Origin of the sequence: Corynebacterium sp. MSK071, from assembly GCF_030232125.1 — a bacterium.
GTDB lineage: Bacteria > Actinomycetota > Actinomycetes > Mycobacteriales > Mycobacteriaceae > Corynebacterium > Corynebacterium kefirresidentii.
The window spans coordinates 114,297-229,639 of sequence record NZ_JASPJA010000004.1; the positions used below are offsets into that span (position 1 = coordinate 114,297).

General features: G+C 57.9%; 104 protein-coding genes, 7 tRNA genes and 1 pseudogene (2 of these 112 cut by a window edge). 30 read left to right on the forward strand and 82 right to left on the reverse strand.

Annotated features, from left to right (window positions below; translation table 11 throughout):
• Positions 1 to 1,359, reverse strand: the 5' portion of a protein-coding gene (gene sufB / locus QP990_RS04385) for a Fe-S cluster assembly protein SufB (protein ID WP_023021511.1). The gene continues 81 nt to the left of window position 1, outside the view; the window shows 1,359 of its 1,440 coding nt (coding positions 1-1,359); it begins with the start codon at positions 1,357 to 1,359; the stop codon falls past the left edge of the window.
• Entirely contained in the window at positions 1,356 to 2,093 is a 738-nt protein-coding gene (locus QP990_RS04390; protein ID WP_023021510.1) for a metalloregulator ArsR/SmtB family transcription factor, read from the reverse strand. Before QP990_RS04390 ends, sufB begins: the two co-directional genes overlap by 4 nt.
• A 268-nt stretch (positions 2,094 to 2,361) precedes the next feature.
• On the opposite strand from QP990_RS04390, the gene mptB reads away from it, so the two are divergent.
• From mptB to QP990_RS04415, 5 genes are all read left to right on the forward strand, one after another.
• The gene (gene mptB, locus QP990_RS04395) at positions 2,362 to 4,086 is read left to right on the forward strand and encodes a polyprenol phosphomannose-dependent alpha 1,6 mannosyltransferase MptB (protein WP_284798525.1); all 1,725 of its coding nucleotides are present in this window, start codon (positions 2,362 to 2,364) and stop codon (positions 4,084 to 4,086) included.
• A gap of 6 nt (positions 4,087 to 4,092) precedes the next feature.
• Positions 4,093 to 5,022 (forward strand): ABC transporter ATP-binding protein, encoded by a 930-nt coding sequence (locus QP990_RS04400; protein WP_023021508.1) that lies wholly within the window; start codon positions 4,093 to 4,095, stop codon positions 5,020 to 5,022.
• A 57-nt stretch (positions 5,023 to 5,079) separates the two neighbouring features.
• Entirely contained in the window at positions 5,080 to 5,844 is a 765-nt protein-coding gene (locus tag QP990_RS04405; protein ID WP_023021507.1) for an ABC transporter permease, read from the forward strand.
• Positions 5,845 to 5,913: 69 nt separating this feature from the next.
• Complete coding sequence (locus QP990_RS04410; RefSeq protein ID WP_284798526.1) at positions 5,914 to 6,942, forward strand: heme A synthase; 1,029 nt, start codon at positions 5,914 to 5,916, stop codon at positions 6,940 to 6,942.
• A 64-nt stretch (positions 6,943 to 7,006) separates the two neighbouring features.
• Positions 7,007 to 7,990 carry a quinone oxidoreductase gene (locus QP990_RS04415; RefSeq protein WP_023021505.1) on the forward strand — a complete coding sequence of 328 codons (984 nt, stop codon included), beginning with the start codon at positions 7,007 to 7,009 and terminating at the stop codon, positions 7,988 to 7,990.
• 83 nt (positions 7,991 to 8,073) lie between these two features.
• On the opposite strand, the gene QP990_RS04420 is transcribed toward QP990_RS04415, so the two are convergent.
• Positions 8,074 to 9,018, reverse strand: a complete 945-nt coding sequence (locus QP990_RS04420) for a heme o synthase (RefSeq protein ID WP_284798527.1) — start codon at positions 9,016 to 9,018, stop codon at positions 8,074 to 8,076.
• Between the two features lie 347 nt (positions 9,019 to 9,365).
• Between QP990_RS04420 and tkt the strand changes: the two genes are divergently transcribed.
• From tkt to pgl, 5 genes are all read left to right on the forward strand, one after another.
• A complete protein-coding gene (tkt, locus tag QP990_RS04425) occupies positions 9,366 to 11,438 on the forward strand; it encodes a transketolase (protein WP_198010472.1) in 2,073 nt (690 codons plus the stop codon).
• Positions 11,439 to 11,467: 29 nt separating this feature from the next.
• Entirely contained in the window at positions 11,468 to 12,553 is a 1,086-nt protein-coding gene (gene tal, locus QP990_RS04430) for a transaldolase (RefSeq protein ID WP_284798528.1), read from the forward strand.
• Positions 12,554 to 12,652: 99 nt separating this feature from the next.
• The gene (gene zwf / locus QP990_RS04435) at positions 12,653 to 14,185 is read left to right on the forward strand and encodes a glucose-6-phosphate dehydrogenase (protein WP_284798529.1); all 1,533 of its coding nucleotides are present in this window, start codon (positions 12,653 to 12,655) and stop codon (positions 14,183 to 14,185) included.
• Between the two features lie 14 nt (positions 14,186 to 14,199).
• Positions 14,200 to 15,135, forward strand: coding sequence for a glucose-6-phosphate dehydrogenase assembly protein OpcA (locus QP990_RS04440; RefSeq protein ID WP_023021500.1), 936 nt, complete (start codon positions 14,200 to 14,202; stop codon positions 15,133 to 15,135).
• Between the two features lie 41 nt (positions 15,136 to 15,176).
• A complete protein-coding gene (gene pgl, locus QP990_RS04445; RefSeq protein ID WP_023021499.1) occupies positions 15,177 to 15,938 on the forward strand; it encodes a 6-phosphogluconolactonase in 762 nt (253 codons plus the stop codon).
• A 151-nt stretch (positions 15,939 to 16,089) separates the two neighbouring features.
• Here the strand turns inward: pgl and secG are convergent, their stop codons facing one another.
• The 4 genes from secG to gap all read right to left on the reverse strand — a co-directional run bounded on the left by secG (position 16,090) and on the right by gap (position 19,671).
• Complete coding sequence (secG, locus tag QP990_RS04450) at positions 16,090 to 16,323, reverse strand: preprotein translocase subunit SecG (RefSeq protein ID WP_005324856.1); 234 nt, start codon at positions 16,321 to 16,323, stop codon at positions 16,090 to 16,092.
• 183 nt (positions 16,324 to 16,506) lie between these two features.
• Entirely contained in the window at positions 16,507 to 17,289 is a 783-nt protein-coding gene (gene tpiA / locus QP990_RS04455) for a triose-phosphate isomerase (RefSeq protein ID WP_023021498.1), read from the reverse strand.
• Between the two features lie 37 nt (positions 17,290 to 17,326).
• Complete coding sequence (locus QP990_RS04460) at positions 17,327 to 18,544, reverse strand: phosphoglycerate kinase (RefSeq protein ID WP_023021497.1); 1,218 nt, start codon at positions 18,542 to 18,544, stop codon at positions 17,327 to 17,329.
• A 119-nt stretch (positions 18,545 to 18,663) separates the two neighbouring features.
• Complete coding sequence (gene gap / locus QP990_RS04465; RefSeq protein ID WP_023021496.1) at positions 18,664 to 19,671, reverse strand: type I glyceraldehyde-3-phosphate dehydrogenase; 1,008 nt, start codon at positions 19,669 to 19,671, stop codon at positions 18,664 to 18,666.
• Between the two features lie 541 nt (positions 19,672 to 20,212).
• Here gap and QP990_RS04470 point away from each other — a divergent pair.
• The gene (locus tag QP990_RS04470) at positions 20,213 to 21,859 is read left to right on the forward strand and encodes an L-lactate permease (protein ID WP_284798530.1); all 1,647 of its coding nucleotides are present in this window, start codon (positions 20,213 to 20,215) and stop codon (positions 21,857 to 21,859) included.
• A 130-nt stretch (positions 21,860 to 21,989) separates the two neighbouring features.
• Here the strand turns inward: QP990_RS04470 and whiA are convergent, their stop codons facing one another.
• The 25 genes from whiA to pyrR form a co-directional block, all read right to left on the reverse strand.
• Positions 21,990 to 22,979 carry a DNA-binding protein WhiA gene (whiA, locus tag QP990_RS04475; protein ID WP_023021494.1) on the reverse strand — a complete coding sequence of 330 codons (990 nt, stop codon included), beginning with the start codon at positions 22,977 to 22,979 and terminating at the stop codon, positions 21,990 to 21,992.
• A gap of 171 nt (positions 22,980 to 23,150) precedes the next feature.
• Positions 23,151 to 24,146, reverse strand: a complete 996-nt coding sequence (gene yvcK, locus QP990_RS04480; protein ID WP_200287481.1) for a uridine diphosphate-N-acetylglucosamine-binding protein YvcK — start codon at positions 24,144 to 24,146, stop codon at positions 23,151 to 23,153.
• Positions 24,147 to 24,169: 23 nt separating this feature from the next.
• On the reverse strand, positions 24,170 to 25,051 hold the full coding sequence (rapZ, locus tag QP990_RS04485) for an RNase adapter RapZ (protein ID WP_198010471.1): 882 nt from the start codon (positions 25,049 to 25,051) through the stop codon (positions 24,170 to 24,172).
• 40 nt (positions 25,052 to 25,091) lie between these two features.
• Complete coding sequence (gene uvrC / locus QP990_RS04490) at positions 25,092 to 27,167, reverse strand: excinuclease ABC subunit UvrC (protein ID WP_023021491.1); 2,076 nt, start codon at positions 27,165 to 27,167, stop codon at positions 25,092 to 25,094.
• 3 nt (positions 27,168 to 27,170) lie between these two features.
• Positions 27,171 to 27,719 carry a PH domain-containing protein gene (locus QP990_RS04495; RefSeq protein WP_023021490.1) on the reverse strand — a complete coding sequence of 183 codons (549 nt, stop codon included), beginning with the start codon at positions 27,717 to 27,719 and terminating at the stop codon, positions 27,171 to 27,173.
• A 73-nt stretch (positions 27,720 to 27,792) separates the two neighbouring features.
• Positions 27,793 to 28,272: a 6,7-dimethyl-8-ribityllumazine synthase gene (gene ribH, locus QP990_RS04500; protein ID WP_023021489.1), complete on the reverse strand. Its 480-nt coding sequence runs from the start codon at positions 28,270 to 28,272 to the stop codon at positions 27,793 to 27,795.
• Positions 28,273 to 28,312: 40 nt separating this feature from the next.
• The gene (locus tag QP990_RS04505) at positions 28,313 to 29,575 is read right to left on the reverse strand and encodes a bifunctional 3,4-dihydroxy-2-butanone-4-phosphate synthase/GTP cyclohydrolase II (protein WP_284798531.1); all 1,263 of its coding nucleotides are present in this window, start codon (positions 29,573 to 29,575) and stop codon (positions 28,313 to 28,315) included.
• An 11-nt stretch (positions 29,576 to 29,586) separates the two neighbouring features.
• Positions 29,587 to 30,201, reverse strand: a complete 615-nt coding sequence (locus QP990_RS04510; protein WP_284798532.1) for a riboflavin synthase — start codon at positions 30,199 to 30,201, stop codon at positions 29,587 to 29,589.
• Positions 30,202 to 30,236: 35 nt separating this feature from the next.
• The gene (gene ribD / locus QP990_RS04515) at positions 30,237 to 31,259 is read right to left on the reverse strand and encodes a bifunctional diaminohydroxyphosphoribosylaminopyrimidine deaminase/5-amino-6-(5-phosphoribosylamino)uracil reductase RibD (protein WP_023021486.1); all 1,023 of its coding nucleotides are present in this window, start codon (positions 31,257 to 31,259) and stop codon (positions 30,237 to 30,239) included.
• Positions 31,259 to 31,927, reverse strand: coding sequence for a ribulose-phosphate 3-epimerase (gene rpe / locus QP990_RS04520; RefSeq protein ID WP_034655367.1), 669 nt, complete (start codon positions 31,925 to 31,927; stop codon positions 31,259 to 31,261). Before rpe ends, ribD begins: the two co-directional genes overlap by 1 nt.
• A 19-nt stretch (positions 31,928 to 31,946) precedes the next feature.
• A complete protein-coding gene (locus tag QP990_RS04525) occupies positions 31,947 to 33,500 on the reverse strand; it encodes an RsmB/NOP family class I SAM-dependent RNA methyltransferase (RefSeq protein WP_023021484.1) in 1,554 nt (517 codons plus the stop codon).
• A complete protein-coding gene (gene fmt / locus QP990_RS04530) occupies positions 33,497 to 34,447 on the reverse strand; it encodes a methionyl-tRNA formyltransferase (RefSeq protein WP_023021483.1) in 951 nt (316 codons plus the stop codon). The genes QP990_RS04525 and fmt overlap by 4 nt, the downstream gene beginning before the upstream one ends.
• 76 nt (positions 34,448 to 34,523) lie before the next feature.
• A complete protein-coding gene (gene def / locus QP990_RS04535) occupies positions 34,524 to 35,036 on the reverse strand; it encodes a peptide deformylase (protein ID WP_023021482.1) in 513 nt (170 codons plus the stop codon).
• A 98-nt stretch (positions 35,037 to 35,134) separates the two neighbouring features.
• Complete coding sequence (locus QP990_RS04540; RefSeq protein WP_284798533.1) at positions 35,135 to 37,177, reverse strand: primosomal protein N'; 2,043 nt, start codon at positions 37,175 to 37,177, stop codon at positions 35,135 to 35,137.
• Between the two features lie 11 nt (positions 37,178 to 37,188).
• Positions 37,189 to 38,421, reverse strand: a complete 1,233-nt coding sequence (gene metK / locus QP990_RS04545) for a methionine adenosyltransferase (RefSeq protein WP_023021480.1) — start codon at positions 38,419 to 38,421, stop codon at positions 37,189 to 37,191.
• Between the two features lie 109 nt (positions 38,422 to 38,530).
• Complete coding sequence (gene coaBC, locus QP990_RS04550) at positions 38,531 to 39,778, reverse strand: bifunctional phosphopantothenoylcysteine decarboxylase/phosphopantothenate--cysteine ligase CoaBC (protein ID WP_023021479.1); 1,248 nt, start codon at positions 39,776 to 39,778, stop codon at positions 38,531 to 38,533.
• A gap of 130 nt (positions 39,779 to 39,908) precedes the next feature.
• A complete protein-coding gene (gene rpoZ, locus QP990_RS04555) occupies positions 39,909 to 40,211 on the reverse strand; it encodes a DNA-directed RNA polymerase subunit omega (RefSeq protein WP_005324891.1) in 303 nt (100 codons plus the stop codon).
• A gap of 40 nt (positions 40,212 to 40,251) precedes the next feature.
• Positions 40,252 to 40,821, reverse strand: a complete 570-nt coding sequence (gmk, locus tag QP990_RS04560) for a guanylate kinase (RefSeq protein WP_023021478.1) — start codon at positions 40,819 to 40,821, stop codon at positions 40,252 to 40,254.
• 8 nt (positions 40,822 to 40,829) lie between these two features.
• A complete protein-coding gene (gene mihF / locus QP990_RS04565; protein WP_005328460.1) occupies positions 40,830 to 41,150 on the reverse strand; it encodes an integration host factor, actinobacterial type in 321 nt (106 codons plus the stop codon).
• Between the two features lie 259 nt (positions 41,151 to 41,409).
• Positions 41,410 to 42,249, reverse strand: coding sequence for an orotidine-5'-phosphate decarboxylase (gene pyrF, locus QP990_RS04570; protein ID WP_023021477.1), 840 nt, complete (start codon positions 42,247 to 42,249; stop codon positions 41,410 to 41,412).
• Complete coding sequence (gene carB, locus QP990_RS04575; protein ID WP_284798534.1) at positions 42,233 to 45,574, reverse strand: carbamoyl-phosphate synthase large subunit; 3,342 nt, start codon at positions 45,572 to 45,574, stop codon at positions 42,233 to 42,235. Before carB ends, pyrF begins: the two co-directional genes overlap by 17 nt.
• A gap of 25 nt (positions 45,575 to 45,599) precedes the next feature.
• On the reverse strand, positions 45,600 to 46,781 hold the full coding sequence (gene carA, locus QP990_RS04580; protein WP_284798573.1) for a glutamine-hydrolyzing carbamoyl-phosphate synthase small subunit: 1,182 nt from the start codon (positions 46,779 to 46,781) through the stop codon (positions 45,600 to 45,602).
• Between the two features lie 23 nt (positions 46,782 to 46,804).
• Positions 46,805 to 48,142, reverse strand: coding sequence for a dihydroorotase (locus QP990_RS04585; RefSeq protein WP_023021474.1), 1,338 nt, complete (start codon positions 48,140 to 48,142; stop codon positions 46,805 to 46,807).
• Positions 48,143 to 48,176: 34 nt separating this feature from the next.
• A complete protein-coding gene (locus tag QP990_RS04590; RefSeq protein WP_023021473.1) occupies positions 48,177 to 49,133 on the reverse strand; it encodes an aspartate carbamoyltransferase catalytic subunit in 957 nt (318 codons plus the stop codon).
• 2 nt (positions 49,134 to 49,135) lie between these two features.
• Complete coding sequence (gene pyrR / locus QP990_RS04595; protein ID WP_023021472.1) at positions 49,136 to 49,744, reverse strand: bifunctional pyr operon transcriptional regulator/uracil phosphoribosyltransferase PyrR; 609 nt, start codon at positions 49,742 to 49,744, stop codon at positions 49,136 to 49,138.
• Positions 49,745 to 49,886: 142 nt separating this feature from the next.
• Here pyrR and QP990_RS04600 point away from each other — a divergent pair, with 142 nt between their 5' ends.
• The 3 genes from QP990_RS04600 to QP990_RS04610 all read left to right on the forward strand — a co-directional run bounded on the left by QP990_RS04600 (position 49,887) and on the right by QP990_RS04610 (position 52,492).
• Positions 49,887 to 51,230 (forward strand): TIGR01777 family oxidoreductase, encoded by a 1,344-nt coding sequence (locus QP990_RS04600; protein ID WP_023021471.1) that lies wholly within the window; start codon positions 49,887 to 49,889, stop codon positions 51,228 to 51,230.
• A gap of 265 nt (positions 51,231 to 51,495) precedes the next feature.
• Positions 51,496 to 51,987 carry a YbjN domain-containing protein gene (locus QP990_RS04605; protein ID WP_023021470.1) on the forward strand — a complete coding sequence of 164 codons (492 nt, stop codon included), beginning with the start codon at positions 51,496 to 51,498 and terminating at the stop codon, positions 51,985 to 51,987.
• Positions 51,980 to 52,492: a YbjN domain-containing protein gene (locus QP990_RS04610; protein WP_023021469.1), complete on the forward strand. Its 513-nt coding sequence runs from the start codon at positions 51,980 to 51,982 to the stop codon at positions 52,490 to 52,492. Before QP990_RS04605 ends, QP990_RS04610 begins: the two co-directional genes overlap by 8 nt.
• An 86-nt stretch (positions 52,493 to 52,578) precedes the next feature.
• Here the strand turns inward: QP990_RS04610 and QP990_RS04615 are convergent, their stop codons facing one another.
• The 3 genes from QP990_RS04615 to efp form a co-directional block, all read right to left on the reverse strand.
• Complete coding sequence (locus QP990_RS04615; RefSeq protein WP_284798535.1) at positions 52,579 to 53,433, reverse strand: PPK2 family polyphosphate kinase; 855 nt, start codon at positions 53,431 to 53,433, stop codon at positions 52,579 to 52,581.
• A gap of 109 nt (positions 53,434 to 53,542) precedes the next feature.
• Positions 53,543 to 54,172, reverse strand: coding sequence for a transcription antitermination factor NusB (gene nusB / locus QP990_RS04620; protein ID WP_284798536.1), 630 nt, complete (start codon positions 54,170 to 54,172; stop codon positions 53,543 to 53,545).
• 11 nt (positions 54,173 to 54,183) lie between these two features.
• Complete coding sequence (gene efp, locus QP990_RS04625; RefSeq protein WP_023021466.1) at positions 54,184 to 54,747, reverse strand: elongation factor P; 564 nt, start codon at positions 54,745 to 54,747, stop codon at positions 54,184 to 54,186.
• 263 nt (positions 54,748 to 55,010) lie between these two features.
• Here efp and QP990_RS04630 point away from each other — a divergent pair, with 263 nt between their 5' ends.
• Complete coding sequence (locus tag QP990_RS04630) at positions 55,011 to 55,907, forward strand: GDSL-type esterase/lipase family protein (RefSeq protein ID WP_023021465.1); 897 nt, start codon at positions 55,011 to 55,013, stop codon at positions 55,905 to 55,907.
• Here QP990_RS04630 and QP990_RS04635 read toward each other — a convergent pair.
• The 13 genes from QP990_RS04635 to aspS all read right to left on the reverse strand — a co-directional run bounded on the left by QP990_RS04635 (position 55,904) and on the right by aspS (position 71,068).
• Positions 55,904 to 57,010 carry a Xaa-Pro peptidase family protein gene (locus QP990_RS04635; RefSeq protein WP_023021464.1) on the reverse strand — a complete coding sequence of 369 codons (1,107 nt, stop codon included), beginning with the start codon at positions 57,008 to 57,010 and terminating at the stop codon, positions 55,904 to 55,906. The genes QP990_RS04630 and QP990_RS04635 overlap by 4 nt on opposite strands.
• A 119-nt stretch (positions 57,011 to 57,129) precedes the next feature.
• On the reverse strand, positions 57,130 to 57,558 hold the full coding sequence (gene aroQ, locus QP990_RS04640) for a type II 3-dehydroquinate dehydratase (protein WP_284798537.1): 429 nt from the start codon (positions 57,556 to 57,558) through the stop codon (positions 57,130 to 57,132).
• A gap of 3 nt (positions 57,559 to 57,561) precedes the next feature.
• A complete protein-coding gene (gene aroB, locus QP990_RS04645) occupies positions 57,562 to 58,632 on the reverse strand; it encodes a 3-dehydroquinate synthase (protein WP_284798538.1) in 1,071 nt (356 codons plus the stop codon).
• 64 nt (positions 58,633 to 58,696) lie between these two features.
• Positions 58,697 to 59,233 carry a shikimate kinase gene (locus QP990_RS04650; protein WP_023021461.1) on the reverse strand — a complete coding sequence of 179 codons (537 nt, stop codon included), beginning with the start codon at positions 59,231 to 59,233 and terminating at the stop codon, positions 58,697 to 58,699.
• A 3-nt stretch (positions 59,234 to 59,236) separates the two neighbouring features.
• Positions 59,237 to 60,448 carry a chorismate synthase gene (gene aroC, locus QP990_RS04655; RefSeq protein ID WP_034655830.1) on the reverse strand — a complete coding sequence of 404 codons (1,212 nt, stop codon included), beginning with the start codon at positions 60,446 to 60,448 and terminating at the stop codon, positions 59,237 to 59,239.
• Between the two features lie 68 nt (positions 60,449 to 60,516).
• A complete protein-coding gene (locus tag QP990_RS04660) occupies positions 60,517 to 60,909 on the reverse strand; it encodes an A24 family peptidase (protein WP_051138333.1) in 393 nt (130 codons plus the stop codon).
• A gap of 113 nt (positions 60,910 to 61,022) precedes the next feature.
• Positions 61,023 to 61,850, reverse strand: a complete 828-nt coding sequence (locus QP990_RS04665; protein ID WP_023021459.1) for a shikimate dehydrogenase — start codon at positions 61,848 to 61,850, stop codon at positions 61,023 to 61,025.
• Between the two features lie 31 nt (positions 61,851 to 61,881).
• Positions 61,882 to 63,075, reverse strand: coding sequence for an endolytic transglycosylase MltG (gene mltG, locus QP990_RS04670; RefSeq protein WP_034655375.1), 1,194 nt, complete (start codon positions 63,073 to 63,075; stop codon positions 61,882 to 61,884).
• A gap of 38 nt (positions 63,076 to 63,113) precedes the next feature.
• Positions 63,114 to 63,665 (reverse strand): Holliday junction resolvase RuvX, encoded by a 552-nt coding sequence (gene ruvX / locus QP990_RS04675; protein ID WP_023021457.1) that lies wholly within the window; start codon positions 63,663 to 63,665, stop codon positions 63,114 to 63,116.
• A 10-nt stretch (positions 63,666 to 63,675) separates the two neighbouring features.
• Positions 63,676 to 66,360, reverse strand: coding sequence for an alanine--tRNA ligase (gene alaS / locus QP990_RS04680; RefSeq protein WP_023021456.1), 2,685 nt, complete (start codon positions 66,358 to 66,360; stop codon positions 63,676 to 63,678).
• A 101-nt stretch (positions 66,361 to 66,461) separates the two neighbouring features.
• Positions 66,462 to 67,853 carry a replication-associated recombination protein A gene (locus QP990_RS04685; protein WP_023021455.1) on the reverse strand — a complete coding sequence of 464 codons (1,392 nt, stop codon included), beginning with the start codon at positions 67,851 to 67,853 and terminating at the stop codon, positions 66,462 to 66,464.
• A 43-nt stretch (positions 67,854 to 67,896) separates the two neighbouring features.
• On the reverse strand, positions 67,897 to 69,111 hold the full coding sequence (locus QP990_RS04690) for a phosphotransferase (RefSeq protein ID WP_023021454.1): 1,215 nt from the start codon (positions 69,109 to 69,111) through the stop codon (positions 67,897 to 67,899).
• Between the two features lie 124 nt (positions 69,112 to 69,235).
• Positions 69,236 to 71,068: an aspartate--tRNA ligase gene (gene aspS, locus QP990_RS04695; protein WP_023021453.1), complete on the reverse strand. Its 1,833-nt coding sequence runs from the start codon at positions 71,066 to 71,068 to the stop codon at positions 69,236 to 69,238.
• Positions 71,069 to 71,317: 249 nt separating this feature from the next.
• Between aspS and QP990_RS04700 the strand changes: the two genes are divergently transcribed.
• The gene (locus tag QP990_RS04700; protein ID WP_239207640.1) at positions 71,318 to 72,196 is read left to right on the forward strand and encodes a neutral zinc metallopeptidase; all 879 of its coding nucleotides are present in this window, start codon (positions 71,318 to 71,320) and stop codon (positions 72,194 to 72,196) included.
• Positions 72,197 to 72,475: 279 nt separating this feature from the next.
• Here the strand turns inward: QP990_RS04700 and QP990_RS04705 are convergent, their stop codons facing one another.
• On the reverse strand, positions 72,476 to 72,655 hold the full coding sequence (locus QP990_RS04705; RefSeq protein ID WP_284798539.1) for a hypothetical protein: 180 nt from the start codon (positions 72,653 to 72,655) through the stop codon (positions 72,476 to 72,478).
• A gap of 258 nt (positions 72,656 to 72,913) precedes the next feature.
• Between QP990_RS04705 and QP990_RS04710 the strand changes: the two genes are divergently transcribed.
• The 4 genes from QP990_RS04710 (at position 72,914) to QP990_RS04725 (ending at position 76,859) form a co-directional block, all read left to right on the forward strand.
• Positions 72,914 to 74,026, forward strand: a complete 1,113-nt coding sequence (locus QP990_RS04710) for an LLM class flavin-dependent oxidoreductase (protein WP_239204071.1) — start codon at positions 72,914 to 72,916, stop codon at positions 74,024 to 74,026.
• Positions 74,027 to 74,028: 2 nt separating this feature from the next.
• A complete protein-coding gene (locus tag QP990_RS04715) occupies positions 74,029 to 74,688 on the forward strand; it encodes an FMN reductase (protein WP_239204073.1) in 660 nt (219 codons plus the stop codon).
• A 175-nt stretch (positions 74,689 to 74,863) separates the two neighbouring features.
• Positions 74,864 to 76,273, forward strand: coding sequence for an L-serine ammonia-lyase (locus tag QP990_RS04720; RefSeq protein ID WP_239204075.1), 1,410 nt, complete (start codon positions 74,864 to 74,866; stop codon positions 76,271 to 76,273).
• A 10-nt stretch (positions 76,274 to 76,283) separates the two neighbouring features.
• Positions 76,284 to 76,859 (forward strand): TetR/AcrR family transcriptional regulator, encoded by a 576-nt coding sequence (locus QP990_RS04725; RefSeq protein ID WP_239204077.1) that lies wholly within the window; start codon positions 76,284 to 76,286, stop codon positions 76,857 to 76,859.
• Between the two features lie 26 nt (positions 76,860 to 76,885).
• Here the strand turns inward: QP990_RS04725 and hisS are convergent, their stop codons facing one another.
• The 3 genes from hisS to tpx form a co-directional block, all read right to left on the reverse strand.
• Entirely contained in the window at positions 76,886 to 78,175 is a 1,290-nt protein-coding gene (hisS, locus tag QP990_RS04730; RefSeq protein WP_284798540.1) for a histidine--tRNA ligase, read from the reverse strand.
• Positions 78,176 to 78,180: 5 nt separating this feature from the next.
• The gene (locus tag QP990_RS04735; RefSeq protein WP_239207636.1) at positions 78,181 to 78,816 is read right to left on the reverse strand and encodes an MBL fold metallo-hydrolase; all 636 of its coding nucleotides are present in this window, start codon (positions 78,814 to 78,816) and stop codon (positions 78,181 to 78,183) included.
• Positions 78,817 to 78,900: 84 nt separating this feature from the next.
• Positions 78,901 to 79,398 carry a thiol peroxidase gene (tpx, locus tag QP990_RS04740; protein WP_200287423.1) on the reverse strand — a complete coding sequence of 166 codons (498 nt, stop codon included), beginning with the start codon at positions 79,396 to 79,398 and terminating at the stop codon, positions 78,901 to 78,903.
• 142 nt (positions 79,399 to 79,540) lie between these two features.
• Between tpx and QP990_RS04745 the strand changes: the two genes are divergently transcribed.
• On the forward strand, positions 79,541 to 80,401 hold the full coding sequence (locus QP990_RS04745; RefSeq protein ID WP_023021443.1) for a peptidylprolyl isomerase: 861 nt from the start codon (positions 79,541 to 79,543) through the stop codon (positions 80,399 to 80,401).
• Between the two features lie 352 nt (positions 80,402 to 80,753).
• The gene (locus tag QP990_RS04750) at positions 80,754 to 81,056 is read left to right on the forward strand and encodes a hypothetical protein (RefSeq protein ID WP_284798541.1); all 303 of its coding nucleotides are present in this window, start codon (positions 80,754 to 80,756) and stop codon (positions 81,054 to 81,056) included.
• A gap of 126 nt (positions 81,057 to 81,182) precedes the next feature.
• Here QP990_RS04750 and QP990_RS04755 read toward each other — a convergent pair whose 3' ends face one another.
• From QP990_RS04755 to QP990_RS04815, 13 genes and pseudogenes are all read right to left on the reverse strand, one after another.
• Complete coding sequence (locus QP990_RS04755; RefSeq protein WP_284798542.1) at positions 81,183 to 81,755, reverse strand: DUF421 domain-containing protein; 573 nt, start codon at positions 81,753 to 81,755, stop codon at positions 81,183 to 81,185.
• 97 nt (positions 81,756 to 81,852) lie between these two features.
• Entirely contained in the window at positions 81,853 to 83,925 is a 2,073-nt protein-coding gene (locus QP990_RS04760) for a bifunctional UDP-sugar hydrolase/5'-nucleotidase (protein WP_284798543.1), read from the reverse strand.
• 188 nt (positions 83,926 to 84,113) lie between these two features.
• Positions 84,114 to 86,402: a bifunctional (p)ppGpp synthetase/guanosine-3',5'-bis(diphosphate) 3'-pyrophosphohydrolase gene (locus tag QP990_RS04765; RefSeq protein ID WP_156900699.1), complete on the reverse strand. Its 2,289-nt coding sequence runs from the start codon at positions 86,400 to 86,402 to the stop codon at positions 84,114 to 84,116.
• Positions 86,403 to 86,489: 87 nt separating this feature from the next.
• A complete protein-coding gene (locus tag QP990_RS04770) occupies positions 86,490 to 87,035 on the reverse strand; it encodes an adenine phosphoribosyltransferase (protein WP_023021438.1) in 546 nt (181 codons plus the stop codon).
• Positions 87,036 to 87,089: 54 nt separating this feature from the next.
• Positions 87,090 to 88,757, reverse strand: a complete 1,668-nt coding sequence (locus tag QP990_RS04775) for an ABC transporter substrate-binding protein (RefSeq protein WP_284798544.1) — start codon at positions 88,755 to 88,757, stop codon at positions 87,090 to 87,092.
• 53 nt (positions 88,758 to 88,810) lie between these two features.
• Positions 88,811 to 89,971 carry a protein translocase subunit SecF gene (secF, locus tag QP990_RS04780; protein WP_200287413.1) on the reverse strand — a complete coding sequence of 387 codons (1,161 nt, stop codon included), beginning with the start codon at positions 89,969 to 89,971 and terminating at the stop codon, positions 88,811 to 88,813.
• 2 nt (positions 89,972 to 89,973) lie between these two features.
• Entirely contained in the window at positions 89,974 to 91,866 is a 1,893-nt protein-coding gene (gene secD / locus QP990_RS04785) for a protein translocase subunit SecD (RefSeq protein ID WP_248098542.1), read from the reverse strand.
• Positions 91,867 to 92,103: 237 nt separating this feature from the next.
• Positions 92,104 to 92,466, reverse strand: a complete 363-nt coding sequence (yajC, locus tag QP990_RS04790; protein WP_248098549.1) for a preprotein translocase subunit YajC — start codon at positions 92,464 to 92,466, stop codon at positions 92,104 to 92,106.
• A 73-nt stretch (positions 92,467 to 92,539) separates the two neighbouring features.
• Positions 92,540 to 93,619 (reverse strand): Holliday junction branch migration DNA helicase RuvB, encoded by a 1,080-nt coding sequence (gene ruvB / locus QP990_RS04795; RefSeq protein ID WP_259824625.1) that lies wholly within the window; start codon positions 93,617 to 93,619, stop codon positions 92,540 to 92,542.
• Positions 93,620 to 93,644: 25 nt separating this feature from the next.
• Positions 93,645 to 94,262, reverse strand: a complete 618-nt coding sequence (ruvA, locus tag QP990_RS04800; RefSeq protein ID WP_023021432.1) for a Holliday junction branch migration protein RuvA — start codon at positions 94,260 to 94,262, stop codon at positions 93,645 to 93,647.
• Between the two features lie 33 nt (positions 94,263 to 94,295).
• Positions 94,296 to 94,862 (reverse strand): crossover junction endodeoxyribonuclease RuvC, encoded by a 567-nt coding sequence (ruvC, locus tag QP990_RS04805; protein ID WP_034655377.1) that lies wholly within the window; start codon positions 94,860 to 94,862, stop codon positions 94,296 to 94,298.
• Positions 94,863 to 95,050: 188 nt separating this feature from the next.
• A complete protein-coding gene (locus QP990_RS04810) occupies positions 95,051 to 95,806 on the reverse strand; it encodes a YebC/PmpR family DNA-binding transcriptional regulator (RefSeq protein WP_023021430.1) in 756 nt (251 codons plus the stop codon).
• A 93-nt stretch (positions 95,807 to 95,899) separates the two neighbouring features.
• Positions 95,900 to 96,773: pseudogene (locus QP990_RS04815) on the reverse strand (acyl-CoA thioesterase).
• Between the two features lie 329 nt (positions 96,774 to 97,102).
• Here QP990_RS04815 and QP990_RS04820 point away from each other — a divergent pair.
• Positions 97,103 to 98,269 (forward strand): DUF2029 domain-containing protein, encoded by a 1,167-nt coding sequence (locus QP990_RS04820; protein WP_234288094.1) that lies wholly within the window; start codon positions 97,103 to 97,105, stop codon positions 98,267 to 98,269.
• A 14-nt stretch (positions 98,270 to 98,283) separates the two neighbouring features.
• On the opposite strand, the gene QP990_RS04825 is transcribed toward QP990_RS04820, so the two are convergent.
• From QP990_RS04825 to QP990_RS04895, 15 genes are all read right to left on the reverse strand, one after another.
• On the reverse strand, positions 98,284 to 98,745 hold the full coding sequence (locus tag QP990_RS04825; RefSeq protein WP_284798546.1) for a hypothetical protein: 462 nt from the start codon (positions 98,743 to 98,745) through the stop codon (positions 98,284 to 98,286).
• A complete protein-coding gene (locus tag QP990_RS04830; RefSeq protein WP_023021426.1) occupies positions 98,745 to 99,848 on the reverse strand; it encodes a glycosyltransferase family 4 protein in 1,104 nt (367 codons plus the stop codon). The genes QP990_RS04825 and QP990_RS04830 overlap by 1 nt, the downstream gene beginning before the upstream one ends.
• Positions 99,848 to 100,792 (reverse strand): phosphatidylinositol mannoside acyltransferase, encoded by a 945-nt coding sequence (locus QP990_RS04835; protein ID WP_200287397.1) that lies wholly within the window; start codon positions 100,790 to 100,792, stop codon positions 99,848 to 99,850. The genes QP990_RS04830 and QP990_RS04835 overlap by 1 nt, the downstream gene beginning before the upstream one ends.
• Positions 100,793 to 100,831: 39 nt before the next feature.
• On the reverse strand, positions 100,832 to 101,437 hold the full coding sequence (pgsA, locus tag QP990_RS04840) for a phosphatidylinositol phosphate synthase (protein WP_049360666.1): 606 nt from the start codon (positions 101,435 to 101,437) through the stop codon (positions 100,832 to 100,834).
• Complete coding sequence (locus QP990_RS04845) at positions 101,430 to 102,029, reverse strand: HIT domain-containing protein (RefSeq protein ID WP_023021423.1); 600 nt, start codon at positions 102,027 to 102,029, stop codon at positions 101,430 to 101,432. Before QP990_RS04845 ends, pgsA begins: the two co-directional genes overlap by 8 nt.
• Positions 102,016 to 104,079, reverse strand: coding sequence for a threonine--tRNA ligase (gene thrS / locus QP990_RS04850; protein WP_284798549.1), 2,064 nt, complete (start codon positions 104,077 to 104,079; stop codon positions 102,016 to 102,018). The genes QP990_RS04845 and thrS overlap by 14 nt, the downstream gene beginning before the upstream one ends.
• Positions 104,080 to 104,156: 77 nt before the next feature.
• A complete protein-coding gene (locus QP990_RS04855; RefSeq protein ID WP_284798551.1) occupies positions 104,157 to 105,383 on the reverse strand; it encodes a Dyp-type peroxidase in 1,227 nt (408 codons plus the stop codon).
• Positions 105,384 to 105,385: 2 nt separating this feature from the next.
• On the reverse strand, positions 105,386 to 105,988 hold the full coding sequence (locus QP990_RS04860; protein WP_284798553.1) for a copper chaperone PCu(A)C: 603 nt from the start codon (positions 105,986 to 105,988) through the stop codon (positions 105,386 to 105,388).
• Entirely contained in the window at positions 105,988 to 106,554 is a 567-nt protein-coding gene (locus QP990_RS04865; RefSeq protein WP_023021419.1) for a copper resistance protein CopC, read from the reverse strand. Before QP990_RS04865 ends, QP990_RS04860 begins: the two co-directional genes overlap by 1 nt.
• Positions 106,555 to 107,087: 533 nt before the next feature.
• Positions 107,088 to 107,163, reverse strand: a tRNA-Gly gene (locus QP990_RS04870).
• Positions 107,164 to 107,207: 44 nt separating this feature from the next.
• Positions 107,208 to 107,279: transfer RNA gene (locus QP990_RS04875), tRNA-Val, on the reverse strand.
• A gap of 27 nt (positions 107,280 to 107,306) precedes the next feature.
• Positions 107,307 to 107,377, reverse strand: a tRNA-Cys gene (locus tag QP990_RS04880).
• Positions 107,378 to 107,407: 30 nt separating this feature from the next.
• Positions 107,408 to 107,483, reverse strand: a tRNA-Gly gene (locus QP990_RS04885).
• Positions 107,484 to 107,521: 38 nt separating this feature from the next.
• Positions 107,522 to 107,593 (reverse strand) — tRNA-Val (locus QP990_RS04890).
• A gap of 48 nt (positions 107,594 to 107,641) precedes the next feature.
• A tRNA-Gly gene (locus tag QP990_RS04895) sits at positions 107,642 to 107,717 on the reverse strand.
• Positions 107,718 to 107,962: 245 nt separating this feature from the next.
• Between QP990_RS04895 and QP990_RS04900 the strand changes: the two genes are divergently transcribed.
• The 5 genes from QP990_RS04900 to msrB all read left to right on the forward strand — a co-directional run bounded on the left by QP990_RS04900 (position 107,963) and on the right by msrB (position 111,373).
• Positions 107,963 to 108,037: transfer RNA gene (locus QP990_RS04900), tRNA-Val, on the forward strand.
• Between the two features lie 72 nt (positions 108,038 to 108,109).
• The gene (locus QP990_RS04905) at positions 108,110 to 109,012 is read left to right on the forward strand and encodes a DMT family transporter (RefSeq protein ID WP_259824632.1); all 903 of its coding nucleotides are present in this window, start codon (positions 108,110 to 108,112) and stop codon (positions 109,010 to 109,012) included.
• A 72-nt stretch (positions 109,013 to 109,084) separates the two neighbouring features.
• The gene (locus tag QP990_RS04910; protein ID WP_248098629.1) at positions 109,085 to 109,783 is read left to right on the forward strand and encodes a pyrimidine reductase family protein; all 699 of its coding nucleotides are present in this window, start codon (positions 109,085 to 109,087) and stop codon (positions 109,781 to 109,783) included.
• 6 nt (positions 109,784 to 109,789) lie between these two features.
• Positions 109,790 to 110,941: a glycosyltransferase family 87 protein gene (locus tag QP990_RS04915; RefSeq protein ID WP_259824634.1), complete on the forward strand. Its 1,152-nt coding sequence runs from the start codon at positions 109,790 to 109,792 to the stop codon at positions 110,939 to 110,941.
• A 9-nt stretch (positions 110,942 to 110,950) separates the two neighbouring features.
• Positions 110,951 to 111,373 carry a peptide-methionine (R)-S-oxide reductase MsrB gene (gene msrB, locus QP990_RS04920; RefSeq protein WP_284798554.1) on the forward strand — a complete coding sequence of 141 codons (423 nt, stop codon included), beginning with the start codon at positions 110,951 to 110,953 and terminating at the stop codon, positions 111,371 to 111,373.
• 107 nt (positions 111,374 to 111,480) lie between these two features.
• Here the strand turns inward: msrB and hemQ are convergent, their stop codons facing one another.
• The gene (gene hemQ, locus QP990_RS04925) at positions 111,481 to 112,182 is read right to left on the reverse strand and encodes a hydrogen peroxide-dependent heme synthase (protein ID WP_034655844.1); all 702 of its coding nucleotides are present in this window, start codon (positions 112,180 to 112,182) and stop codon (positions 111,481 to 111,483) included.
• 213 nt (positions 112,183 to 112,395) lie between these two features.
• Between hemQ and QP990_RS04930 the strand changes: the two genes are divergently transcribed.
• Together QP990_RS04930 and QP990_RS04935 are read left to right on the forward strand one after the other, a co-directional pair.
• Complete coding sequence (locus QP990_RS04930) at positions 112,396 to 112,989, forward strand: DUF3000 domain-containing protein (protein ID WP_232212620.1); 594 nt, start codon at positions 112,396 to 112,398, stop codon at positions 112,987 to 112,989.
• 1 nt (position 112,990) lies between these two features.
• Entirely contained in the window at positions 112,991 to 114,235 is a 1,245-nt protein-coding gene (locus tag QP990_RS04935; RefSeq protein WP_023021411.1) for an HRDC domain-containing protein, read from the forward strand.
• A gap of 21 nt (positions 114,236 to 114,256) precedes the next feature.
• On the opposite strand, the gene dxs is transcribed toward QP990_RS04935, so the two are convergent.
• On the reverse strand, positions 114,257 to 115,343 hold the 3' portion of the coding sequence (gene dxs, locus QP990_RS04940) for a 1-deoxy-D-xylulose-5-phosphate synthase (protein WP_023021410.1). It continues 839 nt past the right edge of the window; only the last 1,087 of its 1,926 coding nucleotides appear in the window; its start codon lies off the right edge, out of view — the gene reads right to left on this strand; the stop codon is at positions 114,257 to 114,259.

Sequence of the window (115,343 nt, forward strand, 5' to 3'; positions counted from 1 at the left end):
CGGCTCAACGAAGCCACGCACGATCATCGCCATTGCTTCTTCTTCCGCAATGCCGCGGGACATCAAGTAGAACAGCTGCTCCTCAGAAACCTGGGAAACGGTTGCCTCATGGCCCAGCGTGACGTGGTCATTGCGGATGTCGTTATACGGGTATGTATCCGAACGCGAGATATTGTCGACCAACAGTGCATCGCATTCGACATTCGACGTGGAATGGTGCGCGTTCTGATTGACCTGCACCAAGCCGCGGTAAGCGGCGCGACCGCCGGCACGAGCCACCGACTTGGAAACGATATTGGAAGAGGTGTGCGGGGCCATGTGGGTCATCTTGGCACCGGTGTCTTGGAACTGGTCCTCACCAGCAAAGGCAACGGAGAGGACCTCGCCCTTTGCATATGGTCCGGTCATCCACACTGCCGGGTACTTCATCGTGACCTTGGAACCAATATTGCCGTCGACCCATTCCATGGTGCCACCCTCTTCTACCTTGGTGCGCTTGGTCACCAAGTTGTAGACGTTGCTGGACCAGTTCTGAATGGTGGTGTAGCGGCAACGGCCGCCCTTCTTCACGATGATCTCTACTACTGCAGAGTGCAAAGAGTCGGATTTATAGATAGGTGCGGTACAGCCCTCGACGTAGTGCACATAGGCGTCCTCGTCAACGATGATGAGGGTGCGCTCAAACTGACCCATGTTTTCCGTGTTGATGCGGAAATAAGCCTGCAGCGGAATATCCACGTGCACTCCCTTTGGCACGTAAATGAAGGAGCCACCCGACCACACGGCGGAGTTCAGCGCGGAGAACTTATTATCGCCCGCGGGAATGACGGTACCGAAATACTCCTTGAAGAGCTCTGGGTAATCACGCAGCGCGGTGTCGGTATCGACGAAGATAACGCCCTGGCTTTCTAGGTCCTCACGAATCTGGTGGTAGACAACCTCAGACTCGTACTGGGCTGCCACACCTGCAACGAGGCGCTGCTTTTCGGCCTCTGGAATGCCCAACTTATCGTAGGTGGCCTTAATGTCATCCGGGAGGTCTTCCCACGTCTGGGCCTGCTCCTCGGTGGACTTCACGTAGTACTTGATCTGGTCAAAGTCGATGCCAGATAGGTCCGCACCCCACGTGGGGATGGGCTTTTTATCAAAGATATTGAGAGCCTTTAGGCGCTGGTTAAGCATCCATTCTGGCTCGCCCTTCTTGGCGGAAATATCGCGTACTACATCTTCGTTTAAGCCGCGGCGAGCAGAAGCACCAGCCGCGTCCGAGTCGTGCCAGCCGTACTCATATGCACCAATGGAATCAATGATTTCATCATCGGTCATCTTGTTATCGGGTGCCGATTGTGCCTGGGTCATGACTCGCTCCTTTCAGTATTTGTATTAACGGGTGTCAAGGGGATGTTAGTGGTACAGATTCCGTGACCTCCAGCAATGGAAGCCAAAGGCTGTACGTGTTTGCCTAATAAAGCAGAAAAGACTTCCTGTTCCGCCTCACACAGCTCTGGATGCTCGGCCGCCACGTGGGAGACCGGACAATGGTGCTGACAGATCTGCACTCCCTGGCCGGCGCGGTCCACCGTGGCGGCATACCCGTGCTCATCCAGCACCTCGGCCAGCTTGCGAGCCACGTCTTCAACAGACTCGCCCTCTTCTATCAGAGGCCGAACATCTGCCACGAGGCGCTCAAAGCGGACTTTGGCAAAGTGTTTGACGGCCTCAGACCCGCCGACCGCGCGTAAAGCTGTCAGGGCCTCTGAGGCCAGATCATCATAAGCGTGACCGAATTGTGCGCGGCCACGATCGGTGAGGCGGAAGTATTTGGCTGGTCGCCCGCGACCAGACCCGCTGCCCGCAGAGCCGCGGGTAGCGGGTCGGCGGCGCACGACCTCCGTCAGTTCCTCTTCCACCAAGTTGTCTAAGTGCCGGCGAATTCCGGCAGCAGAAAGGCCAAGGCGTTCACCCAAGTGGGAAGCGGTAACGGGCCCGTCTTTCAACAGCAACAGCATAACTTGACGGCGGGTATCACCATCCGTGGTGCGGGATTCCTTCGCCGGCTTCGGCGTAGCCACACTACGTTGCGGACTGCTCATGCTGGGACCTCCCTTCGCGCTTCAGACACTTACTGCCGCCCCGCAACGTCCTCCCGTAGCTCCGGGATGCTCGCCGCAGTTCAACAGCGCCTTCAATATTAGACAACACTAGTGTTCCTTAATTCATTCCGGAATGCCACCATTGGCCAAACTTCGGCGTGGCACGGGGGTGGCAACACTCCCCTAACGGCCCGACTCGACCGTGCTGCCCACGATGTGGGCGGGCCCGCTGGGGTTTAAGCAATTGATTCGCGTAAAGTCATATGCCATGACAGGCAAAATCCGCGGCTTATTTTCTGGCGTGAAGGCAGAGCTGCCGCAGCTGGGTACCGCTGGTTCCCGGTCGGCACGGTTACACGCCGAAGACACGGGGGCCGCCGAACCCGATTCTCGGTTTGATTTTGTCCCCGCCAATGCGGATGGCCTCAAGCGCACCACCACAGCACAGTGGCGGACATTTTTCATTCTGCGCTGGGTAGGCACGGTAGGCTCCCTGCTCATTGCGTTCGGCGCCCTAGGCGCCGGCGCACTCCCCGTGGTGGGCAATCCCTACGACAACGTGCCCTTCGGCTCCTTGATGTCCCGCATGCTGCAAACTTCCTCCGCCATAGTAATGGTGGGAGTAGGCCTATTGGTCTCCGCTTGGGTGTTCCTCGCCCCCTTTGTCGGAACCCCCTTGCGCCAACCTCAGGACAAGGCCACCGCCCCAGCGGGTGCTCGCCGTCTGGTGACCACGCATCAACTGTGGCAAACCTGGGCGGGGTGGGTCATCCCGTTGATTTTTACCGCCCCGCTATTCACCCAAGATATCTACTCCTACTTGGCTAATGGTTCCATCGTGGCACAGGGCATGGATCCATATTCTGCCGGGCCCGTTCAATTGCTAGGGGCAGGTAATAAGCTCGCCCGCTCCGTGCCGTTTATCTGGGCTAATTCCCCTTCCCCTTATGGCCCGGTAGCACTCGGCCTCGCAGCTGTGGTCAGCGCGGTTACTTCTAACTCCATCCTCTTGGGCGTTATCACCCATCGCCTATTGTCCATCGCCGGGATTATTGTTGCTGGTTGGGCCATAAGCTGTCTCGCGCAGCGCTGCCGGGTATCTCCAGAATCTGCACTGTGGCTCGGCATCCTCAACCCGCTGACCATCTTGCATCTAGTGGGCGGAATCCATAATGAGTCCATCATGTTGGGTTTGCTATTGGTGGGCATGGAACTGGGTCTCCGCGGCGTCGACAAGCTGGATGCCTCCCGACGCAGTGCCTACCTAGCCCTGGTAGCTTCCGGTTTTTGCCTTTCCTGTGCCGGAATGGTCAAGGTTACTGGCTTTATTGGGCTGGGCTTTGTGGGCATGGCCTACGCTCGCCGCCTCATCAACGCACACGGTACGGCACGCTGGAAGGCCCTGGCCTACGCCATCGCTTTGCAAATAATCGTTTTAGTAGCAACCGTTGCTCTTATTAGCGTCTGCACCGGCATTAGCTTGGGGTGGATTACCGGGCAAGGCGGGGCGGCGTCCATTCGCTCGTGGCTTTCTACGTCCACCGCCGTAGGCGTAGGTACCGGTTTTATCGGAATGCTCCTAGGCCTTGGCGACCACACCGAAGCCATTCTCACAGTCACCCGCACCTTTGGTGTTCTCGTGGCGGTAGCCTTCATGGCCCGCATGCTCTTTGCCACCTTGCGCGGCCACATCCACCCCGTGGGAGGACTCGGCATCGCCTTTTTAGTACTGGTTATCTTTTTCCCCGTCGTCCATCCGTGGTACATCCTATGGGCCGTACTACCTTTGGCCGCGTGGGCTAATAGGCTCATTTTCCGCTTCAGCGTCGTAGCCTATTCCGCAGCGATGAGCTTCTTTGTGCTGCCGCGCGGTCTCGGCCTTCCCCCCAGCACCATCATTGTGGTCTACGTGTCAGCCGCCTGTGCCTTCACTGCTATCGCCACCCTGTGGTGGGTTGCAGTGCGGCGCAGCGGAATCCGTGTCCTAAACTAATGCCACGTGAATTCCATTTCAGCCGACCGCCCAGCCCTAACCTTGGACAACGTGGTGAAGAAGTTTGGCTCCACCACTGCCGTAAATGGCCTTAGCCTCAGCGTTGCCCAGGGCGAGGTCTTTTGTCTCCTTGGCCCCAATGGTGCCGGAAAGTCCACGACGATTGAAATGTCAGAGGGCTTTCTCCATCCCACCAGCGGCACCATCGACGTCCTAGGGCTAAACCCAAGTACCGAACCAGATAGGGTGCGAGAAAAGGTCGGTATCATGCTCCAAGGCGGCGGTTCCTATTCCGGCATCCGCGTGCTAGAAATGCTGGAGCTTTCTGCCCGATACAGCGCCCGGCCTCTCTCCCCGCAGTGGCTACTAGAAACGTTGGGGCTTGAGGGGGTGGCTCGCACCCCTTATCGCAGGCTATCTGGAGGACAACAGCAACGCCTGTCCCTCGCCTTGGCTATCATCGGACGACCCGAGTTGGTTTTTCTGGATGAACCTACGGCAGGCATGGATGCACAATCCCGGTTGGCGGTCTGGGACCTAGTCCGAGCCCTGCAGCGGGATGGCGTAACCATCGTTCTAACCACCCACCTGATGGATGAGGCGGAGTCGCTGGCAGACCGCTTGGCCATCATGGATCATGGTCAGCTGGTAGCTCACGGCACCCCCGCAGAACTTACCGCCCAGACGGAATCGGCAGGGCTTAATTTCAGCACCGACATCGACGTAGATATGGAGGCCCTAGCTGCGGCGGGGATTAATGCCACCAAATCCCGTCCCCTGCATTACCGCTTGAGCCAAGCCGGCACTCCCGAGACCATCGCCACGCTCAGCGCTGAGCTCGCCCGCCAAGGAGTCTTACTGCGGTACTTAGATGCGGCCCACCGCAATCTGGAAGAGGTATTCCTTGACCTCACGGGCCGCCACTTGCGCAGCTAGCTGTAATCCCATCTTGGGAAAATATTCAATTTATTGTGTCGAGGAAAGAAGCCATTTATGAGCACCACCTTTAAACCCGGGACCTTTACTCCCGCCCCCAAGCGGACCAGCGCCGGCGCTATGCTGCTCGCGCAAGGCACGATGGAAGCTAAGCTCATGCTGCGCCACGGCGAGCAGCAACTGCTCAGCGTCATCATTCCACTGGCCATCCTCATTGGTGCGGCCCACTTGGAGTCCGTTACCAAGCACGGCCTGCACGAGGTTTTCCCCATGGTGCTTGCAGTTGCGGCCACCTCTGCGGGCTTTACCGGTCAAGCTATTTCACTTGCCTTTGACCGACGATACGGGGCCCTCAAGCGCACCGGGGCATCCGGGGTGCCGGCGTGGGCCATTATCGGCGGCAAAATCCTCGGCGTGCTCACGATGGTGGTATTCCAAATCCTTGTCTTGGGTATAGCCGCCTTCATTTTGGGTCTGCGTATCAGCGCGGGTGGGGTGTTGCTCATGCTCCTCTCCCTTTTCTTTGGCGTCGCGGCTTTTACCGCCATGGGGCTACTGCTTGGCGGCACGCTTAGTTCAGAGATGGTGCTCGCGCTGGCCAACCTCATCTGGTTCCTGCTCCTCGGCGTGGTCGGGTGGACCCTATACTCCCAGGGATTGGGCGATAATGGCATCCTCAACGTGGTCCCCACCGTCGCTCTGGCAGGCGCACTTACCGACGCCTCCAATTCCGCCTTCCCCGGCCTCGAACTTATTTCCTTGGTAGCTTGGCTCGCCGTGGCGTCGTTCGCAGCGGTCCGTTGGTTCCGCTTCGAGGGCTAAATGTGACTTTTGTCCGGTTCCGCCCGAAACAAGAGGAATTTTTATGCCCAAAATCTCCCGACTAGTAGGATGCTATGCGTGAATTACTGGACAAAAATCAAGCGCTTCTTTAAAGAAGCCGCCCCTACGCTGCAGCAACAGCGCCTCATCGCGCTCATCCTTCTCTTATGCCAGGGTGGCATTACCGTGTCTGGGTCCATTGTCCGCGTGACCGGCTCGGGACTCGGCTGCCCTACCTGGCCCGAGTGCCAGCCTGGCTCCCTTGTCCCCATGGAAGGCGCCGCTCCTGCACTGCACCAGGCCATCGAGTTTGGTAACCGCCTGCTCACGTTCGTCGTCACCGCTGCGGCGGTAGCCGCCGTCATCGCCATGCGCATGGCACGTCGGCGCACAGAGCTTAAGGTGTATGCATGGCTCAATGTCGCTGGCATTGTGCTGCAGGCGGTCATTGGCGGAATTTCTGTCCATCTCGACCTGCGCTGGTGGTCTGTAGCACTGCACTTCCTGCCATCAATGCTCTTGGTATGGCTGGCGGCAATGCTCTATTCCCGCATCTTGGAACCCGATGACGGAACGCCACGAGCACGATTCCCCCAGGCGATTCGCTTGCTCGCTGCAGTCGCAACAATTGCCCTCAGCATTGTTCTTATCACCGGCACTATGGTTACCGGTTCGGGCGTCCACTCTGGCGATTCCGGGGTCGGAATGGAAGGCCGCTTGCAGGTGGATACCGAAGCCATGGCCGTCACCCACGCCATGTGCATGTACGTCTACCTGACGCTTACCGTTATTACCATCTTCCTGCTCTATAAGAACCGTGCCCCACAGGACGCGAAGAAGGCGGGCTGGGTCCTCATCGCCTGCATCCTTATCCAGTGGGCCGTAGGCGTCTACCAGTTCTATATGAGCATTCCGCGCTGGACTGTTCCTTTCCACATTGGGCTATCCTCCTTTGTCGCGGCCTATACCGCACTACTGTGGGCACACGGCGTACGCCGTACCGATGGCACCGCGGATCTCATCACCGGCTCCCCTAGCGGCGATGAAAAGTACGCCGCACGCCAAGCCTCGCTAGAAGCAGCACGCGCGACGGCTTAACACGCAGCGCAACCAGCCGGCCGAAGTCCTGCACTCGGCCGGCTTTTTGCGCTAGCCTGGCTATATGCACGCAATTCAGGTCACAGAAACCGGCGGACCAGAAGTACTTCGCTATACCGAAGTTCCCGCCCCCACCCCGAATGACGATGAGGTCTTGGTAGACGTCATCATGGCCGGCGTCAACTACATCGATACCTATTACCGTGAGGGTATCTATAATGCGACCGCCCCTTTCATTCCCGGATTCGAAGGTACTGGGCGAGTCGTCCACGACCCAAAGGGAGAAATTGCGGAAGGCACAATGGTGGCGTGGAACCAGGCCTTCGGCTCCTACGCCGAGAAGGTCTGCGTCCCGCGCGAGGGACTGGTGGCAGTCCCAGACGATTTCCAACCTGAGGTTGCAGCATCCATGTTGCTCCAAGGCATTACCGCGCACTATCTGGCGCACGGGGTCTATCAATTGGGCGAAGGTGCTTCTTGCCTGATTACCGCCGGTGCCGGCGGCGTGGGGCAAATCCTCACCCAGATGGCATCGTCGCTAGGCGCTACCGTTTATACCGTCGTGTCCACGGACGAAAAGGAAGAACTATCCTACGCGGCCGGGGCGGATAAGGTTTTTCGCTACGGCGAGGGACTCGCCGAGCAAGTTCGCCGCTACAACAGTGACAAGGGCGTCGACGTGGTTTATGACGGCGTCGGCAAAGCTACCTTCCAGGAATCGCTAGAGGCAGTACGTCCACGCGGCACCGTCGCGCTTTTTGGTGCCGCCTCTGGTCCGGTTGAGCCTATCGACCCACAGCTGCTGAACAAGCATGGGTCCATCTTCCTGACGCGGCCTTCCATCGGCGCATGGACGGCACAAGAGGGCGAGTTTCAAATGCGCGCCCAAGCAGTCGTCCAAGCTGTCATGGACGGCGACCTACGCTTTAACGTCACGGCCTCCTATCCTTTGGCAGAAGCCGCTGCGGCTCACCGCGACTTGCAGGATCGCAAGACTACCGGCTCCATCGTTCTGCGCGTCCAAGACGCCGACGGAGACGAGGACTAGCCCCACCTACACCTAGAGCGCGGGAGAAAAGCAGCATTGCTTCTCCCGCGCTCTTTTTGCCCTGCTCTTGGAATGGGGCGCAGTTAGAATAACGTGGCCGACCAACCCAGCATCCGGCCTAAGGGCTCCCAGCCTAAGACTGCGTCGATGGACAAACCGATAAAGAGCACCGAAAGGTAGTTATTGGAGTAGATGAACAAGCGCATCGGCTTAACCTTGGCGCCGTTTTTCACTCCCTTATGCAAACGGATAGCCATCCACAGAAATACCGCGCCCGAAGCAACCGCTGCGACCAAGTAGATCCACGAAGCTGCGGGGACGATGAGTAGGGTCACGATAACCGTTCCAACGGTGTACCACACGATCTGGCGAGTGACTTCTGCTTCGCCCGCCACCACAGGCAGCATCGGCACGCCGGCTTTTCGGTAGTCTTCTTTGTACTTCATGGCCAGCGCCCACGTGTGCGGCGGGGTCCAGAAGAAGATGATGAGGAAGAGCACCACTGCCTGCCACCAGCGGTCAGGCTCTCCGGCTGGGGCATTATCCCGAATTACGGCCCAGCCAACCATGGCCGGCATACAGCCTGCGAGGCCGCCCCAGACGATGTTTTGCGCATTGCGCATCTTCAAAAACTTGGTGTAGACGAAGACATAGAAGAAGTTCGTCAACACGACGAAGAAAGCTGCGAGCCAAGAATGGGCAAGGAGGCCCAGCCACAGCACGGAAATAATAAGCATTACCCAGGCAAAAATGGCTGCCTTCCGCTTCGAAATCTTCGCTCTTACGAGCGGACGAGCCCTCGTGCGCTGCATCTTTTGATCCAACTCGTAGTCCACGACGTTATTGAACGTGTGGGCGGCGCCAGCGCCCAACCAGCCGCCGAAAATGGTCGACACGATGAGCCAAATATTGTCTGACACAGCCTCCACGCCGCGCTGCGCTTGGAGCATCGCCGGGATTGCGGCCACGAGGAGGAGCTCAATGATCCTCGGTTTCGTTAGCGCAAAATAGGCCTTGATGGTCTCCAAGGAATTCCTCCACTATCTGAACGTTGGTGAACTGTGCCTCGCGCATCTCCTGCGCGCGGTCACCCCTAGCGGTCGCACATGCCCGTGAAAAAGTTCCAGTTCTCTCACTCACATTTTTCGGCGCAGGCGCGAGAGGTTACAGACCCATGTCCGCTAGATTTGGCACACGCTTTTGCGTGCTCGCGTGCACCGCTTAGCCATGCCAGCATACCGGTTATGCCTGGCTTTCTATAATTGCGCACCGCCGGCTAAAAAATTACTAGACTTAATAAAGTTAAGTACTTTTTGCCTAGACGTAAGCGAGGCTTTTCGTGTCGAAAGATAAGTTGTCCCCAGAGCTCCAAACTATGGTTGAGCGCCGTTATCCGGAGGATTGGTCGGAGCTTGACACCCGCGCTATCGACACCGTGCGAGTACTAGCCGCCGACGCGGTACAAAAGTGCGGTTCCGGTCACCCCGGCACGGCAATGTCACTCGCTCCCCTCGCCTACACGCTCTACCAGCGGGTCATTAATCACGATCCCGCTGACGTGCACTGGGCCGGCCGTGACCGCTTCGTACTTTCGGTTGGCCACTCTTCCCTTACCCAGTACATCCAGCTCTACTTGGGCGGCTTTGGCTTGGAAATGGAAGACCTCGAGCAGCTGCGCACGTGGGGGTCACGCACCCCAGGCCACCCCGAGGTCCACCACACCGACGGTGTTGAAATCACCACTGGCCCCCTCGGCCAAGGTCTAGCGTCCTCCGTTGGAATGGCCATGGCGGCGCGTAAGGAGCGCGGCCTTTTCGATCCAGAAGCCCCTGCTGGTGAATCCCCCTTCGATCACTACATCTACACCATCGCCTCCGATGGCGACCTACAAGAAGGCGTTACCGCGGAGGCTTCTTCTCTGGCTGGCACGCAAAAGCTGGGCAACTTGATCGTCTTCTGGGACGATAACCGAATCTCTATTGAAGACGATACAAATATTGCCTTCAATGAAGATGTGGTGGCCCGATATGAGGCCTACGGCTGGCACGTCCAAACGGTGCAATCTGGAGAAGATGTCGTAGCCATTGAGGCTGCTGTCAAGGCTGCTCAAGCAGAAACCGATCGTCCGTCCTTCATCCGCGTAAAGACGGTTATCGGCTACCCTGCCCCGAATAAGATGAATACCGGCGGTGTCCACGGTGCTGCGTTGGGCGATGACGAGGTAGCTGCCACCAAGGAAGTCTTGGGCTTTGATCCGGAGCGCAGCTTCCACATCGATGATGAGGTCATTGCGCACACCCGCATGTTGCGCGAGCGCGGCGCAGAAAAACACTCTGCGTGGCAAGAAAAGTTCGACGCATGGGCTGCAGCTAATCCGGAGAATAAGGCACTTTTTGACCGCATGAATGCGCGCGAATTGCCGCAAGACTTCAGTGCTGATCTACCGGAATGGGAACCAGGCGAAACTTTGGCCACCCGCAAGGCTTCTGAAGCCGCCATCCAGGCCTTGGCTGCTTCTCTGCCGGAGATGTGGGGCGGTTCTGCCGACCTTGCCGGTTCTAATAACACCGTGATCAAGGGCGCGGATTCCTTCGGCCCCGCGGCCATTACTACCGATATGTGGTCGGCTCAACCCTATGGCCGCAACCTGCACTTCGGTATTCGCGAGCACGCAATGTCTGCGATTATGAACGGTATTGCTCTGCACGGTAATACCCGCGTCTACGGCGGCACCTTCCTTATCTTCTCCGAGTACCAGTACCCGGCTGTGCGCTTGGGTTCCCTGATGTCGACCGATACCTACTACGTGTGGACCCATGACTCCATCGGTTTGGGCGAAGATGGCCCTACCCACCAGCCAGTAGAGACTCTTTCTGCCCTGCGTGCCATTCCCAACCTGTCCGTTATCCGCCCTGCGGATGCCAACGAGACTGCACAGGCATGGGCGGCAGCCCTTGAGTACAAGGCCGCGCCTAAGGGCCTGGCGCTGAGCCGCCAGGGACTACCAGTGCTGGAAGGCACCAAGGAAAAGGCGCATGACGGCGTCCGCCGCGGTGCCTATGTTCTGGTGGAAAAGTCCAAGGAGACACCAGAGGTCATCCTTCTTGCTACAGGCTCTGAGGTGCAGCTCGCTGTCGCTGCCGCGAAGGAGCTAGAGGCAGCTGGAACGGCGACCCGCGTTGTGTCCGCACCCTGCCTCGAGTGGTTTGATGAGCAGGATGACGCTTACCGCGAATCTGTGCTCCCCAGCAAGGTGCAGGCGCGCGTTTCTATTGAGGCCGGTATTGCAATGCCATGGCATAAGTACACCGGTTCCTTTGGCCGCAGCATCTCCATTGAGCACTACGGCGCATCTGCTCCTGCAGGCGAGCTCTTTGAAAAGTTTGGATTCACCACTGCAGCGGTAGTTGAGGCGGCACAGGAGTCCCTAGCCGCCGCGAATAAGTAACCCCTAACAGGACTGGATAAGGATAAAGCATGAACCATATCTCGGAACTTGCCCAGCTGGGAACCTCGACCTGGCTTGATGATCTTTCTCGCGAGCGTCTCGTTTCCGGCAACCTCAAGGAAATCATTTCGACCAAGTCCATTGTGGGCGTGACCACCAACCCAGCGATTTTCGCTGCGGCGATGACCAATGGCACCGCTTACGACGCCGAGCTGGCAACGCTAAAGGAGTCAAAGGCCAGCGCCGATGAAGCGGTATACGCCCTTGCCATTGAAGACGTTCAAAATGCGTGTGACCTCTTTGCGGATATTTACTCCTCCACTGATGGGGCAGATGGCCGTGTATCCATTGAGGTCGATCCGCGAATTTCGGATGACCCTACCGCCACACTCGAACAGGCCCGTGAGCTGTGGTCGAAGGTCGATCGCCCTAATGTCATGATCAAGATTCCAGCCACCACCGGCTCCCTCCCAGCAATTGAGGATGCCCTGGCGGAAGGTATCAGTGTCAATGTCACCCTCATTTTCTCTGTGGAACGCTACCGCGCTGTCATCGAGTCCTTCCGTACCGGTCTCAAGCGTGCCGCCGAGTCCGGAAAGGAAGTCGCAACTATCCACTCCGTAGCGTCCTTCTTCGTTTCCCGTTTGGATACCGAAGTAGACAAGCGCTTGGAGGCCATTGGCAGCGAGCAAGCTCTAGCACTGCGGGGCAAGGCGGGCGTCGCCAATGCACAGCGCGCCTATGCCCTCTTCCAGGACACTTTGCTTGACGACGCCGACTTGCCAGAAGGCTCCCACCTTCAGCGTCCATTGTGGGCTTCGACCGGTGTGAAAAATCCCGATTACCCAGCCACCTTGTACGTATCTGAGCTAGCCGGTCCGCATACGGTCAACACCATGCCGGAAAAGACCATCGATTCGGTTCTCGACCAAGGCAATCTTCACGGAGATGCCCTATCGGACAGCCGCGAGACGGCAGAAGGCGTCTTTGCCCAGCTAAACGAGGTTGGCATTGATTTCGACGATGTCTTTGCCGTGCTAGAGCGCGAGGGAGTAGAAAAGTTTGTTGCCGCTTGGAATGAACTACTTGCTTCCATCGAGGAACGACTCGCGTAAACTAGCCGTGTGACTTGTGCCCCGCCGAAGATTCGGCGGGGCATTCTGCCGCTAGAATATTAGCGAGCTAAAGGCCCATAAACTCAGGAAGGATTCTTCGTGACCGACTCAGCCGCTTGGGTCAACCCCTTGCGCAATGCCAGCGACAAGCGATTGCCGCGAATCGCAGGACCCGCGGGCATGGTCATCTTCGGCGTTACCGGTGACCTAGCATATAAAAAGCTTCTGCCCGCAATCTACGACCTAGCGAGCCGAGGTCTCTTGCCCGCTGGTTTTACCCTGGTGGGTTATGGTCGCCGTGACTGGGACAAGGTCGCATTTTGTGACTACGTTCGGTCAGCTGTAGTGGCGGGCTCGCGCACCGAATTTAATGAAGATGTCTGGCAGCACCTGTCGCAGGGCATCGAATTTGTCCAAGGTTCCTTCGATGATGCCGGCTTCGATCGCCTCTCCGCCCGCTTGGGCGAGCTAGACCGAGAGCGAGGAACCGGCAGCAACTGGGCATATTACCTTTCCGTTCCACCGGAGTTTTTCTCCAATATCTGCCACCAGCTGGAGCGGGTGGGCATGGCCAACTCCGTTGCAGACTCATGGCGCCGCGTCATCATTGAAAAGCCTTTCGGCCATGACCAGGAATCTGCACGCAAGCTCAATGAGATTGTCAACGCTGTCTTTCCTGAGTCCGCGGTGTTCCGCATCGACCACTATCTGGGCAAAGAAACGGTACAAAATATCTTGGCTTTGCGCTTTGCAAATCAGATTTTTGAGCCTATGTGGAATGCCCACTATATCGATTACGTCCAAATCACCATGGCTGAAGACATCGGCCTAGGCGGTCGCGCTGGCTACTATGATGGCATCGGCGCAGCTCGAGACGTCATCCAAAACCATCTTTTGCAGCTCTTGGCCCTCGTCGCGATGGAAGAACCGTCGTCCTTCGAGCCGGAAGAATTGCGGGCTGAAAAGGTAAAGGTCTTGCGCGCTACCCATGCCGTTCACCCTCTGAATAAGACCACTGCTCGCGGCCAATATTCCGCGGGGTGGCAAGGCTCCGAGTTTGTCAAGGGGTTGCGCGAGGAAGAAGGCTTCGATCCGGAATCCACAACGGAGACCTACGCTGCCTGTACCTTGGAAGTCAACTCCCGCCGCTGGGGAGGAGTACCTTTCTACCTGCGGACGGGCAAGCGCTTGGGCCGCAGAGTGACCGAGATTGCGCTAGTTTTCAAGGCGGCTCCTAACCAGCCATTCGTCGATGGTCAAACCGATGCGCTGGGCAGAAACGCGGTCGTTATCCGCGTGCAGCCGGATGAGGGTGTCACCATGCGCTTTGGTTCCAAGGTGCCCGGCTCCACTATGGAGGTGCGCGACGTCAATATGGACTTTGCCTACGCTGAGGCCTTTACCGAGGAATCCCCGGAGGCCTATGAGCGATTGATCTTGGATGCCCTCTTGGACGAGTCTTCGCTATTCCCCACCAATGAAGAGGTAGAACTTTCCTGGTCGATTTTGGACCCCATCATCGACTACTGGGCCGAAGCAGGACAGCCCGAGGAGTACCGCGCTGGCACCTGGGGACCAGAATCCGCCGATAAAATACTGCGTCGCCGGGGTCACTCCTGGCGCCGCCCATAGGAGGGACGCAGACAATGATTATTCCATTGCCCAATACCACTACGCGTGAAATCTCCAAGAAGTTAGTAGAGGCGCAAGAACATTACACCCTGACTACCGGCCGAGTGCTCACTCTAATCGTGGCGGCCCGTGAGGATGATGACCTTGAAAGCATTCTCGCTTCCGTGCGCGATGCCTCCCACGAGCACCCGTCACGTGTGTTGGTCGTAGTAACGGGAGACCCGCAGGTCGAAACCCACCTTGATGCACAGCTACGCGTGGGCGGCGAAGCAGGTGCCTCCGAGATGGTCATCATGAAGTTGCACGGTGCTTTGGCAAACCAAGACGAAGCAGTAGTCACGCCGCTGCTACTACCTGATACCCCGCTGGTCGCTTGGTGGCCTACTCTGTGCCCACCGGACCCTGCCTCCAGCTCGGTGGGAAAGTTGGCGCAGCGCCGCATAACTAACGTTGCCTTTGACGGACGCGTGACCGGCGAAGATCTTCGCACCCTATCTGCCGGGTACACGCCGGGTGATTCCGATATGTCTTGGGCTGCCATCACCTTGTGGCGCGGTGTCGTTGCCTCCGCCTTGGACCGTCATCCCCACGAGCCGGTGAAGTCGGTAGAGGTAGCAGGTCCGGCCGGCCACCCAGCCCCGGATTTCGCCGCTGGATGGTTGCTCGACCGCCTGGCAGTTCCCGTACATCGCACAGTGGCCGACTCCGAGGAGGACCACTTCCCAGTGACTCATTTGCGGTTCAATCGGGAGACAACCCACGTAGACGTCGATGTCATTGACGAGCGCACGGTGCGTGTGTGTGTTCCGGGTTCGCCGGAATCCTTGGTGAGCCTCAATAAGCGCTCACAAGCTGAGGTGCTTTCTGAAGAACTGCGCCATTTGGATGCCGATAAAACCTATGCACAAGCGCTCCGTGCACTAGCCCAGGTAGACTACAGTAATCAGTAAACGGCTTTAATCTGAATCTTTGTAAAGGATAGCGATACATAATGGTAACTCTTCACCGCGTGAGCGATGTGGATGACCTTATCTCCCAGGCCGCACTGAAATTCGTGGATACCGTAGCGCGTATCCAAGCATCGGGTGGCGGCCTCCACGACGATGGTGTCGCGCGTGTTGTCCTCACTGGCGGCGGAGCCGGAATTGGCGTTCTCCACGAGTTGGCCCGTTTGGATTTCGCCGCACAGCAGCAAGGTGAAAATTTTCCTGCTCAGCGCATCGATTGGTCGCGTGTTCACGTTTTCTTCGGCGACGAACGCAATGTACCCGTTTCCGACGCAGATTCTAATGAGGGCCAGGCGCGCAATGCGTTGCTCAACCACGTAGATATCCCAAACCAAAATATTCACGGTTTTGATCTGGGCGCGGTGTCTATGGAAGCAGCGGCAAGCGCATACGAACCAGAGTTGAAGGAATTTGCCCCTCATGGTTTCGACCTACACCTACTAGGCATGGGTGAGGAGGGCCATATTAATTCCTTGTTCCCGCATTCCTCCGCTATTCGGGAGCAAGAAGAACTAGCTGTTCCCGTCCACGATTCCCCAAAGCCGCCCAGCGAGCGCATTACCCTCACCCTTCCGGCGGTCAATAAATCCGATCGCATTTGGCTCCTTGTGGCCGGCGAAGCCAAGTCGGAAGCGGCCAAGCACGTGGTAGAGGGCGCTGCGGCCGAGGAATGGCCGGCAGCCGGCGTACACGGTAGGAAGGAAACCGTTCTCTTCCTTGCCGATGACGCTGCTTCCGAGATATAAGCAGGCAATCCGCAGTGTGCGTTCGGGCACATTGCTTTTAGCGCCTGACGCCAATCGAAAAGCGCCGGCACCGCTTCCCCACTTTCAGATCCCCTAGGAAAATTAGTGGTAGGAAGCTAGTGCCGGCGCTTTCGCTATCCTGGCTTTTCGCTTAAGCGAAGGCTTGGATCAGGTTTAGGCCCACAATGCAGGCCAGCCAGATGATAACCATCACCACGGTGTAGCGATCCAAGTTCTTTTCCACGACGGTCGAGCCGGAAAGGTTCGACTGCACGCCACCGCCGAAGAGGCTGGACAGGCCGCCGCCTTTACCTTTGTGCAGCAGCACGAAGATGGACATCAAAATAGCTGCGATGACCAAGATGATTTCCAGTGCCAAGACCATGAGGATAATCCTTATTTCTAACATGCGCCTTGTGGTTGACTCTTGCCACCCACTAGCGCGGAATCGTACTTTTAGGCTTTGCGTCCAGCAAAGCAGTCACACCGGCCCACTGTACACGATGGCGCGGGCCGGAACCATTCCAACCCGCGCCGAACGCGAACCTGTGACAGGTGATATCTCCTGTTAGTTCAGGGCATTAGCTGCGTTGGCAGCCAACTTGGCAAACTCTTCGCCCACCAGGGAGGCGCCACCGATGAGGCCGCCGTCTACGTCTGGCTTGCTGACGATCTCCGCAACGGAATCAACCTTGACGGAACCGCCGTAGAGAATACGAATGCCTTCCGCTACCTCGTCACCGGCGAGCTCTTTCACGAGCTCGCGGATGGCGGCACAAACCTCTTGTGCGTCGTCTGCGGAGGCTACCTTGCCGGTACCAATGGCCCAGACCGGCTCATAAGCAATGACGGTCTTGGCAAGCTGCTCAGCGCTAAGGCCAGCCAAAGAATTACGGGTCTGGTTAACCACGTAGTCCACGTGAGTACCGGCCTCGCGAACGGCCAGTGGCTCGCCTACGCACACGATGGGGCTAATGTCATTATCCAAGGCTGCGGCGGCCTTTTCTGCGACGAGCTTATCGGTCTCGCCATGATACTGACGGCGCTCCGAGTGTCCCACGACTACCCAGCTGCAGCCGAGCTTGGCTAGCATTTGACCAGATACCTCGCCGGTGAAGGCGCCAGACTCATGCTTAGAGATGTCCTGCGCGCCGTAGGTGATCTGCAACTTGTCGCCTTCTACCAGCGTCTGGATGGTGCGAATATCGGTAAACGGGACCATATAGGCCACGTCGACCTTTTCGTAGTAGTCCTTAGGCAGGGAGAACGCAAACTTTTGAACGGAACCGATAGCCTCGACGTGGTCGAGGTTCATCTTCCAGTTACCTGCGATAAGTGGCGTACGTGCCATGATTTTTCCTCTCTTTTAGCAAGTGACTCAGCAGATTTTAGGCTTCAAGGACGGAGACGCCCGGAAGCTCCTTGCCCTCTAGGTACTCAAGGGAGGCGCCGCCACCGGTGGAGATGTGGCTAAAGCCATCCTCGTCCAGGCCGAGCATGCGCACGGAGGCCGCGGAATCGCCGCCACCGACAACCGAGAAGGAGCCGTTGTTTTCGGTGGCGTCGATAATAGCCTGCGCGACGCCCGCAGTACCCTTGGAGAAGGCCTCCATTTCGAAGACACCCATCGGACCGTTCCAGAAGACGGTCTTGGAAGAAGCAAGCACCTCTGCGAAGTGCTCCACAGACTTTGGCCCGATGTCTAGGGACATCCAGCCCTCTGGGATGCCGTCGAGCTCGACAACCTGGTGTTCCGCATCCGCTGCGAACTTGCTTGCGGCAATGAGATCCACAGGAAGGACCAGCTTGTCACCGAAGCGTTCGAGCAGCTCCTTGCAGTTATCAATCTGGTCTTCTTGCAGGAGGGACTCCTGGACGTTGTAGCCCTTGGCGGCCAGAAGGGTGTAGCACATGCCGCCACCGATAATGACCTTGTCTGCCTTATCTGCTAACGCCTCAATTACGCCGAGCTTATCCGAGACCTTGGCGCCGCCAAGTACTACTACGTATGGGTGCTCCGGCTTCTGGGCCACGGTGGAAAGGACGGAGAGTTCCTTTTCTACGAGCTTGCCTGCGTAAGCCGGCAGGCGCTTTGCGACGTCATACACAGATGCCTGGGCACGGTGGACAACGCCAAAGCCATCGGAGACGAAAGCGCCATTATCGGCTGCCAAAGCAACGAGCTCATCAGCAAATGCGCCGCGCTCCGCTTCATCCTTGGAGGTCTCGCGAGAGTCGAAGCGGACATTTTCCACCAACATGACATCGCCATCGTTGAGCCCGTTCGCACGCTCATGAGCGTCCTCGCCGGTGACATCGCCGGCCAAGGCAACGTACTGGCCAAGAGCCTCGGACAGAGCTTCAGCGACTGGGGCCAAGGAGTACTTAGCGTTTACCTCTCCCTTGGGGCGGCCAAGGTGCGCGGACAGAATGACCTTAGCGCCGCCTTCCACCAAAGCCTTGATGGTGGGAAGAGAAGCGTTAATGCGACCCGGGTCAGTAATGTTTCCTTCTTCATCAAGGGGAACATTGAAATCAGAACGAACAAGGACGTGACGAGATTCGACGCCTTCCTTGAGAAGATCATCCAGAGTCTGGAAAGCCATTATTTTCTCCTTCTTAAATTCGGATTGTTCACAAGGCTGTAGATATAAGAATACCGACCGCGACACAATGCCGTTTAGGCTTGCATCGGGGCCGGACTCTCATTATTAAAGCTCTAAGTTTAGAGCTTGTCTGCCACCAGGCAAGTCATACGTACAAGCTGGGAGGTGTATCCCCACTCATTGTCGTACCAGCCCAGAACCTTAACGAGGTTGCCGTTGGAGACCTTGGTCATGCCGGAGTCAAAAATGCAGCCGTGCGGGGAGGTTACGATATCGGTGGAAACCAGCGGGTCCTCGGTATAAGCGAGGGTGTCCTTGAGCTCGCCTTCAGCAGCTTCCTTCAGGGCGGCGTTAATCTCTTCAACGGTTACGTCGCGGGAAGCGGTAAACGTCAGGTCGGTAGCAGAGCCGGTGATAACTGGAACACGCATGGCGTAGCCATCCAGCTTGCCTTCCAGCTCAGGCAGTACCAGGGAGACAGCCTTAGCTGCGCCGGTGGAGGTAGGCACCATATTTACAGCAGCGGCGCGGGCGCGGCGCGGATCCTTGTGCGGTGCGTCTTGGATGCGCTGGTCGCCGGTGTAGGCGTGGACGGTGGTCATCAAGCCCTTTTCGATGCCGAACTTGTCATTGAGGACCTTTGCCATCGGCGCCAGGCAGTTGGTGGTGCAGGATGCTGCGGAAATAACATTGTGGTTTGCCGGATCGTAGGTGTCAGAGTTAACGCCATAGACGAAGGTTGCGTCTACTTCCTTGCCCGGAGCAGAGATGATGACCTTCTTAGCACCAGCCTCGAGGTGAGCCTTGGCGTCATTGCCATTGGTGAAACGGCCGGTGGACTCGATCACGAGGTCTACGTCGTATTCGCCCCACTTGAGCTGCTTCGGGTCCTTCTCCGCGGTGACCACGATGCGGTGACCATTAACCGTAATGGATTCATCATCATGGGTAATCTCGCCATCGAAGCGGCCCAGTACGGAGTCGTACTTGAGCAGGTTAGCCAACGTACCGTTATCGGTCAGGTCGTTTACTGCAACAACTTCGAGGTTGTTGTCGCCCTGAGCGACTGCACGGAAAAAGTTGCGGCCGATACGGCCAAAGCCATTGATACCTACGCGGATAGTCACTGTATTTCTCCTCAAAGAGTCGAGTAAATGTGCGTATGGGTATGTGCGCGGGCCCTTCGATATATTCGGTGCTTGAGAAGCGCCCGAGCGTTTTCCCTTACAGTGCCGATACTACCGAGCGTTTTTTAACAGTGCAGTGCCCTAGCAGCCTTGAGAACTATCGGATGACAGATTATCCAAAAGAGCGTACACTTTGCCGATCCTTTTTATTTCTCCGCCATAAACCCGCTGGATACGCCCGAACGCGTGGGTTTATGTGGCCTTGACGCTGTTAACGTGAAATATATCACTGTATAGCTTCCAGGGTTACGCCCGCCTCTGTCCGGTCGGACATTTCCGAGCCTCAGTCCTGATGGCAATCAAGTCGACCGAATTGTTTTCGCCTCGACCATCACACGATATGCTTTCAATACTCACTGGCTCACATTCGCGTTTCAGTCCACTACATCTGTTCCAGCGCAATCGTTGGTCACCGTGAGAATGCTTCAGGTGCTCGTTATTCTTCAACGGGCAGGACCACCGTAGAACCCAAGGACGTCTCTTGTTCGAAATTAATACCTCTGCTGTGGGTGACAGCCTCGGGCTTACCGCCCTGGTGGCGATTCTCCCTCTCATCGCATTCTTTATCATGCTGCTCGGCGTCAAAGCGCGCGCACACACTTCTGGCGCCGTCGCCCTCGCAGTATCCCTTCTTATCGCCATCGTCGGCTTTTCTATGCCGGTAGATATGGCCTTGTCCTCCGCCGTGCGCGGCGGCCTTTTCGGACTACTTCCCATTGTCTGGGTAATCATTACCGCAATCTGGTTTTATGAAATCACCGTCGCTTCAGAACGCTTCGAGGACCTTCGTAAAACCTTCGACCTTCTAGGCGATGGCGATATTCGCATCCAAGCAATTCTTATCGCCTTTTGCTTTGGCGGCTTGCTAGAGGCCCTCGCCGGCTTCGGCGCACCCGTAGCCATTACCGCGACCATGATTATGGCACTCGGTGTAAAGCCCCTACGCGCAGCAATCGTAGTGCTCATTGCTAATACGGCCCCGGTTGCTTTCGGCGCGGTGGGCATCCCAGTGACCACCGCTGGCGAGGTCGCTGGACGCAGCGCTGAACAAACCCATGATATTGCCGCACTTATCTCTTTGCAGGTGCTCATCATCGCCGCCGTCGTGCCTTTCTTGATCGCCTTTATTTTGGACGGTGTCCGCGGCGTCAAGGAAACTGCGCCGGCAGCCGCAGTGATTGGCGTTTCCTTTGCCTTGGCACAGTGGCTGGCCGCAACGTTCTTTGCTTACCAGCTCACCAATGTTATCGCCTGCATCGTTTCCCTGGGCTGTGCCTTTGCCTTCCTCCGAGTGTGGAAGCCTAAGGGTGTTAAGGAGCTGCGCGAGCGCCTCGAGCTGCCCGCCGCTGAGTCGACCACTGACCTGAATGGTCGCCGCATTTGGATGGCGCTACTTCCCTACGCTGTAGTAACTATTGTTTTTGCTGTTGCTACTGCGGCCCCAGCCATCTTTGGTTTCCTCAAGCTCCACTTTGCTTGGCCTTTGCTGGATGACGCGATTATCGACGCCGACGGCAACCTTATGGACACTAGCTTCAGCTTCAATGTCTTTGGTAACCCAGGTACGCTCCTGCTGCTCTCGGGCATTATCGTTGCGGTTGTCTACCACTTCTTTAATGAAAATGGCCGCTACAGTCTCAGCTTCGGGCAGCCGGTCAGCGCTTTTGGGGACGTCGCCAGCCGCATGAAGTTCTCGGCCCTCACCATCATTCTGGTGCTGGCATTGGCTTATACGATGAACTACTCCGGCCAAACGATTGCTATTGGTGAGTTCGTCTCTTCTGCGGGCGGCATCTTCGCACTCTTCGCTCCGGTACTGGGCTGGATTGGTACAGCGGTCACCGGCTCCGATACCTCCGCCAATGCCCTCTTCGCCAACCTGCAGGTAGCAGCGGCCGAGCGTATCAGCGTGAACCCGGACCTCATGCTGGCCGCTAATACCGCAGGCGGCGTTGTGGGCAAGATGATCTCCCCGCAGTCCCTCGCTATTGCGGCCACCGCTGTAAAGATGGAAGGCAAGGAGTCTGTCATCCTGAAAAACGTAGTGGGCTACTCCGTGGTCTTCTTGGCCGTTGTGTGCATCATCGTATTCTTGATGACCAACGCCCTAGGATTCCTCGTTCCCTAGGCATCTAGCTCTCCCTGGCTAGCTGGTTTCCCCACCAGCTAGCTATCACAGAGAAAACTCCCCACAGTGACGGCTACCGCTCAGGTATCCGCGCTGCGGGGAGTTGTGTATGTGCCGGTGATTGCGGCGTTTAGGACTCTTTGAAGAGGTCGTCGGTGATCGCTTGGTTAGTATCGGGGATATCAAGCTCTTCCGCTCGCTTATCGGCCATAGAAAGCAAGCGGCGAATACGCCCGGCTACCGCATCTTTAGTCATGGGAGGCTCAGCCAAGCGGCCCAATTCTTCCAGCGAGGCCTCACGGTGCTGCACGCGCAGGCGTCCTGCATCAGCAAGGTGCTCGGGGACGTCATCACCAAGGATCTCCATCGCTCGGTCAACGCGGGCCGCCGCGGTGACTGCAGCACGAGCCGAGCGACGGAGATTTGCATCATCGAAATTGTCCAAGCGCCGGGACGTATCGTGCGCCTCTCGCTTGACGCGCTTCTTTTCCCAGCTTAATCGCGTTTCTTGCGCGCCCATACGGGTCAACAGTGCCCCAATGGCATCGCCATCGCGGACAACGACGCGGTCTTCCCCGCGGGTCTCCTTAGTTTTGGCAGAAATGCCCAAGCGGCGGGCGCAACCCACTAGGGCCAATGCCGCCTCCTGGCACGGGCACGTAACTTCAAGCGCAGAAGAACGACCCGGCTCCGTGAGGCTGCCATGGGCTAGGAAGGCTCCGCGCCACGCTGCTTCGCTATCAGCGACGGTGCCGGAAATAACCTGCGGAGGAAGCCCCACTACCGCATGGCCGGAGCGGGTAATAAGGCCGAGACGGCGCGTAAGTTCCTTCGCCCCGGTGGAAATGCGCACCGTAACTCGGGATTTCTTCGTGGTTCCTGCTGGGCCCGCTACGTGACTATCAGCGGAAATCCCATAAAGCTCATCGAGTGCAGCGATCACGCGCCGCGCAATAGCGTGGCTTTCTAATTCCAACTCATAGGCCATGTTGTCGCCGGAAATATCTAGCTCGCCGGCGAATCGCAGCATCGCGGCTAGTTCGGCAGCGCGAGCGGACTGGCGTGGCACAACGACAGCCGTCAATTCTTCTTTGACCTGGTCGGTCAATGGTGTGGTCACCTAGTTCGCCCCATTTCTTTTCTCACAGTCACAAGATATACACACAGGCCAGAGCCGTTAAGCAAGGCCCGGTGCGGTGAAAGGATTTCTGCCATCATACCGCGCGCGCTCAGGCACCGCGCAGTCGGCCGAACCCGAACGACCCGAGCGATAGGACTTTGCCGAGATGTATCAGCTCCGGTTGGGATCGCCAGTGTTGCGATAGTCCGAATATAGGTCGAGGAGTGCCGCAGACAGCTTCTCCGGATCGTGTTTATTGATGCTCCGGCCATTGTCATCAACTTCGCTCACATCCGCGAACGTGGCACGGGCACCAAGGGACTGGGCGGCGCGCTGGATATACACGCGCTCACTATCAGTAGGCAAAGCCGCCCCGTCCACCAGAATGCGATCAATGCGCAAATCCGGAGCGTGCTGAGAAAGCACATGCAAATGGCGCTCTGCGGAAAAACCATGCGTTTCGCCCGGCTCGGCGGAAAGGTTTAAAACAACTACGCGCAGCGCATCAGATGCAGAAATGGCTTCCACGACCTCAGGCACGAGAGTATGTGGCAATACCGAACTAAACCAAGAACCCGGGCCAATAGTAATTAGGTCCGCGCGCTCAATGGCATCGAGGACATCCGGATTTGCTTTGGGGTTTTCCGGCACGATGCGCACACGCCGGACTTGCCCCGGTGTGGAGGCAACCGCGACCTGCCCCCGGACTTGGCGCATGACACGGGGGTCGTCGTCAAGCCCGGCTACTTCCGCCTCAATCTCTAAGGCTTGGTTGACCACAGGGAATACCCGGCCCTGGGAATTAGTAAGCTCTGCGATGGTATCTAACGCGGCCTGGTAATCACCGAGCACCTCGGTCAACCCTGCAATCATTAGATTGCCCACCGCATGCCCCGCCATTGCACCGGTGCCTCTAAAACGGTGCTGCAAGGTACGCGCCCAGAGGTCACCCACCGGATCACTATTAGCCAACGCAGCTAGCGCCATGCGCAGATCTCCAGGCGGGATTATTTCTAGCTCGCGGCGCAATCGGCCGGAGGAGCCACCATCATCTGCAACAGTAACAATGGCGGAAATGTCGCCTGCTCCGCTCAATCGGGCGGACAAAAGAGTCTGATAAAGTCCATGGCCGCCTCCTAGGCAGACCATGTGTGAAGGATTGGTCATAAAAGCGTTAAAACTCCTGCGCTCTAGCCTCGAGCAATATCCCTGTGCAAGGTGCTGACGTCCAAAATGTCATTGTCCCGCAACCGTGCCGCAATAGCCTCTGCTACGGCAACGGAGCGGTGATGGCCACCCGTACAGCCCACGCCTAAAGTTATGAAATTCTTCCCTTCGTGCCGGTAACCATCCAGCATGGTGGAAAACATCCTTATGAAATTATCCACGAATTCCTGTGCCGCTGGCTGTGAGAGCACATACTGAGCAACCGGCTCATCCGTGCCACGGTATCTACGCAGCTCTGGTACCCAATAGGGATTGGGTAGGAAACGCACATCAACCACCAAGTCTGCATCGCGGGGTGAACCATTTTTAAAACCAAAGGATTCAACGGTCACATGCTGCTTTTCATTTTGCATCTCACCAAACGCCGCCTCAATAGCACGCCGGAGATCATGAATGGATAGGTTGGTGGTGTCAATAATGATGTCTGCATGAGCTCGCACGTCTGCTACTGCTTGACGCTCGCGTTGAATGCCTACCTTGAGGGTGTCGCCCTCCTGCAATGGGTGGGTGCGCCGTACTGAATCAAAACGACGAATGAGCACATCATCACGCGCATCCAAAAAGAGCACAGTGGGCTTCATATGCAATTCTGTGAGCTCTTCCATAATCTCTAGCAGAGACCCTGGAAACATGCGCGAGCGCACATCCGTTACGGCAGCAACCTTGCCCACCGGAGTTTCTTCCTGGTTGCACAGCTTAAGCAGATCCACAATGGCGCGAGGCGGAATATTATGGGCCACATAGTAGCCCTTATCCTCAAATACTTTGGCAGCGGAACTCAACCCGCCGCCGGACATGCCGGTTATCAAAATGGGTGGAGTTTCGAAATGCGTCATGCCCCTCAGTCTAGCGCTTTAAGATTCGCCGCTCCTAGGAGAATGCCCCTTATTTACCCGTAGAATCGTGCAAATTCTCGTACACGGTCTGGGCTAGCTTTGGCCCAAAGCCATCTACCTCACAGATCTCTTCCACCGTGGCGGCCTTGAGCTTTTTCACCGAGCCAAAATACTTCACCAGATCGGTGCGCCGCTGCGGACCTAGGCCCGGAACGGAGTCGAGTACTGAAGAGCGCATTCGCTTAGAGCGCTGTTGCCGATGATAAGTGATGGCAAAGCGGTGCGCTTCATCGCGAATTTGCTGCAGGAGAAAAAGAGCTTGCGAGTTTCGCGGCAAAATGACCGGCTCATCATCACCGGGAACCCAAATTTCCTCGAGGCGCTTGGCCAGGCCCACCAAGGTCACATCCACAATGCCCAACTCATCGAATACCTCTTGAGCTGCGGCAACCTGGGGTGCGCCGCCATCCACAATGAAAAGCTGCGGTGGATACGCAAAGCGTCGGCCTGCCTCGGCAGATTCTTCCGCCACTTTTTCTTCCGCGAAAGAAGACTCTTCTACTTCCTCATCCGGTTGGGCCAGCTTGTCTTCCTTATAACGCTTAAACCGACGGCGAGTGACTTCTGCGATAGATCCGACGTCATCAGAGCGGCCATCGCCCGCTGCCTCTTTAATGCGGTAGCGCCTATAGTCCGACTTTTTGGGCAAGCCATCTTCAAAAACCACCAAAGAAGCAACCACATCTGTGCCCTGAATATGGGAGATATCGGTACATTCGATGCGCAATGGGGCTTGCTCCATGCCCAAAGCCTCTTGAATATCTTGCAAAGCCGCCGACCGGGCGGTGAGGTCTCCCACCCGCTTGAGCTTGTGCTGGCGCAACTGCTCCTTGGCGTTTTTCTCCACCGTGGCCATGAGCTGTTTTTTATCGCCGCGCTGGGGAACGCGCAGGTCCACCTGGGCACCGCGCAGTTCCTCTAAGAGGGCGACGACCTGATCGGGTTCATCCGGCAGGGCCTGCACCAAAATTTGGCGTGGGATGACTTGGACACGGCGGGACTTCATGTGCGATTCCTGGTCCACCCCGCGCCGTTTTACGTCCGCAGCAAGCGCGGCGTCCTCGCGCGCCTCCTGCTTCTCGCGCTCCACTGCATCCGAATAAAACTGGATGAGGAAATTTTGTACCAATGCCGGCAGCGCGGGATCAGGCTGGCCTTCTTCCAAGGGCTCAGAGCTAGCTTGGTCACCGGCGCGTTCTACTACCCACCCGCGCTGCCCGCGAATGCGTCCGTCACGCACATGGAAAATCTGTACCGCTGCTTCGAGTTCATCCGAGTTAAAAGCAATGAGATCGGCATCTGTACCGTCGGTGAAGACCACGGCCTGTTGCTCCATGAGCTTGTCAATAGCGCCCAAGTCATCGCGCAGGCGTGCGGCGCGTTCGAACTCTAGATTCTCGGCGGCCTGCTCCATGTCATGGGTGAGTTTGCGGCGGACTGCACCGGTGTTTCCATTCATGAATGAAACGAGTTCATTGACGGTATCCCGGTGTTCTTCCTTGCTTACCCGGCCGATGCAGGGCGCATCGCATTTGCCGATATAGCCCAATAGACACGGTCGCCCAAGGCGCTCGTGCCTGTTATAAACGCCCTTGGAACAGGTGCGCATGGGAAAGACGCGGGTGAGCAGGTCTAGGCTTTCACGCACGGCCCAAGCATGGGAATACGGGCCGAAGTAGCGCACGCCTTTGCGGCGAGGGCCGCGGTAGAAAAAGGCGCGAGGAACTGTTTCTCCGACCGAAACCGCGAGCATAGGATAGGTTTTATCGTCGCGGTACATGACGTTGAAGTGGGGATCAAAGCGCTTGATCCACGTGTACTCCAACTGCAAGGCTTCTACCTCGCTGGCCACTACCGTCCATTCCACGGAATTGGCCGTGAGCACCATTTGGCGTGTGCGCGGGTGCAGCTGAGTAATGTCCTGAAAATAGTTCGATAGTCTCGCGCGCAGATTCTTGGCTTTGCCCACGTAGATTACGCGGCGGTTTTCATCGCGGAACTTATAGACGCCCGGGTCAGTGGGAATGGTTCCCGGAGCCGGGCGGTAGGTAGTGGGGTCAGCCAATTGTTAATCCTGTGGCATGTACTTAGCTTCCACGTCGCGGAAGCGGCGAACGTTGTCGATGACGGTGTCTTTGTCACCAGACTGCAAAGCCCAGACGGGAACGAACTCGAACTCGGGAAGCTCAAGACGCGCCATACGTTGGCCCACGGGGAAGGACAGCCCATAGACCACCTGCCAGGGATAAAAGCGGGTACCCACAATATTGCGGACCTCTACCCCATCCTCATTGGCGCGCAGGCGCGGCCGGTTAAGGGCAACCCAAGACAAAATGGAAATAAGGAGGCCCACGCCGGGAAAGGCGAATTTATCAATGGTGGTGACATGCGCGCCGGTAAAAGACACATCCAAGGTGATTCCCATGAAGATATGGATAGCCATAACGAGGATCACCCAGCCGATTGCCACCTTACGCAAAAAGGGCGAGGTCGCCTTAAACTCCCACGGCTTAGACGTTGTCTGGGCAAAGGGATCGGCACTGGTATAGGCCAATACTTCGGCGTCGCTAAGCTGCCGGCTTCGCTGCGGATTCTTTGGGGCCTGCGCCTCGTTCATGTGCATACTCCTCTGGAACACCCCACAGTCCATCGTGGTGATCTAGCGTGGGGCGCTGACGCATTGCTAAAAGTTACTTATCTGCTGCGTTTAGTCTACGCAACTGCAGGGCGGTATCTAAAGCCGCCATCATTGCCTCGGCGCCCTTGTTTTCTGCCGAGTCTGCAAAGCCGGCGCGATCAATGGCCTGCTGCTGGTCATTGACGGTAAGGACGCCGTTCGCTACCGGGGTGGATTCATCGAGCGCGATGCGGGTAAGCGCCTGGGTAACCGAGTCACAGACGTAGTCAAAATGCGGCGTTCCCCCACGGATAACGCAGCCCAATGCCACCACTGCATCGTATGCGCGGGCGGCCGCCTGGACAACAACGCCAAGTTCCAAGGCGCCAACTACGCGGTACTCGGCAACCTCGGCGCCATTTTCCGTAGCGGTCTCTACCGCTTGGGCGTGGAGCTGATCGCAGATCTCCGCGTTCCATGTCGCAGTCACCACGGCAACGCGCAGTCCACTGCCATCTACCTGGGCAATTTCGGGTAGGCCTTCTTTACTCATTTCTTTCCTTTCGCGTGATCTCCACAGAGCTACTAAAGATCTACTTATGCGCCTCATCCCACTGGGCAACCTGCGGAAGATCGTGGCCCATGCGGTCGCGCTTCGTACGCAGATATTCAATATTATCCGCATGCGCCGGGGTTGCTAGCGGGGTGTGATGACCTGCATCCACACCAAAACCGCTCAGGCCTTCGCCCTTATGTGGGTTATTAGTCAGCAGGTTCGCGGACTCTATGCCAAGATCACGCAGGATCTGGCCGGCTACGGAATACTCGCGTGCGTCTTCGGGCAGGCCCTGTTCTAGGTTGGCATCGACGGTGTCCATGCCAGAATCCTGCAGCCGGTATGCCTCCAACTTATGCAACAGACCAATGCCACGGCCTTCCTGACCGCGCAAGTAGATAACCACGCCGTTGCCTTCCTGACTGATACGGCGCATGGACTCATGTAGTTGCGGACCGCAATCGCAGCGCCGCGAGCCGAAGGCATCACCGGTCAGGCATTCCGAATGGACTCGCACCATGATCTCACGCGCGCCGCGCAGTTCGGCGGGATCGCCTGCCACCAACGCGACATGCTCCTGTCCATCTATTTCATGGCGATAGCCAATGGCGGTGAAATGACCATACTCGGTGGGAAGCTGGGTGCTTACCTGGCGAATGACCTGGTTCTCATTATGGCGGCGCCACTCGATGAGCTGTGCAATAGAGATCATGGACAGGCCGTGCTTATCTGCGAAGCGGCGCAGCTCTGGCGACCGTGCCATGTCCGTGGGGTCATCCTCAGAAACGATCTCACACAGCACACCGGCTGGGCGCAGGCCCGCCAATCGGGCAAGGTCAATGGAAGCCTCCGTATGGCCATCACGCTCTAGAACACCACCAGGGCGCGCGCACAACGGCACCACGTGACCCGGGCGGGTGAATTCGCCCGGCGTGGTATCAGGGTTTGCTAGCCGGCGAATAGTTGCTGCCCGCGAGGTCGCAGAAATACCGGTACTACCCGTAGCTGCGTCCACCGTCACCGTATAAGCGGTGCCGCGCACATCCTCGTTGACCGCCAACATCGGCGGTAGATTCAGGCGGTTACAATCTTCTGGCAACAATGGTGCGCAGATATATCCAGAAGAGTAGCGCACCATAAAGGCCACCAGTTCCGGGGTGGCTAGCTCAGCGGCGAAAATCAGGTCGCCTTCATTTTCGCGATCCTCGTCATCGATAACAACTACCGGCTTACCAGCGGCGATATCCGCTATGGCCTGCTCAATGGAATCAAGACGGATACAATTATCACTCGCGCTCATAAGGTAGCAGTCTAGTCCTTGCCCTCAGGGGTTAGCGCTTCGGGGTGAAGCATCTTTTCTACGTACTTGGCCAGCACATCCACCTCGAGGTTGACTTCTCCTCCAACTGGCAATGCACCGTGAATAGTGTCCCGCAAAGTGGTGGGGATAAGGGATACTTCGAACCAGTCCGGCCCCACGGCGCTAACAGTCAGCGAGGTGCCGCTAACGGCAATTGAGCCTTTTTCTACGACGTACCGGGCAAGCTCGGTGGGCAAGCTAAACCGGAGGATATCCCAGTTCTCGGAGGTAGTCCGGCTCTGCAGCGTCGCGGTGCCATCCACGTGTCCTTGCATGATGTGACCGCCTAGCCGGGTGGTAGGCAGCAATGCCGGTTCCACATTGACCGAATCGCCCTCAGCTAGGCGGCCCAGAGCTGTCCGGTCGAGGGACTCCTGCATCACATCTGCGCAAAATATATCTCCAGATAAATCCGCCAAGGTGAGGCATACGCCGTTGATAGCAATGGAATCCCCCAGTGCAGCCTCCGCGACGGTGCGCGGGGCGCGAATGCTCAAGCGCAAGGCGTCCGCGTGCGGTTCCATACCGGCTACGGTGCCCAACTCTTGTACTAGCCCAGTAAACACATCCAGCCTTTCTCGTTATCTGCTAATCCGCGCGTCTAGCGCACGTATTCAATTAGAACGTCATCACCCAGCGCCTTCATTCCCACGCGCTGGAATCGGGTGGCCCCCGCCAGAGTCTGGGACATGGGATGGGCGAGCACGCCACGGCCTTCCCCCAGCAACAGGGGCGCAATATAGGCAGAGATAGCATCGACCAAGTCGGCCTTGAGGAAGCTACTGGCGAGTCCGGCGCCGCCTTCTACAAGGACGTCGCGTGCCCCGCTGGCGTAGAGCTCGTATAACGCTTCCTCGATGCTGTCGTAGTGCTCGTACCCCAACTCGCGCAGGTTGCTGGCCGCATCACCGGCCGATTCCAAATCACGCTTGCCAATAATCACGCGGCGCGGCTGGTGTTCCCGCAAACTGCCGTCGCTAAACCGCGCGGTAAGTGACGGGTTATCAGCAAGCGCAGTGCCGGTGCCGACGATGATGGCGTCGCGGTGAGCCCTATCTGCATGCACCCAATCGCGCGCCGCTTCGCCCGTAATCCACTGGCTTGACCCATCCGCTGCGGCAGTAAAGCCATCCAGCGTCTGGGCGAACTTTAAGGTTACGTGCGGCCTGCGTGCTTTCATGGCAAAGAGCCAAGGCACGAGCGCATCATCGGCGTGCGGGGGCTTTTCCAGCTTGGCGACGTCCACCCCAGCCTCCGCCAACACGCGCGCTCCACCGGCGGCCTGCGGAGTGGGGTCTGCATGAAGGTAGTACACGCGAGCCACGCCGGCATCGATAAACGCCTGTGCGCACGGACCCGTGCGACCGGTATGCGCACACGGCTCCAAGGTGACCACGGCGGTGGCTCCTCGCGCCCTATCGCCAGCCTCGCGCAACGCCATGACCTCGGCATGCGCGCCTCCCACGGGCTGCGTAGCACCGACGCCCACGATGTCACCGGCAGTGGACACGATGACCGCGCCCACTGGCGGGTTGGGGCTCGTGGTTCCACGCACCTCAGCTCCCGCGGCCATTGCCCGAGACAGCGCTGCGGAAAGGGTACTCTCCTCTAGCTCCGCGCCCACTAGGCACCAGCCGCCAATTCACGCAGCTGATGTACGATCCCGGCGGGATCTTCTGCCTTGAATACGGCCGAGCCAGCTACAAAAGCATCGCACCCAGCCGCGGCGGCTTGGGCGATGGTGTCTGGCGAAATTCCGCCATCAATCTCGATGACGGTGTCGAGCCCCTGCTCATCAATGCTTTGGCGCAGCACCCGGACCTTTTCCAGCATCTCTGGCATGAATTTCTGCCCGCCAAAACCAGGCTCCACGGACATCACGAGCACCTCATCAAAGTGATGCAATTTATCCAGCCACGGTTCGATAGCCGTACCCGGCTTAATGGAAAAGGCAGCACGCACCCCTAGTTCTCGAATGCTCTGCGCCACATCCACCGCCGCCTGCTCATCGGCGACAGCCTCCACGTGGAAGATAATGGTATGCGCACCCGCCTTGGCATAGGTCTCCACCCATTGCTCGGGTTCCTCGATCATGAGGTGGACATCCAATGGTTTATTGGTAAGCCGATGGACCGTTGCCGTGATATCCGGGCCGAAGGACAGGTTGGGCACGAAGTGCCCGTCCATAATGTCCACATGGACCCAGTCTGCGGTTTCAATCGCCGCTAATTCCTCGCCCAAGCGAGAAAAATCAGCGGCCAAGATGGAAGGGGAAATAATCGGTGCGGACATGCCCACTAGTCTATCGCGATTAGTCAGCAGCGCGGCGCAGAGCCGCAAAGAACATAGCATCGGTACCGTGCCGATGTGGCCACATTTGCACGGATTTTTCGTGCCCCACATCGCCCATATCAGGAATGAGCCCATGTGCGTCTAGCTCTGTGGCACCGAGCTCGCGTACGGCGCGGTCGACGATGCCACGAGTCTCGCGCAAGTCTGGCGAACACGTGGAATAAATGACCACACCGCCTGGGCGCACCAGGTTTAAGGCCGAGGATAAAAGCTCAAATTGCAGCTGAGTAAGCTCGGCAATGTCGGACTCAGACTTGCGCCACCGCGCCTCGGGGCGGCGACGGAGTGCGCCGAGTCCGGAACACGGGGCATCGACAAGCACTCGGTCAAACCCCTGACCCACGCCCGGATTGCGTCCATCTGCCACATGAACGTCCACAGGTAAATCACTTACCGTTTTTTCAATCAGAGCCGCACGGTGCGGGGATACCTCCACCGCGTCCACGTGCGCGGAGTCGATGCGGGCAAGCGCACCCATTAAGGCCGCTTTACCGCCGGGACCGGCGCAGAGATCCAGCCACCGACCAGTGTCTTCGCCCTCCACCGGCGCTTCACATACCGCGCGGGCGATAAGCTGCGAGCCTTCATCTTGGACTGCAGCCAAACCCTGACGTACCGGCTCCAATTGGCCGGGATCGCCGGACTCCATATACACGGCGTAGGGGGAAAAGCGCCCTTCCTCATTGCCGGTCACAAGTGCTAATTCTTCGGCCGAGATTTCCCCGGGACGGGCCACCAGATGCACCGCAGGCCTATCGGAGTCCGCAGCCAGGGCGGCCTCTAGCTCGCCCAGCCCCAGCACACGACTAAACGATTCCGCGATCCAGGTGGGATGGGCATGTTTGAAGGCAATGCCGGCGATTTCTCCCTCCGGGGCAAGCTTGTCCAGCCACGCCTTGGCCGACGTGCGGGTAATGGTGCGCATAATGCCATTGGCAAAACCCTTGGCCTTGACCTCACCGCTGGCTTCCACCAAGCGCACGGTGGTATCAACCGCCGCATGGGCCTCCACGCGGGTATAGAGAACCTGATACGCGCCCAAGCGCAAGGCATCAACCACAGCTGGAGAAATGGCTTCGAGGCTGCGCGAGGAGCATTCTGCGATGACGGCATCTACTACGCCGAGGGTGCGGAGGGTGCCGTAGGTGATCTCGGTGGCAAAGGCGGCGTCTCGCCCGGTGAGCTTTTGCTTACGCAGTGCTGTGGGCAAGATGAGGTTGGCAAAGGCATCGTCATCGCTCACCCGACGCACGACGTCGAAAGCCACCGCACGCGGCGCGTCCACACCAGCGGTCAGTGCAGCCTGAATCAGACTGCCTTCCTGGCGCTTGCCGGAACGCTGACCAGAAGCATGAGCCTGTCGACCTCTGCGGTGGCCGTTACGTCCACCATGTTGCTGCTGGTGCGGGCGGCCACCACGGCCTTTCGCTCCACCGGATTTCCGGGGGTCCTGCGGCTTGCCTTCCGGCGACTTATCACCAGATTTACTACGGGAACGGAAACCACCACTCATTGGAACTTCACCTCGGCATCCTTGCCTAGTCCGCGGGCCCAGTCGGCCGCATTCATCATTTTCTTGCCTGGTGGCTGGATTTTACCCAGCTGGACCGGCTGCGTTGCGGTACCAACAAAAACGGCGTTCTTTGCAATGTAGAGCTGCCCAGGCTCTAAGTGCTCCGGTACCGCGGCTGCTGCCTCCACGGGGCTTACTGGTCCCACTTTTACCCGGGCCTCGTCCCACATGGTCCATGCGCCAGGACCTGGGGTGTGCGCACGAATATGCCGGTCGATGGCAAAGGCAGGCTGGGACCACTCCACGCGAGCTTGTGCGGTAGAGATTTTCGGGGCATAGGTGGCCTCGCCCTGCTGCGGTTGTGCCTCCAACTGACCCGCCGCTAGGCCATCCATGGTGGCGACGAGCAGATCGCCGCCGGAATAGGCAAGGCGAGTGAGCAGGTCATCGGCAGTATCGGTGGTGCGGATTTCCTCCGTCACGGTGCCCAGCACCGGACCGGTATCTAGGCCTTCTTCAATGCGGAACGTAGATGCGCCGGTAATCTCATCACCGGCAGCTATGGCAGCTTGTACCGGTGCCGCGCCACGCCATGCCGGGAGCAGGGAAAAATGCAGGTTCACCCAACCATGCTGCGGCAGCTCCAGCAGGTCCTTGGTGACCAGATTGCCATAAGCCACCACCGGAATTGCCTCGGGTTCGAGCTCCCGCAGGCGGGCACGCAGGGCCTGCCCGTCCTCCGTGTCTGGACGCAAGCTGCTAGGAGTTAGCACTTCGATGCCATGTTCTTGGGCTACTGCTTTCACCGGGCTGGGGTGAAGGCTACGGCCGCGGCCCTTCCTAGCATCTGGGCGGGTAATTACCGCCACCACCTCATGCGAGGAGGCAATTAGCTTTTCCAAGGCCACAACAGCGGGCTCAGGGGTACCGGCAAAAATAATCCGCATGCGGGGAAACTCTCCTATTAATCTCGTTCAAACTACTAGGCTACAACGCCGTAGCGCTGCCGCCACAGTAAGCGGGCTATGAGGCGTTAAACCACTCGGATTCACGGATGGCGCGCATAACGTCTTTTCGGTCCACGGCATCGAGGCGCTGCAGGAAAAGCACTCCATCGAGATGGTCTGTTTCATGCTGGATGCACCGAGCCATCAGCCCCGCGGCCACCATGGATAAGGGGCGGCCCTCTATATCCTGACCGCTGACAAAGACGCGGTTGAAGCGGGTGGTTTGCGCGCTAATGCCGGGAATAGAAAGACATCCTTCCGGGCCTATTTGCTGCTGCGCGCCCAACGGCGTCCAGACGGGATTAACAATCGCGCCACGCAAGCCAGATTGGGTATGCGAGCAGTCATAGACAAAAATCCGTTTGAGTATGCCCACTTGATTGGCCGCCAGCCCTACTCCCCCAGCTTCGTCCATGGTCTCGAGCATACCGTTGGCCAAAATGCGCAGTCCGCGATCGAACGTGCTTACTTCTTCTGCGCGACTGCCCAGGACAGGGTCGCCGTAGATACGGATTCCGCGAAGAGACATGGCAATCACACCTTTCTGATGCGCCGAAATAAAGCCGGCCTGACAATGGAGGGTTTCCCCGTCGAGACTAGCGCATAAGCCCTAGCCACCCGATACGGCTAACCCACGTGGATAGGATCAACCACGATACGCAGTGGCAAGTCATCCTTGCGCGCGCTACGCGCCGCGTTTGCACTGCGCAAGGCGCGCCCTAATTGGGAACGAGGCCCCAGTGGGGTGCGGATCACCAGCCGCTGCGCGGGACCAAAGCGCTGGCTATCGTAGTCGCCGGGCAGGCTATGGCCCGGGGGAAGAGGAACTGGGCCCAAAACCTCCGCATGCTCAGGAAGATCCACAAGCTCAGCAAAGCCATCCAGGGACGCATCCGCACCATCAATGGCGGCAAAGTGCACCGCAGGTGGGAATCTTACTTCTCGTCGGGCAGCAAGCTCGGCTGCGGCCGCGCCAACCATATCCCAGCGCAAGAAATGCTGAACCACGCTAAGAGACTCATCGGCAGCCACAATTACCCGGCCGCCCTTGAAATGCGGCTGCACTAGCGTGGCCGCCTGCGCCCACTTCGATAACGTGTCTTCAGTAGCACGCAGATCTTGGCGGTTGAGCAATGCACCAGCGTCCAAGAGCAGCGCCGCACCGTAGGCGCCATCTCGTACATTCGGTTCGGCGCCAGGGGTGGCGATGACAAGGGCCGGCGCATTATCCACTGCCTCGAGGATCTTATTTCCGCCAGAGACCACTACCCGGGTATTAGGAAAGGCACGGCCCAATTCCTCCGCGGTGCGCTCTGAGCCTAAAACGATGGCGCGCAGGCGCGGGGATCCGCATTCACTGCAGCGATGGCGCGCCTCGATGCGACCGCACCAGCGGCAGGTGGGCATTCCTGTCTCCTCCGCGCCGCCCTTGCTTGGCGACGCCCCCGTCGGCGGCAGCGCCAATGGCCCGTTGCAGTGCCGGCAGCGCGCCGGCGCGCGGCATCGGCCGCAGGCCAAAATTGGTGCGTATCCCTTGCGCGGTACTTGCACCAATACCGGCTCTCCCCTATCCAGCGCCTGATGGGCGGCTTGGAAGGCCTGTGCCTGAACTGAAGTGGTGCCGCCTTCTAAATCGCGAGCAATCGATAGACCGAATGGGCCTACCGCCTCAATGGCTGGGCAACGCGCCCCGATCGTTTGTTCTTTGGCGACCACATCGTGCGCCCAGCCTGACTCCACGAGGAGCTGCGTTTCCGCAGTCCGCGAATGGTTTGCCAAGACCATGCTGCAACCTTCAAAAGCAGAACGGGTGGTTAGCACTTCCCTGGCATGGACATAAGGTTTGAGGTTATCTACCAAATTATCGTTGCCATCATCGAGGATAACCGCCAGCTGTAGATGTTTTACTGGGGCGAAGGCGGCGGACCTAGTACCAATTACGACGCGCGCCTGGCCTACCAGGGCTGATAGGTAGCGGCGGTAGCGGGCCTGCGGGCCCATACTATTAGTCAGCACTGTAATCTGCTTCGCCCCTAATACCTGGCGAAGGGCGGCTTCTACCGCATCAACGCTCTTCTGGTCCGGGGCAACTAAGAGCACCCCGCCTCCGTCTAACGCCACCTTGGCCGCGAGCGCAGCTAAGGCATGCGCCCAATCATCGCCCGGGGCGATTTGCCATGCGGCACGGGCGAGCTTGCCAGACAGGATTGAATCAACGAAAGCCTCACCATGCTCATAAGCAGACCACCCCGAAAGGTCAGGCTCGCTCGTGGTACCGAGCTCCTCCCACGGGGTTTCCAAATCGGATTCCTCCGCCTTGGCGTGCCTAGGTGGAATAGCAGAGCGGATAATATCTGAGCGCACTCCGCCATAGCGGTCCGCTAGGGCGTCGATAAGCCGGGCAAGCTGCGGCGGATACACCTGGAACGGTGAGATGATGCGCTCGATAAAGCGCAGGTTACCGCCAAATTCAGAATCATGCAGGCGCTCTAGCACTATCGCATCAACCAAGCGTCCATTAAAGCGGATGCGGACCTTTATCCCCGGTTGAACTTCCTGCGAATCTGCCTCTTCTATAAGGTAATCAAAGCCCCGATCGAGGTGCGCGACCCCTAAAAGAGGCAACACCCGCGCAACCGGTTTCCGGATGGCGGGTGTTTTCTTAGGCATAAGCCCCGATTTTACAGACCGGCGGCAGCGCGCAGTGCCTCTACTCGGTTCAACTGCTCCCACGGCAGCTCAACGTCGGTGCGTCCGAAGTGACCGTAGGCCGCAGTCTGGGCATAAATGGGCCGTAGCAGGTCGAGTTCGCGGATAATCGCGGCTGGACGCAGGTCGAATACCTGATTTACCGCAGCCTGAATATTCGCATCGCTCAGGCCTTCCTTGGCAGTGCCGAAAGTCTCCACGTACAAGCCCACCGGCTTAGCACGACCAATTGCGTAGGCAACCTGAACCTCGGCGCGATCCGCCAAACCAGCGGCGACGATATTCTTAGCCACCCAGCGCATTGCATAAGCAGCGGAGCGGTCTACCTTGCTGGGGTCCTTACCGGAGAAGGCGCCACCGCCGTGACGAGCCATACCACCGTAGGTATCGACGATGATCTTCCGGCCGGTAAGACCGGCATCACCCATGGGTCCACCGAGAATGAAAGACCCTGAAGGGTTGACCAACAACGTCGTGTCTTCGGTGTAGTACTTCTCCAAGCCCGCGTCCTTAATGACCCATTCAAGGACCTCGCTGCGCAATGGGCCCTCCAGCCAAGCGCTATCAACCTCAGTATCGTGCTGAGTAGAAATCACCACGGTATCTAGGTGGGAAGGCTCATTGTCATCGGTATAGGCGAAGGTCACCTGGGTCTTGCCATCCGGACGCAGGTGATCCACGATGCCCTCCTTGCGCACCTGCGTCAGGCGGCGAGAAAGCCGGTGTGCCAAGGCGATAGGCAGGGGCATATACTCGGCGGTCTCATTGGAGGCATAGCCGAACATCAAGCCCTGATCACCTGCACCAGCGGTGTCATTTTCCTCGTCATAGTCCTCGTCATGGGCGCGGGCTTCGGTGGAGTTATCTACGCCGGCGCCGATCTCCTGGGACTGCTCACCGATGGCAATATTGACACCGCAGGTATTGCCATCAAATCCCACCTCAGAGGAGGTAAAGCCAATGGACTTTAGGGTATCGCGCACGAGCGCCGGGATTTCTACATATGCCTCGGTGCGTACCTCTCCCACCACGTGAACCTGACCGGTGGTAACCAACGTCTCAACGGCGACGCGGGATACGGGATCCTTTTCCAGCAGGGCATCGAGGATGGCGTCCGAGATGGCGTCACAAATCTTATCGGGATGGCCTTCCGTAACGGACTCGCTGGTAAAAAGACGAGTTGCCACTGCAGCGTTATCAGTCACAAAAACTTCCTTCGTTCTCACTGTTGATTCGATGCTGTGGGTTTTCTACGCCCAAGCCTAATACCTCGCAATCCTAGACCAAGCGGTCTATAAATGCAATTTTAGCTGTCTACACCCGAAACATTTCATTCACAGCCGCCAAAATCTGTGCGGCGACTACTTGTTTCGAGCCATGTTCCACCCGTTGCGGCGCGGACTCTGGCCGCAAAATCCATCCCTCATTCGACTTTTGGCCAAAGGTCTTGGCCCTACCGACCTCATTGGCCATAAGCACATCGCAGCCTTTGCGAACAAACTTTTCTTGGGCATATTCCAAGGCAGACTTGTGGGCGTCACCCGTTTCGGCGGCAAACCCCACAATCACACACTCCGCCGGAATCTCCGAGCGCTCTCGTGCGGCCACAAGCCCTTTGAGGACATCCGGGTTTTCTACCAAATGTAGGGCCGAGAGTGCGTCGTCTGCTTGCCCCTTCTTCATCTTTGACTCAGCTGCCTCCGCGGGGCGGAAATCAGAAACTGCGGCAGCCATAATGATCACGTCCGCATCACGGGCCTCTTCGTGCATCGCTTCCTCCAGTTCCCGGGTGGAAACAATGTGGCGCACCTTCGCACCGCTGGGGACAGGCAGCTGCGCAGTATTCCCAGCCACAAGGGTGACCTGAGCCCCCTTCTGGGCGGCCCATTCCGCGAGCGCGAATCCCTGCCTACCAGAAGATCGATTACCCAAGTACCGCACTGGGTCCAGTTCTTCCTGGGTGCCTCCCGCTGATATGACTACCCTTTTGTCTTGCCAGGTATGTTCAACCCGGTAACCAGCCAATTCGGTGCGCACTACCTCAGCAATCTGCTCCGGCTCCGGAAGGCGACCAGGACCTGAGTCCTTGCCGGTCAAACGGCCATGGGCGGGCTCAATAACCGTAATACCGCGCCGCCGCAAAGTAGCGACGTTGTCTTGCGTGGCGGGATTGTGCCACATCTCTGTATGCATGGCCGGAGCAATGATGACCGGGCACGTCGCCACCAACACGGTCGCCGTAAGTAGATCATCAGCCCGACCGGCGGCCAGTCGCGCGATTAGATCCGCAGTTGCGGGCGCAATTACCACAGCATCCGCCCGCTGCCCGATGTTAACGTGCTGCACCTCATCCACAGCCTCAAAAACGCTGGTGGAAACCGGGTGGCCGGACAGGGCTTCAAACGTTGCAGCGCCAACAAAGTTTAGTGCGCTTTCCGTAGGGACAACGCGCACATCATCGCCCGCCTCCTTGAGATTGCGCACAAGGTGGCACGCTTTGTAGGCGGCGATGCCGCCAGCAACGCCTACAACAATATTGCGAGAGCTATCTTTTTCAATCACACCGCACGATGGTACCTGGCGGCACAAAGAAAGGCCCCACTCGCCGCCCCGGGAAGGTGCACCCCTAGCCGGGGATACACGTCCGTGGCGACGCGTGGAGCCTACAAGCTATTGCACGCTTGTGCGCTAGCTACTTGCCTTCCTCGTGGTCCAGCAAGCCAGCGTCAATTTCGCGCAATGCGATGGACAAAGGCTTTTCGCCTGGCTCTGGAGTAACCAGTGGGCCTACGAATTCGAAGACACCTTCATCCTGCTCTTGGTAGTAGCTATTGATCTGGCGGGCGCGCTTAGCAGCGAAGATGACCAAAGCGTACTTAGAGGAAACCTTGTCCAAAAGCTCATCGATCGGGGGATCAGTAATGCCGATCGGATCATCAAATACTGGCTCCGCCTTTGCGGCTTCAGTGTTAGAAGGGGTGGTCACGTTAGTCACATGCACCTTTACATTGATTGAAGATGGTCAAAAAGGAGGTCTATGCCTGCAGGATATCACTGATGGCAGCCACTGCCTGGTCCAAATCCTCGTTAACAACGACGTGGTCGAACTCATCCTGTGCGGCTAGTTCCTCATGCGCAGTTTGCAACCTACGGTCAATGACGTCTTGCGGCTCGGTACCGCGGCCGGTGAGCCGCTCCACAAGCACGTCCCATGATGGGGGTGCCAAAAAGACCAAGTCTGCCTCCGGCAGTGCTTTCTTAACACTCCTAGCGCCCGCAAGATCAACCTCAACGAGCACTGGGCGTCCTGCGGCCAAAGCTTCCTCTACCGGCTGAGCAGGGGTTCCAGAGCGCTGCAATCCACCGTGAATATCAGCCCATTCGAGCATTTCCCCGGCGTCGATTCGCTGCTGGAAGGCTTCTGGGGTGACGAAGAAGTAGTCGACACCATCCTGCTCCCCGGGACGGGGCTGGCGCGTAGTCATCGACACGCTAAAGTACAGCCCCTCGACGTCACTGCGCAGACGCGAAACCACGGTGGATTTTCCCACTGCGGATGGCCCCGCCAGAACGACGAGGCGACCGCGTGCAGTTGCGTCAGCCATGGTTGTAACTATTCGCCGTAACCGAAACGCTCGAGGAGAGCACGACGCTGACGCTCACCCAAGCCGCGCAGACGACGGGTCTGAGCGATCTCCAGGTCCTCCATGATTTCCTTAGCCTTGACCTTGCCAACCTTCGGCAGAGCCTCGAGGAGTGCAGAAACCTTGGTCTTGCCGATGATCTCATCGGTCTCAGCCTTTTCGAGCACGTCCTTCAGGTCGGTCTCGCCGCGCTTGAGCGCAGCCTTGAGCTCAGCGCGAGCCTTACGGGCCTCAGCGGCCTTTGCGAGAGCTTCCTTGCGCTGCTCATCAGTCAACTTTGGAAGGGCCACGGGTTTCCTCCGATTCATTAGATTGATTCTGTTACGTCTAGTACTTGGTACCAGATTACGGTTGCCTAACGCAGTTTATACACCGCGGAAAGTTATCAATAACCTTCGGGCAAACCGACTTCTTGTAATCCTAGCACTGCTCATTGAACGGTGACGATTAGCGGGTCCAAAAGCACGCCTATTTTAGCACGTCACCGCACATACCTTAAACAAAGTACCAGGTAAGCAGCGCGGCCAGTAATCTGCCACGCCGCCCCTTTTAGTCCCGGAACTCCTGAGCCACGCGATTCACCGCTTTGCGCAGGTCAGCGAGAGCAGGGCCTTGTTCCAATACTGCTCGGGACACGTTCGCGAATCCCAGCGATGGCCGAGCAGAGACAATGCTGTGCACTTGCTCTGGGCCAGCACCTTGGGCGCCAACGCCTGGCAGAAGAACCGGGCCATTGAGCGCATCCAGGCGAGGTGGATTGTCCAAAGTAGCCCCAACGACTACCCCGATGTCTCCCGGCTTGTCGGCCTTGTGCGCCGCTACATTGAGCGCGGCACATTCATCGACCACTCCTTGTGCGATGGTGCTCTCCTCGCCTACTGGGACGGCTTGGATGGCACGTGCCTCCGGGTTGGAGGTAGCCGCCAAGACGAATACGCCGCGTCCGGTTTCTTCGGCCTTGCTAAACACCGGGCCTAACGCACCAACGCCTAGATAGGGAGACACGGTCACCGAATCTGCGCGCAGGGGTGAGCTATCACCTAGCCAAGCATCTGCGTAGCCGGCCATGGTCGAGCCAATATCGCCACGCTTGGCATCGGCCACGGTCAGGCATCCCACCTCGCGTAGGGACGCCAAGACGTCCTCGAGGACCGCAAACCCCTGGGAACCGAAGCGCTCGAAGAAGGCAACCTGCGGCTTTACCAAGGCAGCGGTATCGCTGAAGGCTTCTACGCAGCGCATGCTGAAGGTCCGAAGACCATCAGCGGTGGGCTCCAGTCCCCACTTTTCCAGCAGATACGGATGCGGGTCTATACCCACACAGAGGCGACCACGCGCCTGGCCCGCTGCCTCAAGCAGCTCACCAAATCCCTTAGTTTTGTGGGCCATGCTCAAGCTCCTGAAGCGCGCGTACCTGCAGGTTGCCAATGCGCATCGCTTCGATACCTTGGACGGCTGCGGTTACGCCCTGCACGGTGGTTACCAGCGGGATTTCCATGTGGACCGCGGCAGCGCGGATATCGTAACCGTCGTGGCGCGCGCCTGCAGAGCCCGCAGGGGTGTTGAGAATCCAGTCGATTTCACCGTTGAAGATCTTATCCACGATGGACTCTTCGCCTTCCTTAGCCTCAGAGACCTTGGCGGCAACCTCACATTCGATGCCATTGCGGCGCAGCATCTGCGCCGTACCGGCGGTAGCGACGATGTTGTAACCCATGTTCGCCAAGCGCTGGATCGGGAAAATCAAGGTGCGCTTGTCCCGGTTGGCGACGGATACGAAGATAGTGCCCTCCGTAGGCGGCACGGCGAAGGCAGCGATTTCGCCTTTGGCGTAGGCCGCACCGAAGTTGGTAGCCAAGCCCATAACCTCACCGGTGGACTTCATTTCCGGCGACAGCAGCGTATCGAGCAGGCTGCCATCGGTCCGGCGGAAGCGGTTAAACGGCAAGACCGCTTCTTTGACTGCGATCGGGTGCTCCAGCGGCAAGGAACCACCGTCATATTCAGAAGGAATCATGCCTTCGGCGCGCAGCTCCGCGATGGTAGAGCCCATCATGACGCGAGAAGCTGCCTTAGCTAGTGGAACGCCGGTCGCCTTGGAGACAAATGGCACGGTACGGGAAGCACGTGGGTTGGCCTCGATGACGTAGAGGATGTCGTCCTTCAGGGCGAACTGAACGTTCATCAGGCCCTTGACGCCAATACCCTCCGCTAGAAGTCGGGTGGAGGTACGGACCTTTTCGATATCCTCTGGTCCCAGTGTCATAGGCGGCAGTGCACAGGAAGAGTCACCCGAGTGGATGCCGGCTTCCTCGATGTGCTCCATCACACCGCCCAAGTAGACCTCGTTGCCGTCGCAGAGTGCGTCGACGTCGATCTCGATCGCGGAATCTAGGAAACGGTCCACCAGGACCGGGTGGTCCGGGGAAAGCTCGGTAGCACGCTCGATATAGTCTTCCAGCGCCTTTTCGTCGTAGACGATCTCCATACCACGGCCGCCCAGGACATAGGACGGGCGGACCAATACTGGGTAGCCGATAGAGGAGGCAACCTCGCGCGCCTCAGCAAAGGAGGTGGCGGTGCCATACTCTGGTGCTGCCAATTCGGCTTCGTCGAGGACCTTGCCAAACTCGCCGCGGTCCTCAGCGGAGTCAATAGCTGCTGGGCTGGTGCCAACAACTGGTACTCCTGCCTCCTCCAATCGGGCTGCAAGGCCCAGTGGAGTCTGGCCGCCGAGCTGAACAATGACGCCGGCAACATCACCGGAAGCGGCCTCCGCGTGGTAGACCTCCATAACGTCCTCGAAGGTCAACGGCTCAAAGTAGAGGCGGTCCGCGGTGTCATAGTCAGTGGACACGGTCTCTGGGTTGCAGTTGACCATGACGGTCTCATAGCCCTGCTCCGAGAGCTCGAGAGCTGCGTGCACGCAGGAGTAGTCAAATTCGATACCCTGACCGATGCGGTTCGGTCCGGAGCCCAGAATAATGACCTTACCCTTGGAGCCCTCCGGTGCGGGGCGAACCTCGGTCTCGGCTTCCGGATCAAGCTCATAGGAGCTGTAGTGGTATGGGGTCTGTGCCTCGAACTCGCCGGCACAGGTGTCAACGGTCTTGTAGACAGGGCGGATACCCATGCGCCAGCGCAGGCTGCGTACGCCATCTTCGCCGTTGAATTCGGGGCGGAGGGCGGCAATCTGGGCGTCGGAAAGCCCAAAGACCTTGGCCTCGCGCAGCAGCTCCTCGGTGAGCACTGGGGCATCGATAAGCTCCTGGCGGAAGGCGACCAACGTGGCCAGCTCAGCAATGAACCACGGGTCTACGCCGGAAGCCTCATGGACCTCGTCCACCGAGGCGCCGAGGCGCAGGGCCAATTCAATGTCGTACATGCGGCCCTCGGTCGGGCGCTCTAGATCCTTGAGTACCGCCTTGAGGTCACCAGCGCGCTCGCCGGCGAAGTACTCATCTGGCTTGGTCCAGAAGCCATTGGGCTTGTTTTCCAAAGAACGCATGACCTTATTGAGGCCCGCGATGTAGTTGCGGCCAATTCCCATGGCCTCGCCCACGGACTTCATGGTGGTCGTCAAGGTATCGTCTGCGCCTGGGAACTTCTCAAAGGCAAAGCGCGGGGCCTTGACAATGACGTAGTCCAAGGTGGGCTCGAATGCGGCCTTGGTTTCGCCGGTGATGTCGTTTTGTACCTCATCCAAGGTGTAGCCGATGGCGAGCTTGGCAGCCAGCTTGGCAATGGGGAAACCGGTGGCCTTGGACGCCAGCGCGGAGGAACGAGACACGCGCGGGTTCATCTCGATGACGATAATGCGGCCATCATCCGGGTTGACGGCGAACTGGATATTGCAGCCGCCGGTATCGACGCCGACCTCACGGATAATCGCGATACCAAGGTCGCGCATCTTCTGGAACTCACGGTCGGTCAGGGTCAGCGCTGGGGCAACCGTAACGGAATCGCCGGTGTGCACGCCGAGGGCGTCAACGTTTTCGATGGAGGCCACGACCACGACGTTGTCGTCGCCATCGCGCATGAGCTCGAGCTCGTATTCCTTCCAGCCGAGAATAGACTCCTCAATAAGCACGTTGGCCTCAGGGGACGCGGCCAGGCCGCCGCCGGCAATGCGGTCTAGGTCCTCATTATTGAAGGCCAGACCTGAGCCCAAACCACCCATGGTAAAGGAGGGGCGGACCACTACAGGCAGGCCGAGCTTGTCGACGGTCTCGTGTACCTCATCCATGTTGTGGCATACCGCGGAGCGAGCGGACTCGCCGCCAATGGAGGCGACAATATCCTTGAATTTCTGGCGGTCTTCGCCGCGCTCAATGGCGTCAATATCGGCGCCGATGAGCTCAATGCCGTACTTGTCCAGAATCCCCTTGCGGTCCAACTGAACCGCCGCATTCAGCGCGGTCTGACCGCCCAGGGTGGCCAGCACGGCGTCAATGGGGTGGCCCTCTTCTTGCTCTTTGACCAGAATCTTTTCGATGTAGTCCGGCTCAATGGGCTCGACGTAGGTGTGGTCCGCGAACTCGGGGTCCGTCATGATGGTGGCCGGGTTGGAGTTGACCAGGGTCACCCTCAAGCCTTCCTCCTTGAGCACGCGGCAGGCCTGCGTGCCGGAATAGTCAAACTCGCAGGCCTGGCCGATGACGATAGGGCCGGAGCCGATGACCAGGACGTGGTTGATGTCGTTGCGCTTTGGCATAGTTTTTCTTCCTTTTCCTGGTTGTTTACTTATTCGGGGTGTGGTTAGCCATCAGTTCTTCGAACTGATCAAAAAGTGGATTGGCATCGTGCGGTCCAGCTGCGGACTCGGGGTGATACTGCACGGAATAGGCCATGCCATTCCTCAAAGCAACGCCCTCTACGGTGTCGTCATTGAGGCAGATGTGGGTGACCTGCGCGAGGCCAAAGTCCGTGGCGAACTCTGCGTCCTTGCTGTCTAGGTCATAGCCTTCCGGTGCCTTGAGCGCGAAGCCGTGATTCTGCGAGGTGATGTCGATCTTGCCGGTTAAGTTATTGCGCACCGGAACGTTGATGCCGCGGTGACCGAACTTCATCTTGTAGGTATCCAGGCCCAGCGCGCGCCCGAGGAGCTGGTTGCCAAAGCAGATGCCGAAGAACGGAATCTTTGCTTCAAGTACTTGCTTGATGATGCCTACCATCTCATCGGCCGTAGCCGGGTCGCCCGGGCCATTGGAGACGAAGACGCCATCCGGGTTATAGGACTTCACCTTGTCAAAGGAGGTATTGGCAGGCACAACGATGGTCTCAATCCCGCGCTGCGAGAAGTGGCGCGGGGTCGCGGTCTTCACACCCATATCGAAGGCAACGACGGTGTACTTCTTCTCCCCCACGGCCTCAACCGAGTAGGGCTCGTCCGTAGATACCTCCGCGGCGAGGTCAGCGCCCTCCATGGAGTCCTGGGACTTAACTTTCTCTAGCAGCTCCTCTACTGGACGCTGCGCATCCTCGCCGGAAAAGAGTCCGGCGGCGATAGAGCCGTAGTTGCGCAGGTGGCGTACCAAGGTGCGGGTATCGATGCCGCGAATACCGATGACGCCCTGCTTCTCCATCTCTTCACTCAGGCTGCGCTCTGCGCGCCAGTTGGATACGCGCTGGGCGAGGTCGCGGATAACGAGGCCAGCAACCCAAATACGGTTGCCGTGGGACTCATTGTCCTCGTCATTCCACCCGGTATTGCCAATATGCGGCGCTGCGGAAACCACAATCTGGCGGTGGTAGGACGGGTCCGTCATGGTTTCCTGGTAGCCGGTCATCGCCGTGGTAAATACGGCCTCACCCAAGGTGGTGCCGGTGGCACCAAAGCCATAACCACGGAAGGTGCGCCCGTCCGCGAGAACGAGGATTGCTGGGGTTCTATCAGTCACGTCGTGGCCTTTCTCTGCCATATAGGTGGTCTCAGTGTGCAAGGTTAGTCTTCTTCGGAGGCTGCCAAGTCAAAAGTGACGGCTCCTCGCAAAATGGTGTGGGTAACGCGGGCGCCGAACTCTTCACCTGCATACGGGTTGTTTTCGGACTTGGATGCCAGCTTGGAGGAATCAGACACCCAGTGGTGGGCTGGGTCCACAATGGTCAAATTCGCGGGCTCGCCTTCTGCGATGGGACGGCCGTGACCCGGCAGGCGGGTGATTTCCGCCGGGCGCTCGGACATGACGCGGGCGACAAAACGCCAATCGGCCAGCCCGGTCTCAACGAAGATTTTGGCGATAACGGCCAGGGAAGATTCCAGGCCCAGCATGCCTGGGCGGGCATTTTCAAACTCCACGCACTTGTCCTCGGAGCCGTGCGGGGCATGGTCAGTGGCCACGCAGTCGATGGTGCCGTCGAGCAGCGCCTGGCGCAGGGCTTCGGTATCGCGCTCCTCGCGCAACGGCGGGTTAACGCGGAAGAGGCCATCGTAGGTGCGCAGCTTATCGTCAGTCATCAACAGGTGGTGCGGGGTGACCTCAGCGGTCAGCGGGATGTCCTGCTCCTTGGCCCACTTGAGCAGCTCCACGGTTCCCTGAGTGGACGCGTGACAAATGTGTACGCGATTGCCATAGTCGCGCGCCAAGAGGGCATCGCGGGCGACGATAGATTCTTCCGCCACGCGCGGCCAGCCGCGCAGGCCTAGTTTGGCTGCGGTCTCGCCTTCGTGCGCCGAAGCACCCCCGGTCATGCGGTCATCCTCGGCGTGCTGAGCCAGCAGTACATCCATACCCTTGGCGTATTCCAAGGCGCGACGCATCAGCTGCGGGTCCTGGACGCACTTGCCATCATCGGAGAACATGCGGACCTTGGCATCCGAGCGGGCCATCATGCCAAACTCGGTAAGGGTCTTGCCCTCCAGGCCCTTGGTAATAGAGCCCACTGGGTGGACGTCGCAAAGCGCCAAGGCCTGGGATTTAGCCCACACGGATTCCGCGATGATCGGCTGATCGGTCACCGGGTTTGTATTGGCCATAGTAAACACGGCGGTGAAACCACCCTTAGCGGCAGCCTTGGAACCGGTCTCGATGGTTTCGGTGTCCTCACGGCCGGGCTCGCGCAGGTGCACGTGCATATCCACGAGCCCCGGTAGCAGAACGTTGCCCTCGCCATCAATGACCTTAGCGTCTTGTGCCGCAACGTCACCGCCAATGGCTGAAATAACGCCATCTTTAACCAGCACACTGGTGGGCTCGCCTTCGCCATACAAGCGCACATTCTTAATCACAAGTGGGGATTCCGCCGGCGCGGAAAGGCGACCGGTTTCTGGGTAAGTAGTCATTTTCTCTCCCTAAGGTTGATTGCGGGTCGCGATATTAAATGCCGGCGTTTTCGCCATTGGTCAGCAGGGTAAACAGCACGGCCATGCGGGCGTGCACGCCGTTGTGTACCTGCTGCAGGACGGCGGTTTTATCCAGATCGGCCACGCCATAATTGATCTCCATGCCGCGCAGCATAGGACCAGGGTGCATGACAATGGCGTCTTTGTGCATGGCCGCCGCGCGGTCCTTGGACAGGCCGAAGAGGTTGGCGTATTCGCGGTGGGACGGGAAGAAACCGCCATTCATGCGCTCTTGCTGCACGCGCAGCATCATGACCACATCGGCCTCGGCGATCTCTGCATCAAAGTCATAGGACACGCGCACCGGCCAATTCTCCACCCCGAAGGGCATGAGCGTAGCTGGCCCCACGAGGGTTACCTCTGCCCCCAGCGTGTTAAGCAAATCCACGTTAGAGCGCACCACGCGCGAGTGCAGGCAATCGCCCACAATTTTCACTTTGAGACCGGCAAAGCCTTGCTCGCCCTGCAAGCCGAGTCGTTGCCGCATGGTTACCGCGTCAAGCAGCGCCTGCGTTGGGTGCTGGTGGGCGCCATCACCGGCGTTGATAACGGAGGGGCCCCTGCCCTCAGGGGCTACCCACTGGGCCAGCTGCTGCGGTGCACCAGAGGAAGGGTGACGCATGATGATCGCATCGGCGCCGATGGCGGCCAAGGTAAGGCCCGTATCCTTCAGGGACTCGCCCTTCTTTACCGAGGAGGTAGAGGCGGATAGGTTGATGACGTCCGCCGACATCCACTTGCCGGCCGTTTCAAAGGAGGAACGGGTGCGAGTGGAGTTTTCATAAAAAAGCGTATAGATGGTGCGCCCGCGCAAGGTAGGAAGCTTTTTAACTTCGCGGCCTTCGAGGGCCTCGCGGAAGCGATCCGCTTCATCCATCAGGCCGATAATTTCAGACTTATCGAGCTCCGCCATATCGATGAGGTGCTTCATGGTTATGCCTCCCCCTTCTCAGTGCCTGCGGCATCGAGGTTGACGGCAGCTCGGGTCAGCACGACCGCGTCTCGACCGTCAATCTCATTGTTATATACGGTGACGTCTTCATCTCGCGCGGTAGGCAGGTTTTTGCCCACATAATCTGCGCGGATGGGAACTTCGCGGTGGCCGCGGTCTACCAGAACTGCGAGCTGGATAATATCGGGCCGGCCAACGTCGCTTAGCGCATCAAGGGCGGCGCGAATCGTGCGGCCGGAATACAAAACATCATCAACCAGGATGACAATCGCGTTATCGATACCGCCGGTAGGAATGGTGGTGGGTTGCAATGCGCGATGCGGCTTATTGAGCAAATCATCGCGGTAGAGGGTGATATCGAGGGAGCCCCATGGGACTTCTACCCCGGAAAATTCTGCGATCTTAAGTGCAAGACGCTGTGCTAGCGGCACGCCACCAGAGGGAATGCCAAGCAGAATGACCCGCGGAGCCTCCGCGGAATCGAGCGCCGTTTTTTCAATAATCTGGTGCGCGATGCGTGCAACGGTACGCGAGACATCATCGGAGCTTAAAAGCTCCAATTGTTTCGCGGTAGCGTTAGTTTCACTCATCGTGACCTCCTTCCCCGCCTCACGGTGCGGTCTTTAAAGGATGCCGATAGATGGTCTCAAAAGTGTCTATGGTGTTAGACACAAGATACTTTAGCACCCCACCCGCCATTCGGGTGAGGCAACCCAGAAAGGTACTTCGACGGTGAGCTTTTCCGCACAGCACGTAGTCCCTGCTCCCCGCACAGATGTCTGGGCCTGGCATACCCGCCCAGGTGCTCTCACCCGGCTCAACGCCCCGTTCGCCTTTATGACCCCAGTGCAACAAGCACAGAGCCTGGGTGATGGCACTTCGATTCTGCGCTTGCCTGGTGGCCTGCAGTGGAAGGCACAACATGTGTTGTCCCGTTACCAGGAGGGTTATTCCTTTAGTGATGAGTGCGTCAATTCCCCGCTGCGCCAGCTGACTCAGTGGCGCCACACCCACACCTTCGCCGAGGACCCAGCCGGTACCCGGGTGACGGATGAGGTGGACACGCGCGTTCCTTCCGCCGCATTGAAATCAGTCTTTGCCTATCGTCAGCATCAGCTGATTGAAGACTTTGCCTTCTTCAAGCGGCTGCGCGATGCAGGACTTAATACCCAACCATTGACCATTGCGATGACAGGTTCGCGCGGCAGTGTCGGCACGGCGCTTACCGCGCAGCTACGTACCGCCGGCCATACAGTGATCCAGCTCGTGCGTGGTAAGGCGGGCAGTGGCCAGCGCCACTGGAATACCAACCTCCCCGATCCGCACTTGCTAGACGGCGTGGACGTCCTTGTCCACCTTGCGGGCGAGCCCATCTTCGGCCGTTTTAATGAGGAACACAAGGCTGCCATTCGGGATTCTCGCGTGGGCCCTACCCGGAGCTTGGCTCGCATCGCCGGCGAAACGCCATCCGTAAAAGCCATGGTGTGCGCCTCTGCTATCGGCTTTTATGGCGCAAACCGGGGCGAGGAAGTCTTAACTGAGGACTCCGAACCGGGAGAGGGATTCTTAGCCGATGTCGTGCGCCAGTGGGAGGACGCCTGCGAACCCGCCCGCGCAGCGGGCACCCGCGTAGTCAATATCCGCACCGGCATTGCCATGTCAGGCGGCTCCGGCCTACTGCCGCTGCTGCGAGCCCTCTTCTCCACCGGACTGGGTGGCCCCTTTGGCGATGGCAAATTCTGGTTTAGCTGGGTTGCTATCGATGACCTTACGGATGCCTATTTCCGCGCCATCGTGGATGATTCGCTTTCCGGCCCGGTCAATGCGGCCTCCCCCAACCCGGTCCTAAATAAGGAGTTCGTTGCTGCATTGGGCAAAGAGCTCCACCGGCCGGCTATTGTGCCCGTGCCCTCCTTTGGTCCTGCGCTCTTGCTCGGGCGCGAGGGCGCCCAGGAGTTAGCCTTGGCAGAACAGCGCGTAGCCCCCACCGTGCTCACCGAGCTCGGTCATAGCTTCCGCTACTCCACTATCGACGCCGCCTTGGCGCATGAACTGGGTGGCGAAAGCCTCTGCTAGTTGCGGGCCACTCCCCGTGGACGCCCCAGACACGTTTGGCGCAGCGCCACCGGAGTGCGACGCAATTTGTCGGTCAGCCAAAGGTTGTGGGCAGTGATTCACCATCGCAGCTCGTTGCGGCAACGCGCACGTACTGCACCACCCCGATATAACTTCCGAGCAAGACCTGCGGTGTTCTTCTCCTGCCGGAAAGCACGGGTGTAGTTAGGTAGGCTAGGAAGGGCTGACCTTAACCCCGATTAGTACATGGATTGAGACTGTTTAAGTGTCTGAAGAACCAACCCTGTATCCCGATACGCCGGTAGAGCCCGTTACTCTCGAGCGTATTGGTGAGATCTTTGAGTCCGAAAACCTCGAGTACCGCCTAGAAGAGCAGCCTGTAGGCGAGGACGAGACCGTACGTATCCTGCGTACCGGCTTTTCCAATGTTGCCATTGCTATGCAGGTTCGCGATGACGTCCTCGTCGCCGATTCTGTTTGGCGCGGCAACGTCCCTTCTTCTGAGGGACCTAGCCTGCTGATGGTTCTCAACCAGTGGAACCAGCAGCACTTTGCACCGACCCTGCGCTTTTTCGAGTCCGCAGAAAACAACCTCGCGGTCTCCGGTGTACGCGAAATTAATGTGGCACACGGCCTATCCCGGAACCAGATTGGTTCCTTTGTGATGTCCACCCTGGACTCTATGCTGCAGTCCTTCGCCTTCGTCGAGGAACATTACCCACAGCTCGTGACCTGGGAGGAGCACAACCATGACTAATGCATCTACGGAAAATAACCTGCCAGAAATCAGCCTGGACCGCGTTATCGAGGCAATGCGTACCTTCGATATTGAGCTGACCACAATGGACGCTGATATCGACGCAGCCACCGCTAACCTCAATGGCCTGCCCACCATGTTCGCGGTACTAGACTCCGTCGTTATCGTTCGTTGCGACGTGCCTACCGACGCCGCCTATTCCAAGGCCGACGCTGGCCTATTCTTGGCTGCAAACCAGATCAACTCGGTAGCTTTCGGTGCGCGCGCGGTTATCTCAGAGCACGATGACATGCTCGTCGTGCGCACCGAGCGCGATATCCCCGCTGCCGCTGGTATGAATGACGAGCAGTTGCAGGCGGCCTTAAAATCTGCAGTAGACGGCGTAATCCGCGGACAGGACGCCATGGTCTCTGCAGCGGAAGAAATGGCCAAGCTTGGCTCCGAAACTGCTGGCAAGGCCGGCGAGGAAGGCAATACCTCGGGTGCAAGAGACGCCACGAGTTAACTAAGCCCGCCCTTAGAATCAAGCTCCCTTTGCCCTCCATTCCTCGTGCGAATGGCCGGCAGAAAGGGAGCTTTTCTTGTGCACAATTACTCGGCGTCGAGAATGCGCTGGCGTTCTTCTTCCGGATCAAAATTCGGTGCGGGCCAAGAAAGCTCTAGGTGGCGCAACGCGTCCACGATGAGGAATTTCAGCGCCATGCGGGCATATTTCTTATTGTCTGTGGGGATTACGTACCACGGTGCCCAGATTTCATCCGTTCGGCGAATGGCATCTTCATAAGCAGCCATGTACTCGTCCCAGTATCCGCGCTCCTCAATATCGGATGGGTCGTATTTCCAATATTTGTCCTCGCGTTCGGTGCGCTCCAGCAAGTTTTCTTTTTGGAACTGCGGAGAGATATGCAGGAATATCTTTAAAATCTTGACGTTTTTGCCGGCAAGTTCCTGCTCATAGTCCCGGATGGCTGCAAAACTGCGGTCCACTTCGTCTTCGTCTACCCATTTATGCACCCGCTGGATGAGCACATCTTCATAATGGGAGCGGTCGAAGGCCACAATCTGGCCCGGCACGGGGTCATGTTTGCGAATGCGCCACAAAAAGTCGTGCTCCAGCTCCTCCTCTGTCGGCTTACCAAAGCCGACAGTTTTGGTGCCCTGCGGGTCAAAGACCGAAAAGACATTACGGATGGCGCCGCCTTTGCCGGAGGTGTCCATTCCTTGCAAAACTACGAGCAAGGAAGGAGCGCCTTCTTCGTGGGCGCGGCCATTGGCAAAGAGACGCTCCTGAAGGTCGTAAAGCTCTTCATCGTAATGCCCGAAACGATCAGCTAGGTCGGATTTGGAGCCACTGAAGCCTGGTGTAGAGGTGGGGTCCACATCAGCGAGGCGGAAATTCTTCCCTGCCCTCAGGCCCAGTGCATCATGAATCTTGAATTTGCTCATGCCTGCCATGGTACAAAAATACCGCCCGCGGCCAGCCTGGTATTTCAACCAAGCCGGCCGCGGACGGAAAATGGCTCACGCTAAAGGGCGCGGCTACTACTCGCCGGTATTACTGGGCCGAGTCTTCCGCTGGTTCGGAGGCCTCATCAGTAGCGGCTGTGTTGCTCGCAGTCTCTGCTGATTCGGCCGGGGACACGGCATCCGTCGTGTCTTCAGCCGCAGCAGTATCGTGCCCGTCTTCTTCTAGGCCCTGGTGTTCTGCAGACATTGGGCTTTCGGCGGAGCGGGACTGGGCCACATCGTCCAATACCGCGTGGATATACGGTGCCGCCTGCTCATTGGAGTACTGAGAGGCGATTTCGACGCCTTCTACTACAGCGGTAGCAGTAGGAATATCGGGATTGAAGAGCAGTTCCCAGACCGAAACGCGCAGGATAGCACGATCTACTGCAGGAATGCGGTGTAGCTCCCAGTCCTCGGAAAGGTAGCGAGAGATAGTCTCATCGATGACGTCAAGCTCTTCCGCTGCTCCCTTGATAATGACCTTGGTGTACTCGGCAATCGGCGCTACCGCATTGCGATCTTCGCGCGCCAAAGCGATGCGGTCTTCCACGATGGCTACGGGATCGATGTCTCGATTCTCAGCCTCGTATAGGATGTCCGCGGCGCGGCGACGTGCGCGATAGCGCGCGGTGTGCCGCTTGTAGTTAATGTCGCGCTTAGGGGTGTTATCAGACACAGCCAGATGCCCTAGTTGTTGACGCGGGAGAGGTACTCACCGGTGCGGGTATCGATCTTGAGAACATTGCCGATCTCGATAAACAGCGGAACCTGGATCTCCGCGCCGGTCTCCAAGGTGGCAGGCTTAGTGCCGCCGGAGGAACGGTCACCCTGCAGGCCAGGCTCGGTGTGCTCGACCTTGAGGTCTACGGAAATAGGCAGCTCTGCGAACAGCGCCTCATCCTCGTAGAAGGAAACCTGTACGCGCATGTTCTCCAGCAGGAAGCGAGCGGCATCGCCAAACTTCTCCGGCGGGAGCTCGAACTGCTCAAAGGTCTTCTCATCCATGACGACGTAGCTGGTGCCATCGTTGTAGAGGTAGGTCATATCGCGGCGGTCCACGGTAGCGGTCTCTACCTTCACGCCTGCGTTCCAGGTCTTATCCACGGTCTTGCCGGAGACAACATCCTTAAGCTTGGTACGCACGAAGGCTGGGCCCTTGCCCGGCTTTACGTGCTGGAACTCAACGATCTGCATCAGTTTGTTGTCGATCTTCAGAACGAGGCCGTTCTTGAAATCAGTAGTATCAGCCATTGCGGTTAAACTCCCGAAATTGTGGACTAAAGGTTGAAAACAATGATCAAGCCTACCGGACAACTGCCTTTCGGGGTATTACTGGTCCCCCATTTCCACCCCACACTTCTGCCCTATCTTGGCTAAAAGAGAAACTTCCGCAGCTTGTGACCATACGCAGCAGGTGGAGAACAGACACGTAATGGTTTTTATCCAACGATAACTGGCTGTACGGTACAGTCTTGCCGAATTAATTTTTCACATTTCTACCAAGGATTTTTGCGATGCCTTTCAAAAAGCTTTCTGCTGTGGCTACCGTGACTGGCGCAGCTTTAGCAGCACTTAGCGCTCCCCAAGCACTGGCGGCGGATGCCCAAACCGTGATGTTCGGCGATTCTATCTTCGCTAACCCTACCTATGGCCAGATCGGGACAACCTCCAGCCTGTCCCCCGCAGCAGACACTGCTCTCTCGTCTGCTACCCATGGCATTGAAGACACCCCGGGTGCACCTTCCCCGCAGGGCTGCCCGCAGGGTCACAGCAATGTAGGCCGCGAACTGGAGCGGGTTTCTGGCCAGCACGTAGCCAACTACGCCTGTTCTGCCGCGAAAGCCGCCGGCCAGTCGCACCGCAAGGACTTCGAGGAGCAGATAAACGGGGCCATTGCCAATAACGATCTCAATGGTGCAACCAAGAATGTTTTGATTCAGTTCGGCGCCAACGACTTCCAGGAAATTTTGCGGCCATCGCTATCTTCCGCTAATCCTTATTTTGACGGCATGAAGCGTTCCATCCACCGCGTCCGTCAGGCCGCGCCTCATGCGCACATCACCGTCGTAGGGTATCCCGCCATCTCCGCCCGTAACGGCGCCGTATGCCCGGTACGCACGTCCGCGCCGGGCTCCACCGACGCCGGTTTCAATCTGGACTACGCGGGCCTGGTACGCACCGGCGAGGACCAAGTCAATAGCGCGATGTACAAGGCAGCACGTGCCAACGGTGTCCAGTACTACGACCTACGCGCCGACTCCATTGATCACGGCATGTGCGCGCCGGACAGCACTCGCTGGATTTCCGGTAAGTGGGAGTACTCCGTACCGCACAACCTCTTTAATCACCTCACGCACCTGGGCAACCGCAATGTCGCCCAGCTGCTTAACTCCAAGGTGCTGGCTCACTAGGCGGGTAGCTCAGTAAATTCCTTCGTCGCGGCAGTTATGATCTTCGGTGCGCCATCGGTAATGATGAGGGTATCTTCGATGCGCACACCGCCCTTGCCAGGCACGTAAATGCCCGGCTCGATGGTCAAGGTCATGCCCGAGGCGAGTTCGCCTTTGCCGGTCTGGGCGGCGAAGGGCGCCTCATGTACGTCGAGGCCTACTCCGTGGCCAGTCGAGTGCACAAAGTAATCGCCATAGCCGGCGGCGGAAATAATGTCGCGGCAAGCTGCGTCGACGTCGGCAAGCTTAGCGCCTGGCACCGACGCTGCCACGCCCGCTTTCTGGGCGCGTAGCACCACATCATAAATTTCCTTAGCAAAGTCATTCGCCGCGCCCACGACGTAGGTGCGCGTGCAATCGGAATTGAACCCGCGCAGATGCGCACCGAAGTCGATGGTCACCAAATCTCCGTCCTCGATGACCCGGTCATCCGCACCATGGTGTGGCATGGCCGAATTGGGACCGGAAGCGACGATCGTATCGAAGCTCACCCGCTCCGAGCCGAGCATGCGCATCCGGTACTCCAAATCGGCAGCCACCTGGCGCTCCGTGCGGCCGGCACGCAGCTCGCCTGCGGCCAGGAGATCCTCCAGCGCCTGATTAGCCAGCGCGGCAATTTCTTCCAGTTTTTCCAGCTCGAGTGGGTCTTTGAACAGCCGAATATCTTCAATCACGCCAGTAACAGGGACCAAGGTGACTGACTCTGGGGCCGAATCTTCGAGTTCCTTCAATTCAGATACCGTCAGGTAGTCTGCCTCAAAGCCCACGCGGACCGGTCCTTGCACATCGGCGAATTGCTGCAGGAGCACCTTGCCTACAGCGCGCCCCTGAATAGCTTCCAAATCAGGGACCTCGCGGGAAATCTGCGTGGTGTAGCGGCCGTCGGTAGCAACCTGCGCGGAAAGATCCTTGCGCAAGAGCAGACCACCATTGGAGCCGGAAAACCCTGAAAGATAACGCACATGCGTGAGGTGGGTTACTAAAACGGCATCGATGCGCTGGCTGGCTAGCGTCGCGGCAAGCTTGCGGCGACGGTCACTAAAGCGGGTATCTGCCAAAGCCATGATTTAATCCTCCTGGGTTGACTGCGGTATTAAAAGTATTCACCCAGTATATCGACCTTGCCACCGCGGTCGGGCCGTTTTCTTTCTGTCCGGACGCCACGAAGCCCAGTGGGACGCTTCTATTGGCAGAGGTAGTCCACTGCCGCAACGTAACCAAAGACCCCCAAGCCAGCAATCACACCGCGGGCAATCGGACTGAGATAGGAGTGATGACGGAAGGGCTCGCGCGCATGCACATTGGAGATATGTACTTCGACGAATCCGGCTCCCTCCGCCACTTCAGCCAGGGCATCGCGCAAAGCCACCGAGGTATGGGTAAACCCGCCAGGGTTGATAATCACGGGATGGCCCGCATCCGCGGCGGCATGTACCTTCTCAATGAGCTCGCCCTCATGGTTGGATTGAAAACAATCCACCTCTACCCCGCGCTCGGCGGCACGAGAGGCAATCATGCGCTCCACATCGGCCAAGGTGGTTGAGCCGTAGACATCTGGTTGTCGCTTTCCCAAGCGGTTTAGGTTCGGGCCGTTGAGAACAATAATCTTCATCTTCTACTCCGAAATCGCGGCGTAGGCCGCCTCGAGCTCTTCCAAGTTAGGGCCTTCCAGGCGGGTGGTCTCACCCACCCCAGTCAAGGCCACAAACCGGATTTTTCCGCCCCTATTCTTCTTATCATGGGTCATGGCCTCATACAGGTCGGCGAAATGGCCTGCCTTATACCGCGTGGGAAGCCCAATGCTGTGCAGGATCCGGCGGTGCTTTTCCACCAGTTGAGCGTCAATGAGGCCGCGGGAATGCGACAGGTGGGCAATAAACATCATGCCCACTGCCACCGCGTTGCCATGGCGCCATCCGTAGTTCTCATGGCGCTCCACAGCATGGCCAAAGGTGTGACCGTAGTTCAGCGTTTCGCGCATACCTGACTCTTTCAAGTCTTGGCTTACCACGGCGGCTTTTACTGCGATGGAGCGCTCTATTAATTCTGGCAAGAAGCCCTGCGGGTCCACGCAGGCCCCAGGGTTGTCCTCATAGCGTTCCAGAATTACCGGGTCATGGATGAAACCGGTTTTGATTATCTCTGCCGAACCGGCAACGATTTCCGTCTCGGGCAGAGTGTCAAGGCGCTCTAGATCCACAAAGACGGAATCCGGCTCGTGAAAGGCGCCGACAAGATTCTTCCCAGCCGCCGTATTGATGCCGGTTTTGCCGCCCACGGCGGCATCAACCATGGCCAATAGCGTGGTAGGCACCTGGATAACCTTGATGCCACGCATCCACCCAGCCGCCACGAACCCCGCCATATCGGTGGTGGCACCACCGCCTAGGCCGATGATGACGTCACGCCGGTTAAAGCCGTTCTCCCCCAGCTTGTCCCATACACCGCCAACGACGCTGAGCTGCTTGGCCGCCTCAGCATCGGGAACCTCAATGAGCACGGGCACGACCCCCTGGGTCCCAACGAGTTCCGCTAGGTGCTCGGCGGCGGCGCGCAGCGGCGGTTGGAAGACAATGCCTGCCTGGCTAGCGCCAATCTCCGCGCAGCGCTGCGCGATGTCTTCATTGAGACCGGCGCCAATGCGAACTTTATAAGGCTGCGGTCCATTAACGGCAATGGTGGGCATGGTGGTCCTTTCCGTTCGCCGCCGAGGCAGTATGGCGAGGAACAAGTACGAGCGCAGCGGGCAGCTAAAGGGTATCGAGGAAACCGAGAATATCGCCTACTACCTGCTGCGGGGTTCGGGTATCTGTGCGCACTCGATAATCGGCAACCTCCTGGTAATACGGGCGCCGCACGTCCACTAGGTTTCGGTAATGTTCGAGGGGGTCAGCGGCTGCAAGAACCGGCCGATTGCTATCACCGGAGGTGCGCCTTGCTCCTTCTTCAGGGGAAATATCCAAAAAAATTACCGTGTGCCGCTCCAGGAGGTCACGAGTGGACTCCGTGAGCACTGCCCCGCCGCCGAGACTTACGACCCCATCGGTACGCAACGCGGCCGCAACGTGTTGCGCTTCAAGCGCACGGAAGTCCTGCTCACCGAGCTCGCTAAAGACTTCCCCGCAAGGCTTTGCTTGTGCCTGTTCAATAAGGTGGTCAGAGTCTGTAAATTCACAGCTCAGGGCATGGGATAGGCGGCGGCCAAGTGTGGATTTACCCGCGCCTGGCGGGCCAACCAAAACAACGCGTGGGCGGGGTTGGCCCGTAACTGCGGTTGGGGTGGTCATAACTTACTCCTGGTCAAAAGCAAGGCGGTCCGAAACGTATCTATCATACGCGGCAATAGCCTGAGAGGTTTCTTCGAGGCTATCTCCACCGAATTTCTCAAGCACAGCGCGCGCAAGAACAAGGGCAACCATGGCTTCTGCTACGACGCCGGCCGCCGGAACCGCGCATACATCGGAACGCTGGTGAATGGCAGTTGCCTCAGCGCCGGATTCCATATCAATGGTGCGCAATGCGCGCGGGACGGTAGAGATAGGTTTCATCGCCGCCCGCACACGAAGCTGCTGCCCATTAGTCATGCCGCCTTCGAGGCCGCCTGCGCGATTGGTGAGGCGGGAAACGCCCTCTGCGGTACGCACCATTTCATCGTGAGCAGCGGAGCCGCGCCGCCGAGCCTCTGCGAAGCCATCACCGATTTCCACTCCTTTGATAGCCTGAATGCCCATCAAAGCGCTGGCTAATTGCGCATCCAAACGGTCATCGCCGGAAATGTGCGAGCCCAGTCCAATAGGCAGGCCATCTACCACGACTTCGACGATGCCGCCCAAGGTATCGCCTTGTTTCTTGGCGGTTTCGATTTCTGCAATCATGGAGGCCTCTGCCTCCTTATCACAGGCGCGCACGGGTGAATCATCGATAGCCTCGATGTCCGCGAACGCCGGCGCAGGGCCCTCATAAGGCTCAGAAGCCCCAATAGAAATGACGTGGGAGAGTACCTCGATGCCGAGGGTCTCGCGCAGGAAGTTGCGCGCGACGGTAGCGGCAGCCACACGCGCTGCAGTCTCACGCGCGGAGGAACGCTCCAAAATGGGGCGCGCTTCACTATGGCGGTATTTCACCATTCCGGCAAAATCCGCGTGGCCTGGACGCGGCCTAGTCAGGGCTGCACCCCGTCCAGAATTCATGGCCTTTATATTTTCTTCATCGTCCATATCCAGTGGATCGGCCGACATGATGGTGGTCCACTTCGGCCACTCCGTATTGCCAATCATGATGGCAATAGGGCTACCCAGAGTCAGCCCGTGGCGGACTCCGCCGAGCACGGTAACCCCATCAGCCTCAAACTTCATGCGGGCGCCACGGCCGTAGCCAAGGCGGCGCCGGGAAAGCTGATGCGAAATATCGGCGCGGGTAATTGGGACCCCGGCGGGCATGTGCTCCAGCAGAGAAATAAGAGCTTGGCCGTGGGATTCACCTGCAGTAGTCCAACGAAGCATGCGGGTATTATCGCACGATGAGGCCAATCCGGTATGAACTTGGCCCCGCAATATATTCTTCCACCCCCTCAAAAAGGGTAAACACAAGCCACGACGAGTGCCGCCGCCAATAACATCGCGGGGCCATGCGCGCTTTCTTTCTGCCCAGCACACACAGACCAGCCGAGCGTTAACAGGGACGCGCAGCCGCTCGCCGCCACCACCCCTATAAACCCAGCAAAATGCCCTACCAGCATCCCTAAGGGCACGGCCAGCTTAATATCGCCGCCACCCACCCCTGCATGGGACAGCCCAAGCACGAGGTATATCCCCGGCCACCACAGCCCGCCCCAGTTGGCAAGTACAAGTGACAACGCAGCGGCTGGCAGCGTCAACCAGTCGGGCAAGCGGCGATGCCGCAAGTCCCACCAAGACAGCGCCGCGGCCCAAAGGCAATAAACAATTCCCCCAAAGATCAACACGGGACTTAGAGTAAAGCGAGGTACCGCCTAGCGCTCGAGGCTTTCACTCAGAGGGCGAATTGTGCAGCGTGAGCCAGACGCGAAGGATAGCCCGCACTTGTCCAGGCCTCGTTTTATTTGACAGTTTGCGACCGCCGCTGCAATTCCTCATTCAATGCATTTAGCATCTCTTCCCGCGGTGCGGCCACGCCGGTAAATTGCTCGAACTGGCTAAATGCTTGATATGCGAGCATGACATGTCCGCCGACGGACTTGTACCCGTTGGCCGCCGCGCACGTGGTCAGCGGCGTGGGCCAGGGATCATAAATGACGTCGAGCACCGGTGCGTGGGCGATGTCGAAGACATAGTCCTCCACCGCAGCGGCGGGAACGGTGGATACAATGACATCGGCTGCGCGAGACAGTGCAGATAGGTCCCCATCGAAACCGGTGAAAGAAAGCTCCAGTCCCAGCTCTTGGGCAAGTGGCCGTAGCTCGGCGCTACGGTCCGAGCGATTGAGCACGGTGACGGTAGACACTCCGCGCTCAGCCAGCGCCCACAAAGCTGGACGCGCTGTGCCTCCAGCTCCAATGAGCATCGCGTGCCGTGCGGGGGAATCCCCCAAAAGTTCTATGAGCGCGCCACGCACGCCTTCGGTGTCGGTATTGTCTGCAAACCACCCTTCTTCTTTACGCACCAGGGTGTTTGCGGAACCTATCAGCCGAGCGCGCTCGCTTACGGTATCCGCAAAGCGGAGGGCGGCGAACTTACCCGGCATGGTGACGGAGAACCCTACGAACTCAGGGGTACTCCCCTTCACCAGATCCGGCAAGCCCTCCGCAGCCGTTTCAAAGCGGGTGTAGTCCCAACCTTCGAGCCCGGCAGCCTCGTAGCCAGCATTATGGAGCACCGGAGACAGTGAGTGCTCAATGGGACTACCAAGGACTGCCGCTCGTGGCATCGGGTTCTACCTCTTCGTGGTTTTCGCGACTTTATTGGGCGGGCTGCTCGGCAGCGGCGTCCCCGTTTCCGGAACCAGCACCCTCCCCTTCGCGCTTGGAGTCAAGCACGCCGGAACGGATGGCGTCATCAACGCGGCCCAAGTGCTCATCGTAGGTATCGGAGAAGACGGTGGTGCCTTCCTCGTCCACGGTGACAAAGAACTTCCAATTGCCCTCAGCAGGCTGCTCCATGGCCTTGATTGCATCATCCGAAGGAGAAGCAATCGGGGTATCCGGCAGGCCCTCCTTTGCGTAGGTATTCCACGGAGTCTTCTCCTCACGGGCCTTATCGGTGGTGGCCAGCTCAACGTCTTCCAAGCCATAGTTCACGGTGGAGTCAAACTCCAAGCGCATCGGCTCGTCCAGACGGTTGAGGATGACGCGGGCGACCTTGTCGAACTCACCTGCTGGCGCCTCGCGCTCCACTAGGGATGCGGAAGTAAGCAGCTCATAAGGGCTCAGACCGATAGCCTGGGCGCGTTCTTCGATCTTGGTCTCGTTGTAGCGCTTGGTAGAGCGGGTAATGAGGTCCTTCAGAATATCCTTGGCCTCCATATTGGGGTCCAGGACGTACTGGCCTGGAGCGATAAGGCCCTCAATGCGCTTAGGATCGTTGCCGCGCTTGTTGATGGCCTCGAGTGCCCACTGTGGCGCACCCAGCTCAGCAGGATCAGTTTCCGCAGCGACCTTTTCTAGGTCTTCCTTCTTCAGGCAGTTGCCATCGTTGCAGCTGACCTCAGAAATCAAGGAGTAGATGCCATAACGAACGTCTCCACCAACAACCTTGACGTCCTCCAAGGTTGCGCCGCCTTGGACTTCGAGCATGTCGACGCGGTTATTCTTATCCAATAGCGCCTCTACCGCGGCGTTGGCACTCATCTCTTCCTGCAGGCGGTAGAAGCCAGGTTGGATTTGGCTTGCGCTATGGTTCATAGACGCAGCAGAGTCAAAGGCGTCTTGGGTCTTGACCACATTCTTTTCCACCAGTGCAGGACCGAGCTCGGACATCGACGAGCCTTCCGGCACCTCCACCAGCTGGGTGGTACCGTTGCCGGTTCCCTCATAATCGGCAGAGGTATTGCCGAGACGGAATCCGATGTAGATAAGGGCGCCAAGGATAACGATGATCGACGCAATGATAACGGCAATGCCGCGCTGGCGGCGCTTGACGTGTTTCGGCTCCATCGATCGACCGAGACGTTCTTGATTACGGCTCACTTGTTTTAGTCTCCTGAGTTTGAAGGCTGATCTATTGCATCCCTTGGTCGGAGAGCGTTTGCACGCCCGTCCAACCATGTCTGCAATATCTCCACCGCTGCTGCTTGGTCGATGACTTTACGGCCCTTCTTCTCGGACACGCCTGACGCGCGCAGCGCGGTGGTCGCTGCCACGGTAGTCAAACGCTCATCAGCCAAACGTACTGGTGGTGGAACTTTATCCATATTTGCATTTCGATTCAACCGACGGCGGATCCGAAACGCAATTTCTTTAGCATGTTTTACGCTTTTTGAGCCATTTCCCTGCAAATCTCGTGGCAGCCCCACGATGACCTCGACCGCCTCATAAAAATCAATCAATTCTAGGATCCGGTCGATATCACCCTTATCGCGGTCCTTAAACCCGGTTTCGCGGTGAACGGTCTCCACTGGGGTGGCAAGCGTTGCTTCCCTATTGGACACTGCTACGCCGATGCGCACAGTACCGACGTCAAGCGCGAGCCGGCGGCCCTGCCCCGGATCATCAACCCCGGGGATATCTGGTTCCACTTGTGCCACGTTCGAACTCCTACAGGGACTCGAGCATATCCTCGACGGCGGCAAAGCCGCGCTCTGCACCTGCAGCTGAAGAACCGGAGCCCTGGGCCATGTCCGGCTTACCGCCGCCGCGGCCATCAACGTACTGGCCAAATTGCTTGACGACGTCCCCGGACTTCACACCGCGTTCGACGGCCTTGTCGGTGGCTGCCACGATGAACGGGAACTTGCCCTTGTCCTGGGCGCCCAAGACGATGACGGCTTCTTCCTCGCGCAGGCGGTTACGCAGGTCCGTAGCCACGGTGCGCAGGTCCCCACCGGTGGTTCCATCCGGCAACGTCAGCGCAATAACCTTGAAACCATTGATGTCCTTGGCGGCGCCGACAAACTCGGAGGCACGCGCAGCCAGCTGCTGCTTGCGCAGGGTTTCGATTTCCTTTTCTGCTGCCTTGAGCTTCTCAGATAGCTGAGCAATGCGCTCAGGCAGGTCCTCGGTCTGTACCTTAAGCTCGCGGGAGACTCCTTCCACCAAGGCGGTTTCCTTGGAGTAGTAACGGAAGGCATCCATACCGGAGTAAGCCTCAATGCGGCGAGCGCCAGAGCCTACGGAAGATTCACCCAGCACGGAAACCGGGCCGATTTCAGCGGAGGATCCCACGTGGGTACCGCCGCATAGCTCGATGGAGAACGGTCCGCCGATTTCTACCACGCGGACTTCCTTGCCGTAGTTCTCACCAAAGAGCGCCATGGCGCCCATGGCCTTAGCCTCTTCCAAGGAGGTCTCGATGGTGTTGACGGCAAAATTGGAGTCAATTGCCTGGTTGGTAATCAAGGAAATTTCTTCCAGCTGGGCCTGGCTGAGCTGTTCGGTGTAGTTGAAGTCAAACCGTAGGTAACCCGGGCGGTTCATAGAACCAGCCTGGACCGCGGTGGGGCCAAGCACCTGACGCAGTGCGGCGTGAATGAGGTGCGTCGCAGAGTGAGCCTGGGTAGCGCCGTGGCGCCACTGCTCGTCGACGCCCGCCTCAACCGACATGCCCAGGTCTAGGCCGCCAGCCGTAACCGTGGCTTTGTGGACCCACAGCTTCTTGCCAATCTTTTGGACGTCATTGACCTCCAGCAAGGACTCGCCGGCCACAATGCGCCCGCGATCAGCCATCTGGCCGCCCGCCTCGGCATAAAGTGGGGTGTGGTCCAAAATGACCTCGACCTCTTCACCCTCGTGGACTTCATCGACCTTTTCTCCGCCGCGGACAAGGCCGATCACGCGGGCGTCGGAAGTAAGCTCCTCGTAGCCGGTGAAGACGGTGGGGTTATTGTCTACCCAGTCGCGGTAGAGGGAAAGGTCAGTGTGCCCGTGCTTCTTGGCCTGGTTATCGGCCTTGGCGCGGCGGCGCTGCTCACCCATGGCATCGTTGAAGCCATCCATGTCCACCTCAAGGCCCGCTTCCTGGGCCATTTCCAGCGTCAAGTCGATGGGGAAACCATAGGTATCGTGCAGCTCAAAGGCCTTCTCACCAGGCAGGACCTTCGCGGTCTTCGCGCGAGAGGTGGACTTGAGCTCCTGCACGGCATCGTCGAAGAGGCGGGTTCCGGACTCCAGAGTCTTGAGGAAGGCCTTTTCTTCGTTGACGGCCACGCGCAGAATGCGCTCACGGTTGTCCGCAATCTCCGGATAAGACGGAGTCATGGTATCCATGACCGTGTTCATGAAGCGCTCCATGGTGGCACCGGTAGCGCCCAGCAGCTTGGCGGAACGGATAATGCGGCGCAGCAGGCGACGCAGGATATATCCGCGGCCCTCATTGCCCGGGGTTACGCCATCCAAGATGAGCATCATGCCGGTGCGGGAGTGGTCCGCTACCACTCGGAAGCGGATATTGTCTTCCTGAGAGGCTTTATCGCCGTAGGTGGCACCGGTAAGTTCCTCAGCTACATCAATGACTGGACGCAGCAGGTCTGTTTCGTAGACGTTGTCTACGCCCTGCAAAATGCAGGCCACGCGCTCGATGCCAAGGCCAGTATCGATGTTCTTCTTGGGCAGCTCGCCAACGATTTCAAAATTGCCCTTGCCAATGCCCTCGCCGCGTTCGTTTTGCATGAAGACCAAGTTCCAGATCTCCATGTAGCGGTTATCATCGGCAATGGGTCCGCCGTCCTTGCCGTACTCAGGACCGCGATCGAAATAAATCTCGGAGCACGGGCCACATGGTCCAGGGATACCCATGGACCAGTAGTTATCCTCCATGCCGAGGCGCTGAATGCGCTCTTCAGGAACGCCAATCTTATCGCGCCAGATTTCGGCGGCCTCATCATCATCCAGGTACACCGTCACCCACAAGCGTTCTGGGTCTAGACCAAAACCGCCCTCCTCAACGGAGCGGGTAAGCAAGGTCCAGGCATTGGTGATGGCGCCTTCCTTGAAGTACTGGCCAAAGGAGAAGTTTCCGGCCATCTGGAAGAAGGTGTTGTGGCGGGTGGTAATGCCCACCTCTTCAATATCAAGGGTGCGCACGCACTTCTGAATAGAGGTGGCTAGCCCCTTGGCAAAGGGCGGATTCTGCTGGCCCAGGAAGTAGGGCTTGAATGGAACCATGCCCGCGTTTACGAAAAGCAGGTTAGGGTCATCCAGGATCAGCGAGGCACTTGGTACCGCCTCGTGACCAGAATTGACGAAGTGCTGGGTAAACCGTTCCCGGATCTCATGAGTCTTCACGAGCAACAATCCTAACTGTATGAGCTTTCATCTTCTATCGAGAAGTTTCTAACCCGCCCAACTTTACCCTTCGCCGCACCGCAATTTCCCTTGGGTAGGTATCAGCGCGGCCGGCGAGCGTTTTTACCGGGAGAACGCTTGCCGCGAATAATGCTGCGCAAGCGGCCTATATAGTCATAAACGCGCTTTTCAGCTCCATGATCGGTGGGTTCATAATATACGGAGCCTTCCAACTCATCGGGCAGGTATTGCTGTTCTACTACGCCGCGGGGATCATCGTGGGGGTAAACATAGCCCACGGCATTTCCCATCCGCTTTGCGCCCTCGTAGTGTCCATCGCGCAGATGCGCCGGCACGTGGCCCACCTTGCCGGCGGCCACATCTGCCTGGGCCTGCGTGATGGCGGAGATTACCGATGGAGACTTCGGCGCGGTGGCCAGATGGATGGTGGCCTGCGCCAAGGGAATTCTCGCCTCCGGCATTCCGATGAGCTGTGCGGCCTCGGCCGCCGCCACTGCTACCTGGAGCGCAGTGGGATCGGCCATACCGATGTCTTCGGAGGCATGCACTATGAGCCTGCGCGCTATAAAGCGCGGATCCTCTCCTGCTTCCACCATGCGGGCTAGATAGTGCAGCGCAGCATCAACATCGGAACCACGAATGGATTTAATAAACGCAGAGACCACATCGTAGTGTTGGTCGCCGTCACGGTCATAGCGCACCACCGCCTTATTGACGTTATCCGTGACCGTCTGTGCGGTAATTTCCCCGCCGTCGTCGACCGCCTCGGCCGCCGCCTCCAGGTAGGTCAATGTGCGCCGCGCATCGCCGCCGGCCAGAAGAACTAACTGTTCCAAGGCCTCATCGGTGATCCGAATCTTGCGCTCGCCCAAGCCTCGATCGCTTTCTAGCGCGCGCTTGGCGACGCCCCTTAGGTCGTCGTCGCTTAGCGAATGCAGCTGCAAAAGCAGCGAGCGCGACAGGAGCGGCGCCACAACGGAAAATGAGGGATTTTCCGTCGTCGCCGCCACGAGCAGTACCGTGCGGTTTTCCACGGCCGCGAGCAGCGCATCCTGTTGGGTTTTAGAAAATCGATGTACCTCATCGATAAAAAGCACCGTCCGGCGCCCGTGAATGAGCTCTTGCCGGGCGTGGGTGATGACCTCGCGGACCTGCTTCACGCCCGAATCGAGCGCGGATAGACCCACAAAATTCTGCCCCATCTGGCTCGCAATAAGAGAGGCAATCGTGGTCTTGCCAGTACCTGGCGGGCCATACAAAATGACAGAGGCCTCCCCTGAGCCTTCCACTAGGCGGCGCAATGGCTTGCCAGGAGCCAAGAGGTGGTCTTGTCCGACCACATCATCCAAGCTCTGCGGGCGCATGCGCGCCGCCAGCGGCGATCCTGCGTGGGTGGCAAAGAGGTTCTTCCCAGGCAAAGACGCGGCATTGTCCCCGGGGGTGGGCCCGCCAAAGAGAGAGTCTTGAGACACTAAAAACCTACCTTCTAGCAGTGTGCGGGCACATCGAAGTTATCTATTCATCATCCAAGCGGCGCGCAATTGCGCTGCCAAATTCTGCGATGGGTGCGCAGGAGGGGCCATCGCAGCGCGCGGCATAGCGCGACAGCGCCTCAAAGGTTTCGTACAGATCGCGGCGTACCAGCAATTCATCTTCCGTAAACGGCCCGTGATCGGCCGGGCGCAAGATCGAATGCTGCGGATCGTGGAAGACCTCGGCTTCTCCCCTGACCAAGGCCACCAGCCCTTCAATGCCGCCTGCTTGCATGGTGGTCACGCTCGACAGCGCCCAGCCGATAAGTGAAGCCACGATGAGTCCATGGATCTCTTCCGGATCAGAAAACAACGGCCACACGTCTGCTACCGCACGAGACCAGGCGGAGATAAAAATATCTGCCTCCTCGTCCGTAATCGGCTTAGAGAAGAGGAATTGTGGGAAACCGGCAATAACGCAGGCCACGTCGAAGCCTACATTGCGGAACCCCGCCCATTCATAATCCAAGAAGTGCAGGTGCTGCGAGACGATAATATTATCTGGAGAAAGGTCAAAGGGGGTAAAGGCCCGGTCCTTGCCGGAGGCCAAAGACCTGGCTGCTTGACTAGCTAGCTCACGGAAGCTTTCGGGGGCTTCGAGCCCCGCCGTATCCAGCAAATCAAGGCCGATTCCGATGGAGCCTTCCAATGCCTCATCACGCACGGATTGGTGCGGGGCCAATTCCGGGTTCTTGCGCAACATGCGGCTAAGCAAGGTTTCATAATCCTGCTCATGCCCGGCGGTCCCCGCATGCATGTGGCCCAGTGCGCTGCCCAGCGAGCGCAGCACTCGGACGCGGTCGGCATCGGTGGACTGAACCAGGACATCGGCAAGCGTTTCGCCCTCTCCCAAGTCCGTCAAAACGATAATGCGCTTATCTAAATCATGGGCGAGGAGCACCGGGCCGGGGCGCACATCTTCAGATAGCGCGGTAGTAAATTGATAAGCCACAACCTCACGCAGCATTGCGGCATCATCAACGCCATAGCCTGTAACCGGGTTGTATTTAATGACTACCGAACGGTGAGGCAGGAAGGCGCCGGGGGCAATCCTTGCGCGCAAGACCATTGCATTGCCGGAGCCATCCAAGCGCTCTACGCTCGACATCTCCGGGGTGCCACCAAAACGGCGCGACAACATCTCCGAGGCGGCCTTGATGACGTCCTCGGGCGATAGCACAGTATCGTTTTCATCCATAGTTCTATCCAGTATGCCCCCTCACACCAAAGCGGGGCCACAAGTTCGCCCGCAGCGAAAATGGCCACGGCCTACGATGTGCCCCGCACGGTGTGCCTCAGCGGCTGAGGTTCAAGCTATCTGCTTATTTCTCCTCAGCAGTCTCTCCCGCAGTGGAACCGGCCTTGTCCTGTTCCTTCTTCTTTTCCGGCTTGTAGTCTACGCCGGTTTCCTTGCGCTGTGCGGCAGGGATTGGCGCAGGGGCGTCGGTAAGCGGGTCTACGCCGCCGCCGGACTTCGGGAATGCAATGACGTCGCGGATGGAGTCGAAGCCGCCCAGCAGGGAGACAATGCGGTCCCAGCCAAAGGCGATGCCGCCGTGTGGCGGGGCGCCATAAGAGAAGGCATCGAGCAGGAAGCCAAACTTCTCCTGAGCTTCCTCGTCCCCAATTCCCATGACATCAAAGACGCGCTTTTGCACGTCTTCCTGGTGGATACGGATGGAACCGCCGCCAATCTCATTGCCGTTGCAGACAATGTCATAAGCGTAGGCGGTAGCCTCGCCCGGGTTCTGGTCAAAGGAATCAATCCACTCCGGCTTCGGGGAGGTGAAGGCATGGTGGACCGCGGTCCACTTGGAGTGACCCAAAGCGACGTCACCGGAAGCGGTTGCATCGGCAGAAGGCTCGAAGAGCGGGGCATCAACAACCCACGTAAAGGCCCAGTCGCCTTCCTTGATAAGGTCCAGCTTCTTTGCAATCTCGCCGCGCGCAGCACCCAGCAGGGCACGTGAAGACTTGGTGTCGCCAGCGGCAAAGAAGATGGCATCGCCTGGCTTGGCGCCGACGTGCTCGGCGATGCCCTCGCGCTCGGCGTCGGTAATGTTCTTAGCTACCGGGCCGCCCAATGTGCCGTCCTCACCCACGGTGATATAAGCCAAGCCCTTCGCACCGCGCTGCTTAGCCCAGTCCTGCCAAGCATCAAACTGACGGCGCGGCTGGGAGGCGCCGCCCTCCATAACCACAGCGCCCACGTATTCATTCTGGAAGACGCGGAAGGTGGTGTCCTTAAAGAACTCGGTGCACTCTACAATCTTGATGTCGAAGCGCAGGTCTGGCTTATCAGAGCCGTAGTACTTCATCGCATCAGCGTAGGTCATACGCGGGATAGGAGTCTTAATCTCGTAGCCAATGAGCTTCCACAGCTCGGTAACGATCTCTTCTGCCAAGGCGATGACATCGTCCTGGTCTACAAAGGACATCTCCACGTCCAGCTGCGTAAACTCCGGCTGGCGGTCGGCGCGGAAATCCTCATCGCGGTAGCAACGAGCAATCTGGTAGTAGCGCTCCATGCCAGCGACCATGAGCAGCTGCTTGAACAGCTGCGGGGACTGTGGCAGTGCGTACCACGTGCCTGGCTTCAAGCGCGCCGGCACCAGGAAGTCACGCGCACCCTCCGGGGTGGAACGAGTCAAGGTCGGAGTCTCAATTTCTGCAAAGTCATGAGAATCCAGCACCTTGCGGGCTGCACGGTTAGCAGCAGAACGCAGGCGCAGGGCCTTCGCCTGGCGCTCACGGCGCAGGTCCAAGTAGCGGTACTTCAAGCGAGTCTCCTCGCCTACCTCACCCGAGGTCGAAGGATCATCAACCTGGAACGGCAGCGCTGCAGATTTATTGAGCACCTCGAGATCCGCGACATTGACCTCAATCTCGCCGGACGGCAGGTTGGGGTTCTCAGAGCCTTCCGGGCGTGGCTCTACGGTACCGGTAACCTTCACGCAGTATTCGGAGCGCAGGTCGTGGGCGCGTTCTGCCACGTCAGATTCACGGAAGACAACCTGGGCGATGCCAGAGCGATCGCGCAGGTCAATGAATATCACACCACCGTGATCGCGGCGGCGGGAAACCCAACCGGTTAGGGTGACGGTCTCTCCTGCGAGTTCTTTGCGGAGCTCACCAGCTAAGTGGGTACGCAGCACTGTTGTTCAATCCCTTCTGAAAATTGTGTCACTTGCGGGTCCCGCCACGCGTAAACAGCGCGCGCCAAACCAAGCACAAGACTAGGAACGTGCACAATCCTACATCCCTACCGGTACATGCAGCGTAGTAAGGTAGACGCAGCACCGCCCCGAAAGCGGAAAAGGTTGCTTCCTCCCCCTGTTTCCTTGCCCCCTTGTGTACCCATCTTCATCCTGTGTTTTAAGGGGGCCATGTGGCACTATTTAGACATGACTTTTAGATCTGGTGCCGATTTCGGCGGCAAGGAAGCTCGTTCCGGTGGCGGCGGCGGTGGCATCGCCATCGGCGGTGGCGTCGGCTCGATTGTTTTGCTTGGCCTTTTCTTCCTACTTGGCGGTAACCCCTCAGACTTGGGCGCGATTTTAGGCAACGAACAGTCTCAGTCCGATGGCGCCGCGCAGGGCGATAGCCCAGAATGCAAAACTGCAGAAGATGGCAATACCAAAGATGAATGCCTGGTAGAGTTCACCGGCCGCAGCGTGGACAACGTTTGGTCCAAGGTGCTGCCAGAACAGGCAAATATCCAATACACCGAACCGGAGCGCGTGGTCTTCCACGGTGGCGTTAATACCGGATGCGGCGCGGCATCCTCTTCTACCGGCCCCTTCTATTGCCCACGCGATGAGTCCGCCTACTTCGATACCGAGTTCTTTGATTCCCTGCGCAATTTCGGCGCGGAAAATGCCCCTTTGGCCCGCATGTACATCGTGGCCCACGAGTTTGGCCACCACATTCAAAACCTGGAGGGCACCCTCGGCTTGTCGGACTATAACAACCCCGGCGCCGATTCCAACGCCGTAAAGATCGAGCTGCAGGCTGACTGCTACGCCGGGCTGTGGGCCTCCTACGCCGACAAGGGTGACAACCCCTTGCTAGAGCCCATTACCAAAGAACAGGTCTCGGATGCTGTCGCCGCTGCCCAAGCGGTGGGCGATGACAATATTCAACGCCGTTCCGGCGGCCAGGTCCAGCCTGACTCCTGGACCCATGGCTCTTCTGAACAACGCGAGAAGGCATTCCTCGCTGGCTATAACTCCGGCAAGATGTCCCAGTGCGACACCTTGGAGCGCGGCGCTTACCGCGGCTAAAAACTACTTTTGGCCGCCGCCTATCCTCTAAGAGCCAAGACCGACTCGCCACCTCCGCTAGCCATACCGACTGTGCCGGGGCTAGCGGATTTTCTTATCCCTATCCCAGGGCGCTGCAAGCACTCCGCGCTTGGCGACGCCCTCCCTTTCCACCTTTCTCCACACTGGCACCTATCACCATTCACCGAGCTAGTGCATTCTTGGTCGCTTTTATGACCTTAAAACCCTGCGCTCCATTGTGAACGCAAAGAACTCCTTTCCCACGCCCGCTATTACAAATCAGAGCTCATCGCTCAGCCGCACGCAGCAGTGGTACAGCAGATTTCCACCCTCCGGGACATAGTGGTGTCCCCTCCCGAGACCCTTCGCGTCCTGCAGCCGCATCGATGGGTCGCCGCGGATTTCAGCGATAAGCACAAACTCGATGCCGCCGACAGTGCGGATAGAGCGAGGTATCAAGAGCCCAGCGATCGCGCCATCTTTCTGGCCCGCACGGTAAGTGTGCAGGAACCGATGGATTGCCCATCAGAAACCGATAGCCTGGGGAACCGCCCGTGCGCAGCCGTCATCACAGAACACGGCAAAGTAAATGAGACTCCGCTGTGGTTGGTTGCACCGGCGGACCTACCGGTACTAATGGATGCCCTAGAATGGGAATGATTCGCCAGCCGTTCACACTGCGTCTTTTACCCCTGGGCACCGCAGAGAAAGGTAACCATGCAATTCGGCATCTTCAGTATCGGGGATTTAACCACTGACCCCAACTCAGGAAAAACTCCCTCTGAGGCCGAGCGCATCCGCAACTTAACGGAGATTGCACTCAAGGCCGAGGAGGTAGGCCTTGATGTCTTTGCCACCGGCGAGCACCACAACCCGCCCTTCGTGCCGTCCTCACCTACCACGCACTTGGCCTATATCGCCGCGCAGACTAAGCGCTTGCAGCTCTCGACTGCAACGACTCTTATTACTACAAATGACCCGGTCAAGATCGCAGAGGACTATGCCTTCCTGCAGCACCTTGCACAAGGACGAGTAGACCTCATGCTGGGCCGCGGAAATACGGGCCCAGTCTATCCGTGGTTTGGCAAGGATATCCAGCAAGGCATTCCCTTGGCTATTGAAAATTATCACCTGCTGCGCAGGCTCTGGCGCGAGCCAGTTGTTAATTGGCAAGGAAAGTTCCGCACAGGCTTGGAAGGGTTTACCGCGACCCCGGCGCCGCTGGATGGAATTCCACCCTTTGTCTGGCACGGCTCAATTCGTTCGCCGCAAATTGCCGAGCAAGCTGCTTATTACGGCGATGGTTTCTTCCATAACAATATCTTTTGGAATAAGGAACACACTGCTCAGATGGTAGATCTCTACCGCCGTCGTTTTGCAAGCTACGGCCACGGCCAAGCGGACCAAGCGATTGTAGGCCTTGGTGGCCAGGTCTTTATCGGCGATACCGAGCAAGAGGCTAAAGATTTCTTCCGCCCCTACTTCGACAATGCCCCGGTCTATGGACACGGCCCCAGCCTCGAAGAATTCACGGCCCAGACCCCATTGACCGTTGGCACCGTGGAGCAAGTAATTGAAAAGACCCTCAGTTTTGCTGACTGGGCCGGGGACTACCAGCGTCAGCTTTTCCTCATCGATCATGCCGGGCTACCGCAAGAAGTAGTCCTCGAGCAGATAGAAATCCTTGGCACCCAAGTAGTCCCCGAGCTGCGACGACGCTTTGAACAACGCCGTCCCAGCCACGTTCCTTCTAACCCACCGACGCACGCTAGCTTGCTCGCTGAGCCCAATTCTTCTCACCTGCAGGTCAGCCCTGGAAAGGAACACTAGTTATGCGCTCCCTACTCGTTATTTCAGCTGGCTTATCGCAACCGTCTTCCTCTCGCCGGCTGGCAGACATGCTTGCAGAGGCTACCCGCGCCAAAATCTCCGCGCGCGGTGAAGGGACCCAGATCGACGTCATTGAGATTCGCGATTTGGCTTTCGAACTAGCTACTGCCATGACAGATCGGACTGCGTCGACGCCGGAGTTGGCCCGGGCCCAGGAGTGCATTGCTCAGGCCGATGGGCTTATTGCCGTCACCCCTGTATTTCAGGGAAGCTACTCAGGCCTCTTCAAGATGTTTTTTGATACCTTGAAGCCCCATGCACTAGACGATCTTCCCACCATTATCGCAGCTACAGCTGGTTCTTCGCGCCACTCCCTAATTTTGGATTACGCGCTTCGCCCACTGTTTAATCAACTCCACGCAAATATCGTGCCAACGGGAGTTTTTCAGGCTGCGGAAGACTTGGGCACTCCAGAAGGAGAACGCATTGTCACCCGCATTGAGCGCTCTGCCATTCAGTTAGCTGACCAAATGGTTGCCCCCAGGGACAGGGTGTCTGGAATCGCTGGCGAGCTGGAGGGGTTGGGTGGCCACTCTACTGTGCGGCTAGCCAAGGAGAACTTCATCCCCTTGGGAAAGCTCCTGAATGGATACGGCGACTAGGCCACAGGCGCGGTCGGTACTTCGCATAGGCGGCGATTGATAGAAGGTGTGACTTTCGCTACGCTGGGCACAGAAAATTTGCCTCTCCCCTCGCTTCCGGCTTTGCCCCTTGATACGAGAAAAGCGCTAGGAACCAAACACATATCCACCCAGAAAGGTTCGGCACAGCTTAACTATGACAATTAGCGTCACGGACATCTTCTCCATCGGCATCGGCCCGTCCTCTTCGCACACCGTTGGGCCCATGCGCGCGGCTAAGCAATTCCTCGATTCCCTCGAGAAGCACCCGGCGAAGGTGTATACCGAGTTGCGCGGTTCTCTTTCTGCCACTGGCCGCGGGCATGCCTCCGACCGCGCTGTCATCCTCGGTCTCGCTGGCTGGGATCCACTAAGCGTGCCTATCGACGCCGAGCCGCACGCAGGTGGATTTATTCCCAGTGAAGGAACGATTTCTGGCCCCCGCGGCACGGTGGACTATGAGATCGCTTTTGATAACGAACCACTTCCTCAACACCCCAATGGCATGATTTTTAGTGCTTGGGATGAAAGCGGCAACCTCATCGCAGAAAAGGAAGAGTACTTCTCTGTCGGCGGCGGCTTTATTCTCTCTCGCTCCGAGCTTGATGCGGAAGTCGCCGAAAGCAATGAGGTGCCCGCTGGCGTAGCCGCAGCGCAGGTTGATGACACCGTTCCTTATCATTTCACCACGGGCGAAGAATTGCTCAATCTGTGCGAAGCCCATGACAAGGCAATCTGGGAGATCGTGCTAGCCAATGAGGAAGCCTTGCACCGTGACGAAGGCGGCGCCGAATTCGTTTTGCGGCACCTTGATCTGGTCTGGGACATCATGCGGGAGTGCGTGACCGAAGGCATTTCCACCAAAGGCCTGCTACCGGGTGGGTTGCGTGTGCCGCGTCGCGCCCCAAAGATGTACGCCCAGTTGCTGGAAAATCAGGATGACACCAGCTGTGGATTCTCTGCCATGGAGTGGGTCAATCTCTACGCCCTCGCGGTCAATGAGCAAAACGCGGCCGGTGGCCGCGTCATTACCGCACCTACCAATGGTGCGTGCGGCATCATTCCAGCGGTACTGCATTATGCGCGCGATTTCCGCGCAGACTTCACCCGTTCTACCGCCCGGCGCTACCTATTGACTGCCGGTGCTATCGGCATGATCATCAAGGAAAATGCGTCCATCTCGGGAGCTGAGGTGGGCTGCCAAGGCGAGGTAGGTTCCGCCTCCGCTATGGCCGCTGCGGGCATGGCAGAGCTGCTCGGCGCTACTCCGGCGCAGGTAGAAAACGCCGCGGAGATCGCATTGGAGCATAACTTGGGCCTGACCTGCGACCCAGTTGGCGGATTGGTGCAGATTCCGTGCATCGAACGCAATGCCATCGGTGCGGTTAAATCCATCAATGCCGCACGCATGGCCAAGATGGGCGAAGGCACTCATCATGTGACCTTGGATAATGCAGTGCAAACTATGGCAGAGACCGGCCGCGATATGCTCTCCAAATACAAGGAAACCTCCCTGGGCGGATTGGCTAAGACCATGGGCTTTAGTGTGTCCCAGGTGGAGTGCTAAAACAGACTCCATGCGCGCAGATGCCCTTCACCGCCGCACAGCTATTATTGCCGCGGCGTGTCAGTTATTCCGATCCCACGGCGATAATGTCGCTTTGGATAAGGTAGCCGCACAGGCTGGGGTGAGTGTAGCCACCGTCTATCGCAACTTCCCTAACCGCGCGAGCCTTATCCGCGCTTGCGCAGAATATATGGGCGATGCCTTTGCGAGGTTCCAACAGCGTCTCATCGCTGACTTTGAGGATCCTAAGAATTCCGGCAATGATTATGTCCGCGCTTATGCCACCCATATCCTTACCATGGAGCTTAATACCCTTATCCCTGCCTTCATCCCTCAGGATTTGGATTCTCTGAGCCCCGAGCTAACCGCTCAGCGTGACCTCTTGGAGAGCAATGGGCGCAGGTTTATTGAGCTTGGGCAACAGCACGGCGAGATCGGCCCCGGAGTCACCCACCTCGAGTTCATTGTGGGCCTTCTCAGCTTGGCGCGGCCCCGCGAGGTCGATGTTGAGGCCTACCAGCCGGACCTCCAAGAAATGATTATTGATCTGTACTTGGCGGGTATTAAAAGAGGGCACCGCGCCTAAGCGCGATGCCCACCGGCTACAAAAACCTAAGCCTCGCCGTGCATTTCGCGTGTAAGGACGGAAACTAGGTCAGAGACATTGACGTCGTGCTGCTCGTGCGCGGCTAGGTCCTTGAGCGCAACGGTGCCGTTTTCTAGCTCCTGCTCGCCCAGTACCAGAGCGAAGCGCGCACCTGCGCGGTCCGCACCCTTCATCGCGCCCTTGAGGCCACGGTCTCCAAAAGACATATCCGCGGAAATGCCGGCCTTGCGGAGATCATTGATAAGAGTGGTCATGGTGCGCTTTGCGGAGGCACCCAGCGCCACGCCAAAGACGTCCACGCGAGAATCTACGCCTTCTAGGGTGATGCCCTCGGCTTCAAGAGCCAGCAGGGCGCGGTCGACGCCCAAGCCATAGCCAATGCCGGATAGGTCTTGGCCTCCTAGCTGGGCCATCAGACCGTCGTAGCGTCCACCGCCACCGATACCGGACTGCGCACCAAGGCCGTCGTGGACGAACTCGAAGCAGGTCTTAGTGTAGTAATCCAGTCCGCGCACCATGCGCGGATTAATCTCATAAGCTACGCCCATATCATCCAACATGCCGGTGACGGTCTCGAAATGCTCGCGGCATTCCGTATTAAGGTGGTCGAGCATCAAGGGGGCATCGACAAGCTGCTCTTGGACCTCCGGACGCTTATCATCCAGCACACGCAGAGGATTGATCTCAGCACGGTGGCGGGTCTCTTCATCCAAATCGAGCTTAAAGAGGAACTCCTGCAGCTTCTCCCGGTAAGCCGGGCGGCAATTGTGATCGCCTAAGCTGGTGAGCTCGAGGCGGAAGCCGCTGAGCCCCAGCGCGCGGAAGGAACGGTCTGCCAAAGCAATGACCTCGGCGTCTAGCGCGGGATCGTCGACACCAATTGCCTCCACGCCCACCTGCTGGAGCTGGCGGTAGCGGCCGGCCTGCGGGCGTTCGTAGCGGAAGAACGGACCAAAATAGTTAAGCTTCACGGGCAGTTGGCCACGGTCCAAGTTGTGCTCGATGACAGAACGCATCACGCCGGCGGTACCCTCTGGGCGCAAAGTAACGGAGCGGTCACCGCGATCGGCGAAGGTGTACATCTCTTTAGATACCACGTCGGTGGACTCGCCTACGCCACGAGCAAAGAGTGCGGTGTCTTCAAAAATGGGCAGCTCAATGTGCTGGAAGCCGGAGAGATGTGCCTGCTCCACCATGGTCTGGCGCACCTTATAGAATGCGGCCGACTGCGGTGGGAAATAGTCTGGGACACCTTTAGGAGCGGACAGGGCCTGAAACTGCTTTTTATTACTCACGGGTATTACAGTACCTCCCTCAATGTAGCGAAGAAGGGATTGGTCGCCCTCTCCTTACGCATGGTGGTGGTGGGACCATGGCCGGGCAAAATGTCGAGGTTATCCGCCAAACTCCACACTGGGCCCGCGAGGGACTTCTGCATGGCTTTAGGATCCGAGTGAGGCAGGTCGGTGCGCCCAATGGCACCGGCAAAAAGCACATCACCGGTTAAGGCAAAGTCCTCAGCAATGATCATGGTGCATCCCGGAGAATGCCCGGGTGCGTGCTTCAAGCTGAAGGTGTGGCCGAGAAGTTCTAGGGTTTCCCCGTCTTGTAGCTCGCGCACATCGTTGATGGGGACCATATGAGCGGCGTCGAAAAGCTCCTGCGCCTGGGGCGAAACACCTTCGCCGCTGGCGAGCATGAACTTATCAGCGGGGTGGATATAAACAGGGATATCGAGCTTTTCGGCAAGGGATCCGGCGTCGCGGGTGTGGTCAATGTGGCCGTGGGTAAGCACGATAGCCTCATAGTCCAAGTCATGCTCTAGGACTTTTTCCATCGCATCCATGCCGGGATCGACGATAAAGGCGCGACGGCCCTCCGCAATCACATAGGTATTGGTCTGAAAGGGACCGGCAGTAAAACCGAAAATTTCCATACCCACCACCCTAGCTGCCCAGATAATAAAGAGCCGTCCGGCCCCGTCTTCGTAGATGAACCTCGACCAGCAACGCCGTGAGGCCTAGCTCAAAACATCCCACACCTTCTCGTAGTCAAGCTGGGTGACAACACCTGGAACCATTTGTGTGTGCATCACCCGGTGATTTTCATCGGCCACGACCACGGAGCGGGCAAGGAGGCCTTCCAATACGGAATCGCGTACGGTCACGCCGAACTTCTCTCCAAAATCCGATCGAAATGCGGAGGCGGCGATGACATCAGCAATGCCTTCCGCAGCGCAAAAACGCTTGAGGGTAAAAGGCAAGTCACGAGAAACGCAAAGAAGCTTAGTGTTATCTAGCTGCGCAACCTGCTCATGGAAACGGCGCAGTTGCTCCTGGCAGGAAGGGGTTTCGATAGAGGGAAAGATGGAGATAATAAGGCGCGTGCCCGCGAAAGTCTCATTGTTAATCTGACTCAGGTCCGTACCGATGAGTTCGAATTCGGGCAGCGGGTCTCCCACTGCGGGAAGTTCACCAACGGTGGGTGTTGGCGGGTCGATAAAATCTGGTTCAACCATAGAAACCAGAGTACTTATGACTTGGCTCAATAGCCATTGACTAGCCCGATTTACGTGCCCACGCTTTCTTCGAAGTATGGAACCGCTAAACTCGGTCAGGTTGAATCATGCCACCGAAAATCGCTAGAAAGGTTGACTCCCGGTGCCAAATAATAAAAAGCGCGGCGAAGAGGCGCTGAGCAAGCTCGAGCGCGAGCTAAAATCCCGCGAACGCAAGCAAAAGACACGCCCGCTGGGCGTTGTCTTCGCGTCCCTCGTAGTAATCCTCGCCTTGGTAGGCGGTATTTACTACTTGTCGACCCGCGAAGGCGACGATGAGAAGGTCCAGGCTGAGGAGTCCTCCGCAGCTGAGACCTCGCAGCAAACCCCACAGGCACAGCCCATTGCAGATAAGCGTGCAAAGGCTCTGCCGGATACCGTGACCTGTAAGTACGAGGACACCGGTCAAGATTCCAATGGTGCGACTAAGCCGAATGGAAAGGATATTTCCACCAAGGGCACCGTTACCGTTTCCTTTGAGACTTCTCAGGGCACCATTGAGATGGAGATGGATCGTGCCAAGGCGCCGTGTGCCACCAACGCAATTTCTGAGTTGGCAAAGTCTGGCTACTACGACAACACCGTTTGCCACCGTATGACCTCGGGTGGTCTCAACGTCTTGCAGTGTGGCGATCCGACCGGTTCCGGTTCCGGCGGCCCTGGCTTCAGCTTCGCTGATGAGTACCCCACCGACGAGGTGGATGAGAAGGATGCCCAGAACCCCGTTATCTACCCGCGCGGCTCCGTCGCCATGGCAAATAGCGGTCCAGACACCAATGGTTCTCAGTTCTTCCTCAACTATGACGATTCTGAGTTGACCCCGAACTACACCTACTTCGCCACCATTACCGATGAAGGTATGAAGACGATGGACAAGATTGCCAAGAACGGTGTCGAAGGCGGCCAGCCAGACGGCAAGCCAGCAAAGGAAGTCAAGATCAAGAAGGCAACCGTCAAGGCCTAGGCGCTTTAAAAGCCCTGCTTGGCGACGCCTCCCCCTGCCACCACCGCACACCCCCTAACGGGGGCAAGGGTTAAGCCCCGCGCATTCGTCACTTTCACAACGTACGGACGCGCCGGGGCTTTTACTTTCCTTAATTTAACCTGAGCCTGAATATGAGCCCTTAGCTGCAGAAACACTAACCTTCTAAAATTCCCCTAGTTCACACTAGCCACAAGAGTAAACTTGCAGCACACAGCAGACTTTCAGATATTTCAGCGAGTAAACAAAACCTGCCAATACTGTTGCGGAAGCCTGTCAGCCTGTCTAGTATTTGAAACGTCTTTGAACGCACCAAGCTTGTTAGGAATCAAAAATGAAGCTTTTCTCCCGCAAGGCACTCGTTGCCGGCGCAACCGCTCTGTCCATGACCTTCGCTGGCACCACCGTTGCTACCGCTGCCGAGACCACTCCAGCGTCCTCCACCGAGAACAAGGAGTCCGCCGCTGCGACCACCTCCAATGGCGCTGAGCCGACCGAGGAGGGTTCCTCCATCAAGGATATGGATCCTAAGGAAATCAAGGCTTGGATCGGCGTTGTTACCTCCGTCATCGGCGCTCTGGGCACCCTGTTCGCCTTCGCAAACAAGTACCTCGACCTGCCTTTCGGCAACAAGTAAGGTCACCGCTTCATAGCGATTCTTAAGCCGCTGCATTCCAAAAGGGAATGCAGCGGCTTTTTCATATGCTTTTGAGCAATCGGAAGAACTGACCGACGCTTGAGCTTTCCAGGCTTAGGGATGCATCTAGGACTCTTTGGCGTCTTCAATGTCCTCGGACCCTACGAGGTCTTTGAAAAGCTCTGGATCGATCGTTTGACCGACCCTGATGACAGAGATATGACCCGTGGGCTCCAGGATCATAATCTGTACGTCCTGCATGCGGCTAATGCCTGCCTTGCGGGCAGCAGAATAGATATCTGACTTAGTAATATGCGCCAGGGTCAAGTTATCCTCAACCATTTTCCCGCGAAATACTAGGAGAACTGGGCGCCGGTCAAGAAAGCGAGTCCACTTCACCACTTTGCGGATAGTACCGAACGCGGCCTCTAGAGCCATCAGAGTAGTCAAGCCGATTACGCCGGCGGCCAGGGTCGGTGGATTACCCACAATGACACGGCCTGCAACCGCGCCGAACATAATGATGATGATGGCATCTGAGGCCGTCATGGAAGTAAGGACCCGGGAGCCAAATATCTTCACTAGGACCATGAAGGATAGATAAATGCCCAAAGTGGCCAATACGACAACGGGGATACGGTGCCATTCAATGCCTAGTTGATAGGTAATTTCGCGCAGGAAGAGGTCTAGAGTATCCACGGTTGATTAGGTTACCTGGCTGCTGCACGGCATACAGAAAAGGCGGAGCGATACTCCCCCGTTCAGGAAGAACCGCTCCGCCTAGCGCCGTGATGGCTTAGAGGTGGAATTGCTTGCGCAGGTCCTCAATCATCTTGCGCGCTGGGGCAGGAAGAATCTGCGGGTTCATACCCACAAACGCAACACCAGCTACCAGCGCCGCAACAATGGAAAATACTGCGCTGCCCATGGAAGAACCGTTAGAGGACAAGGAGGAACCCTTCGGCTCGGGCTTAGCACCCGGCTCCTGGGAGCCCTCGCCGCTTACCTCGATAGGCAGAGTTGCCTTTGTGCCGGCGTCAGTGGTGATTTCGAGGTTTTGCTTGCCGCTCAGGTTCTCTGGAACGGTGAGCTTTACCGTTGCACGTCCGCGCTCGCCAAATTGCGCATCGCCTTCCTGGGCAGCGTTGTCGATGTCGACGGTCTGCTCAGCGTCACCCAACTTCACGGTTGCCTTCTTGGCCATCGGCTCACCCTCGGTGGAGTAATTAAGGCTAGACAGATTGACGGTAAGTTCCTTACCCGGCTTCACCTCACCTTCAACGTGGGCACCGATTTGACCTTGTCCGGTGCGGACCTCAGATTCACCCGACTTGATGTAGTCAATCATGGCCTGAGTGTCCATGTATCCCACATCGTTTTTGTCCTTGATGGAACCAGCGTTGAAATAGCCATCGCCGCCGGCTTCTTCGTCACTAGAAGCAAGGAAGGACGACAGCGCGATGGAATAATCCTTCTTCGGGTCAATCTGTTCGCCGTTGATGGTCACGGACTTTACCCGCTCACCCTTATTGGCCTTCTGGTCGTAGACCACCTGCACATTATTGGAAAGCCCCATGGCCAAGCGCGGACGGCTGCCTTCCTGCCACTGGTTTTCCAAAGCATTGATGAACTCCTCGCCGGAAATCTTTGCGGTAATCACGGAGTTACCAAACGGCTGCACCTCAAAGATGTCCTTGTAGGTAACGTCGCCACCCTTCAGGTCAGCACGCACACCACCGGCGTTCATGACACCGATCTCGATATCCTTACCTACCTGCTTGCTCATGGCATAGCGTTGGCCATCTGCGATGAAGTTATTGAGGGTGGATTCTACGCCACGGTTGGAGCCTGCCTCTGCGCCTTCGTCAGAGCCACGGAACAGGTCCTGCTTGACGTTTCCTGCAGTCTTGGAGCCTTCTACCTCGGCTTCCTTTTGTGCCTTTTCCACCACAGCTGCAATGCCAGCGTCCGGCTCGACAGCGGTAGCGTCGGTAGCATCGTACTGGCTGAGTTTGATGTCGGTTACCTTCTTGGCGGACTTGTCAAAGGTAATGTCGACGTCGTTAAGCAACTTGCCATACTCATGCCCCTGCGCCCATTGCAACGGGAGTGCACCATCGCGCGGGACTTCCCCCTTGGTGCGCTGGTGAGTATCGCCGCCGAAAAGCACGTCTACGTCTTTACTGAAGCCCTCGGCATATTCTTGGGCATCCTCGTGGAAAAGGGCGACAACAACGTCCGCTTCGCCGGACTCCTTTAGCCGGGCGGCCTCTTCATTGGTTGCCTTTACCGGGTCCGTGAAGGTAACGCCCGGGATCTTGGCCGCAGATACCTTGTACTTGGTATTTTCCGTCACGGTTCCGACATAGCCCACCTTGACGCCGTCTACGTCTTCAACGTGAGAAGGCTTAAGCAAGGGCTTGCCGTCTTTCAGCACGTTGGCACCCAAGATGGGATACGTGGAGTTCGGCTGAATGCGCTCGGTTAGATCCTCGGTGCCCTTATCAAACTCGTGGTTGCCCACTGCGGATACCTTCATGCCCATCTGATTGAGGGCCTCAAGGGTGTACTTGTCATCAGAAATTGCAGATACAAAGGCAGAGCCGCCTACGTTATCGCCCGAAGAAGTCAGGTTGAATTCCTGACCTTCATTCACCTGCTGGATAAGAGACTGCAAACGGGCCACGCCAATTTCATCGCCGGCCTTTGCTGGGTCACCGATCTTGTCCTCCAAGTGACCGTGAATATCGGTGATATTGGTGACAGAGATGGTGGTCTTGTTTTCTTGTGCTACCGCCTGCGCGCCGGAGAGAGCTACAGCGGATACGGTAGTGGCGGCCACAAGCTGGCCGATGCGGCGAAACTGCATGGAAATACTCCTAGATTGTAGAAAGCAACAGGATAATTTATATCGCTTTATTAACAACTTGGCAGGAGAAACTAAGCTCGCTTGCTGGGGATTTACCTGGCAGAAGCCGAAAATTCATACACTGGTAACCCGCCCGAAGCCTTCGCGTTGCTTGCCCCGCCCCTCCTTGAGGGTAAGGAGAAAGCGCGCTAAGCAGTTACTCGGTAGACGTCGAAGACGCCTTCCGTATTGCGCAAGGTCGTCATCAACGTGCCCAGCTGCTTGGTGTCTGACACCGAGAACGTAAACCTAACCGTCGCAATGTGGTCATCACCCCGGTTGGAGTTCATAGTCAAAACGTTGATGTTCTCATCACTCATAACACGAGTGAGCTCTGAAAGAAGGCCTTGCCGGTCAAGGGCTTCCAATTGCAACGTCGCAGAGAAAGCACCGGTAGCGGAGGTCCCAGAAGACCAGGCCACCTCTAGCATGCGCTCGGGTTCTGCTTTGAGCTTTTCCGCGTTGGTGCAGTCGGCTCGGTGCACTGATACTCCGCCGCCTCGGGTTACGAAACCAAAGATGGTATCGCCTGGTACAGGCTGGCAGCATTTGGCGAGCTTGGCCATTACATCAGGGCTGCCCTCCACCAAGATGCCGGTGCCCGATGCGGAGTCCTCGGTGTGCTGGGCACGGGAATTTTCAATCTCAGACAGCGGCGTGCGCGAGGCCAAAGTGTCAATTGCATCGTCCTGGTCCCCAAACATGGCAACCAATTGATTGGCAACATGTTGCGCAGATACTTGGCCCGCGCCGATGGCGGTATACAGCGAATCGACATCAGCGTGGTGCAGCTGCTCCGCCACCTGCTTCATAGATCTGGCGGTAAACAGGCGGTGCATCGGCAGGCCGCCTCGCTGGACCTCAGTGGCTAGGGCATCTCGCCCTGCCTCCAAATGTTCTTCGCGGCGCTCTTTGGCAAACCACTGCCGTACCTTGGTCTTAGCGCGTGCAGATACCAGAAAGTCCTGCCAATCACGGGACGGGCCTGCGTTAGGGTCTTTAGAAGTAAAGATCTCAACCTTGTCACCGGATTTTAGCTTCGATTCCAGTGCTACCAGCTTGCCATTGACCTTGGCACCGATACACCTATGCCCCACTTCGGTATGTACTGCATAGGCAAAGTCCACCGGAGTAGAACCTGCGGGCAGATTTACTACGTCACCCTTAGGGGTAAAGGCAAAGATTTGCTTAGCGGTAAGGTCATAGCGCAAGGAGTCTAGGAACTCATTAGGGTCAGCTGCTTCCTTCTGCCAGTCCAGAAGTTGGCGCATCCACGCCATCTGGTCCACTTCTTCTTGGTGGCCCGAGTTTTTGCCCTTGGTTTCCTTGTAGCGCCAGTGAGCGGCCACGCCGAATTCGGCATTGTAGTGCATCTCGTGGGTGCGTACCTGGACCTCCAGCGTGGCACCACCATCGCCTAGCACTGTGGTGTGCAGCGATTGATAGACACCAAATCGCGGCGAAGAAATATAGTCCTTAAAGCGCCCGGGCAGAGCTTGGTAGATCGAGTGAACCACGCCAATTGCGGCATAACAGCTATTGACATCCTCTACTAGGATGCGGATACCCACTAGGTCAAAAATCTCTGCAAAGTCGCGGCCACGTACGATCATCTTTTGGTAGATGGACCAGTAGTGCTTTGGCCGGCCCATAACCTCAGCTTCAATGCCGTTTTCCTTCAATGCCGCACTAACTTGGCTAATGATCTCTTTGAGCGCGCGGTCACGCGAGGGGGCGCGGTCTGCCACCATGCGCACAATCTCGTCGTACTTTTTGGGGTACAGGATGGCAAAGGATAGGTCCTCCAGCTCCCACTTCACACTGGCCATGCCTAATCGGTGAGCTAATGGAGCGATAACCTCGAGGGTTTGGCGCGCCTTTTTGGCCTGCTTTTCGGGCGGGAGGAACCGCATCGTACGCATATTGTGCAGGCGGTCGCTTACCTTAATGACCAAGACGCGCGGGTCAGTGGCCATGGCTACGATCATCTTGCGGATGGTTTCCGCCTCTGCGGCCGAGCCCAGCGCCACCTTATCCAACTTCGTCACACCGTCAACCAGCCGGGCCACCTCGGGGCCGAAATCCCTGGTGAGGTCGTCTAAGGAGTAGTCCGTATCCTCCACCGTATCGTGCAAGAGCGCTGCCACGATGGTGGTGGTGTCCATACCAATTTCCGCAGCGATCGTAGCAACGGCAAGTGGGTGGGTGATATAAGGTTCTCCAGATTTGCGGAAAACCCCTTCATGCAGACGCTCGGCGGTGTTATAAGCACGATTGAGCAGGTCTGAGTCGGCCTTAGGGTGAAACTTGCGGTGGATGGACATCAGCGGGTCCAGCACCGGATTCACCCTGACTCGGCCGCCTGTGAGCGAACGGGCAAGGCGAGCCGACATGCTACGCATACCGCCGCCGGTCTGGCGCTTTACGGGTTTATCCATGGCCATTTCTACCGCCCTTCACAGTGCCACGGGCCATATTGGCCTCATATTCGTCTAGATCGTGGGATCTAGCTTAGACACTTCATCTTAGTCTGTGGCATTTAGCACAATGAGCGGCGGGCCGGATAAACGCTCACGCCCATTGAGGCCTTTGACTTCCAGCACAACGACGTTGCCGGCAACCTCGGCACCCGCGGACTCGAGCAGAAGTTTCGCACCATGGAGGGTGCCACCGGTGGCTAGGACGTCGTCGACAAGCACTACGCGCTTGCCCTTGATGTCGACGCCGCTGGCCGGAATCTCCAGCGCCGCCGAGCCGTATTCCAGCTCGTATTCCTCGGTGTATACCGGAGGAGGAAGCTTGCCCTTCTTGCGGATGGCTAGGATACCCAGGCCCATCTTGTAGGCCACGGCCGAGCCGAGGAGGAAGCCACGGGCATCTAGGCCACCGATCATCTCCGCGCCCAGTTCCTCGCAGGCGGCCGCTAAGCCGTCTACGACGGTGCGAAAAGCCTCTGGGTCTGCCAAAACTGGGGTGAGATCTTCGAAGAGGATACCCTCCTCTGGGAAGTCTTGAACGAGGCGAACCTTATCCTTGAGAGCCTGTGCTGCTGATTCGTAGTGCGAACTCATAATCTTCCTTGAGAAATAATTGCGAGAGGTCGTTAACGGCCGCTGTTGCGGGTCCTACTTCTTTTCGGTTGGAGCGGTGCTACGCCAGCGATCCATATTCCAACCGATGCCCGAGACGCCAGTGTACGGCAGGACACCTTCCACGTCGCGGCGGACGAGGAAGACACGCGGCTGCGCGGAGAGCGGAATGGACGGAATATCCTTCCACAAAGCTTCTTCTGTCTTCTTAAGCTCCGCAGAGTTTTTCATACTAGCTTCGACCGCGGAGTACTCCGTCTGAGGATCTACCGGTCCAAGGAAAGCGTCGACGGTAGGTGCCCAGGTTTCTGGATCCATTTCCAGGTAGTGCTGAGACATAAACTCCGCAGACGTATCCTCGATGGTGATTCCGGCCGGCTCACAGGATGCACGGAGCTGTTCCACCATAGCTGCGTAACGCTTATCCGGTCCTAAGTAGCCGACCTTGATGGTCGTTCCATTCAGATTCCCCGCCTGCGCCAGATCGGTACCCTGGTGCTCCTTACCCACTTTGTCGAGGCCGCCGGCAACCGGGTTGGTGACGGAAACGGTGCGCACATAAGCCGGTGGCACCTCTACGCCAGAGGCCGCGGAGCTTGCCTGAGCCACCGCCTGCTGATCGACGCACGCAGCGAAGCTCTCGCGCGCCCACGGCTCGGCGAATACCCCAGCCTCAGACAGCGTCAGCGTATCCGTTAGCTCGCCTACCATTGGGGTAGCTTCATAGGAGTCCTCCCCTGACTCACTTTGATTCCGGTCAAGCCAGTCAGGGGTTGCATTGGCGGCGTCGACCACGCGCAGTGCCCCCTTATCTACCAGCTTGTGCGCGTCAGCATCCGCTGGCCACACCACAACGTGGTCCTCGGCTGGCGCATCCCCAAAGTATTTTTCGTTCGCTTTGAGGATAACCTCGCCCTCATCGCCTATCTTGTCGATGACATAGGGGCCAAAAGACACTTGCAGTTTTGGATCGAGTTGATCCTTTGCCACAGAGAAGCCATACCGCCATGCCTGGGCAACTGGATCTAGCGCTTGCATATCTTCGGCTGCCAGCGCCGCATTAAGCTCCTCAAGGCTCAACCCAGCCTTTTCTGCCAGCGCATGGGCGGGCATGACCGTTCCGGCGCCAAACATATGGCGCCAGCGCTGCCCCTGATCCTTATTAAAGGTCAACGTAAACGATTTGCTGTGGGGTTCGCAGCTGAAATTCGCAATGTCATTCATCAGCGGCATATGGGAGGCGAATTCAGCAGGATGGGTGCCGGCAACGTAAGTCAAATAGTAATCATCACAGGTCACGGGAGTGCCATCGGAAAAGACGGCATCCTCGGCCAAGGTCAGCTGGACGCTGCGCTGGTCGCTGCCCTCAGCGGGCGGGAGCTCTTCCGTTTCTACTAGGTCTGCATTGGGGATCAATTCGCCCGCGGGACCAGGTACGAAAAGGCCAGGATATAGGCGCGTGGATAACAGTCCGGCGGAGCTGGCAGAACCAAAGGAGGTGCCTGCGTTGGTAGTGGCCAGACGGGAATTTACCTGGTACCCAAAGTATCCATAGGATTCTGGTTCCTGGGGCGCAGCCGAAGACTCATCCTCGCCACCCTGCCCGCTGCAGGCAGATGCAGCCAGGGCGAGTGCGGATACGCATGAAGCAAGGGCCCGCCTCCCCCTATGACGTCCTCCAGAACTGCTCTTTTCCTTAAGCATGGTTATGTGCCCTCACTTCAGCTAGCGATCCGCCTGAATTTTACTACCGGAAGTTACCTGCCTGGCCGCCACGTTGCGCCAGGGTGTCCGGTGGACTCCGCCGATTCGGCCTCATTGCCAGCCGGGGTGGACTGAGCACTTACTGGCGAAACCACGGTGCGCCCCGCTGCGGGTGCGTCATCTTCTGCAGCACCCTTCTCATCCTTACCAGCACGGTAGTCCGCTACTCGCTTATTGTGGCGCTTAGTCTTCTTGGACATATTGGCGAAGGTGACAACCAATGGCGTAGCGAAGAAGATGGAGGAGAAAATACCCTCAACCACACCGATGAGCTGGATGAGTGCCAAATCGCGCAGGGTACCAATGCCCATGAGCCACACGGCCACCACGAAGAGCGCGATAATCGGCAGCGCAGAAATCACCGAGGTAGAAATCGAGCGCATGACCGTCTGGTTAATCGCCAGGTTCGTCAGCTCAGCAAAGGTCTTCTTGCGCTGTCCCTCCAGGCCTTCCGTGTTCTCGTTGATCTTGTCAAAGACGATGACCGAGTCATACATGGAGAAGGTCAGGACGGTAAGCAGACCGATAATGACAGCAGGGGAAACCTGGAATCCGAAGAGCGCATAAATGCCGGCAATAATCACGCCGTCTGCAATCAGGGCGATGATAGCGGCAAAAGCCATGTTCTTCTGCAAGCGAATGGCCACATAAACGGTGGCAGCTACCAAGAAGACCAGCATGGCGATAAGCATGCGCTGGGTAATGGCAGAACCCCAAGACTCAGATACCGTGGACGAACCGATGGCATCCGGGGTGGCCTTACCTTCTTCATCCTTCGGCTTAAAGTCCTCGTAGATAGCGGTACGAGCCGCATTCACCTCTTCTTGGCTGAGGCGTTCGGAGACAATCTCCAAGGTCTCGGAGTTGCCGGAGCCTACGATATGTACCTGCTCGGGTTCTACGCCGGTGGAATCTTCAAAGACGCGTCCTACTTCTTCTTCCTTAAGGTCCCCTGCCGGCATGGACAGCGTAGTGCCGCCTTCGAAGTCAATCGAGAGGCTGAAGCCGCGAATTAGGATTGCGGCCACGGCCGCCACGATCAGCGCGGCGGTGATGCCGTACCACAGCTTGGTGCGGCCAATGAAGTCATAACCGCGCTCATCCTCGTAGAGGCGGTCCATTCGGGAAATCTTGTGCTTAGTCGAAACAGCCATGCTTATTTCTCCTCATCTTCCGCAGCATCAACGGGACGTGCGGTTCCTGCGGCAGTATGTGCTGCCGTTTCTGTGGTGGCTGCCTCCTTGGTTGGGGAGGTTTTAGTGGAGCCTGCTTTGCGATGCCCCGAGCCGAAATAGCCGCGTTCACGACGCTCTTCCACCAAGGCGTAGATACCGCCAAGGCCGTTCATCGAAGGCTTGGCTGCAGCTGGACGGCGGCCCACCAACTGCATCAGTGGTGCCATAACCAAGAAGGATACGACAAGGTCGAAGACCGTGGTCAGGCCCATGGTAAAGGCGAAGCCCTTAACCTCACCGATGGCGAGGAAGTAGACCACTACGGAGCCGATGAGGGTCACCGCGTTACCGGTCACGATGGTCGCACGAGCACGCTCCCACGCCTTTTGCGTAGCGGAGCGGAAAGTGCGTCCCTCTAGCAGCTCATCCTTGATGCGTTCGTAGTAGACCACGAAGGAGTCAGCCGTTGCACCCACACCGATGACCAGACCGGCAATACCGGAGAGATCCAGTGAGTAGCCGATCCAACGACCCAGCAGCACCAAGGCACCATAGGTCAACAGGCCAGAAGAAATGAGGAAGACGAGGGAGACGCCGGCCAGTGCGCGGAAGTAATACAGCGAATAAGCCATCACGAGTACCAAGCCGACTAGGCCCGCGATAAGGCCGGCCTGCAGGGCGGCCTTACCCAGTGTCGGCGGAATGGACTCAATGGTACCGCCCGGCTCGCCATTTTCACCGGCGAAGGACAGCGGCAGTGCGCCATACTTCAAGTTATTGGCCAGGTTCTGTGCTTCCTCCTGGCTGAAATCACCAGTAATAGAGGTTGCGGACCCAACTGGAGTTGCGCCCTGGATCACCGGTGCAGAGATAACTGCGGAGTCAAGGGTAATGGCGACTTGGTCGTTGAGGTGTTCCTTGGTAAGGTCCGCCCACGTCTGGGAACCGTTTGGTCCATCTCCGGTCTTGAAAGAGAAGTTGATCTCCATTTGGCCGGTTTTGTTGTTCATACCGCCTTCGATAGGACCATTGGTATTGATCTCATTGCCGGTTAGGCGGGTGCCATTTTCATCCTTGATGCCGTTAAGAAGTGGCGCGGGCTCGAGGACGTACGGGTTGCCCTTGGAATAATCACAGGTAACAAATGGCTTAGCCGGATCGTCCGCGCCAGCCAGCGGATCGGTATCGCCCTGACAGGTCATCAGCATCGAAGCTGCGGCTTGGGTCGTCGGATCCTCGGACTGGCGGTCCTTGAGCAACATCTCCGTGATTTCATCACGGCGCTTCGACTGCTCAATGGAGTTGCTTGGCTCATCCAGGGGCTTAGCGCTGACCTTTGGAGCCTTCTTCTCCTTTGGCTTCTGTCCGGTCATCTGCGCTTCCTGCGCAGAGATGGCCTTGACGCCTTGATCCATCTGCTTGTTCGCTTCGTCTGCGCTTAGCACGCCATACTTTACCCAGCGGTTGGCCATGTCTTCTAGCTCCTTATTGAGCTTGCCCATATCCGGCATGGATGGCTTAGCCACTGGGCGGAAGAAGAGCTGCGAGGTCTTACCTACGGCCTGTGCTTGGGAAGCGTCCTCTCCTGGCACGGTAATAACCAGGGTATTGCCGTTAATGACAACCTCAGAGCCAGAAACGCCCATACCATTGACACGCTGTTCCAAGATGGTGCGTGCTTGTTTGAGCTGGTCCTGAGTGGGTTCCTCGCCTTGCGGAGCAAGCGTTACGCGAGTACCGCCTTGCAGGTCAATGCCGAGCTTCGGCGTGCTTTGACGGCTACCAGTAAGAAAGATAAGCGCATAGATAACAACCACAATGAGGACGAATAACGCGATAGCGCGCTTCGGCCATTGGCGTTGGCTATTTTTCATAGCGCGACGGGGTGATGCGGACAACGATAATCTCCTGTGCTGCTTATAACAGGGTGCTTAGACAATAAATACGGCCCGACCGGATGGCGCAGGCACGTCAACAACGCACAATCGTACGTCATGAGACGGAATTTTCCTTAACGAGGGCCAGATAAGGCCCAAAGTGTGATGGGGTCTACGCTCCACAAAGTTCCCACCACCTAGCAAACGTTAAGATAACTCTCAGGAAAGACGGGGTTAGTTCTTCCCCTCGCCGCCGAACGGAGGGACATTCTCATCAGGCAGGTTATCTTCCGTATCGCCTTGTGCTTCCCCAGCAGCCGCAGGGCGCTCGAGCTTATTGGCCTCCTGCTCGGTGCGAATCACGGCCATCTTGTCAAAAGTAACCACCACTCCTGGGGCAATTTCTAGATCCACGTCCTTGTCACTGGTGTTACGCACCACGCCGTGTACACCGCCCGCGGTAACGATGGAATCGCCCGGCTTGAGGGAGTTTTGTAGGGCCTGCATATCATTTTGGCGCTGGCGCTGCTTTCGCATGGCCATGAAGGAGGGGATGACGAACAGGATGCCAATAATGATGAGAATGATGATTTCCATAGCTCCCTAGTGTGCCAGACGGAAGTGAACACAAAAACCCAGAGTGCTTGACCAAGCAGGCTGGCGCCTGGAATTAAAACAGGCCGGCTGCCCCCTCAGGAGGAGTTAGCCCCAAGTGCCGCCACGCGGCGGCGGTAGCTACGCGGCCGCGTCCTGTCCGCGCAATCATTCCCGCACGCACCAGGTAGGGCTCACACACCTCCTCCACCGTCGAGGGCTCCTCGCCCACCGCAATGGCAAGGGTGCTCACGCCGACCGGTCCGCCGCCGTGCCCCTTAATCAATGCATCGAGCACTGCCCGGTCCAAGCGATCGAGGCCCATTTCATCCACGTCGAAGACCTCGAGCGCCCCCTGGGCCGCACTAAGATCAATCAGACCCGAGCCGTTGACCTCGGCATAGTCGCGAACGCGGCGCAACAAACGGTTAGCAATACGCGGGGTGCCACGCGAACGAGAACCAATTTCTACCGCTGCATCATGGTCAATATCTACGTCTAAGATGTGCGCCGCACGCTTAATCACCTGAGTTAAGTCAGCCGTGTCGTAGTACTCCATTTGCGCAGTAAAGCCGAATCGATCACGCAGGGGGCCAGTAAGCATGCCGGCGCGGGTTGTAGCCCCTACCAGGGTAAAAGGCGGGATTTCCAGCGGAATGGAGGTAGCACCAGGCCCCTTGCCTACGATGACGTCAATACGGAAATCTTCCATCGCCATATACAGCATTTCTTCTGCTGGCCGGGCAATGCGGTGGATCTCATCGATGAAAAGCACGTCGCCTTCCATCAGATTTGAAAGCATGGCGGCCAAATCGCCGGCGCGCTCTAAGGCAGGCCCCGAAGTCATACGCAGCGAGGTCCCCAACTCCTGGGAAATAATCATCGCCATGGTGGTCTTACCCAGGCCAGGCGGGCCAGAGAGCAGAACGTGGTCCGGCGTAACTCCACGATTCTTAGCGCCTTTGAGCACCAAGGAAAGCTGCTCGCGCACCTTGGGCTGGCCTATAAACTCATCTAGCGACTTCGGGCGCAATGACCGCTCAATATCATGTTCCTCGGAGTGTGCGGTCGCTTCGACGTCGCTATTGCGCTGCGAGGAATGCGCCGCGTCGACGCCGTCGGGGAGGTTAAATTCGGTGCGCTCAATATCGGACATGATTGTTCAGCCTTCCTACCTGCCGTTACTTTTTCTTGCCCAGCTGCGCTAGAGCCGCACGCAAGAGGGAAGACGTATCGGCATCAGGGTTCTCCGCGTATGCCGCTTCCACCACAGGCCGCGCTCCCTTATCAGTAAACCCAAGACCAATGAGCGCTTCCGTCACGCTTTCTACCACGGCCCCGCCGGCTGGCGCGACGGCGGTATCGCTGGCACCTGCAGTAGAGGGCTCGCTTGGCGCAAAGGCCGCCACCTTATCTTTCAGCTCCAATGCCAAGCGCTGAGCCATACGCTTACCGACGCCCGGGATAGATTGCAGCGCCTTCACGTCTTCCGCACCAATTGCAGCTGCGAGCTCCCCTGCGCCCATGACCGAAAGCGCCGCCAAAGCAAGCTTTGGTCCGAGCCCCGACACGGATTGCAGAACTTGGAACATCTCGCGGTCCTCATCAGCGCTAAAGCCATAAAGAGTCAGGGAGTCTTCCTTGACCACCAAGTTGGTGAGAACCGTAGCTGCTTCCCCGCGGCGCAAAGTGCCCAGCGTTTTTGGGGTGGCCAAGAACTTGTATCCCACGCCTGCACAATCGATGACCCCATGGTCGAGTCCAATATGGATTACCTCTCCACGCAGTGCAGCAATCATTGGCTTCCTATCCTTTTCTCTCAGTAAATTTCTCTACCGCTTCTTAGCTTGTCCGCGCACGCCACTTGTCTTGGCTCCAAGCCCAAGACCATTCTGGTCCATCCGCGCAATGGCAGGGGCGCGCCAGCAATGACACACCGCCAAGGCGAGTGCATCGGCGGCGTCGGCAGGCTTGGGCGGCTCCGTCAACCCCAGAATACGGGTGATCATAGCGGTCATCTGCTTTTTATCGGCGCGTCCATTTCCAGAGATTGCCTTTTTCACCTCGGATGGGGTGTACATATACACCGGAATATCGCGCTCAGCTGCAGCCAGCACCAACACCCCTACCACGTGGGCAGTTTGCATGACCGTGGAGACCTGGCCGCGTTCGAAGACTCGCTCGATCGCTACCACATCCGGCGTATAGTCATCCATCCATTCTTTCGCTGCCACTGAAAGACGCAGGAGGCGCTCCGTTAAGTCTTTATCGCTAGGGGTACGAACCACGCCTACAGAAACCGGGAGGATTGCTCGGCCGCGACCAGCTTGAACCACGGAAAGTCCGCAACGCGTCAAGCCCGGGTCAATCCCCATCACGCGCATTCCTTCTAGGTTCATCTCTCCCCCATTGTCATGTCAGCGCCTTATCGCACCGCCTACTGCCCCCATTATGGACTACACACAGGTGTTCTACAAACGTAGCAGTCCACCCCACCATAGCGAAGCGCCGGCAGCGCCTCCGGCGAGCAATTCTCGCGGAGCGCTCCCGGCGCTACATAGCCGCCGCTATTGCGGCGAAGAGGTGATTAACCCTCGTTCAACTCGGCTAGTACCTCATCGGACAGGTCCATGTTGGTGTAGACGTTTTGCACGTCATCGGAGTCTTCCAAAGCATCAATGAGGCGGAAAATCTTCTTGGCATCGTTGGCATCAAGCGGCACCTCAACAGAAGCGCGGAAGTCATTATCAGAGTCATCGACCTCAATATCGGCTTCCTTGAGCGCGTCCTTAACGGCCTGCACATCCGTCGGAGCGCAGACGATTTCGAACTTCTCGCCCTGGTCCTTTACCTCTTCCGCGCCAGCTTCTAGCACGGCCATCAAAACATCGTCTTCCGTCAGCTCGCCCTTTTCTATTAGGACGTAGCCGGTACGGGTGAACATATAGGCCACGGAGCCGGATTCGCCCAAGTTGCCGCCGTTTTTAGACATAGCGGTACGCACGTCGGTCGCCGCACGGTTGCGGTTATCCGTAAGGCACTCAATGAGCATGGCCACGCCGTTGGGGCCATAGCCTTCGTACATGATGGTTTCCCAGTCGGCGCCGCCGGCTTCCTCACCGGATCCACGCTTGCGAGCACGCTCAATATTGTCATTGGGGACGGAGGCCTTCTTGGCCTTCTTGATCATGTCATCAAGGGTTGGGTTAGCCGCTGGGTCACCACCGCCGGTGCGGGCCGCCACTTCGATATTCTTGATCAGCTTGGCAAATTCCTTGCCACGCTTTGCATCGTTGGCAGCCTTTTTATGCTTGGTAGTTGCCCATTTCGAGTGGCCTGACATGTAGTCCCTTTCTAATCGGGTGCTGAAACTGGTGGCAATTATACGTGTGCTGCATGAATGCGTGAAAGCGACCCCCTTATAAGCGGGGCATATTTACACGTTGTGCCAATTGCCATGGGCGGAGCCGCTGCCCAGCTTTTCATCCAAGAAGCGCGTGAGGCCCTCTTGATTGACCAAAGCCACCAATTCGCCCTCCTCCGTAAAGAGCTTGCCGCGCGCAATTGCCGTTCCTTGAAATGCTGAGGGTGATACTTGCTCATATAAGAGCCATTCATCCACGCGAATAGGACGCAGGAACCAAATGGCATGGTCGAGGCTGGCCAACTGCACTTTCTCTCCTTGATGCGGAAGGAGCGCGGAGCGGATGAGAGTCATATCCGACATGTAGGTCAGCGCGGCGCGGTGGAAAGCCGGATCCTGCGGAAGCTCAACGGTATTGCGAAACCAGATATGACGAAATCCTGCACCGGTGCGTTCCGCTGCCACAGGGTCTCGGCCTTCCTCTGGTACCAAGCGGATATCCCATTCCTCCCACTCTTTGAGGATGATGCGGGTGGAGTAAGGCGCACCGCCACCGGAACGAGCTGTTTCTTCGGGCCCAGGTACCTCCGGCATGGGATCTTGGTGCTGCGGTCCGCAGTCCCCATCGCGATGGAAGCTCGCCATGGCAGAGAAAAGTAGCGTGCCCCCCTTGGTAGGCGCGTACCTGCCGGTTGGCAAAGGATCTGCCGTCCCGAATGCGCTCGACCCGCAACTCAATCGGCCGGCTCGCGTCACCAGGCCCCACAAAATAGCCGTGCAGGGAGTGAACCTCTTTCCCGGAAACGGTGCGTTGGGCCGCGGCCACTGCTTGGCCAGCAATATGTCCGCCGAAGGTACGCTCAATCCGCGACTCCACCGCCGGGCCACTAAAGACATCGTCCGCTCCCGTTTTCTCTATGTCCAAAATCTCGCGGATGGCCGCCATCTCCACACTCCCAATGTCCTAAATCACTACCGCTAGCAATTGTCGTCCACACTACTAAAAGGCCGAGCCGCCGATTCCTTTTCTCATTATCTCTCCCCCATTTTTTGGCATAAGTGGAAGAATTTTCTAGAAGAAACTATGTCCGCCACCGAAGTGAGCGCTCTTTGAATAAAGTCTTTTGGGTGAAACGCCTCGCTTCTGTTCCTGCAGTTTGGATTGGGTGGGTTATCGCCCGCCTGTGCCTTGTATATCTACTCAAGATTGACCACAGTCCCAGGGGCGATGTCGCATATTATTTTGCGGGTATCTACGGCGACGACCCAACTCAAATGACCGAGTACCCTCATGCAGGCACGTGGCCTACGGTGCTTTTGGGGTGGCTCACCGGTGAAAATATCACCGCTTTCTATATCGGCTTTACCATCATGACGCTGCTTGTCGACGCCGCGTTTTTAGCCCTGCTGCTGCGCCACCATCCCACCCAACCGCGCGCTTTTTGGGCCGCGTGGTTCTGGGTTTTCTTCGGCACCGCGGCAGGCCATGCCTTTGTGTGGCGCCTCGATATTTTCCCCTCCCTAGCCGTCGCCGGAGCAGCCGCCCTTCTGGCTACCCATCCCCTTATTGCCTCGGCGTTACTGGGCTTTGCCACCACCATGAAGCTTTGGCCCGGAGTGCTCGCCGCAGGCTTAGTGGGCCGCTTCAATAGGTCTGCGACCTGGCAACGCCTGCTCGTCTTCTTCTGCACCATCATTGCAGTCTGCGCCATAACGGTTGCCACCTGTGGCACCGAACGCTTACTTTCACCTTTAAACTACCAGGGCGTGCGCGGACTCCAGTTGGAGTCCATCCCGGCGACCTTCCTGTTGCTGCAAGCGCATCGCCACCCCGGCCGCTGGGATTTGGGCTACGCCGCTTCCAAGAGCTTTGAGATCTCCGGGCCCGGCGTGGATACCGCCATCAGGTGGAGCACCATAGCCATCATTATCATGCTGGTGTTTGCGGTGGGATGGGCGCTCTACCGGCTGTGTGCCGGCGGATGGACCACGCGCACCACCATGGCGTTCTTTAGCGTTATGGTCTTGCTCCTTATCGCGACCAATAAGGTTTTCTCCCCGCAATACATCGTCTGGCTCGGCCCGCTGCTTGCAGTGGTGATCCGCCAGCGACTTCCACAAGGGTTTACTACCTTGCGGGTAGTCCAGCGCCTGCTAGCGGTCTGCGCCATTATCGCCGCTGCGCTGGGTACTTTGGTCTATCCGTTTAACTACGACTACATCTGGCATTACGTGGGCGAGAATATGTTCCCCGTGTATCTCTTGGTGGCCCGCAATATTCTCATCGTGGTTATGGCCATCATTGGGCTTATATGGTTTGCGCTCGAGGTGGCGCTGGCTGGGAAACTGGAACGTGCAGGAATTCACCAGCCACACGCGCCAAGCGCCCTGGCACAGCCAGTTTTACGCCGCCGAGGCGGCCGGCACTCGCTTCGGTCATAAAGCCGCTCAGCAGGCTACTCAGCCAGCATGTAGTCAAAGTATTCCGGCAGCTTTGCGGTGCCGCCCAGATGGAAAAGCCGCACCGCAGGGCGCAGACGCAAAGCGCGAGTATCGCTGACCGCTTCGTTATAAAAGCGGTGGGCGAGCTGGATACGCCCTTCGGCGTCGGCAAGCGCGGCGGGGCGGTGCTCTGCGGGAAACTCCCGCACAATGGCGGCCGAAAGCTCCCGCTCGGCCAGCGTGCGCGGTTCGAAGTGGCCTTGGAAGAGTTCGGTGGATTCGGCTCTTTGGGCCAGGGCCGCCAGCCCTGGTGCTACTGCCGCTGTGACCGCTGCCCTGCGGTCTAGGGCCGCCTGTAGCTGTGCCAGCGAGGCATCGGTGCGAATGTGCAGTGAGTTGAGCCGCTGAGCGGTAAAAAGCGCCCAGGAGCCCACGATGATGAGCAGAAAGAGGACTAGCGCAATTTCAATGGCCATTAGCGCTTCACCCTCACCTTGGTTCCGTCCTGGACGGTTTCATAGACCTGCATAACAGCTGCTGCCACATGGTCCCAGTCATACGTGCTGGCACGCTCGACGCCATTGCGTGTCAGCCGAACCCGGTACTCGGCATCATCAAGCACCTCACTTAAGACGCGCACCAGATCTTCACTATCCTCATTGCGGAAGAGTGCGCCGGCAGGCTCATCAGAATCGGCGTTGCACACCGCGCGGAAGGCTTCAAGGTCAGAAGCAACTACTGCCGCGCCGGCCGCCATGGCCTCTACTAACACAATGCCGAAACTTTCGCCCCCGGTATTTGGGGCCACGTATACATCGGCGCGGCCGAGGATCTCGGCCTTTTCGGCATCGCTGACTCGGCCGACGAAATCTACGCCTTCAACCTCGCGAGCACGGCCGCCACCCATGATGGTAACGCGGAGGGGGTGGTCTATCTGGCGGAGCGCACGAAGCAGGATATCCAGCCCCTTGCGCGGCTCGTCGAGCCGGCCTAAGAAGACTACTTCTAAAGGATCTCCGGGGGCCTTGGCTGGGCTGCGGCGCCGTGCCTGCGCGTATACCGATGTATCCACGCCGTTGGGAATGAGGACTGGGTCTCCGCCCAATTGCTCCACCTGCCAGCGCCGCGCCATATCTGAAACCGCGATACCGCCGCGGATCTTTTCCAAAAAAGGCGCGAGGAAAGGCTTGGCAAGGGTCAAGACCAGCGAGCTCGACGCGGAGGCGTGATACGTGGCCACCAACGGTCCCTGCGCTACGGCCAGCGCGGTCATGGAAAAGCTCGGGGAATTGGGCTCATGGATGTGCAAAACATCAAAGTCGCCATCTTTGATAAAGCGTTTGACCTTGCGCGTTACCTGAGGTCCGACGGACAGGCGGGCCACCGAACCGTTATAAGCAATGGGAAAAGCCGGGCCTCCCTTGACCACAAAATCAGGCAGCGGCGTGGAGTCAGAAGCGGGGCCGATGACTTGAACATAGTGCCCTTGCTCTATATATACAGTGGCTAGATCAAGGATATGGGCTTGAACTCCGCCCGGTTCATCAAAGGAGTAGGGGCACACGATGCCGATCCGCATTATTTCTCGCCTTCCTGCCGTGCACCAGCGTGGCGGCTATCACGGGCCTTGTGCGCGGCGCGCGCTTGCCGACGCCTCTCAATATCGACATTCCACTGCGGCTGCAGCATATGCCAATCCTCCGGATGCCGGCGAATATTGGCAGCGAAGCCATCGGCCATGCGTTGCGTAGTCTCTTGTACGTTTGTTACCTCAAGTTCCGGAGACACCGATAGGCCCCAGCCCTCTCCCTTAAACCATGAGTGCACCACATGGAGGGCGGCACCAGTCTCCAGCGCAAGGCGGGCGGGTCCGGCGGCCATATTGGCCTCCTCCCCCATGAAATCTACGCTCACACCACTTCGAGTCAGGTCACGCTCGGCCAGCAGGCACACCACGCCGCCAGCTTCTAATACTTCTTTGAGGCGAGCAAAAGGCGAGGCTTCGCCCCCGGTGAGGGGAAGGACCTCAAAACCGAGGGTTTCGCGGTAGTCCACAAAGGCGTCGAAAAGCACTGCGGGCTTCAAGCGCTCTGCGACAGTGGTGAACTGGCCATAGTGGCCCACGAGGAAGACACCCGCCATGTCCCAATTACCCGAATGTGGGAGGGCCAAAATAGTGCCGCGTCCGGATTGAGCGGAAGCATCAAAATGCTCGAGACCTTCCAAGCCGCTGAGTAAGCGCTCGTGCAGGCTGGCATCGCCGTGGATAGCCGGCAGGCGGAAGGCCTCCATCCAATAGCGCATATAGGAGCGAACGGAATCGCGTACCAGCGCGCGGGTAACGTTTTCTGGCCCCACCACGCGGGCAAGGTTGCGGCGCAAGCCTTCCATTCCGCGGCCATTGCTGCTGGCAAAATCTGCGCCCCACCGAAACAGCGTGCGCGCAATGGGCTCAGGCAGCCGACGCACCACCTTCCACCCCGCGAGGTAGCCCGCCGCGGAGAGGTCTTCTTTATCCCACATGGTGTTAAAACCTCCTGGTTTTCGGTGGTGCTCAGCGAGCTAGTGCTGCTCCTGGCGGGCAGCGATGACCATGCGCTGGCACACGGTAAAGATGGAGCCAACGGCAAGGATCCACAGCGCTACCTCGATAGCATGCGGAACGCCAAGGCCCTCAAGGCCAATGCCGCCCAAGCCCAAGATAAGCCGCTCAGGGCGCTCGATGAGGCCGCCGACCATCTTGAATCCAGACGCCTCTCCCCTAGCCTTGATATAGGAAATCACCTGAGAACATACCAAGGTGACAAAGCAAGCGATGACCGTAATGCGGGAAGAATCCGCGGAATAAATCAGCCACCACGCAATAGCGCTAAACAAGGCACCATCGGTGATTCGATCGCAGGAAGCATCCAAGGTCGCGCCAAAGGCGGTGGCTTTGCCAGTCAAACGCGCCATGGTGCCGTCGAGCATGTCAAAGGCGGCAAAGAGGCCGGATAATACGGCAGCGGAAAACAGGTGACCGGTAGGAATGAGGATCACCGAAATAGCAATGGTGACAATGGTTCCCACAATAGTGACCACATTCGGGGTCAGGCCCAGCTTTAAAAAGGCCTTCGCTATAGGTTCCACCACCACGGCGGCGGGCTTTCGCCCATGCACGCTAAGCACGCGAATCCTCCTCTTCCATCTCGCGCCAACCTTCTGCCAGCACGCGGCGTGTATCCTGCAGAAGCTGCGGTAATACCTTAGTCCCATCAAGGACAGTCATAAAGTTACTATCCCCAGGCCACCTTGGCACCACATGCAGGTGCAGGTGATCTCCCACGGAGCCTCCTGAAGAGCGCCCCAAGTTCAAACCTACGTTAATGGCCTCGGGGTGAGAGACGCGTTTGAGTACCCGGATAGCCTTTTGCGCAAACTCCATCAGCTCTTGAGATTCCTCTTGCGTTAGGTTCTCAAGCTGAGATTCTTTACGGTACGGCACCACCATGAGGTGTCCAGCGTTGTACGGAAAGAGGTTTAGCAATGCATAAACACTCTTGCCACGGGCGATGATGAGCCCGTCTTCGTCGCTACCCTGCGGGGCGGCAACGAAGGGGTCCTCAGAGCGCTTGGCTATATAAGCCATGCGATAAGGTGCCCACAGCCGCTCTAGACGGTCCGGTTCGCCCGCGCCTGAGTCAACGAAGGTCCCCTCCGCCGCTCCATTGTCGAAAGCGGCGGAGCTTTTGGTCTCGCGCGTCTTTTTAGCGTCGGGCACTGATGAGCTCTTCAGTCGGCTGCTCGTTATTGCGTTCTGCGACCCACGCAGTGATGAGCCCCACAGCCTCATTCACCGGCACACCATTGACCTGGGTGCCATCTAGGAAGCGGAAGGACACGGCGCCGGCTTCCACATCGCGAGCACCGGCGACCAGCATGAATGGGACCTTAGCGGTGGTGTGATTGCGAATCTTTTTCTGCATGCGGTCATCGGAGGTATCCACATCGGCGCGGATTCCCTTCTGGCGCAGCTGTGCGGCAACTTCTTCAAGGTGCGGGGAGAATTCATCGGCCACCGGGATGCCCACCACCTGGTGCGGAGCCAGCCAAGCTGGGAATGCGCCAGCGTAGTGCTCCAGCAGCACACCAAAGAAACGTTCAATGGAGCCAAAGAGCGCACGGTGAATCATGATCGGGCGCTTCTTTGTTCCGTCCGAAGCGGTGTATTCCAGCTCGAAGCGCTCGGGCAAGTTGAAGTCCAATTGCACGGTAGACATCTGCCAGGTACGGCCGATGGCATCGCGGGCCTGGACCGAAATCTTTGGACCGTAGAAAGCTGCGCCTGCTGGGTCCGGTACCAGCTCCAAGCCAGACTTTTCCGCGACCGACTGCAAGATGGAAGTCGAGCGCTCCCAAATCTCGTCGGAACCGACGAACTTATTCGGATCCTTGGTGGAAAGCTCCAGGTAGAAATCAGACAGGCCATAGTCCTTCAGCAAGGAGATGATGAAGTCCATGACCTTGGTGAGTTCTTCTTCCAGCTGTTCTTCGGTGCAGTAAATGTGCGCGTCGTCCTGGGTAAAGCCGCGGGCACGGGTCAGACCGTGGACCACGCCGGACTTTTCGTAGCGGTAGACGGTGCCGAACTCAAATAGGCGCAGCGGCAACTCGCGGTAGGAACGGCCACGGGATGCAAAAATCAGGTTGTGCATCGGGCAGTTCATGGGCTTGGCGTAGTAGTCCTGCGGCTCCTTGACGGTATTGCCTTCTTCGTCATACTCGCCATCGAGCTGCATTGGTGGGAACATTCCATCGGCGTAGAAGTCCAGGTGGCCCGACTTCTTGAAGAGAGCACCCTTGGTGATATGCGGAGTGTTGACAAAGGAATAGCCGGCCTGGACGTGGCGGTTGCGAGAGTGGTTTTCCATCTCCATGCGCACGGTGGCACCATTCGGGTGGAATACCGGGAAACCGGAGCCAATCTCATCTGGGAAGGAGAAGAGGTCTAGCTCTTGGCCCAAGCGGCGATGGTCGCGCTTTTCAGCCTCTTCCACCATGGTCTGGTAGGCCTCCAGGGCCTCCTTGGACTCAAAAGCGGTGCCGTAAATGCGCTGCAGGCCAGCCTTAGACTGGTCTCCGCGCCAGTATGCAGCAGAAGAGCGGGTTAGCGTGAAGGCCGGGATGTACTTGGTGGTTGGAACGTGCGGTCCGCGGCAGAGGTCGAACCACTCTACTTCCTCGGTGCGCGGGTTGATGTTGTCATAGTGGGTCAGATCGCCGGAACCAACCTCGGCGGCCTCATCGGAGTCAGGGTCAACGTTGCCCTTGTCCTGGACCAGCTCGAGCTTGAAGGGTTCTCCGGCAAGCGCCTGCTCCGCTTCTGCAGCGGATTCGTAAACGTGGCGCTCAAAACGCTGGCTTCCCTTAATGATCTTCTTCATGCGCTTTTCAATCGCCTTGAGATCTTCCGGGGTGAAAGGCTCCGCGGTTTGAAAATCGAAGTAGAAGCCATTTTCAATGGCCGGGCCGATGCCCAGCTTGGTGCCGGGGAATTCGGCCTGCACGGCCTGCGCCATAACGTGGCCGCAGGAGTGGCGGATTACCGCGCGACCGTCTTCCTCGCAGGCGGCTACCGGGGTGAAGGTGGATTCCGTGTCGGGGGTGTGCGACAAATCAAAGAGAGTGCCGTCTTCACCGCGAACGACTACGACAGCCTCAGGGCCCTTATTGGGAAGATTGAGCTCTCGCATTGCTGCGCCCACGGCCTTGCCGGCGGGCACGGTGAAGGAATCGTAATTGACCGGTACTGCGGGAATGAGTTCCGCCATAATCGCGCTCCTTTATGCGCTCGTGCGTCGGCGGCATACCTGGCCGCGTCCGCTATTTAAATTTACGGATAGCTATTCTACAACCCTGCATACTCGCAAAGCGATTTCGCCCACCAAGATTCACGCCCATCCGCGTCGAGGGTGCCCGGCGGGCAGAAATACATAGCGGAGCCGATATGGGTCAGCCACTCATTCATCAGGTCAGATTTATCCAAACGGGCCTGGATAGGCTCGAATTGCTTGGTGGGATCCTGCTGATAGCAGATGAAAACCTGGCCGATATTGGAAAGCTGCCCATCCTTGCCATCGGGGGCCAGCTCATAGTTATACGGCCGGCGTAGGATGCGTTGCTCCGGATGATCAGCAGGTGGCGCGGCCACGGCCATGTGCGAGTTTTTATCAATCACCGGCAAGCCGTAGTCATCTACCGCATCGAAATCTGCAGCATCAAATTCTTCTTCACTGGTAAGGGGGGCGCCGGTGTCAAGCTTACGGCCCACCGCATTTTCGCGGGAGGAGCGATCCAGCTTCTCCCACGTATCCACGTTCATGCGAATGCGACGCACCACCATGGCCGTTCCCCCTTGCGCCCACTTCGGCCCTTCATCGATCCACACTTGGGCTGCAAAATCTTCCTCGCTGCGCGGGTTAACGGTGCCGTCCTTTTGCCCGAACATATTGCGCGCAGTAGCGCCCTTTTCGTGGCTGCCATAGGCATTAATAAATCCCTGCTGCAGCCACTTCACACTGGCATAGTGCTCACCGGCTCGCACCATGTGGCGCAGTGCATAAGTATTCATCAACGGGTCATCGCAACAAATCTGAAGGACAATATCGCTTTGTCCCCATTGTCGTTGCAGCTCATCACGCTTAAAGGAACGCACATCTCCCAACCAATGTGGTTTCTCCACGCCGAGCAGGGAGAATACCTTCTGGCCTAGACCGCAGGTGATGGTCAAGTTGGCGGGCTGTTGCACCATTTCCGGTTCCAGGGTGCCCAGCGGCGGCTCCCCCGTACACAGCGCGCGGGCGTCCTCGGTCCACAGCTTCATGAGGTTGGCAAACTCTCGCTTGTCGACGCCCCTTTTAAAGTCAAACCCCACCAGATTCAGGTGAGCCTGCTCTGCGGTAGCAATGCCCGCCTGATGCTCGCCGTCAAAAGCCACGAGGGCGTCGGCAAGCGCAGGCTGTTCCTGTGCCCCAGCATCCGGGGAAGAGCCCTGGTTATTGCAGCCTGCCAACGCGAAGGCGCTGGTCGATACCGCAGCGCCAGTGAGAAATCCCCTTCTGCTGAACCCAGACATGGTTAGTGGTCGTGGCCTTCCTTATTGTGGGACATATCTCCGTGCTCCATGTGGGACATATCGTGGCCTTCCATATCGCCGTAGTCCTCATCCCCGGAAGGCATGCTACGCGTTTGGATCTCGCCCAGATCGAGCTCTTCGCCGCCTTCTAGCTTCACCTTAAGGTCAAGGGATTCGCCGGGAGCGATGTGGTTTCCCATTTCCATGAGCATGAAGTGGTCACCGCCTGGTGCAAGTTCGTGGGACTCGCCGGCCTTGACCACCAACGGGCTCGACATTTCCTGCATCTTGCCATCGACGGTCTCATGGATCTGGTTCACCTTGGCATTAAGACTGGTGGAAAAACCGGTGATAGCGATGTCCTTATCGGTGTGGTTCACCAAGGTGCCAAAAATAGCAGTCATGTCTTTATCTTCGTTGGCACGCACGACCGCGTCTTCGAAGGTCAGGGCCTCGGCTGCGGCGGGGGAGGACTTCTCCGCAGCGCTGGAGGTGGCATCAACCTTCGACTCGGTGGAGTCATTTTGGTTCTGCGGGGAGCAACCCGCCAGGGCAAGGCCGGCCACAGTCAACCCCACAAGGGCAATGCTAGAAATCTTGGACATTATTTTTCACCTTCCGAATCAATGCGACGAGACTTGCCAATAAATAGGGCAACTACTGCGGCAATTGCCAAAACCCCGCCCACGCCCAAAATGATTTTCAGCGACATCGGCAGCCCCTCGGTTGCTTCCTGGTCTGTCGCGTCAGACTCGCCAGCCTCGGGGTTTTCGGCCCCGTCACCTTTAACGGAAAATTCCACACCACCGCGAGTAGCGTGTCCATCCGAAGACGTGATTTGGAAACCCACCTGGTAGTTGCCCGGCCCAGGGTTAACCCCCTCAGGAGTCTCAATTGTGAGGTCTCGTTCATGGAGCTGCGGTTCCTGGCTAAAGAGCTTCTCACCGGTATCGGCGTTGGTTACGGCAAAGGTGTTGAAGTCCTCTTTGGGGATGCCAGAAAACTCAAGGGTGATTTCCTTAGGGAACTCATCGAGTTGATCGCCGTCTTTGACCGAACCGCCAATAACGGAGTCGTGCGCGAATGCGGCAGGCATCGACCCGCCCAAGACCAGTGCGGCTGTGCCCACTGCTGCGGCTGTGCGGCGCAGCCAAGGTACGCGGTAGCCCATAGATAGCTCCTTTGTGATGTTGGAAAAGCACAAGTTGAATTGTCAGACATACTAGCCCCGCGACTTGCCATAGCGGCAATCACAAAAAGCAGCGCGTCGAATCATATGTCGGCTTGAACTGGGCTCGAGTTCCGCTTCCTTAATAAAAAGAGGTATTTATCACTATTTAAGCCAAGTTGACTCAATTCTAGCGGACCTAGCCTTAGGACCTCTCCCCCTGCCGGGCATTAAAAAACGGACCAGAAACCATCAGAGCAAAAATAACCAGGGCGACGCCAACACCGATGAGCGTCAAAGGCCACGCCCCGCTGCCACTGCCTCCAGCCGCATCTGCCGCAGTAAGGCCCATAAAGAAAAGCACAGTCCCCGAAACAAAAGACGCGAAGCCGCAGGCTCCAACCAATAGCGGTACCACTAGTGCGCGTGACATCTTTCCTCCTCCGCTTTGGGTTATGACTCTTCAAAGGCAAGCGTATCGCACAGCACACGGAAGGAGACAAGAAAAAAGCCGCCCCGTCTCTGGGGCCGCTACATGGAGCGGATGACGAGACTCGAACTCGCGACCCTCACCTTGGCAAGGTGATGCGCTACCAACTGCGCTACATCCGCACAACAAACCGGAGTTTGCTACAGAGCCTAAAAAGAGACTCTCGTGCGCGATACTGGGATTGAACCAGTGACCTCTTCCGTGTCAGGGAAGCGCTCTCCCACTGAGCTAATCGCGCTTAATGCCCGAAGGCATTAAGAAGTTGAGGTGGAAACGGGAATCGAACCCGTGTGCACGGTTTTGCAGACCGTTGCCTCACCACTCGGCCATTCCACCGTGGCGATACCGCCTCACACAATACAGTGTTGGAGCGGATGACGAGACTCGAACTCGCGACCCTCACCTTGGCAAGGTGATGCGCTACCAACTGCGCTACATCCGCATGCGAAACCAGGCCCGGTTTCTAGGACAAAGTCCTTGTGCGCGATACTGGGATTGAACCAGTGACCTCTTCCGTGTCAGGGAAGCGCTCTCCCACTGAGCTAATCGCGCGCTATTCACTTAGAATCACTCTTCACAGGTTGCCCCCTTTGAAAAGCGTGGAGCGGATGACGAGACTCGAACTCGCGACCCTCACCTTGGCAAGGTGATGCGCTACCAACTGCGCTACATCCGCATTGCGCCGCAAACTTTTATTCCGTTGCGGTGCGAGAAGAAACATTATCGTGCTCCGCGCCAGTTTCCAAATCCCCAGCCCAGCGCCTTGCTTTTAACCGCCGATATTCCACGTTTGTACGTTCCCAAATCACACCGGTGTGATTCTTGTGGACCGCAGGCGCCCAGCCGCCTCCCGCTCATGAGTAGCCCTACGCAGCCAATTAGGTATTTGAATTTCAAGCGGTGTACATTTAGCCACCGCACGGTCCTATAGCTCAGTGGGAGAGCGTTCCGTTCACACCGGAAAGGTCACTGGTTCAATCCCAGTTAGGACCACCACTTCCCCGCCCTGCACTCCACTTCACAGGTAGCTTGGGCGGGTTTCTTTGTGTGCCGGTAAGGTGTTCCGTCGTGTTGTGGATCCTTTTAGGCATTTTTGCTGGGCTTGTTTTGCCCGTACAGACCCTGGTTAATACGCGCTTGCGCTTGTCAACAGGCACGCCCTTTTCTTCTTCGCTTATCTCTTTCGCCGTGGGCACGGTGACCTTGCTCGTTATCGCCACCGCTGTCACCGGCGGTGAATTCGGCCTTTCCCGCACAGCTGGCCAACCACTGTGGATATGGTTCGGCGGTTTGCTCGGCGTAGTTGCGCTTACTGGGAATATTCTCCTATTTCCCCACTTGGGTGCCGTCCAGACCGTAGTTCTTCCCATCGCCGGTCAGATCATCATGGGGCTCGTCATCGATCACCTTGGGCTCTTTGACTCCCCTATATCCCCGCTGACCGTGGTTCGCATGCTAGGGGCTCTCATCGTCCTAGGCGGAGTAATCGCCATCGTCGCCGGCCCCGGCGCGCCCACGAAGCATGAGGACAGTGCCACAGCGCTGTGGATGTGGCGCTTAGCGGGGTTTGTTTTTGGCTGTTTTACGGCAAGCCAATCCGCGATCAATGGTCACCTGGGCCAGATTACTGGCTCACCTGTTAGCGCGGCTTTAGTTTCTTTTAGCGTCGGGGTATCTGCCCTTGCCATTGTGAATATTGTTCTACGCTGGCGACCTCGCATTGAGCGCCCCGAGGGGAAGAACAATCCCTGGTGGATGTGGGTTGGTGGCGTCCTGGGTGCCTTGTTTGTTTTTGGCAACGCGGCCTTAGTACCGCAGCTGGGAACGGGGCTTACCGTGGTTGCGACGCTCCTCGGCTCCATGCTGGGGTCCGTACTTATTGATCGCTTGCGTGGCGCCCGCGTAACGCTGCGCCAGGTAGCCGGCATTGCAGTGATACTGGCCGGTGTGATTCTCATCCGTCTGGTGTAGCCCGTCTTGCTGAGGTTATGGCGCTGTTATTGCCATGCTGGGCACTCGCCGCTCTGGCTACACTGGGATGACATGGATATCTCTTCGCTTTTGGGTCCTGATTCCCGCGACACATTCACCATCCGTACGAATATGGTCAGCACGTTGACCGGATCGGCGACGATGAACCATGTCTCAGAAGACATGGGAAATGACACCGATGGACAACTTTTTGCAGCTCTACGGGACTGGGCAGACGTGGTGTTGGTGGGCGCGCAAACGGTGCGCGCAGAAGATTACTCCGGCGTTGTTCCTAGCACCGATGGCTCGCGCCCAGCTCCTATTGCAGTGCCTTCTCGCAGCCTTGATTTCGATATCGACTCGGACTTTTTTACAGACTTTACTACCCCACCTGTCATCTTGGCCCCACACAGCAGCTGGGAGGATGAAGACATCGTTACCCGAATCGAGGCTATTGAAAGCACGGGGGCGGAGGTCTGCGATGCCGGTGAAGGAAGCGTGCGCGACTACATATCCGTCCTGAAGGATCGCGGGTTTAAGCGCGTGCTATGTGAAGGCGGTCCAGGAATGATTGGGCAGTTGGTAGACGCCGATGCGATTGACCAGATGTATTTGACCCTGGATCCGCATCTGTCTACCGGCGTAGAGACTCCGATGGCTACTTTTAAGGGCGAGCATTCCCACCGCCGCATGCAGTTGGAAAATGTCGCGGCCGATACGGATGGCACGGTGTTTCTGCGGTATTCCCGCACCCGCGAGGACGTAGACTAAGGGCCCGTGAATTCCCGAATCAATGTTGCCGCTTGGCCCGTGGCCGTATTGCTCGTTGTGCACCGCGTATTCATCATTGCGCGCAACGGCACGCCAACGGATGATTTCACCACCGTGTATAACGCGGTGGCGCGCATGTCCAGCAGCCAGCCGGTCTACGAGCAGGCCTATAACCACGTTGACCCGCTGTATCTGTATACCCCGGGAGCCACGCTGCTGCTTGCGCCATTAGGGCACCTAGACTTCTCACTTGCGCGAGGACTATTCATCGTGGCGAATGCGGCCGCGATCATCGCGGCACTGGCGGTGCTTACCCTTATAGTGGACCGCAAGCTCACCTCGCCCGTGTGGCCGGTATCTATTGCGCTGGCGTTTGTCACGGAGTCAGTGACCAATACGCTTGCCTTTACCAATATCAACGGCGTTCTCTTGCTGTGTCTGGCCGTGTTTTTGTGGGCCTTTTTGCGGGCCGAGCGCACCCCGTGGTTGGGCTGGGTGGCAGGCGTGGTCATTGGCCTTGCCATCGTCATTAAGCCGCAGTTTGCGCCGCTGCTCTTCCTGCCCTTGGTAAAGCTCCAGTGGCGCAGTCTCGCCGAGGGCATCGGAGTTCCGGTGATTCTCAATCTACTGGCGTGGCCGGTGGTGCCGGGCGCCAGCGGCTTTTTCGAAAAGCTGCTGCCCTATCTTTCGGAAACTCGTGACTATGCCAATTCTTCCTGGGCGGGTTTCCACGCCTACGTTAATTTTGGCGCCGGGTTGTATTGGACCGTGTGGCTGATTTTTGCCGGTCTTACGGCCGCAGCGATTCTCGGGCTTTTACGCTGGCGCAACTCCGACCCAACCTTGTGGGCACTGACCACTAGCGGGGCGATAATGGTGGGAATTTTCTTCCTGTCTTCCCTAGGCCAGCAGTACTATTCCATGTGGCTTTTCCCGCTGATGTTTACCGTTGTGCTCCCGCGCTCGGTATTTCATTCCGCGGGAGCGTGGTTGGCGGCATTTCTCTTTTTGGCTCCGGTCTCGTGGGCGTCTACAGCGCACCCGGATGCTGGACGGTGGATGAATTTTTTCACGGCCACGGCAGGATGGGCGCTGCTTATCGTCGCAATTTTCGCTACGGTCGCTGGCTGGTGGCGTGCCGCGCGCAGAGCGGTTTAGACTCGGCCCATGACCGATTTCAAGCTCATTGCTGATACCGAATGGCGCCAGCGCTTAAGCCCCGAGGAATACTATGTTCTGCGTGAGGCAGGTACGGAGCCGCCCCATGTAGGCGATTACACCAATACCACTACCGAGGGTGTCTATTCTTGCCGCGCGTGTGGAGCGGAGCTTTTCCGTTCCACGGAAAAGTTTGAGTCCCATTGTGGCTGGCCGTCTTTCTTCTCCCCGCTTGCCGGAGACAAGATCATCGAGCGAGAAGATAACTCGCTAGGCATGCGCCGAGTAGAGGTCTTGTGTGCCAACTGCGAATCGCACCTAGGCCACGTCTTTGAGGGCGAGGGCTACGACACCCCTACTGACCTTCGCTATTGCATTAACTCCATTTGCCTTGACCTGGAGGAAAAACCGGTAGAAGGTGGCACCGCTTAAAGGGCCCCGCCACAACTTACGCCCCGTCAACAGCCTGGCTGCCAGGCTAGTGAAGGGGCGCAGCCCGGGACGTCGCCAAGCAGTGCTTCTGCTAGGCGGCGTTTCCTTTAGGGCAGTACTGCAATGAGTTCTGCCACGTCCTTGACGCGACGGCCGGTGTGGAAAGGAATTTCCTCGCGCACGTGGTGACGGGCTTCGGTATAGCGCATCAGGTACATCAGGTCGACGATACGGTGGAGCTCATCCGCCTCAAAGGCCAGAATCCACTCGTAGTCACCCAACGCAAAAGCCGGTACGGTATTAGCTCGCACATCAGGATAATCACGCGCTTGCATGCCGTGCTCCATAAGGATGCGGCGGCGCTTTTCCTCGTCCATGGTGTACCAGTCATAGGAGCGCACGAAGGGATAGACCGAGATCCACTCCTTTGGCTCCTCGCCCATGATGAAAGACGGCAGGTGCGACTTATTAAACTCCGCTGGACGGTGCAAAGCGTTGCCTACCCAGGTCACTTCGCTAACCTGGCCCAAGGTGGTCTCGCGGCGAAAGTCCCCAAAGACCTTCTGCAGGTCAGAGAATTCCTCGGCGTGCCACCAGATCATAAAATCAGCAGAATCGCGCATAGCCGTGAGGTCATAGATACCGCGCACCGTCACTTTGCCAGCCTCTTCAACGTCGGCGAAGAACTTCTGCGCTTGGGCGATGATTTCCGCTCGCTCGGTGCCGAGCGCCCCCGGGATCACCTTAAAAACTGCGTGCTGGGAATATTGCTGAACCGCATTGAGTTCCTTGTAGTCTAGCTTCGCCATTGCGTTCTCCTTTGCCAAAGCCTCTGGGTAATCGGACATATCCATCATAAGTTGGATATGAAACCTTGTCACTTCCCCCGCCGCGGGGATGCCGACACGCTCTCGCATCGGCGCGCCTCCCCCAGCTAGAGGCTGGGAAACTATAGCTTGAACGTCGTGAGCAATTCCGAATCGACCACCCCACGCAGCGCCGAGGCTTCCGCCCCCACTCCTTTGCACAGGCAAGCGGAAAGCCACGAACCAGCTACCCCCGCCGCATTCACCCAAGCAGTGGAGTCAATGCACGCGGCCGACCTGCGCCCCGAGATAACCCTGGGCTCCATTCGCCCACCGCAGCGCCTTGCGCCGTTTAGCCACGCTATCGGCCTCGAGGTGGGAGGCGAAGACAACCCAGACATCGTGCCCACTGATGCGGAAGGCGATGCATTTGGCCGCCTTATCTTGCTCCACGATCCGGGTGCTGAGGAAGCCTGGGAGGGCGCTATGCGCCTTGTGGCGTATATTCAGGCCGATATGGATGATGCCGTAGCAGGAGATCCGCTCTTGCCCGATGTGGCTTGGCAGTGGCTCAATGAAGGCCTAGAAGAGGAAGGCGCCGACCACACCAACTTGGGTGGCACCGTCACCTCTACCGCGTCCGTTCGATTTGGGGAGATTGGTGGCCCACCGCGCGCCTATCAAATTGAAATGCGTGCTTCGTGGACCGCTGAAGGCCTCGATCTGGCGCCTCACGTGCAGGCTTTTGCAAAGGTATTGGCTAACGTTGCCGGCCTCCCTCCTGAGGGCGTTACCAAGCTCGGCCACTAGAATGCCAGAATTGCGCAGCCGGCCGGTAGAGGGCATCCCGGCGGTCCTTGCTACCCGGGATGAATTCACCGCTGCCGCCGCACGCCTAGCTGCAGGTACGGGCCCGTTTGCCATCGATACTGAACGCGCCTCTGGTTATCGCTACGATGACCGCGCCTTCGTAGTTCAAATTCGCCGCTGCGGCGCAGGCACCATGCTTTTTGCCCCTGAAGGCCATCGCGCGGAGCTCACCGCTGCCCTCGCCCCAGTACTCAACGGGGCGGAATGGATAATTCATGCCGCGCATTCGGATTTGCCCTGCCTAGGGTGGCTTGGGCTATTCCCCGGCTCCATCTTTGATACCGAGCTAGCGGCGCGGCTCGCTGGTTTCGACCGCCCGAATCTGGGCACAATGGTTGCAGAGCTTTTTGATATCGAATTAGAAAAAGGCTACGGCGACGCTGACTGGTCAACCCCGCAGCTCAGCGAGGAACTCAAGGCCTATGCCGCACTAGATGTGGAGCTGCTCCTCGAGCTTGCCGATTCACTACGCGATATCTTGGCCGAACAAGACAAAATGGATTGGGCGCTAGAGGAATTTTCCTCCATTGTCCGCGAGCATGCCGGTGATACTCACCCGCAGCCACCTACTTGGCGCGACCTAAAGGGAGTCTCCAACCTGCGCAACGGCAGCCAGCTTACCGCCGCTCGTGCGCTATGGCTCAAACGGGACGCAATAGCTCGGCGCACCGATACTGCACCCGGCCGGGTTTTAGCGAATAAGACGCTGGTAGAAATTGCGCGCGCTCTCCCCACCTCTGGCAGCGATTTGGCCCGCATCAAGGGTTTTCCCCGCCGGCGCAAGGGGGCCACCGCCCGCTGGATGGCGGTGCTAAACCAGGCGCGCGCCATTCCCCCGCACCAGCGGCCTCGCGTGCACCGTACCCCGCATCCGGTCCCTTCCAAGACCATCTGGACTAAGGACTACCCTGATCTCTGGGAGATATATCAAACTATTCGCGCCGACATCGCGGAACTAGGCGATGATCTTGGAATGTCCTCCGAGCTTATTATCCGCCCCGCCACCGTGCGCGCCGCAGTATGGGCGAAGGTAGGGGTACGTGCTGATAAACGCCACCGCGGACCTGATTCTGTTGCCGGTTCCATCCGCCAGCCAGACGACGTCGCTGCGTTTCTCCGCGCGGAAGGCGCGCGCGAATGGCAAATAGAATTGACCGCCCCGCTTATCGTGGACGGTCTTTTCTAGAAGATATTTATCAGGACAGGCCTAGCCTTCATTTCCCAGCTCATTGGCATCAGCAGTGAAGTTTTCTACCCACTCGCTAATCGAGGCCGCCATAAGTTCAGGGGTAAGCCCGAATTCCTCTAGGACCTCGCCGCGCGAGCCGTGCTTAGGGAAGTATCCCGGAACGCCAAGTCGGCGCACAGGGGTATTTACCTCGGCTGCGCTGAGGGCTTCAGAAATCATGGAGCCAATACCGCCGCGTACAAGGCCGTCTTCTGCCGTAACCACCAGATCGTGGTCAGCGGCGAGTGCCACAATAGAACTTGGAACCGGCACAACCCAACGCGGGTCAACGACGGTTACGTTAACGCCTTGCTCTCCGAGCAGCTTCGCTGCCTCGATGCTGCGCGCGGACATGGCACCGATAGAGACGATAAGCACCTCTGGGGTGTCCTCGCCAGCGTCGGCTTCGCCGTAGTGGAGGATGTCGACGCCATCCCCCAAGGTTTCTACCGCATCCATATCCGGCAGCAGGTTGCCTTTAGGGAAACGAACTACGGAGGGGCCGGATTCGATTTCTAGCGACTCCCGTAAGAGCTCCCGCAGGCGCGCGCCATCGCGCGGGGCGGCAATGTGTATGCCCGGTACGATGCTCATCAGCGCCATATCCCACACACCATTGTGTGATGCTCCATCGGAACCGGTAACCCCGGACCGGTCGAGCACGATGGTTACTGGCAGCTTCAGCAGCGCAATATCCATAATGACCTGATCCACGGCTCGATTTAAAAAGGTGGAATATACCGCCACGACCGGGTGCATACCCCCGAGCGCGAGACCAGAGGCGGAGGTCATCGCGTGCTGCTCTGCGATTCCCACGTCAAAGAAGCGTTCAGGAAAGCGCTCTTGGAACGGCGTGAGCCCAGTCGGCCCTGCCATGGCAGCGGTAATGGCCACAATGTCTTCGCGTTTTTCAGCAGCAGCTACAAGCTCTTCTGAAAAAGCTGCGGTCCAGCCAGGCTGCTTAGTTCCTTTTGCCACACCGGTGACCGGATCAATAGCACCGGTTGAGTGCATCTGATCCTTTGGCTCATTGACGGCTGGGGCAAACCCATGGCCCTTTTCAGTA

Excerpts from the sequence above, each read along its gene's own strand:
- QP990_RS04390 (WP_023021510.1), bottom strand. The coding sequence starts at position 2,093 with ATGAGCAGTCCGCAACGTAGTGTGGCTACGCCGAAGCCGGCGAAGGAA.
- mptB (WP_284798525.1), top strand. The coding sequence starts at position 2,362 with ATGACAGGCAAAATCCGCGGCTTATTTTCTGGCGTGAAGGCAGAGCTG.
- QP990_RS04405 (WP_023021507.1), top strand. The coding sequence starts at position 5,080 with ATGAGCACCACCTTTAAACCCGGGACCTTTACTCCCGCCCCCAAGCGG.
- QP990_RS04410 (WP_284798526.1), top strand. The coding sequence starts at position 5,914 with ATGCTATGCGTGAATTACTGGACAAAAATCAAGCGCTTCTTTAAAGAA.
- QP990_RS04415 (WP_023021505.1), top strand. The coding sequence starts at position 7,007 with ATGCACGCAATTCAGGTCACAGAAACCGGCGGACCAGAAGTACTTCGC.
- tkt (WP_198010472.1), top strand. The coding sequence starts at position 9,366 with ATGGTTGAGCGCCGTTATCCGGAGGATTGGTCGGAGCTTGACACCCGC.
- tal (WP_284798528.1), top strand. The coding sequence starts at position 11,468 with ATGAACCATATCTCGGAACTTGCCCAGCTGGGAACCTCGACCTGGCTT.
- QP990_RS04440 (WP_023021500.1), top strand. The coding sequence starts at position 14,200 with ATGATTATTCCATTGCCCAATACCACTACGCGTGAAATCTCCAAGAAG.
- pgl (WP_023021499.1), top strand. The coding sequence starts at position 15,177 with ATGGTAACTCTTCACCGCGTGAGCGATGTGGATGACCTTATCTCCCAG.
- secG (WP_005324856.1), bottom strand. The coding sequence starts at position 16,323 with ATGGTCTTGGCACTGGAAATCATCTTGGTCATCGCAGCTATTTTGATG.
- tpiA (WP_023021498.1), bottom strand. The coding sequence starts at position 17,289 with ATGGCACGTACGCCACTTATCGCAGGTAACTGGAAGATGAACCTCGAC.
- QP990_RS04460 (WP_023021497.1), bottom strand. The coding sequence starts at position 18,544 with ATGGCTTTCCAGACTCTGGATGATCTTCTCAAGGAAGGCGTCGAATCT.
- yvcK (WP_200287481.1), bottom strand. The coding sequence starts at position 24,146 with ATGACCAATCCTTCACACATGGTCTGCCTAGGAGGCGGCCATGGACTT.
- QP990_RS04495 (WP_023021490.1), bottom strand. The coding sequence starts at position 27,719 with ATGAACGAGGCGCAGGCCCCAAAGAATCCGCAGCGAAGCCGGCAGCTT.
- ribH (WP_023021489.1), bottom strand. The coding sequence starts at position 28,272 with ATGAGTAAAGAAGGCCTACCCGAAATTGCCCAGGTAGATGGCAGTGGA.
- QP990_RS04505 (WP_284798531.1), bottom strand. The coding sequence starts at position 29,575 with ATGAGCGCGAGTGATAATTGTATCCGTCTTGATTCCATTGAGCAGGCC.
- rpe (WP_034655367.1), bottom strand. The coding sequence starts at position 31,927 with ATGTCCGCACCGATTATTTCCCCTTCCATCTTGGCCGCTGATTTTTCT.
- QP990_RS04525 (WP_023021484.1), bottom strand. The coding sequence starts at position 33,500 with ATGAGTGGTGGTTTCCGTTCCCGTAGTAAATCTGGTGATAAGTCGCCG.
- fmt (WP_023021483.1), bottom strand. The coding sequence starts at position 34,447 with ATGCGGATTATTTTTGCCGGTACCCCTGAGCCCGCTGTTGTGGCCTTG.
- def (WP_023021482.1), bottom strand. The coding sequence starts at position 35,036 with ATGTCTCTTCGCGGAATCCGTATCTACGGCGACCCTGTCCTGGGCAGT.
- QP990_RS04540 (WP_284798533.1), bottom strand. The coding sequence starts at position 37,177 with ATGCCTAAGAAAACACCCGCCATCCGGAAACCGGTTGCGCGGGTGTTG.
- gmk (WP_023021478.1), bottom strand. The coding sequence starts at position 40,821 with ATGGCTGACGCAACTGCACGCGGTCGCCTCGTCGTTCTGGCGGGGCCA.
- pyrF (WP_023021477.1), bottom strand. The coding sequence starts at position 42,249 with ATGGCCCACAAAACTAAGGGATTTGGTGAGCTGCTTGAGGCAGCGGGC.
- carB (WP_284798534.1), bottom strand. The coding sequence starts at position 45,574 with ATGCCAAAGCGCAACGACATCAACCACGTCCTGGTCATCGGCTCCGGC.
- carA (WP_284798573.1), bottom strand. The coding sequence starts at position 46,781 with ATGGCAGAGAAAGGCCACGACGTGACTGATAGAACCCCAGCAATCCTC.
- QP990_RS04585 (WP_023021474.1), bottom strand. The coding sequence starts at position 48,142 with ATGACTACTTACCCAGAAACCGGTCGCCTTTCCGCGCCGGCGGAATCC.
- QP990_RS04590 (WP_023021473.1), bottom strand. The coding sequence starts at position 49,133 with ATGAAGCACCTCATCGATATGGCGGAGCTCGATAAGTCTGAAATTATC.
- pyrR (WP_023021472.1), bottom strand. The coding sequence starts at position 49,744 with ATGAGTGAAACTAACGCTACCGCGAAACAATTGGAGCTTTTAAGCTCC.
- QP990_RS04610 (WP_023021469.1), top strand. The coding sequence starts at position 51,980 with ATGACTAATGCATCTACGGAAAATAACCTGCCAGAAATCAGCCTGGAC.
- QP990_RS04615 (WP_284798535.1), bottom strand. The coding sequence starts at position 53,433 with ATGAGCAAATTCAAGATTCATGATGCACTGGGCCTGAGGGCAGGGAAG.
- efp (WP_023021466.1), bottom strand. The coding sequence starts at position 54,747 with ATGGCTGATACTACTGATTTCAAGAACGGCCTCGTTCTGAAGATCGAC.
- QP990_RS04630 (WP_023021465.1), top strand. The coding sequence starts at position 55,011 with ATGCCTTTCAAAAAGCTTTCTGCTGTGGCTACCGTGACTGGCGCAGCT.
- QP990_RS04635 (WP_023021464.1), bottom strand. The coding sequence starts at position 57,010 with ATGGCTTTGGCAGATACCCGCTTTAGTGACCGTCGCCGCAAGCTTGCC.
- aroQ (WP_284798537.1), bottom strand. The coding sequence starts at position 57,558 with ATGAAGATTATTGTTCTCAACGGCCCGAACCTAAACCGCTTGGGAAAG.
- aroB (WP_284798538.1), bottom strand. The coding sequence starts at position 58,632 with ATGCCCACCATTGCCGTTAATGGACCGCAGCCTTATAAAGTTCGCATT.
- QP990_RS04650 (WP_023021461.1), bottom strand. The coding sequence starts at position 59,233 with ATGACCACCCCAACCGCAGTTACGGGCCAACCCCGCCCACGCGTTGTT.
- aroC (WP_034655830.1), bottom strand. The coding sequence starts at position 60,448 with ATGCTTCGTTGGACTACTGCAGGTGAATCCCACGGCCAAGCTCTTATT.
- QP990_RS04665 (WP_023021459.1), bottom strand. The coding sequence starts at position 61,850 with ATGCCACGAGCGGCAGTCCTTGGTAGTCCCATTGAGCACTCACTGTCT.
- mltG (WP_034655375.1), bottom strand. The coding sequence starts at position 63,075 with ATGGAGCCGAAACACGTCAAGCGCCGCCAGCGCGGCATTGCCGTTATC.
- QP990_RS04690 (WP_023021454.1), bottom strand. The coding sequence starts at position 69,111 with ATGGATGAAAACGATACTGTGCTATCGCCCGAGGACGTCATCAAGGCC.
- QP990_RS04700 (WP_239207640.1), top strand. The coding sequence starts at position 71,318 with ATGACTTTTAGATCTGGTGCCGATTTCGGCGGCAAGGAAGCTCGTTCC.
- QP990_RS04710 (WP_239204071.1), top strand. The coding sequence starts at position 72,914 with ATGCAATTCGGCATCTTCAGTATCGGGGATTTAACCACTGACCCCAAC.
- QP990_RS04715 (WP_239204073.1), top strand. The coding sequence starts at position 74,029 with ATGCGCTCCCTACTCGTTATTTCAGCTGGCTTATCGCAACCGTCTTCC.
- QP990_RS04720 (WP_239204075.1), top strand. The coding sequence starts at position 74,864 with ATGACAATTAGCGTCACGGACATCTTCTCCATCGGCATCGGCCCGTCC.
- QP990_RS04725 (WP_239204077.1), top strand. The coding sequence starts at position 76,284 with ATGCGCGCAGATGCCCTTCACCGCCGCACAGCTATTATTGCCGCGGCG.
- QP990_RS04735 (WP_239207636.1), bottom strand. The coding sequence starts at position 78,816 with ATGGAAATTTTCGGTTTTACTGCCGGTCCCTTTCAGACCAATACCTAT.
- tpx (WP_200287423.1), bottom strand. The coding sequence starts at position 79,398 with ATGGTTGAACCAGATTTTATCGACCCGCCAACACCCACCGTTGGTGAA.
- QP990_RS04750 (WP_284798541.1), top strand. The coding sequence starts at position 80,754 with ATGAAGCTTTTCTCCCGCAAGGCACTCGTTGCCGGCGCAACCGCTCTG.
- QP990_RS04760 (WP_284798543.1), bottom strand. The coding sequence starts at position 83,925 with ATGCAGTTTCGCCGCATCGGCCAGCTTGTGGCCGCCACTACCGTATCC.
- QP990_RS04765 (WP_156900699.1), bottom strand. The coding sequence starts at position 86,402 with ATGGATAAACCCGTAAAGCGCCAGACCGGCGGCGGTATGCGTAGCATG.
- QP990_RS04770 (WP_023021438.1), bottom strand. The coding sequence starts at position 87,035 with ATGAGTTCGCACTACGAATCAGCAGCACAGGCTCTCAAGGATAAGGTT.
- QP990_RS04775 (WP_284798544.1), bottom strand. The coding sequence starts at position 88,757 with ATGCTTAAGGAAAAGAGCAGTTCTGGAGGACGTCATAGGGGGAGGCGG.
- secF (WP_200287413.1), bottom strand. The coding sequence starts at position 89,971 with ATGGCTGTTTCGACTAAGCACAAGATTTCCCGAATGGACCGCCTCTAC.
- secD (WP_248098542.1), bottom strand. The coding sequence starts at position 91,866 with ATGAAAAATAGCCAACGCCAATGGCCGAAGCGCGCTATCGCGTTATTC.
- yajC (WP_248098549.1), bottom strand. The coding sequence starts at position 92,466 with ATGGAAATCATCATTCTCATCATTATTGGCATCCTGTTCGTCATCCCC.
- ruvB (WP_259824625.1), bottom strand. The coding sequence starts at position 93,619 with ATGTCCGATATTGAGCGCACCGAATTTAACCTCCCCGACGGCGTCGAC.
- ruvA (WP_023021432.1), bottom strand. The coding sequence starts at position 94,262 with ATGATTGCTGCACTGCGTGGAGAGGTAATCCATATTGGACTCGACCAT.
- ruvC (WP_034655377.1), bottom strand. The coding sequence starts at position 94,862 with ATGAACCTAGAAGGAATGCGCGTGATGGGGATTGACCCGGGCTTGACG.
- QP990_RS04810 (WP_023021430.1), bottom strand. The coding sequence starts at position 95,806 with ATGTCAGGCCACTCGAAATGGGCAACTACCAAGCATAAAAAGGCTGCC.
- QP990_RS04820 (WP_234288094.1), top strand. The coding sequence starts at position 97,103 with ATGACCGAGTACCCTCATGCAGGCACGTGGCCTACGGTGCTTTTGGGG.
- QP990_RS04825 (WP_284798546.1), bottom strand. The coding sequence starts at position 98,745 with ATGGCCATTGAAATTGCGCTAGTCCTCTTTCTGCTCATCATCGTGGGC.
- QP990_RS04830 (WP_023021426.1), bottom strand. The coding sequence starts at position 99,848 with ATGCGGATCGGCATCGTGTGCCCCTACTCCTTTGATGAACCGGGCGGA.
- QP990_RS04835 (WP_200287397.1), bottom strand. The coding sequence starts at position 100,792 with ATGTGGGATAAAGAAGACCTCTCCGCGGCGGGCTACCTCGCGGGGTGG.
- thrS (WP_284798549.1), bottom strand. The coding sequence starts at position 104,079 with ATGGCGGAACTCATTCCCGCAGTACCGGTCAATTACGATTCCTTCACC.
- QP990_RS04855 (WP_284798551.1), bottom strand. The coding sequence starts at position 105,383 with ATGTCTGGGTTCAGCAGAAGGGGATTTCTCACTGGCGCTGCGGTATCG.
- QP990_RS04860 (WP_284798553.1), bottom strand. The coding sequence starts at position 105,988 with ATGTCCAAGATTTCTAGCATTGCCCTTGTGGGGTTGACTGTGGCCGGC.
- QP990_RS04865 (WP_023021419.1), bottom strand. The coding sequence starts at position 106,554 with ATGGGCTACCGCGTACCTTGGCTGCGCCGCACAGCCGCAGCAGTGGGC.
- QP990_RS04910 (WP_248098629.1), top strand. The coding sequence starts at position 109,085 with ATGGATATCTCTTCGCTTTTGGGTCCTGATTCCCGCGACACATTCACC.
- msrB (WP_284798554.1), top strand. The coding sequence starts at position 110,951 with ATGACCGATTTCAAGCTCATTGCTGATACCGAATGGCGCCAGCGCTTA.
- hemQ (WP_034655844.1), bottom strand. The coding sequence starts at position 112,182 with ATGGCGAAGCTAGACTACAAGGAACTCAATGCGGTTCAGCAATATTCC.
- QP990_RS04935 (WP_023021411.1), top strand. The coding sequence starts at position 112,991 with ATGCCAGAATTGCGCAGCCGGCCGGTAGAGGGCATCCCGGCGGTCCTT.